Origin of the sequence: Streptomyces melanosporofaciens (assembly GCF_900105695.1) — a bacterium.
In the GTDB taxonomy this organism is placed as follows: domain Bacteria; phylum Actinomycetota; class Actinomycetes; order Streptomycetales; family Streptomycetaceae; genus Streptomyces; species Streptomyces antimycoticus.
Genome location: NZ_FNST01000002.1, coordinates 8,640,544 through 8,754,699, shown reverse-complemented (window position 1 = coordinate 8,754,699; position 114,156 = coordinate 8,640,544). Strand labels below are relative to the sequence as shown.

General features: G+C 71.1%; 104 protein-coding genes, 5 pseudogenes and 1 riboswitch (2 of these 110 cut by a window edge). Of the genes and pseudogenes, 51 read left to right on the top strand and 58 right to left on the bottom strand.

From position 1 onward, the window contains the following. Positions 1–836 (bottom strand): annotated as a pseudogene (locus tag BLV72_RS40080) (glycoside hydrolase family 99 protein); its annotated part reaches 406 nt to the left of the window's first position; the annotation flags it as partial. Positions 837–1,015: 179 nt separating this feature from the next. Here BLV72_RS40080 and BLV72_RS40075 point away from each other — a divergent pair. Then, positions 1,016–1,340, top strand: a pseudogene (locus BLV72_RS40075) (MmyB family transcriptional regulator); the annotation flags it as partial. A 121-nt stretch (positions 1,341–1,461) separates the two neighbouring features. Then, on the top strand, positions 1,462–2,313 hold the full coding sequence (locus BLV72_RS40070; RefSeq protein ID WP_093468614.1) for a putative RNA methyltransferase: 852 nt from the start codon (positions 1,462–1,464) through the stop codon (positions 2,311–2,313). Between the two features lie 46 nt (positions 2,314–2,359). On the opposite strand, the pseudogene BLV72_RS50645 reads toward BLV72_RS40070, so the two are convergent. Then, positions 2,360–2,628, bottom strand: a pseudogene (locus BLV72_RS50645) (hypothetical protein); the annotation flags it as partial. Then, positions 2,580–3,689 carry an SLAC1 family transporter gene (locus tag BLV72_RS40060; RefSeq protein WP_093468612.1) on the bottom strand — a complete coding sequence of 370 codons (1,110 nt, stop codon included), beginning with the start codon at positions 3,687–3,689 and terminating at the stop codon, positions 2,580–2,582. The gene BLV72_RS40060 and the pseudogene BLV72_RS50645, both read right to left, overlap by 49 nt. A 148-nt stretch (positions 3,690–3,837) precedes the next feature. On the opposite strand from BLV72_RS40060, the gene BLV72_RS40055 reads away from it, so the two are divergent. Beyond that, a complete protein-coding gene (locus tag BLV72_RS40055) occupies positions 3,838–4,404 on the top strand; it encodes a CGNR zinc finger domain-containing protein (protein WP_143059852.1) in 567 nt (188 codons plus the stop codon). Positions 4,405–4,460: 56 nt separating this feature from the next. Here the strand turns inward: BLV72_RS40055 and BLV72_RS40050 are convergent, their stop codons facing one another. The 9 genes from BLV72_RS40050 to BLV72_RS40010 form a co-directional block, all read right to left on the bottom strand. Further along, positions 4,461–5,276, bottom strand: coding sequence for an alpha/beta fold hydrolase (locus BLV72_RS40050; protein ID WP_093468609.1), 816 nt, complete (start codon positions 5,274–5,276; stop codon positions 4,461–4,463). Between the two features lie 34 nt (positions 5,277–5,310). Then, positions 5,311–6,648 (bottom strand): aldehyde dehydrogenase family protein, encoded by a 1,338-nt coding sequence (locus BLV72_RS40045; RefSeq protein WP_093468607.1) that lies wholly within the window; start codon positions 6,646–6,648, stop codon positions 5,311–5,313. A 200-nt stretch (positions 6,649–6,848) separates the two neighbouring features. Then, the gene (locus BLV72_RS40040) at positions 6,849–7,172 is read right to left on the bottom strand and encodes a hypothetical protein (RefSeq protein WP_093468606.1); all 324 of its coding nucleotides are present in this window, start codon (positions 7,170–7,172) and stop codon (positions 6,849–6,851) included. Beyond that, positions 7,109–8,425 (bottom strand): AfsR/SARP family transcriptional regulator, encoded by a 1,317-nt coding sequence (locus BLV72_RS40035; RefSeq protein ID WP_093468604.1) that lies wholly within the window; start codon positions 8,423–8,425, stop codon positions 7,109–7,111. Before BLV72_RS40035 ends, BLV72_RS40040 begins: the two co-directional genes overlap by 64 nt. 6 nt (positions 8,426–8,431) lie before the next feature. Next, positions 8,432–8,773, bottom strand: a complete 342-nt coding sequence (locus tag BLV72_RS40030) for a response regulator transcription factor (RefSeq protein WP_244321251.1) — start codon at positions 8,771–8,773, stop codon at positions 8,432–8,434. Between the two features lie 43 nt (positions 8,774–8,816). Further along, a complete protein-coding gene (locus tag BLV72_RS40025) occupies positions 8,817–9,050 on the bottom strand; it encodes a hypothetical protein (RefSeq protein WP_093468603.1) in 234 nt (77 codons plus the stop codon). Between the two features lie 222 nt (positions 9,051–9,272). Beyond that, entirely contained in the window at positions 9,273–9,764 is a 492-nt protein-coding gene (locus BLV72_RS40020) for a hypothetical protein (protein WP_093468601.1), read from the bottom strand. Between the two features lie 400 nt (positions 9,765–10,164). Beyond that, positions 10,165–11,232: a helix-turn-helix transcriptional regulator gene (locus BLV72_RS40015; protein WP_244321250.1), complete on the bottom strand. Its 1,068-nt coding sequence runs from the start codon at positions 11,230–11,232 to the stop codon at positions 10,165–10,167. A 163-nt stretch (positions 11,233–11,395) separates the two neighbouring features. Next, the gene (locus tag BLV72_RS40010; RefSeq protein ID WP_244321249.1) at positions 11,396–11,785 is read right to left on the bottom strand and encodes an NUDIX domain-containing protein; all 390 of its coding nucleotides are present in this window, start codon (positions 11,783–11,785) and stop codon (positions 11,396–11,398) included. 374 nt (positions 11,786–12,159) lie between these two features. Between BLV72_RS40010 and BLV72_RS40005 the strand changes: the two genes are divergently transcribed. The 5 genes and pseudogenes from BLV72_RS40005 to BLV72_RS52250 all read left to right on the top strand — a co-directional run. Beyond that, positions 12,160–13,389: an MFS transporter gene (locus BLV72_RS40005; protein WP_093468598.1), complete on the top strand. Its 1,230-nt coding sequence runs from the start codon at positions 12,160–12,162 to the stop codon at positions 13,387–13,389. A 19-nt stretch (positions 13,390–13,408) separates the two neighbouring features. Continuing rightward, on the top strand, positions 13,409–14,326 hold the full coding sequence (locus tag BLV72_RS40000) for a TauD/TfdA family dioxygenase (protein ID WP_093468596.1): 918 nt from the start codon (positions 13,409–13,411) through the stop codon (positions 14,324–14,326). Between the two features lie 53 nt (positions 14,327–14,379). Beyond that, positions 14,380–15,951, top strand: a complete 1,572-nt coding sequence (locus tag BLV72_RS39995; protein ID WP_093468595.1) for an aminotransferase class I/II-fold pyridoxal phosphate-dependent enzyme — start codon at positions 14,380–14,382, stop codon at positions 15,949–15,951. A 3-nt stretch (positions 15,952–15,954) separates the two neighbouring features. Next, the gene (locus BLV72_RS39990) at positions 15,955–16,761 is read left to right on the top strand and encodes a BtpA/SgcQ family protein (protein WP_093468593.1); all 807 of its coding nucleotides are present in this window, start codon (positions 15,955–15,957) and stop codon (positions 16,759–16,761) included. A gap of 74 nt (positions 16,762–16,835) precedes the next feature. Next, a pseudogene (locus BLV72_RS52250) lies at positions 16,836–17,255 on the top strand (SIS domain-containing protein); the annotation flags it as partial. A 29-nt stretch (positions 17,256–17,284) separates the two neighbouring features. Here the strand turns inward: BLV72_RS52250 and BLV72_RS39980 are convergent. Next, positions 17,285–17,710, bottom strand: a complete 426-nt coding sequence (locus tag BLV72_RS39980; RefSeq protein ID WP_093468591.1) for a hypothetical protein — start codon at positions 17,708–17,710, stop codon at positions 17,285–17,287. Positions 17,711–17,925: 215 nt separating this feature from the next. Between BLV72_RS39980 and BLV72_RS39975 the strand changes: the two genes are divergently transcribed. From BLV72_RS39975 to BLV72_RS39935, 9 genes are read left to right on the top strand one after another with little or no spacing between them, the layout of a single operon-like run. Continuing rightward, positions 17,926–18,633, top strand: a complete 708-nt coding sequence (locus BLV72_RS39975; RefSeq protein ID WP_167746500.1) for a cupin domain-containing protein — start codon at positions 17,926–17,928, stop codon at positions 18,631–18,633. Positions 18,634–18,636: 3 nt separating this feature from the next. Beyond that, complete coding sequence (locus BLV72_RS39970; protein ID WP_093468588.1) at positions 18,637–20,340, top strand: class I adenylate-forming enzyme family protein; 1,704 nt, start codon at positions 18,637–18,639, stop codon at positions 20,338–20,340. Further along, on the top strand, positions 20,337–21,938 hold the full coding sequence (locus tag BLV72_RS39965) for an aldehyde dehydrogenase family protein (RefSeq protein WP_244321247.1): 1,602 nt from the start codon (positions 20,337–20,339) through the stop codon (positions 21,936–21,938). Before BLV72_RS39970 ends, BLV72_RS39965 begins: the two co-directional genes overlap by 4 nt. Positions 21,939–21,941: 3 nt before the next feature. After that, on the top strand, positions 21,942–22,508 hold the full coding sequence (locus BLV72_RS39960) for a GNAT family N-acetyltransferase (protein WP_208905889.1): 567 nt from the start codon (positions 21,942–21,944) through the stop codon (positions 22,506–22,508). Continuing rightward, the gene (locus BLV72_RS39955) at positions 22,508–23,512 is read left to right on the top strand and encodes an aldose epimerase family protein (protein ID WP_093468586.1); all 1,005 of its coding nucleotides are present in this window, start codon (positions 22,508–22,510) and stop codon (positions 23,510–23,512) included. Before BLV72_RS39960 ends, BLV72_RS39955 begins: the two co-directional genes overlap by 1 nt. A gap of 46 nt (positions 23,513–23,558) precedes the next feature. Then, positions 23,559–23,816 (top strand): phosphopantetheine-binding protein, encoded by a 258-nt coding sequence (locus BLV72_RS39950; RefSeq protein ID WP_093468585.1) that lies wholly within the window; start codon positions 23,559–23,561, stop codon positions 23,814–23,816. Continuing rightward, entirely contained in the window at positions 23,795–24,781 is a 987-nt protein-coding gene (locus tag BLV72_RS39945) for an LLM class flavin-dependent oxidoreductase (protein ID WP_244321246.1), read from the top strand. Before BLV72_RS39950 ends, BLV72_RS39945 begins: the two co-directional genes overlap by 22 nt. A gap of 55 nt (positions 24,782–24,836) precedes the next feature. After that, positions 24,837–25,619 (top strand): class I SAM-dependent DNA methyltransferase, encoded by a 783-nt coding sequence (locus BLV72_RS39940; RefSeq protein ID WP_167746499.1) that lies wholly within the window; start codon positions 24,837–24,839, stop codon positions 25,617–25,619. Between the two features lie 40 nt (positions 25,620–25,659). Further along, entirely contained in the window at positions 25,660–26,679 is a 1,020-nt protein-coding gene (locus tag BLV72_RS39935; protein WP_093468581.1) for a class I SAM-dependent methyltransferase, read from the top strand. Between the two features lie 237 nt (positions 26,680–26,916). Here BLV72_RS39935 and BLV72_RS39930 read toward each other — a convergent pair whose 3' ends face one another. The 6 genes from BLV72_RS39930 to BLV72_RS39905 all read right to left on the bottom strand — a co-directional run bounded on the left by BLV72_RS39930 (position 26,917) and on the right by BLV72_RS39905 (position 37,162). Next, complete coding sequence (locus tag BLV72_RS39930; protein ID WP_093468580.1) at positions 26,917–27,957, bottom strand: GNAT family N-acetyltransferase; 1,041 nt, start codon at positions 27,955–27,957, stop codon at positions 26,917–26,919. Then, positions 27,954–29,552 (bottom strand): amino acid adenylation domain-containing protein, encoded by a 1,599-nt coding sequence (locus tag BLV72_RS39925; protein ID WP_093468578.1) that lies wholly within the window; start codon positions 29,550–29,552, stop codon positions 27,954–27,956. Before BLV72_RS39925 ends, BLV72_RS39930 begins: the two co-directional genes overlap by 4 nt. 17 nt (positions 29,553–29,569) lie before the next feature. Next, on the bottom strand, positions 29,570–32,680 hold the full coding sequence (gene ileS, locus BLV72_RS39920) for an isoleucine--tRNA ligase (protein WP_093468576.1): 3,111 nt from the start codon (positions 32,678–32,680) through the stop codon (positions 29,570–29,572). 118 nt (positions 32,681–32,798) lie between these two features. Next, entirely contained in the window at positions 32,799–34,877 is a 2,079-nt protein-coding gene (locus BLV72_RS39915) for a glycoside hydrolase (RefSeq protein ID WP_093468575.1), read from the bottom strand. Between the two features lie 75 nt (positions 34,878–34,952). Beyond that, entirely contained in the window at positions 34,953–36,314 is a 1,362-nt protein-coding gene (locus tag BLV72_RS39910) for a sensor histidine kinase (protein WP_244321245.1), read from the bottom strand. A gap of 101 nt (positions 36,315–36,415) precedes the next feature. Next, positions 36,416–37,162: a response regulator transcription factor gene (locus BLV72_RS39905; RefSeq protein WP_093468572.1), complete on the bottom strand. Its 747-nt coding sequence runs from the start codon at positions 37,160–37,162 to the stop codon at positions 36,416–36,418. Positions 37,163–37,253: 91 nt separating this feature from the next. Between BLV72_RS39905 and BLV72_RS39900 the strand changes: the two genes are divergently transcribed. From BLV72_RS39900 to metE, 5 genes are all read left to right on the top strand, one after another. Further along, a complete protein-coding gene (locus BLV72_RS39900; protein ID WP_093468570.1) occupies positions 37,254–37,853 on the top strand; it encodes a GNAT family N-acetyltransferase in 600 nt (199 codons plus the stop codon). A 145-nt stretch (positions 37,854–37,998) separates the two neighbouring features. Next, complete coding sequence (locus BLV72_RS39895) at positions 37,999–41,196, top strand: endo-alpha-N-acetylgalactosaminidase family protein (protein WP_244321244.1); 3,198 nt, start codon at positions 37,999–38,001, stop codon at positions 41,194–41,196. 157 nt (positions 41,197–41,353) lie between these two features. Further along, positions 41,354–42,268 carry a helix-turn-helix domain-containing protein gene (locus BLV72_RS39890; RefSeq protein WP_093468567.1) on the top strand — a complete coding sequence of 305 codons (915 nt, stop codon included), beginning with the start codon at positions 41,354–41,356 and terminating at the stop codon, positions 42,266–42,268. Between the two features lie 189 nt (positions 42,269–42,457). Further along, on the top strand, positions 42,458–42,667 hold the full coding sequence (locus BLV72_RS39885; protein ID WP_093468566.1) for a hypothetical protein: 210 nt from the start codon (positions 42,458–42,460) through the stop codon (positions 42,665–42,667). 136 nt (positions 42,668–42,803) lie between these two features. Beyond that, positions 42,804–43,025, top strand: a riboswitch (cobalamin riboswitch). A 164-nt stretch (positions 43,026–43,189) separates the two neighbouring features. Beyond that, positions 43,190–45,508: a 5-methyltetrahydropteroyltriglutamate--homocysteine S-methyltransferase gene (gene metE, locus BLV72_RS39880; protein WP_093468564.1), complete on the top strand. Its 2,319-nt coding sequence runs from the start codon at positions 43,190–43,192 to the stop codon at positions 45,506–45,508. Positions 45,509–45,565: 57 nt separating this feature from the next. Here metE and BLV72_RS39875 read toward each other — a convergent pair whose 3' ends face one another. Together BLV72_RS39875 and BLV72_RS39870 are read right to left on the bottom strand one after the other, a co-directional pair. Next, positions 45,566–47,056, bottom strand: coding sequence for a SulP family inorganic anion transporter (locus BLV72_RS39875; RefSeq protein WP_093470821.1), 1,491 nt, complete (start codon positions 47,054–47,056; stop codon positions 45,566–45,568). A gap of 213 nt (positions 47,057–47,269) precedes the next feature. Further along, the gene (locus BLV72_RS39870; RefSeq protein ID WP_167746498.1) at positions 47,270–48,223 is read right to left on the bottom strand and encodes an AraC family transcriptional regulator; all 954 of its coding nucleotides are present in this window, start codon (positions 48,221–48,223) and stop codon (positions 47,270–47,272) included. 104 nt (positions 48,224–48,327) lie between these two features. Here BLV72_RS39870 and BLV72_RS39865 point away from each other — a divergent pair, with 104 nt between their 5' ends. Next, positions 48,328–49,311, top strand: a complete 984-nt coding sequence (locus BLV72_RS39865) for a zinc-dependent alcohol dehydrogenase family protein (protein ID WP_093468561.1) — start codon at positions 48,328–48,330, stop codon at positions 49,309–49,311. A 21-nt stretch (positions 49,312–49,332) separates the two neighbouring features. Here the strand turns inward: BLV72_RS39865 and BLV72_RS39860 are convergent, their stop codons facing one another. The 4 genes from BLV72_RS39860 to BLV72_RS39845 form a co-directional block, all read right to left on the bottom strand. Continuing rightward, positions 49,333–49,911 carry an MmyB family transcriptional regulator gene (locus BLV72_RS39860; RefSeq protein WP_244321243.1) on the bottom strand — a complete coding sequence of 193 codons (579 nt, stop codon included), beginning with the start codon at positions 49,909–49,911 and terminating at the stop codon, positions 49,333–49,335. A 172-nt stretch (positions 49,912–50,083) separates the two neighbouring features. Further along, positions 50,084–51,328: an epoxide hydrolase family protein gene (locus BLV72_RS39855; RefSeq protein WP_093468560.1), complete on the bottom strand. Its 1,245-nt coding sequence runs from the start codon at positions 51,326–51,328 to the stop codon at positions 50,084–50,086. Further along, positions 51,325–52,212, bottom strand: a complete 888-nt coding sequence (locus BLV72_RS39850) for an AraC family transcriptional regulator (RefSeq protein WP_244321242.1) — start codon at positions 52,210–52,212, stop codon at positions 51,325–51,327. The genes BLV72_RS39855 and BLV72_RS39850 overlap by 4 nt, the downstream gene beginning before the upstream one ends. 54 nt (positions 52,213–52,266) lie before the next feature. Then, on the bottom strand, positions 52,267–53,331 hold the full coding sequence (locus BLV72_RS39845) for an alkene reductase (protein ID WP_093468557.1): 1,065 nt from the start codon (positions 53,329–53,331) through the stop codon (positions 52,267–52,269). Between the two features lie 133 nt (positions 53,332–53,464). Here BLV72_RS39845 and BLV72_RS39840 point away from each other — a divergent pair, with 133 nt between their 5' ends. After that, a complete protein-coding gene (locus BLV72_RS39840) occupies positions 53,465–53,956 on the top strand; it encodes a MarR family winged helix-turn-helix transcriptional regulator (protein ID WP_093468555.1) in 492 nt (163 codons plus the stop codon). Between the two features lie 7 nt (positions 53,957–53,963). Here BLV72_RS39840 and BLV72_RS39835 read toward each other — a convergent pair whose 3' ends face one another. Further along, on the bottom strand, positions 53,964–54,404 hold the full coding sequence (locus BLV72_RS39835; RefSeq protein ID WP_059149317.1) for an Lrp/AsnC family transcriptional regulator: 441 nt from the start codon (positions 54,402–54,404) through the stop codon (positions 53,964–53,966). 201 nt (positions 54,405–54,605) lie between these two features. On the opposite strand from BLV72_RS39835, the gene BLV72_RS39830 reads away from it, so the two are divergent. Next, the gene (locus BLV72_RS39830) at positions 54,606–55,745 is read left to right on the top strand and encodes an acyl-CoA dehydrogenase family protein (RefSeq protein ID WP_093468553.1); all 1,140 of its coding nucleotides are present in this window, start codon (positions 54,606–54,608) and stop codon (positions 55,743–55,745) included. A gap of 16 nt (positions 55,746–55,761) precedes the next feature. Here the strand turns inward: BLV72_RS39830 and BLV72_RS39825 are convergent, their stop codons facing one another. Both BLV72_RS39825 and BLV72_RS39820 read right to left on the bottom strand, forming a co-directional pair. Then, on the bottom strand, positions 55,762–56,451 hold the full coding sequence (locus BLV72_RS39825) for an SDR family NAD(P)-dependent oxidoreductase (RefSeq protein ID WP_093468546.1): 690 nt from the start codon (positions 56,449–56,451) through the stop codon (positions 55,762–55,764). Beyond that, a complete protein-coding gene (locus BLV72_RS39820; protein ID WP_093468544.1) occupies positions 56,448–57,344 on the bottom strand; it encodes an NAD(P)H-binding protein in 897 nt (298 codons plus the stop codon). Before BLV72_RS39820 ends, BLV72_RS39825 begins: the two co-directional genes overlap by 4 nt. A gap of 68 nt (positions 57,345–57,412) precedes the next feature. Here BLV72_RS39820 and BLV72_RS39815 point away from each other — a divergent pair, with 68 nt between their 5' ends. Continuing rightward, positions 57,413–58,225, top strand: coding sequence for a LysR family transcriptional regulator (locus tag BLV72_RS39815; RefSeq protein WP_093468543.1), 813 nt, complete (start codon positions 57,413–57,415; stop codon positions 58,223–58,225). Positions 58,226–58,305: 80 nt separating this feature from the next. On the opposite strand, the pseudogene BLV72_RS39810 reads toward BLV72_RS39815, so the two are convergent. Continuing rightward, positions 58,306–58,655, bottom strand: a pseudogene (locus BLV72_RS39810) (carboxylesterase family protein); the annotation flags it as partial. 123 nt (positions 58,656–58,778) lie between these two features. Between BLV72_RS39810 and BLV72_RS39805 the strand changes: the two are divergent. After that, on the top strand, positions 58,779–59,387 hold the full coding sequence (locus tag BLV72_RS39805) for a hypothetical protein (RefSeq protein ID WP_244321241.1): 609 nt from the start codon (positions 58,779–58,781) through the stop codon (positions 59,385–59,387). A 13-nt stretch (positions 59,388–59,400) separates the two neighbouring features. Here BLV72_RS39805 and BLV72_RS39800 read toward each other — a convergent pair whose 3' ends face one another. The 13 genes from BLV72_RS39800 to BLV72_RS39740 form a co-directional block, all read right to left on the bottom strand. Continuing rightward, positions 59,401–60,318, bottom strand: coding sequence for a MurR/RpiR family transcriptional regulator (locus BLV72_RS39800; RefSeq protein WP_093468541.1), 918 nt, complete (start codon positions 60,316–60,318; stop codon positions 59,401–59,403). 16 nt (positions 60,319–60,334) lie between these two features. Continuing rightward, entirely contained in the window at positions 60,335–61,273 is a 939-nt protein-coding gene (locus tag BLV72_RS39795; protein ID WP_208905888.1) for a phosphoglycerate dehydrogenase, read from the bottom strand. Beyond that, the gene (locus tag BLV72_RS39790) at positions 61,261–61,842 is read right to left on the bottom strand and encodes a glucose-6-phosphate isomerase (RefSeq protein WP_093468538.1); all 582 of its coding nucleotides are present in this window, start codon (positions 61,840–61,842) and stop codon (positions 61,261–61,263) included. Before BLV72_RS39790 ends, BLV72_RS39795 begins: the two co-directional genes overlap by 13 nt. Next, complete coding sequence (locus BLV72_RS39785) at positions 61,839–62,801, bottom strand: shikimate dehydrogenase (protein ID WP_093468536.1); 963 nt, start codon at positions 62,799–62,801, stop codon at positions 61,839–61,841. Before BLV72_RS39785 ends, BLV72_RS39790 begins: the two co-directional genes overlap by 4 nt. A 56-nt stretch (positions 62,802–62,857) precedes the next feature. Next, positions 62,858–64,357, bottom strand: coding sequence for a glycerol kinase GlpK (gene glpK / locus BLV72_RS39780; RefSeq protein WP_093468534.1), 1,500 nt, complete (start codon positions 64,355–64,357; stop codon positions 62,858–62,860). Next, entirely contained in the window at positions 64,354–65,457 is a 1,104-nt protein-coding gene (locus BLV72_RS39775) for a zinc-dependent dehydrogenase (RefSeq protein ID WP_093468533.1), read from the bottom strand. The genes glpK and BLV72_RS39775 overlap by 4 nt, the downstream gene beginning before the upstream one ends. Next, complete coding sequence (locus tag BLV72_RS39770) at positions 65,454–66,542, bottom strand: galactitol-1-phosphate 5-dehydrogenase (RefSeq protein WP_093468531.1); 1,089 nt, start codon at positions 66,540–66,542, stop codon at positions 65,454–65,456. The genes BLV72_RS39775 and BLV72_RS39770 overlap by 4 nt, the downstream gene beginning before the upstream one ends. 12 nt (positions 66,543–66,554) lie before the next feature. Then, positions 66,555–67,391, bottom strand: a complete 837-nt coding sequence (locus tag BLV72_RS39765; RefSeq protein ID WP_093468530.1) for an SDR family oxidoreductase — start codon at positions 67,389–67,391, stop codon at positions 66,555–66,557. A gap of 73 nt (positions 67,392–67,464) precedes the next feature. Next, positions 67,465–68,109 carry a bifunctional 4-hydroxy-2-oxoglutarate aldolase/2-dehydro-3-deoxy-phosphogluconate aldolase gene (gene eda / locus BLV72_RS39760; protein WP_093468528.1) on the bottom strand — a complete coding sequence of 215 codons (645 nt, stop codon included), beginning with the start codon at positions 68,107–68,109 and terminating at the stop codon, positions 67,465–67,467. Continuing rightward, complete coding sequence (locus BLV72_RS39755; RefSeq protein ID WP_093468527.1) at positions 68,106–69,017, bottom strand: MBL fold metallo-hydrolase; 912 nt, start codon at positions 69,015–69,017, stop codon at positions 68,106–68,108. Before BLV72_RS39755 ends, eda begins: the two co-directional genes overlap by 4 nt. 40 nt (positions 69,018–69,057) lie before the next feature. Beyond that, entirely contained in the window at positions 69,058–69,873 is an 816-nt protein-coding gene (locus tag BLV72_RS39750) for an ATP-binding cassette domain-containing protein (protein ID WP_093468525.1), read from the bottom strand. Continuing rightward, the gene (locus tag BLV72_RS39745; RefSeq protein ID WP_208905887.1) at positions 69,870–70,907 is read right to left on the bottom strand and encodes an ABC transporter permease; all 1,038 of its coding nucleotides are present in this window, start codon (positions 70,905–70,907) and stop codon (positions 69,870–69,872) included. Before BLV72_RS39745 ends, BLV72_RS39750 begins: the two co-directional genes overlap by 4 nt. Positions 70,908–70,961: 54 nt before the next feature. Further along, positions 70,962–72,017 (bottom strand): substrate-binding domain-containing protein, encoded by a 1,056-nt coding sequence (locus tag BLV72_RS39740; RefSeq protein WP_093468522.1) that lies wholly within the window; start codon positions 72,015–72,017, stop codon positions 70,962–70,964. A gap of 420 nt (positions 72,018–72,437) precedes the next feature. On the opposite strand from BLV72_RS39740, the gene BLV72_RS50635 reads away from it, so the two are divergent. Both BLV72_RS50635 and BLV72_RS39730 read left to right on the top strand, forming a co-directional pair. Continuing rightward, a complete protein-coding gene (locus tag BLV72_RS50635; protein WP_244321240.1) occupies positions 72,438–72,962 on the top strand; it encodes an ATP-binding protein in 525 nt (174 codons plus the stop codon). Between the two features lie 40 nt (positions 72,963–73,002). Continuing rightward, a complete protein-coding gene (locus tag BLV72_RS39730) occupies positions 73,003–73,794 on the top strand; it encodes an IclR family transcriptional regulator (protein ID WP_093468521.1) in 792 nt (263 codons plus the stop codon). A 75-nt stretch (positions 73,795–73,869) separates the two neighbouring features. Here the strand turns inward: BLV72_RS39730 and BLV72_RS39725 are convergent, their stop codons facing one another. After that, positions 73,870–74,865 (bottom strand): transketolase family protein, encoded by a 996-nt coding sequence (locus BLV72_RS39725; protein ID WP_093468519.1) that lies wholly within the window; start codon positions 74,863–74,865, stop codon positions 73,870–73,872. After that, the gene (locus tag BLV72_RS39720; protein WP_093468518.1) at positions 74,862–75,722 is read right to left on the bottom strand and encodes a transketolase; all 861 of its coding nucleotides are present in this window, start codon (positions 75,720–75,722) and stop codon (positions 74,862–74,864) included. The genes BLV72_RS39725 and BLV72_RS39720 overlap by 4 nt, the downstream gene beginning before the upstream one ends. Before the next feature lie 189 nt (positions 75,723–75,911). Here BLV72_RS39720 and BLV72_RS39715 point away from each other — a divergent pair, with 189 nt between their 5' ends. The 4 genes from BLV72_RS39715 (at position 75,912) to BLV72_RS39700 (ending at position 80,080) form a co-directional block, all read left to right on the top strand. Continuing rightward, a complete protein-coding gene (locus tag BLV72_RS39715) occupies positions 75,912–77,015 on the top strand; it encodes a zinc-dependent alcohol dehydrogenase (protein WP_093468516.1) in 1,104 nt (367 codons plus the stop codon). Between the two features lie 62 nt (positions 77,016–77,077). Beyond that, positions 77,078–78,460, top strand: a complete 1,383-nt coding sequence (locus BLV72_RS39710; RefSeq protein ID WP_093468515.1) for an MFS transporter — start codon at positions 77,078–77,080, stop codon at positions 78,458–78,460. Beyond that, on the top strand, positions 78,453–79,217 hold the full coding sequence (locus tag BLV72_RS39705; RefSeq protein WP_093468513.1) for an SDR family NAD(P)-dependent oxidoreductase: 765 nt from the start codon (positions 78,453–78,455) through the stop codon (positions 79,215–79,217). The genes BLV72_RS39710 and BLV72_RS39705 overlap by 8 nt, the downstream gene beginning before the upstream one ends. 23 nt (positions 79,218–79,240) lie before the next feature. Then, positions 79,241–80,080, top strand: coding sequence for an SDR family oxidoreductase (locus tag BLV72_RS39700; RefSeq protein WP_093468511.1), 840 nt, complete (start codon positions 79,241–79,243; stop codon positions 80,078–80,080). A 99-nt stretch (positions 80,081–80,179) separates the two neighbouring features. On the opposite strand, the gene BLV72_RS39695 is transcribed toward BLV72_RS39700, so the two are convergent. The 3 genes from BLV72_RS39695 to BLV72_RS39690 form a co-directional block, all read right to left on the bottom strand. Then, the gene (locus BLV72_RS39695; RefSeq protein WP_093468509.1) at positions 80,180–81,199 is read right to left on the bottom strand and encodes a zinc-dependent alcohol dehydrogenase family protein; all 1,020 of its coding nucleotides are present in this window, start codon (positions 81,197–81,199) and stop codon (positions 80,180–80,182) included. 67 nt (positions 81,200–81,266) lie between these two features. Further along, positions 81,267–81,440, bottom strand: a complete 174-nt coding sequence (locus BLV72_RS48430; RefSeq protein WP_167746497.1) for a hypothetical protein — start codon at positions 81,438–81,440, stop codon at positions 81,267–81,269. Further along, the gene (locus BLV72_RS39690; protein WP_093468507.1) at positions 81,437–82,153 is read right to left on the bottom strand and encodes an SDR family NAD(P)-dependent oxidoreductase; all 717 of its coding nucleotides are present in this window, start codon (positions 82,151–82,153) and stop codon (positions 81,437–81,439) included. The genes BLV72_RS48430 and BLV72_RS39690 overlap by 4 nt, the downstream gene beginning before the upstream one ends. Positions 82,154–82,255: 102 nt before the next feature. Here BLV72_RS39690 and BLV72_RS39685 point away from each other — a divergent pair, with 102 nt between their 5' ends. The 6 genes from BLV72_RS39685 to BLV72_RS39665 all read left to right on the top strand — a co-directional run bounded on the left by BLV72_RS39685 (position 82,256) and on the right by BLV72_RS39665 (position 88,714). Continuing rightward, positions 82,256–83,044 (top strand): GntR family transcriptional regulator, encoded by a 789-nt coding sequence (locus BLV72_RS39685; RefSeq protein WP_244321239.1) that lies wholly within the window; start codon positions 82,256–82,258, stop codon positions 83,042–83,044. Between the two features lie 179 nt (positions 83,045–83,223). Beyond that, complete coding sequence (gene xylB / locus BLV72_RS39680; RefSeq protein ID WP_093468505.1) at positions 83,224–84,714, top strand: xylulokinase; 1,491 nt, start codon at positions 83,224–83,226, stop codon at positions 84,712–84,714. Positions 84,715–84,856: 142 nt separating this feature from the next. Then, entirely contained in the window at positions 84,857–85,816 is a 960-nt protein-coding gene (locus BLV72_RS39675; RefSeq protein ID WP_167746496.1) for an SMP-30/gluconolactonase/LRE family protein, read from the top strand. Further along, positions 85,813–86,868, top strand: coding sequence for an alcohol dehydrogenase catalytic domain-containing protein (locus BLV72_RS39670; RefSeq protein ID WP_093468502.1), 1,056 nt, complete (start codon positions 85,813–85,815; stop codon positions 86,866–86,868). The genes BLV72_RS39675 and BLV72_RS39670 overlap by 4 nt, the downstream gene beginning before the upstream one ends. Before the next feature lie 2 nt (positions 86,869–86,870). Next, on the top strand, positions 86,871–87,932 hold the full coding sequence (locus BLV72_RS46970) for an aldose epimerase family protein (RefSeq protein WP_167746495.1): 1,062 nt from the start codon (positions 86,871–86,873) through the stop codon (positions 87,930–87,932). Continuing rightward, complete coding sequence (locus BLV72_RS39665; protein ID WP_167746494.1) at positions 87,929–88,714, top strand: SDR family NAD(P)-dependent oxidoreductase; 786 nt, start codon at positions 87,929–87,931, stop codon at positions 88,712–88,714. The genes BLV72_RS46970 and BLV72_RS39665 overlap by 4 nt, the downstream gene beginning before the upstream one ends. An 82-nt stretch (positions 88,715–88,796) precedes the next feature. On the opposite strand, the gene BLV72_RS39660 is transcribed toward BLV72_RS39665, so the two are convergent. From BLV72_RS39660 to BLV72_RS39630, 7 genes are all read right to left on the bottom strand, one after another. Further along, positions 88,797–89,807, bottom strand: a complete 1,011-nt coding sequence (locus BLV72_RS39660; RefSeq protein ID WP_167746493.1) for a sugar ABC transporter substrate-binding protein — start codon at positions 89,805–89,807, stop codon at positions 88,797–88,799. A gap of 36 nt (positions 89,808–89,843) precedes the next feature. Then, positions 89,844–90,878 (bottom strand): ABC transporter permease, encoded by a 1,035-nt coding sequence (locus tag BLV72_RS39655; protein WP_208905886.1) that lies wholly within the window; start codon positions 90,876–90,878, stop codon positions 89,844–89,846. Further along, positions 90,875–92,425, bottom strand: a complete 1,551-nt coding sequence (locus tag BLV72_RS39650; protein WP_093468498.1) for a sugar ABC transporter ATP-binding protein — start codon at positions 92,423–92,425, stop codon at positions 90,875–90,877. The genes BLV72_RS39655 and BLV72_RS39650 overlap by 4 nt, the downstream gene beginning before the upstream one ends. A gap of 158 nt (positions 92,426–92,583) precedes the next feature. Continuing rightward, positions 92,584–93,600 carry an LLM class oxidoreductase gene (locus BLV72_RS39645; RefSeq protein ID WP_093468496.1) on the bottom strand — a complete coding sequence of 339 codons (1,017 nt, stop codon included), beginning with the start codon at positions 93,598–93,600 and terminating at the stop codon, positions 92,584–92,586. A gap of 135 nt (positions 93,601–93,735) precedes the next feature. Next, positions 93,736–94,560 carry an aldo/keto reductase gene (locus BLV72_RS39640; RefSeq protein WP_093468494.1) on the bottom strand — a complete coding sequence of 275 codons (825 nt, stop codon included), beginning with the start codon at positions 94,558–94,560 and terminating at the stop codon, positions 93,736–93,738. Positions 94,561–94,613: 53 nt separating this feature from the next. Then, entirely contained in the window at positions 94,614–95,039 is a 426-nt protein-coding gene (locus BLV72_RS39635) for a GlcG/HbpS family heme-binding protein (RefSeq protein WP_093468493.1), read from the bottom strand. A 49-nt stretch (positions 95,040–95,088) separates the two neighbouring features. After that, positions 95,089–96,294 carry an MFS transporter gene (locus tag BLV72_RS39630; protein ID WP_093468491.1) on the bottom strand — a complete coding sequence of 402 codons (1,206 nt, stop codon included), beginning with the start codon at positions 96,292–96,294 and terminating at the stop codon, positions 95,089–95,091. Positions 96,295–96,457: 163 nt separating this feature from the next. On the opposite strand from BLV72_RS39630, the gene BLV72_RS39625 reads away from it, so the two are divergent. Beyond that, positions 96,458–96,961 carry a MarR family winged helix-turn-helix transcriptional regulator gene (locus BLV72_RS39625; RefSeq protein WP_093468490.1) on the top strand — a complete coding sequence of 168 codons (504 nt, stop codon included), beginning with the start codon at positions 96,458–96,460 and terminating at the stop codon, positions 96,959–96,961. Positions 96,962–96,963: 2 nt separating this feature from the next. On the opposite strand, the gene BLV72_RS39620 is transcribed toward BLV72_RS39625, so the two are convergent. Then, entirely contained in the window at positions 96,964–97,902 is a 939-nt protein-coding gene (locus BLV72_RS39620; protein ID WP_093468488.1) for a LysR substrate-binding domain-containing protein, read from the bottom strand. A gap of 138 nt (positions 97,903–98,040) precedes the next feature. Here BLV72_RS39620 and BLV72_RS39615 point away from each other — a divergent pair, with 138 nt between their 5' ends. Together BLV72_RS39615 and BLV72_RS39610 are read left to right on the top strand one after the other, a co-directional pair. Next, on the top strand, positions 98,041–99,051 hold the full coding sequence (locus BLV72_RS39615; RefSeq protein ID WP_093468486.1) for an aldo/keto reductase: 1,011 nt from the start codon (positions 98,041–98,043) through the stop codon (positions 99,049–99,051). 38 nt (positions 99,052–99,089) lie between these two features. Continuing rightward, the gene (locus BLV72_RS39610; protein ID WP_093468485.1) at positions 99,090–99,509 is read left to right on the top strand and encodes an SRPBCC family protein; all 420 of its coding nucleotides are present in this window, start codon (positions 99,090–99,092) and stop codon (positions 99,507–99,509) included. A gap of 151 nt (positions 99,510–99,660) precedes the next feature. On the opposite strand, the gene BLV72_RS39605 is transcribed toward BLV72_RS39610, so the two are convergent. After that, positions 99,661–100,662, bottom strand: coding sequence for a LacI family DNA-binding transcriptional regulator (locus tag BLV72_RS39605; RefSeq protein ID WP_093468483.1), 1,002 nt, complete (start codon positions 100,660–100,662; stop codon positions 99,661–99,663). A 217-nt stretch (positions 100,663–100,879) separates the two neighbouring features. Between BLV72_RS39605 and hisD the strand changes: the two genes are divergently transcribed. From hisD to BLV72_RS39575, 6 genes are all read left to right on the top strand, one after another. Then, positions 100,880–102,199 carry a histidinol dehydrogenase gene (gene hisD / locus BLV72_RS39600; RefSeq protein ID WP_093468482.1) on the top strand — a complete coding sequence of 440 codons (1,320 nt, stop codon included), beginning with the start codon at positions 100,880–100,882 and terminating at the stop codon, positions 102,197–102,199. 42 nt (positions 102,200–102,241) lie between these two features. Then, positions 102,242–103,600, top strand: coding sequence for an MFS transporter (locus BLV72_RS39595; protein WP_093468480.1), 1,359 nt, complete (start codon positions 102,242–102,244; stop codon positions 103,598–103,600). Between the two features lie 482 nt (positions 103,601–104,082). Then, on the top strand, positions 104,083–106,122 hold the full coding sequence (locus BLV72_RS39590; RefSeq protein WP_093468479.1) for a flavin monoamine oxidase family protein: 2,040 nt from the start codon (positions 104,083–104,085) through the stop codon (positions 106,120–106,122). Beyond that, a complete protein-coding gene (locus tag BLV72_RS39585) occupies positions 106,119–107,963 on the top strand; it encodes a thiamine pyrophosphate-binding protein (RefSeq protein ID WP_093468477.1) in 1,845 nt (614 codons plus the stop codon). Before BLV72_RS39590 ends, BLV72_RS39585 begins: the two co-directional genes overlap by 4 nt. A 4-nt stretch (positions 107,964–107,967) precedes the next feature. Beyond that, complete coding sequence (locus tag BLV72_RS39580) at positions 107,968–108,474, top strand: inclusion body family protein (RefSeq protein ID WP_093468475.1); 507 nt, start codon at positions 107,968–107,970, stop codon at positions 108,472–108,474. A gap of 217 nt (positions 108,475–108,691) precedes the next feature. Then, positions 108,692–109,576 (top strand): SDR family oxidoreductase, encoded by an 885-nt coding sequence (locus BLV72_RS39575; protein WP_137964642.1) that lies wholly within the window; start codon positions 108,692–108,694, stop codon positions 109,574–109,576. A 21-nt stretch (positions 109,577–109,597) separates the two neighbouring features. On the opposite strand, the gene BLV72_RS39570 is transcribed toward BLV72_RS39575, so the two are convergent. Together BLV72_RS39570 and BLV72_RS39565 are read right to left on the bottom strand one after the other, a co-directional pair. Continuing rightward, on the bottom strand, positions 109,598–110,452 hold the full coding sequence (locus tag BLV72_RS39570) for a PaaX family transcriptional regulator (protein WP_093468472.1): 855 nt from the start codon (positions 110,450–110,452) through the stop codon (positions 109,598–109,600). 136 nt (positions 110,453–110,588) lie between these two features. Next, a complete protein-coding gene (locus tag BLV72_RS39565) occupies positions 110,589–111,014 on the bottom strand; it encodes a RidA family protein (protein ID WP_093468471.1) in 426 nt (141 codons plus the stop codon). Positions 111,015–111,148: 134 nt separating this feature from the next. On the opposite strand from BLV72_RS39565, the gene BLV72_RS39560 reads away from it, so the two are divergent. The 3 genes in view from BLV72_RS39560 to BLV72_RS39550 are tightly spaced (at most 40 nt apart) and all read left to right on the top strand, a layout consistent with a single transcriptional unit that may run on beyond the window. Continuing rightward, the gene (locus BLV72_RS39560; protein ID WP_059149298.1) at positions 111,149–111,631 is read left to right on the top strand and encodes a cupin domain-containing protein; all 483 of its coding nucleotides are present in this window, start codon (positions 111,149–111,151) and stop codon (positions 111,629–111,631) included. Continuing rightward, the gene (locus BLV72_RS39555; RefSeq protein WP_208905885.1) at positions 111,631–112,533 is read left to right on the top strand and encodes an acyl-CoA thioesterase; all 903 of its coding nucleotides are present in this window, start codon (positions 111,631–111,633) and stop codon (positions 112,531–112,533) included. Before BLV72_RS39560 ends, BLV72_RS39555 begins: the two co-directional genes overlap by 1 nt. Positions 112,534–112,573: 40 nt before the next feature. Beyond that, positions 112,574–114,156, top strand: the 5' portion of a protein-coding gene (locus BLV72_RS39550; protein ID WP_093468469.1) for an AMP-binding protein. 100 nt of this gene lie beyond the right edge of the window; only the first 1,583 of its 1,683 coding nucleotides appear in the window; it begins with the start codon at positions 112,574–112,576; the stop codon falls past the right edge of the window.

The window sequence follows — 114,156 nt, the reverse complement described above, 5'->3', positions numbered from 1 at the left end:
ATGCGTCCCACCATCCACGGTGAGAGCATATGGAAGGCGTGGTAGACGCCGAGGTAGCCGGGGCGCGAGTCCTCGTTGCCGGACCGCCAGTGGGTGGGAACCCCGCCCATCACATAACAGCCCTGGGACTTGAACCAGTTGACGACGTCCAGGCAGTCCGCGGCCGACCAGGGCTTGTTGGCCTCGTTGAAGCCGAAGCCCCAGATGCCCACCACCGGTTTGCCATTCTGTCTGGCGTAGGCGGAGGACGACGTATGGGCCTTCATCTTGTCGGTCCAGTCCTGCTTCATCTGGCTCTTCATGTCGAGCCAGCCGGTGGCGTCGTACATGATGTAGAACTTCCGGCCGTACTTCTCCGCCGCCGAGCGGACCTTGGTGGCCATGGCGTCGCGCGTCGGTCCCTCGGGGCTGAAGGGGTTGAAGCGCTGGAGGGCGGCGGTGTCGATGGCGTACTGCTGCATCCAGCGGAAGTGGGTGTCGACGGTCTGCTGGTCGTAGGAGGAGAACAAGGTGGCGGGCCGGCCGTCGTTGAGGTTGCCGTAGTCGGTCCGGTAGCCCTTGGTGTACTCGCGCATATCCGGCCAGCTGTGAATGCCCGTGTTGTCCGGCGACGGCGGCCGGGACATATCGGCGGCCCAGTGCCACCAGCCGTTGATCGGGGCGCCGTCCCCCGCGCAGGCGAACCAGCCCTGGTAGCCGACGGTGACCTTGCCGACGACGTCGCCGGGCGGGCCGGCCGCGGTGGCGGTGCCCGTCGTCAGCCTGGCGGCGCCCAGGGCACCGAGCGCCGTGGCGCCGAGCGCGGAACCGATGAGATGGCGGCGTGACATACCCATGAGGGCCTGCCTTTCCGGCAGTGAGCGGCTTGAGTGGGGGTGCTCGCTGCGGCGGATCGTAATCACGCATTCATGATTCCGCAATTTAATGGACGGTTAGCCGAATTCAGGCGGAAGCGCTTTTCGTCGTTTATGCGTCATTCCCGCATTCGGCGATCAAGGATGCCACACTGGGAACCATGAGTCCCGACGCACACCTCGACCAACTGGGCGAATTCCTGCAGGCCCGCCGGGCCGAGCTCAGCCCCCGCACCGTCGGGCTGCCCGACAGCGCGGGCCCGCGCCGGGTGGCGGGTCTGCGCCGGGAAGAGGTCGCCCAGCTGCGGCCATCTCCCCCGACTACTACACCCGCCTGGAGCAGGGCTGCTCGACGACCTCACCGCCACCCCTGCCGTCGTCATGGGGTGGCGCTCGGACGTCATCGCGTGGAATTCCACCGCGGCGGCGCTCATCACCGACTTCGGGCCGGTTCCGGAAAAGCACCGGAACTATGTCCGCATCCTCGCCTCCTGGGCCGCCGACCAGCACCTGTCGGCGTCACCGGCCGACTGACCCGGCCGCACCGCCCCGCCGAGATGTGCATAGGCTGAGCTCCTGTCAGGACAACGGCGGCACGGGGGACACCATGCGGAAAGAGGCGGTTCGATACCTTCGCTGCCCCTACTGTTCCGGCGCTTTGACGATGGCCGAGGGCGCCCTGCGGTGTTCCCAGGGGCACAGCTTCGACGTGGCGAAGCAGGGATATGTGAATCTGCTGCGCGGGGCCGCCAAGTTCAGCGCGGACACCGCCGAGATGGTGGCGGCCCGCGCGGACTTCCTGGCCGCCGGTCACTTCGCACCGATCGCCGGGGCGCTGGCCGCGCTGGCGCGCGAGACGGCACCGGCGCCGACGGGCGGGGATCCCGGCTGCGTCGTGGACATCGGCGGTGGCACGGGCTACCACCTTGCCCGGGTGATGTCGGAGTTCCCGGGCTTTGAGGGCGTCCTGCTCGACATCTCCAAGTTCGCCGCCCGCCGGGCCGCTCGGGCGCATCCCCGGATCAGCGCGGTGGTGGCCGACGCCTGGGACGAGCTGCCGTTCGCCGACGGGGCCGCGTCGGTGGTCCTCAACGTCTTCGCCCCGCGCAATCCGGCCGAACTGCGACGGATGCTGCGCCCTGAGGGTGTGCTGCTGGTGGTGACGCCCCGGCCGGAGCACCTACGGGAACTGGTGGAGGCCCTGGGGCTGCTGCGGGTGGACGAGCAGAAGGACGAGCGGCTGGCGGACCGCTTCTCGGCGCATTTCACCGAGGTGGCCCGGGAGCGTTCGCGGAGCACCATGACGCTGGACCACCAGGCCGTGCCGCAACTGGTGGGGATGGGGCCCAACGCCTGGCACCAGCAGGGCGAGCGGCTGAAGGAGCGCGTCGCGCTGCTGCCCGAGCCCTGTGAGGTGACGCTGTCCGTCACGCTCACCGCATACCGTCCGCTGGTCTGACACCACCGCGAAGACGCCCCGGCCCGCCGGGCTCCGCGCGGCGCCGTCAGGTCCAGACGGTGTATCCGCCGTCCACCCGGATCGCCCCGATGCCGCTGATGTACCGGGCGCCGCAGCGGTCCTGGGACAGGACGAGCTGCGGGCCCGCGCGGTCGAGCGGGGTGCCGTCGATGGTGACCGCGAGCAGGACGCGGCACGGCCGAAGTCCGGGTCGATCTCGGCCCAGGACAGCAGCGCGCGATGGCCGTCCGCGCCGCGTACGGCGATCAGGAAACGCAGCCGGTCCTTGCGCCGGGCGGGGTCGAAGGCGGGACCGGGTTCCCGGCCCGCAGGCGCCAGTGCCGGCCACCGTGGACGAGCGTCGCGACGCCCAGGAGGAGGAAGCCACCGCTCGCCACCGCCAGCAGCGCCCAGACGATGATCTCCCGGCCCGGCACGTCCGCCGCGTACGTCCAGCGCACCAGGAAGTTCGAGGTGGCGGCCACCGGAAAGCTGTAGATCCACAGCCCGGTGTGGAAGGACCGCTCGCGGATGGTCGGAAGCATGAAGGCGACCAGGACGAGGGTGAAGAACAGGATGCCGGAGAATCCGTAGCCGACCCCGTCCAGACGGCCCCCGTGGGCGGCGAGCCAGGCGTTGCTGCCGACGGCGGGCGGGATGACCAGGACGGTGAGGGTGGGCCGGGCCGGCGGCGGAAGCGGACTGCCGGCGACCAGGCTGCCGAGGATGACCGTGCCGAAGGCCAGCCAGTACAGAACCCCCACGGCGAAGGCCGCTGCCGCGATCTCGGGCAGCTGCAGCGTCGACGCGGTGATGCTCCCGATGAACGGCGCGGAGGAGACCGGCAGCAGATAGCCGGGGTGCAGGGTGGTCTCGCTGAGCGCACCGGTGAACCAGTGGGCGAGCAGCCGGGCGGCGACCAGCGCGGCCGCCACCATGAAGACGGCGTAGGCCCAGCGGGCGCCCTCCTCGCCGAAGCGCGAGAAGTGACCGGTGATCAGCATGCCGATGATGGGGACGTATGCGAGGGCGAACCCCTGGCCCGGGTGGCGCAGATCCTCGCGCAGGTTGTGCCACCGGGCTCCGCCGTGCCGCACATACGCGGCCAGGAGCACGACCCAGACCAGTCCGCTGATCACGAAGAGCACATCGCTGATCTGGATCCAGGCCGAGGCGACGGAGGTCGCCGCCTGCCAGGCTCCACCCAGGCCCGCGGAGCCCAGCGAGATCGCCAGCAGGCTGATGCGCGCGCTTCGCGAGCCATGGGAGGCGGGAGCCGCGGACGGCGCGGATCCGGCCGAGGCGGCGGGGACGGACAGGATCGGCGGGCCCTGGCCCCGCTCCGGCCGGAGGCCCGAGCCGTTCTTGGCAATCATGAGCTGTGTCCTCGAGGTGTGATCTCAGAAGGTGATCTTGCAAGGGATGCTTGTAATGAGTGTTTTACTTTAGGCGCTTACTTATAGCATGCGCGACCACCGGGATGTAAGCCCCATTCGCCGATAGACCATGTGCTAGAATGGCTGGGTGGCCAGAGAAGAATCGGACTCAGCGCGGCGGATTCCCGCGACCGCGGCGGCGATGGTGGACCTGCTCAACTCCCGGCCGCACGGACCCGGTTTTCCGGACACGCTCCAGACCCCGGAGACGGCGAGCGCCGTCCTGCGCCCGTTCGGCCAGCCCGCGGCGGAGGTGCCATCACCGCAGCGCATCGCCAAGGTCCGCGGGCTGCGCACGACCCTGATGGATATCGCGTCCGCGCCGGACAGCGCCGAGGCGGCCCCCGGCTGGGCGCAGCTCGCCGAGCGGGCGTCCGCCGTCACCCTGCGGCAGGATTTCTCGGAGCCCGGGACGGTGCGGCTGCGGCAGGTGGGCGGCGACCCCGTGGTGGGCGGCATCACCCTGGCGGTGGCGGAACTCGTCTCCGACGGCACCTGGCCCCGTCTCCGCATCTGCGCCAACGAGCTCTGCAGCCACGTGTTCTACGACACCACGCGCAGCCGCACCCAGCGCTGGCACTCGTACGAGGTCTGTGGCAACAAGAGCAACGTGGCCGCGTACCGCGCCCGGAGGAAGACCCGACCCGGAAGCTGATTCCGGGCCGGGTTTCGCCAACTTCCTTACCGGGAAGGTCAGTCGGCCGGGAAGGGTCAGTTCGCCTGCCACCAGCCGGTGACCGCCTTGGCGTAGTCCTCCGCGCCTTCCTCCCAGACGAAGTGGCCCACATCGATGAGGTCGAGCCTGCTGTTCGGCAGGCGCTCGTGCAGGTACTCGGCGTTCACCACCGGCACCACCGTGTCCTTGCGGCCGGCGATGATCTGCACCGGCGTCTGGATCCCGGACAGCAGGTCGCCCAGGACCGGCAGCTCGGTGGGATACGCCCGGACGTACGGCATCTGGTCGGCGAACCGCTCGCCCATATAGGAGGCGAGGTAGTCCTCGCGGACCACCTCCGGCAGCTCGTAGCCCTCGATGGTGTCCATGGCGACGGTCACGACGTCCTTGGGACCCATGGCCCGGTACGGAGCCAGGTCCTCGGCGTGCACCCACTCGTCCAGCACACCCCCCAACTGCAGCGGGACCGCCGCCCCGCCGGCGCCCACGACCGCGCTGCGGAACCGGTCCGGGTGCCGGGCCGCGGCGAACAGCACCGCGCTGGTGCCGATGTCCGGGCCCACCACATGCGGCTTCGCCAGCCCGAACGCGTCGGCGATCCGCACGATGAACTCGCCCATCGCCTGGGGGGACAGCAGGTCCTCCCGGAGCTCGGACTGCCCGAACCCCGGCAGGTCCACCGCGACCAGATGAGCGTGGTCGGCCAGCCGCGACCAGGTCGCGTCGTAGGCGTACAGGCTCTCCGGCCACGGGCTCAGCAGCAGCGCCTCGCGGTCATGGGGCGTGTCGCTCTCGGCGTACCGGATGGAGAGTCCGTCGATCCGCCGGAACCAGGTCTTGATCTCGCTCATGTCCTCGTTCTCCTGCGCACTGTGGATGAGTGGGTCAGCTCAGCGGGACGTCGAGGACCGCCTTGCGGTGACTGAACGTCTCCAGCGAGTAGCGGCCGTGGTAGCTGCCCATGCCGCTCTCCCCGACGCCGCCGAACGGCAGGGTCGGCACGGTCAGATGGAAGACCGGGAAGCCGAAGTTGACGGCGCCCGAGGAGGTTTCGGCGATCAGCCGGGCCCGGGTGGTGTCGTTCTCGGTGAAGGCGTAGAGCGCGAGCGGCTTGTCGCGCTCGTTGATGAAGGCGATGGCCTCGGTGAGGTCGGAGACGGTAAGGATCGGCAGGATGGGGCCGAAGATCTCCTCCCGCATCACCGGCTCGTCGGGCTTCACGTCCAGCAGCACGGTCGGGGCGATGTACTTCTCGGCGCGGTCGCTCTGTCCGCCGGTCACGGTGCGGCCGGAGCCGAGCAGCGCGGTCAGGCGGTCGAAGTGGCGCTCGTTGACGATGCGTCCGTAGTGGTCGGCGGCTTGCGGGTCGCTTCCGTAGAGCTGCTCGATCGCCTGGGTCAGTGCGACCGCCAGCGCCTCGGCGGTGTCCGGGTCGGTGAGGACGTAGTCGGGGGCGACGCAGGTCTGTCCGGCATTGGAGAACTTGGTGGACGCGATGCGTGCGGCGACCGTGGCGAGGTCGGCGTCACGGTCGACGAAAACCGGTGACTTGCCGCCGAGTTCGAGGGTGACGGGGGTCAGATGCTCGGCCGCCGCGCGCATCACGATCCGGCCCACGGTGCCGTTGCCGGTATAGAAGACGTGGTCGAAGCGCTGGGCCAGCAGCGACGTCGTCTGGGCGACACCGCCCTCGACCACGGCGGTGGCCTCGGTGTCGAGGTAGTCCGGAAGGAGCCGGGCCAGCAGCGCGGAGGTCTGCTCGGCGAGCTCGGAGGGCTTGATGACCACCGCGTTGCCGGCCGCCAGCGCGGCGGCGACGGGGGTCAGCAGCAGATAGATCGGATAGTTCCAGGCCGAGAGGACCAGGGCGACACCGAGGGGGTCGAGCTCGGTGCGGGCCGTGGTCCCCTCCGGCAGATGGGAGACGGTGACCTCCGCGGGCTGCGGGGCGAGCCACTCCTCCAGATGCTCGAGGTAGTCGTCGATCTCGAGCACCGTGATGTCGATCTCCGCGCGGTCGACCTCGGCGGGGTTCTTGCGCAGATCGGCCCAGAGGGCGTCGGCGATGGCCGCGCGGTTCTCCGTCAGCAGCGCGCGCAGCCGGGTGAGTTGCTCGCGGCGCCAGGCGAGAGACTTGGTGCGGCCGCTGCGGTGGGTCTCCCGCAGCCGCGCCACGAGGGCGGCGGCGTCGGTCTCGGTCAGGGCGGGGTAGGTGGTGGTCATGGGGCATCCCGTTCTGTGGAATGGGGCCCGGCCCGCGGCAGGGTGTGCTGGATATCGACGTAAGCGTCTTTCATGTTTAGACGCTTACGTTATAGCACACGCGCCCACAGGCGTGTAATTGTCTATTGTCGATAGACCATGCACAGGTCCCGCCCCGACCGGGCGAGGCCCTCGCCACCACCGTCGCCGCGCCCCGGGTGTCACAGCACGGCGTGGGCCGGGATCTCCTCGGGTTCCGGAGCCGGCCGGGCCGTCCAGTCCAGGGGTCCGGCCGTACGGCGGCCCTCCGTGGCGTGCCGTTGCCCGCGGACCTGGACGGCCTCCCACCCATCGGGGGGTTCCGGGCCGACGCGGTAGGCGATGTCCGGCTCGCTCGCGCGGCGGGTGACCTCGCACACCCGCACCTGCCCCTGCGGGGCGAGCGCCAGCATCCGGAAACACCGGTCCGCCGCCTCCCCCATCACCCGCGGGGCGGAGTCCGGCTCTCCCGGCCGGAACAGCAGATAGGCGTCTCCGGTGACCACGGCGACATGGAGACACGCGGGGCCGGGCCCATCGGCGCGGGTCCGGCGCCGCGGCCGGCGAAGCGGTCGCGCATCGCGAACGCCGCCCGTACCGCCCGGGCCGCGTCGTCCTCACCCGTCTCGGGGTGGCCGAACAGCGCCGAGAGGACCGGCCCGGCCGCATGCGCCATGGTCCCGCCGAACCGTACGGCCTCCTCGCGGACGACCCGCTCGGCCTCCCGCAACGCCTCCTGGACGCTCGACGGATCGTGGCCGTGGCCCTCCAGGGCATGGCGCACCCATACGAGGCTGATCCGCTTGTGTTCCACCGTGGACTCGTTCAGCCGCCGTGGCCGGGTGGCCCGCCCGCCCACCGCGGTGAGCCCCGCCCTGCTCTGGGCCGCGGTCTCCCGCGCCGTGTCGGCCCTGGGGAGGTCGGTCCTCGGGAGGTCGGCCCTGGGAACGTCGGCCCTGGGGAGGGGCGTCACATCGCCCAGCGCGGGCGGGGACGGAGGGTCGAGCTCCGGCGCGTGGGCGAGGATCGCCCGCTCCAGCTTCTGCATCTCGCGGGTGGGCTCGAGGCCGTACCGCTCGACCAGCTCGACGCGGCGGTGGCGGTAGGCGGCGAGCGCTTCGGTCTGCCGGCCGCAGCGGTAGAGGGCCAGCATGAGCTGACAGCTCAGGCGCTCGCGCGTCGGCTCGGCTGCGGCCACCGACTGCAGCTCCCCGAGAACCGCGTGGTGACGGCCGCATGCCAGCTCGGCCTCGAAGAGGTCTTCCAGCGCGTTGAGCCGGCTGTTCTCCCACGCGGCCAGCTCCGGCCAGACGAGGCCGTCCTCGACGAGGTCCGCGAGCGCGGGCCCGCGCCACAGTCCCAGGGCCTCCCGCAGCACCCGCGCGGCCGACTCGTAGGAGCCGGCGGCCACCTCGGCGTGTCCGCGCTCCACCGCCCGCCGGAAGCGGAGCAGATCGACGGCGTCGGGATCCACCCGCAGCCGGTACCCCGGGGCGTCGGTCACCAGCACCGCCCGGCCTTCGGAGCCGGGTTCGCAGGACAGCGTCCGGCGCAGGTCCCGGACCGCGTTCTGCAGCATCTTCCGGGCGGTGAGCGGGGTGTCGCCGGGCCACAGGGCGCCCAGCAGCCTGCTCGTGGCCACCACGCTGTTGGCGTGGATGAGCAGATGGGCGAGCGCCCCTCGCTTGATGACCCCGCCGAGCGGCACCGGTGCCCCGTCATCGAGCACCTCAAGGGGGCCGAGCAAGTGGAAGTCCACGGAACCTCACCTTCTGTCTGGATGTGCGTGTCCCCGTGTGTCCCCCGTGTCCCCCGAACCCGTCTCCAGGGCGTCGGCCATCGCCAGCCGCAGCAGTTGCATGCGATGGGTGGCCCCCGTCTTGGCCCGGATGCGTCGCATATACGTGTCGACGGTGTGCGGACTGAGGCCCAGGGCACGCGCCACGGAGGGATAGGTGTGCCCTTCCAGGACGCGGTCCAGAACCTCGCGTTCGCGGTCGCTGAGCAGTTCCAGCGGTTGGCGGCCGGGCCGTCCGGCGTGCTCGGCAGCGCCGGAGGCGGCTGCGGCTTCGGACGAGCCCACCGCGCGTTCGTCGGGCCGTCTCACCCCATGGCCCCGTAAGCCGGACATGAGATACGGCACCGCCCCATCATCGGTTCGTCGGCAGAGCCCTGCCGTAGAAGCCCCAGCCGGTGTCGTCGCCCTCGGGCGAGTGGGAGCCGCTCCCCACCGTCAGGGTCGTCCCGGCGACGGCGAGCGGGTGAAGGCCCCGTGTGCCGGTTCCGGCACGGTCGTGCGCCGACTGCGCGGCCGCGCCCACGAAGAGCGAGAGGGCCGGTGCGGCGATCGCGGTCATGACGGCGGTGAGGAACAACGTGCGCATGGTGGCCTCCGGTTGAAGAGATCCGGTGCGGAAATTCGGCCCTGGGCTGGATGGTTCGATCATGGCGGGGGCCCGGCCCGCGCACCACGCGTTCCGCCGCTCACCAAGGTGTCGGGCAACAAAACGAGGGGGGATCATAAGGGACACAACGGAACTCTTCGGATGTCCGGTTTCGCCATGCGGGGCCATCCGCGGCGCCTGACCGCCCCCATGGGCGGGTGGTCATGGGGTGGCGTGGAGCACCAGCAGCAGCAGCTCGCACGGGGCGACGGCTTCGGAGAGCGTGCAGGAGTGGCGTGCGGGGACGTAGCACATCTCCCCCGCGCGCAGCCGTAGTTCGACTCCCCCGCTGTGGTGGTCCGCACGGCCGTCGTTCTCGACGCGGCAGCGCACTCCGCCACGGAGCGGGAAGAGCAGGACGTCGGCGCCGACGCGCCCTAGGGGGAGCACCGCCCCGGCGGGAAGCAGCCGTTCGTAGGCCTCGACGGGGTAGCCCATGACATGGGCCAGATCGGCGGCCAGTTGGTGCGCGCCGGTGCCGGGGGGCGCGGGCCGCCACTCCCTGTCCGCCGGTTCCCTGCCGTACGTGGCGTAAAGGTCCGGGAGGACGGAGTGAGCGCGCTCGGGCCATACCACCGCGGGGCCCCTGTCCTGGTAGGTCGAGAGGCACAGCGCCATGTCACGGAGGAAGAGGTCCCAGTTGATATCGGACAACCCTTGCCCTTCGCTCTCGAAAGGTCGCACCTCGTGACCGCCACCGGCAACGGACGACACAAGCGCTCTCCGAGGTGATCGAGCACCGATCACACGGCAGGCATGGGCAGCTGACGACGTGGAGCGGCCCGTCCGGGCCGCCCGAAGTCTGTGTCTGCGGAACAACCCCCCGCGCAGGCGAGGCCCATCCTCCCCGCCGGTGGTGCGGTATGCCAGTCCCTTTCCGACGGTCCCGCGCCGACGTGACAGACCCGCCCCGCCGAAACGGGCCCCCGCGGAAGCGGACTCCGCCGAAACGGCCCCACCGAAACGGGCTCCGCCGAAACACCTGAGGCCGCGACGGTATCCGCCGTCGCGGCCTCGCACCCCCGTTGACGCGCTGATGGCAGACCGGCGCCGGCTACCCGGCGGCCTCCCGCACACCGGTGCCCGGTTTGCTCTCGTCTTCGCTCTCGTCGTGATCCAGCAGACCGGCACGGGCGGCGAGGACTCCGGCCTGGAATCGGCTCACCGCACCGAGAGTGTCCATGATGTCGGCGACATGCTTGCGCGTGGTGCGCAGCGACATCCCCAGTCTGCGGCCGATCGCCTCATCCTTGTAGCCTGCCGCCAGCAGGCGGAGAATCGTTCCGTCCAGCTCTTTCGCCACGGATTCGAGGCCGTCGGCGGCGGCGTCCGAGAAGGGCCGGGCATGGGCCCACGCGTTCTCGAAGACCGAGCACAGATAGCGGACGAGGGACGGCTCGCGTACCATCACCGCCCCCAGGCTCCCCTCCCGGTCGGGGACGAACGCCAGGTCCCGGTCGAAGACGATCAGCCGGCCGAACGGATCGTGGACGGTCCGGTATTCGGCGCCCAGGCCGGACATGACGGCCACGTATGCCTGACTCGGCGCGTTGAACCGGGCCGTGTGGTTGTAGAGCGTGCGCATGCGCACCCCCCGGGCGAGCAGCGCCGTGTCACGGCTGATCGCCTCCTCCAAGACCTCCGGAGCCCGCCCGCCGCCCGGCTGGCTGCTCAGCACCTCTTCCTGGCACTCGTTGGAGGCACGGTTCAAGGCGGCGCGGACCTCGTCCAGATGCCCGATCACCTCGATGCTGCCGGTGTCGAAGCGCCTGCCTTCGAGGAAGTGTGCCCGCAGCCGTCCGAACTCGACGTGGATCTGGTCCAGTTGGCGCCGCCGCTCCTGGAGGGACTCCTGGATCGGGGCGGTGAGCGCGGCGGCGGCCAGGTCGGGGTCGACGGGCACCAGGAGAGCCGGGTCCGTGGAGTGGGAGCGCAGCAGGCCCAGTTCCGTCAGCCGGCGGAGCCCCGCGTCGAGCTCTTCCTCGGACATTTCCAGCTCGGCTAAGGTGCCCAGGAATTCTCGGGTCACCTGCTGGAATCTCAGGATGCAGGAATACAGCTCGGCTTCGGCGTCACTCACATACGAGGAGCCGCAAGCGGTGGGCTGGAGGAGCGGGTTCACAAGCTCTCCCCTCGTCCGTCGACGAGTCGTAACGACGAGCAATCGGACGGGAATCCAACATCGGACGGCCGGTGTCTCAGCAGCATTTTGTTTCTTTTCTCTTCTACCACTGGTCCTGTCAGAAGGGCTTTGGAGAGAGAGACGGCCATCGCCGCGGAGGGGTTCACCGGGGCCCCGTACCGCTGGGCAGGGCCGTACCCAGGAGTGCGGCCACGGCCGTCGTATGGCCGTCGAACGCCAGCGTGACCGGCGTGTCGAGGACCTGCCATCCGGCCGTCTCGGGCATCGGCGCGGGCTCGGGCAGGGTGCCGGCGTCGCGCACCGGGAGCAGGGCGAAGACCTCGAGGGTGTCCCGGGTGGAGTGCACATCGAAGAGGCGGACCTGCTCCGGATCGGCCGCCAGGCCGGTTTCCTCCCGCAGTTCCCGTACGGCGCCCTGCCGCCAGGTCTCGCCGACCTCCACATAGCCTCCGGGCAGCGCCAGTTGCCCCATGGCGGGCTCGATCGCGCGGCGCACCACGACCACTCCGAGCCGGCCGGACAACGTTGCCACGGGCTGTAGGACCACCGCGGCGGGCAGCGGGTTGCGCCATTGGGTCTCACCGCAGCCGGAGCAGTCCCGCGGCCATCCGGCGCCCTCGGCGCTAGCGGTACCGCAGTAGGGACAGTGTGTGACGCGGCGTCCGCGTGTGTAACCCATGAGCCTCCCCCTCCGCTTCCTCGGCGTACGGCAGCAGGCAAGATACAACAAGCGGGGCTCCATACCGGCGGGGATGCCCGCGACCTGGCCCGCTCCGCCCGGCCCCACCGCGCCGGGAGGGACCGATGTCCGGGGAAAGCTCCGGTCATTGAGCGGTCATTTTCCCAACCGCGCCCCGGGCGTTCACAGTTCCCTGCGAATTCCGCCCGATCTCTACAGTTGTCGGCGTGCTGAATCGACTTCTCCCCGCTTCGGGGCCGGGACGCGTTCTGGCCTTGGCGACTCTCTTCATCACCATGGGGCACGGCGCCTTCATGACGTGTTCGGCGCTTTATTTCACCACTGTGGTCGGCATTTCCGTGGCTCAATTGGGGCTGGGGCTGACCATCGCCGGAGCGGTGGGGCTGTTCGCCGGAGTTCCCCTGGGACATATCGCCGACCGCCGCGGAGGACGCGAAACGGCGGCACTGCTGATCGCCCTCAACGGACTGGCGGCGGCCGGCTATCTCGTCGTCGGCTCCTTCGCCCAATTCACCCTGGCGGCCTGTCTGTTCGTGGTGATGGAGCGGGGCGGCCGGGCGGCACTCCAGACGGCCATCGCGAGCACGCTGCGGGGCGAGGACCTGGTGGAGACCCGAGCCCATCTGCGGGCGATCACCAATGTGGGGGTGGCGGTGGGCGCCGGCTTCGCGGGCATCGCGCTGCAGCTGGACACCCCGGCCGCGTTCCGTACCGTCCTGGTGCTGGACGCCCTGTCCTTCTTCGTGGCCGCGGCCGTGCTGACCGCGCTGCCGAAGATGGCGCCGGTGGCCACGGCGGCGGACGGTCCCGGGCAGCCCCGGCTCGCCGTCCTGCGCGACCGGCCCTTCGCCCTGGTCACGGCCTTGAGCGCGGTGCTGTCCCTGCATGCGGTGCTGCTGGAGATCGTGGTGCCGCTGTGGATCGCCGGGCACACGGACGCGCCGCGCTGGATGGTGACGGCCCTGTTCCTGCTCAACACGGCGAACGTGGTGGCGTTCCAGGTGCGGATCGCCAAGCGGGTGACGGAGATTCCACTCGCGGTACGGGCCGTCCGGCAGGCCGGTTTCGTCCTGTGCGCCGCCTGCGCCCTGTTCGCGGCGTCGGCGGCGGACGGCGTGGCCATGGCCGTGGTCTTCCTGCTGCTGGCCGGCGCCGTGCATGTGTACGGCGAGATGGTGCTGTCGGCCGGCGCCTGGGTCATCGGGTTCGACCTCGCGCCACCGGACAAGCAGGGGCAGTACCAGGGGTTCTTCTTCTCCGGATACGCCGCCTCGGTCATGATCGCCCCCACCTTCCTCACCGCCACCGTCCTCCGGGGCGGTGCCCTCGGCTGGCTGCTGCTCGGCGGCCTGTTCGTCCTCGCGGGCCTGGCCATGAAGCCGGTCGTCGGCTGGGCCGAGCGCACCCGCGCCCCACAGCCGGCGCACAGCGGCTGACCCCCCAAGGAGCACTGCGATGGAACATCGAACGTCCCTCTCTCCCGTCCGGCCCCCGGTGCCGAACGCCGGGGACGGGCCCGCCCACGGCGCCTTTCTGGCCGACGCGGCCGATCCGCACGTCCCGCTGCGCGAGCGGCTGCTGGGAAACGGCACCGCACCGGCCGATGTCACCGGCCGGCCCCGCCCGGACCTGGCATCCGGGCCGTCCGACGCCCTCCACGAGGAGGTGTCCGAGCAGCTGTGGAGCCGTGGCCTGGCCGCGATCCAACTCGATGAGCCGCTGCCCAACGACCGGTTCACCGCGCTCGGCGCGTTCCTGGGCACCGCCATGCCCGAACGGGATCCGGCGGTCGCGCCGTACGTGGAGGAGGAGGTGATCCTCAATCTGCGCAGCGAGCACGCCCGCACCGACGACGTGGCCCTGCAGCCCTTCGCCGGCAACTACCTCTCGCTGCACACCGAGAGCAGCGGCGCCCCCGTCGAGCGGCAGCCCCGCTACATCGTGCTGATGTGCCTGGCCCCCGGGGACGCGTCGCAGGGCGCCAGGACGGTGCTGGTGCCGATGCGGGAGGTGGCCCGCCGGCTGGCACCGGAGACCCTGGCCGTGCTCTCCCGGACCCGGTACCGCGACCGCCCCGGTGTTCCCACGATCGCCCGGCAGGTCGGGGACCGCTGGGTGTTCTCCCTCCGCGACTTCCTCGCCGATGAGCTCCAGTGGTCCTACGAGGGGCCGCAGGAGGACGCCACAGCCGTGGGCGACGCGCTCCGCGAGCTCTTGGTGGCGATGTACGCGCCCGAGCACGCGCAAGGGCTCCAGTGGCGGCGCGGGCTTCTCGTCGTCATCGACAACACCTACTTCTTCCACGGGAGAACCAGCGGTTCGGCCACGCCCGAGGCCCGGCTCCGGCATCTCAAGCGCCTGCGCGTCGTGTAGCCCATGCCATCCGTTCACGCTCGCCCACAGGGGCGGCCCACTCGGGGAAACGCATGAAACTCTTCGAATCCGTACCGTCTCCGCGTCCGTGTCACGCCCCGCCGGACGCGCGCGAGACCGCGGCGCGTCCACCGCACCCCGGTGGCATCCGTGATGTCTTCTCACCCGCCGTCGACCATCGTGTGCTGGAGGTCTACGCCCGGGCCCGCGACCCCCACGACGCCCTGGAGCTGCGGAACCTGTGGCTGGGACGGGTCGAGCACGAGCTCGGCGGCAACGCCCTGCGCCCGGCGCTCGCCGAGACCTGGCGGGCCAGCAGGCCGCGCCGGTCCGTCGAACCCGAGGAGGTGCTCTCCTCCCGCGCCACCGTGCGGTTCGTCAAGGAGCTCTTCAACTGGTTCTTCCGTGACGACCTCTACGGCGAGCTGCGGGACAACGCCCGCTACATCCTCTCCAGCGGGTCGATCGACGAGGAGCGGTGGGGGCTGCCGCAGAGCCTGAAGGAGTGCATCCGCTACGCCCTGGACCGGGACTGGTACGGCTACTCCGACTCGCGCGGACGTGTCCCGGCCCGCGAGGCGATCGCCGCGTACGAGAACGCCCGCATCCAGGGGGCGCGCTACGGCACCGAGAACGTGGCCATCACCATGGGCGGCACCTTCGCCATCAGCACGCTCGCGGACTTCGTGCTGCACGGCGGACCGCGCTCCCCCTCACCGGCGCTGTGCGCGATCCCCAACTATCCGCCCCTGGTGGAGACGATCGCCCGCCGGCACGACGTCCAGCTGGTGCCCCTGGTCTCCCAGGACGGCCAGACCTCCCTCGAACCGCTGATCGCCGCCCTCACCCCGGACACCCCGATGGTGATGCTGCAGACGGTGGGCAATCCGACCGGCGCCGCCGTGGCCGAGGCCGATCTCGTCCGGCTGATCCGCGCCGCCTCCCCCTCCACGGTCATCGTGCTGGACGAGTGCCATGAGTGGCTCGGGGACTACGAGAAGCGCTCCGCGGACCGCGCCGCGCCCCAGGTGGTGCGGGTGTCCAGCCTGTCCAAGACCTGGTCGGCGCCGGGGCTGAAGGCCGGGTGGTTCCTCGCCGACCCGGCGTTCATCGACGAGTATTACGAGTACGCGTCGTCCTCCTTCGGTGGCCCGCCCTCGTTCTTCTACACGACCATCGAGGTGCTGGCCCGCCTGGAGCGGTGGCTCATCACCGGGGTCGAGACACCGGGGCCGGCCGAGGCCAAGGAGTTCGAGTCCTCCTACGACATCGACCTGGCACGGCTGCGCAACGCCTACCGCGGCTACCGCGCCGAGCGGCTGCGCCGGGCCGAGGATCTGACCGTCCTGAGGGACGCGGCCACCGTACGGCTGTCGGAGATCCCCGGCCGGGTGCTTCCGCCGCGATTTTCCATCAACACCGCGGTGGAGCTGCCCGGTTGGGACGATTCCTACCGATGTTTCCGCGACGTCCTGCGGGAGACCGGCGTCTCGGTGTTCCCCGGAATCCTCACCTTCTGCCTCTCCGGCGGCGTCGTCAGGGTCACCACGGCGCGGCCCTGGGACGAGCTGTCCGCCGCCTTCGACCGGCTGCGCTCGCACGCCGCCCCTGGATTCGGAGGCTGAGGCATGGACGGATGGTTGACCGCGGGCGGCCGCAAACTGGTCCTCGGCATGGTGCATCTGTCACCGCTGCCCGGTACCCCCTTTCACGAGGACGGTTCCTTCGGCCGCACGCTCGACACCGCGGTCCGGTCCGCGCGGGCGCTGTACGAGGGCGGGGCGGACGGCTGCCTGATCCAGACGGTGGACCGGGTCTACACCGTGGACGAGGAGTCCGACCCGGCGCGCACGGTGGCGATGGGCCTGATCACGCGCGCGGTGGCCGAGGCGACCGATGAGCGGTTCCACATCGGCGTACAGCTCATGCGCAACGCCCTCACGGCGTCCCTGGCGGTGGCGAAGGTCGCGGGCGGCGGCTACATCCGCGCCGGCGCCCTGGTGGGGCAGACCCTCACCGCACACGGCATGGTGCGGGCCGATCCGCTGCGGGTGATGGAGTACCGCCGCCGGATCGGCGCCGAACACATCCAGATCATCGCCGAGATCGACTCGATGCACTTCCGGTGGTTCGACGGGCAGAAGACCACCGCCGAGGTGGCGCGGGCGGCGCGGGCCGTCGGCGCCGACGCGGTGTCGCTGTGCCACCCGGACGAGGACACCGCGCTGGACATGATCGCGTCCGTCCGCGAGGCCGCCCCCGGCCTGCCCGTGATCCTGGCCGGGCACACCCGGCACGAGAACGCGGCACGGCTGATGGCCGCGGCGGACGGGGCGTTCGTGGGCACCTGCCTGGAGCGCGACGGCTGGGGCGGCGAGATCGACCGCGACCGGGTGGCGGAGTACGTCGGCATCGTACGGAGGCTGGAGCGGTGAGCGGCCGGAGCGAACCGAACACACCGGCCGGCGCCGGAATCCAGGCGCCACCGCCGCCTTTGGACCCGCGGGTGATGCTGCGTCAGGTCGAGGCTCTCGCCGCGGACCTGCGCGCGCGGACCGGGCCCTTCGACGAGCAGGTGCGCACCCTGCTGCCCGCGCGGTGGGCGGCGGTGGACACCGTCAGCATCGTGGGCGACGGCGACTCGTACCACGCGGCGTGCGCGGTGCGGATGGCCTTCGCCTCGCTGGCGGGGGTGGACTGCCGTCCGGTGAACGCGCTGCGCTTCGTGGAGTACGACCACCCCACGTCCGACGGCCGCCCGCCGCGTACGGAACTGACGCTCACGGTCTCCGCCTCGGGCCGCACACCGCTCGTCGTGCGGTCGGCCGAGCTGGCCCGTGACGGCGGGGCGCACGCCATCGCGGTCACCGCGACGCCCGACAGCCCGGTGGCGCGGGCGGCCGACGGTGCGCTCCTGGTCACCCTGCCGGACACCGAGCGGTCGCCGGGCGTACGCACCTACCAGGCCAGCCTGCTGGGCCTGCTGCTGATCGCCATCCGGCTGGGCGAGCTGCGCGGGCGCCTCAGCGGGCCGGAGGCGGACGCGCTGCGGGGCGAGCTGACCGCACTGGCCGGACCGATCGAGGCGACCGCCGAGGCGGCCAGGGCCCGGTGCCGTGAGACCGCCGAGCGCATCGCCGACGCGGCCGTGCTCAGTGTGCTCGGCAGCGGCCCCTGCCACGGCACCGCGCTCTTCGCGGCCGCCAAGGTGATCGAGACCTCCGGCGTCTTCGCCACCGGGCAGGACCTGGAGGAGTGGTGCCATGTCGAGCGGTTCGCCCGCCCACCCGAGTCGCCGGTGATCGTGGTGGCCGCGCCGGGGCGCTCGTACCGGCACGCCGCCCAGGTGGCCGCGAAGGCGGCGGCGCTCGGGCGGCGTGTCATCACCGTCGCGCCCGAGGACGACCCCGCGATCACCCGGGGCGGCTGGGCCGCGCTGCCGGTGACCGGACACGTACGGGAGGAGTTCTCGCCCCTCCTCTACCACGTGTTCGCCGCCCCTCTTTCCTGCCATCTCGCCCAACACCTGGGACGGGCGCCGTTCCTGGCCGACCTGCCCCGTCCGATCCCGACCACCCCCAAGACCGCGGAGAGACACCGTGACCCGGACTACGGACGACCTGTCCACCCAGCAAATCATCTCCCTCCTGACGGAGGAGTTGCACGACCTCGACCCCGCGGAGCGCAGGGCGAAATCGCTCGAACTGCTCTCGGTGTTCGGCCGTGCCAAGGCCGACGAGCTGCCCGCCGAGGAGCGCCCGGAGGCGCCCGGAACACCGCCCGGCCCCCTGCTGATCTGCGACTGGGCCGAGGACCTCGGCCTGGACGGCACGACACAGCAGCTCGGCATCACCGTCGAGCCCGGCCCGACGAAGGTGACGAAGACCGCCGACGCCACCGGCCACTCCCTGGTGTCCAGCGGCCATGTGGGAGCCGACATCCTCCATGTCCCGGCGGGCAGTGGTTTCGCGCCCCACACCCACCCCGGGGACCATCTGCTGTTCGTGCTCGCGGGCACCGGGACGATCGCGGTGGCCGGGGAGATCGTGCAGACCCGCCCCGGTCAGGTGTACATGGTCCAGGGGGCCATCACCCACGCGGTGGGCGCGGTCAGCGACCACATGATCCTGTCCGTGGGCGCGCCACACCGCCGCCTCGACAGCCTGGACCGGCAGGAGCTCACCGCCTATGCGGCGCTGTTGAGCGAGTTCGGGGAGATCACCTGCCGGATCTGCGACATCCGGGCGACCACCGGCGAGGAGCTCGCGGCGAAGGGCTGCACCCACTCCCCCCACCGGTTCGGGTGAGCGATGGCCTCGCCAACCAGCGCCGATGAGGTGTCCACAGCCGCGGCCACCGACGCCGCGATGGCCCACACCTACCGCGGCATCCCCTTCGAGGACCGGCTGACGCCGCACCCCACCCTGGTGTCCTGGCTCGCGCACCACGCCAGGACCCGGGGCGGGGCCCCCTTCCTGACGACCGTGGCGGACGACGGTGAGCTCACCACGCTCAGCTACGGCGAGGCCGAGCTGCTGAGCCGGCGCCTGGCCCGATGGCTGCGCGCCGAGCTCCAGGTGGCGGCCGGGCGCACCGTGGCCCTGGCCCCGGTCAACGACCCGGCCTCGATCGTGGCCGTCCTCGCGGTGCTGCGGGCGGACTGCCCGCTGCTGCTGCTCGGCCCGCAGGACCCCGCCGACCGGCGACGGCAGCAGACCGAGGCAGCGGGGGCACAGGTGGTTCTGCGGCCGCCGTCGGTGCCCGCCGAGGCGCTGCCGGAGGCGGTCGTCCTCCCCGATCCGCGGACCCTGGAGGAGCCGCAGGACGACCTCGGCGGCCCGGAGATCGACCCGGACCAGGACGCCCTGTTCTTCGCCACCTCGGGGTCCACCGCGGCCTCCAAACTGGTCGCCCAGTCCCACTACAACGCCGCCGTGAACGCGGAGGCGCTCGGCCGCCACCACGGGCTGCGCCCCGGTGACCGGCTGCTCGGCTGCCTTCCCGTCCACCATGTCAACGGTCTGCACTTCACCGTCCTCGGCGTCCTGGCGGCCGGTGCCCATGTGCTGCTCGCGGACGGCTTCGATCCGCTGCGCTATCCCCGGCTGCTCCAGCGGTTCCGGCCGCGGATCGCCAGCGTCGTCCCCAGTGTGCTGGAGGCGCTGCTGGAAACGTGGCGGTCGCCTCAACTCCCCGACGATTTCGGGTACTTCGTCTCGGCCGCCGCACCGCTGACCACGCGCACCGCGCGGGCGGTGTGGGACCGGTTCGGTGCCCGGGTGCTCCAGGGCTACGGGCTGACCGAGACGGTCAACTTCTCCACCACGATGCCGGCCGATCTGTCCGAGGACGCCTACCGGCGGCTGATGCTCGACACCGACATCCCGTCGATCGGCACGGCCCTGTTCGGCAACGAGGTGGCGGTGCTGACCCCGGAGGGCGAGCGGGCGGTCCCCGGGCAGGTGGGAGAGATCTGTGTGCGCGGCCACAATGTGATGTCCCGCTACGAGGCCAACCCGGCCGCGACCGGCGAGGCGTTCGCGGGCGGCTGGTTCCACACCCAGGACCTGGGGATGGAGGTCACCGACCCGGACCGCGCCGAGCCCTTCGTCGTGGTCACCGGGCGCCGCAAGAACATCGCCAAGGTCGGCGGAGAGACCGTCTCCCTGGACGAGATGGACCGGGTGCTGCGCGCGGTGCCCCGGGTCCGGGACGCCGCGTGTGTCGCGCTTCCGCACCGCTTCCTGGGCGAGGAGATCGTGGCGGCGGTCGTGCCGGCCCCCGGTGCCGACGGCCCTCCCGATGTGCTGCCCGCGCTGGCCGCGGCGTTCCGGCCCGCGGTGCTGCCACGCCGTGTGGTGCCGTTCGACGCCATCCCGAGGACCCGGACCGGCAAGGTCCTGCGCCGGGAGCTGGCCGAACGGCTGGCCGCCACGGCACGGGACGGCGCCACGGACGGCCGGCCGCACCCGGCCCCAGCATTCCCCCTGCCCAGCCCCAGGAGTACCCCATGAACACCCCCTCCGGGATGACATCCCGCGTCACGGACCTGCTGTGTACGGTCCTCCAGATCGAGCCGCCACCGCCCGGGGCCGATCTGATCGAGTCCGGTCTGCTCGACTCCATCGGCTTCATGAATCTGTTCATGGCGATGGAGAAGGAATTCGGCATCGGTGTGACGGCCGCCGACCTGTCCCAGGACCGCTTCCGCACCGTCGAGCGCATCGCCGCGTTCGTGGCGGGCAAGCTGGGCCCCGCCGTCGCCGAGACGGTGCTGACCGACCCCCGCACCGGACACGAGCGGCGCCGGATCGCGCTGGGCGGCGAGCCGGAGGTGGCCGCCGCGGTGGCCGAGTCCCGCGCCGCCGCGCCCGCCTGGGCCGCGCTCGCGCCCCGTGTCCGGGCGCGCCGGCTGCTCCGCCTCGCCGACCTGATCGAGGAGCGGTCCGCCGAGTACGTCGCGGCCGAGCGGGCGGGCACCGGCAAGCCAGCCGCCGAGGCGGCGGGCGAGGTCGAGAACTGCGCCGATCTGCTGCGCTTCTACGCGGGCGCGGTGCGCGCGGACGTCGCTCCGGCGGGCGGGCACTATCTGCCCGGCCGGGAGAGCTGGGTGCGGTGGGAGCCGCTGGGTGTCATCGGGGTGATCGTGCCCTGGAACTATCCGTTGATGATGGCCGCGTGGCGCATCGGGCCCGCGCTGGCCACCGGCAACACCGTGGTCCTCAAGCCCGCGCTGACCACCCCGGACACCGCGCTGCTGCTGGCGCGGGACGCGGCGGCGACGCTGGGTCCCGGTGTCCTGCTGGCGGTGCCGGGCGACCGCGACACCGGCCGTCTGCTGGTGGACAGCGACGTCGACGCGGTGGCGTTCACCGGCAGCGAGGCGGGCGGCCGCGACATCGTCACCCGTGCCGGACTGCGCCGTGTCAGCCTGGAGCTCGGCGGCAACTGCCCGGCGCTGGTACTGCCGGACGCTCCGCCGGACACCTTTGAGGCGCTGGTGCGGGCCGCCACGTACAACGCCGGGCAGAGCTGCGCCGCCCCCGCCCGCGTCATCACCCTCCGGGAGAACTACCTGGAGACCGTCGAGGGGCTGGCCAAGGCGATGGCCGACCGGCGCGCCGGTGTCCACTTCGGCCCGCTCAACAACGCGGACCAGGCGGCCCGTCACGACCGGATCATCGGGCAGAGCGCGGCGGGCATCGAGCACATCGCCCCGCTCGCGCCGCCCCCGGGCGAGGAGGGCGGCCACTGGCGGCCCGGCCGCATCCTCGCCGATCTGCCCCCGGACGATCCGGCGGTGCTGGAGGAGGTGTTCGCGCCGGTGCTCACGGTGCAGGCGGCGGACGACCACGACGAGGCCCTGGCCCTGGCCAACTCGGTGCCGCAGGCCCTCGCCGCGAGCGTCTGGGGCACCCGTACGGACACCGCCCTGGAGCTGGCCGGAGGGCTGAACGCCGGGGAGGTGTGGGTCAACTGCTGCCTGGAACAGACCGCGGAACTGCCCCACGGCGGACGTGGCGGCTCGGGGCACGGCACGGACATGAGCGTGCTGGCGCTCACCGAGTACCAGCGCCCCAAGACCGTGACCGTACGCGTGGGCAGGGGCTGAGCGATGGCGGAGACCCGGTTCCCGGCCGAGCGGACGACGGCCACATGGCGGTGGGAGGTGAGCCAGGACCCGCGGGAGGCGCACGCACTGCTGTGCGCGTGCGACGCCCACCAGGCGACCGCCTCCGGCACCCCGGCGCCCCGGCGCCGCCCGGAGACCACCGAACGCCGGGTGCGGTCCGGCGCGGTGCGTCTGCTGCGCCACGGCGCACACCCCGCCGGGATGTTCACCCTGACCTGGGATCCGCCGTTCACCGTGGACGAGGGGGTGTTCCCCCGCGCCGAGCGGCCGATTCACCTCTCCCGGCTGGCCGTGGCGCCCGAGTGGCTCGGCGAAGGGTCGCTGGTGGGGCTGCGGTGTCTACGCCACGCCATCGAGGAGGCGGAGCGGGCCGGTGCGGACGTACTACGCTCGGAGGCCAATCCGGACCTCACGGACACCCGGGCGCTGCTGGACGTCCTGGGGTTCCGGCAGTACGGGCCCACGCTCGGGGATGCGGGCGGCAGCCGCCGCGTCCATCTGCAGAAGACCCTCCGCGCGGCGGCCCCCGTCCCCGGCCGGGAGGGCTGATGGCGGCGACGATACGGCGCGAGAGGGTCGGCACCACCGCGGGCCACCGCGGGCAGGGGCCGACCGACGTGGACGCCTACACCCTGGACACCGGCGCGGGCCTGGCCGTGGTGGTGTGGACCTACGGGGCGCAGCTCGTGGAGGTCCTGGTCCCCGACCGGGAGGGCCGTACCGGCAATGTGGTGGTGCGCCTTCCGGACCTCGGCGGCTATGAGAACCGCGCGGCCAATCCGTATGTCGGCTCCACCGTGGGCCGTTACTGCCGGTGCGTGGCGGGCGGCCGGTTCCGGCTCGACGGCATCGAGTACCACCTCGACCGCAATGACGGCGAGCACCACATCCACGGCGGAGACCTCGGCTTCGACCGGTATGTGTGGGCGGCCGAGGCGGAGCGCTCGGGCGATGTGCTGTCGCTGCGGCTGCGCCTGGACAGCCCGGACGGCGACCAGGGCTATCCGGGCGCGCTGTCCGCCGAAGTGCTCTACCAGGTCTCGCCCGAAGGGACGTTGACCTTGGCGTACACGGCCACGACCACCGCGAGCACCATCGTGGGGTTCACCAACCACGCCTACTGGAATCTGGCCGGCACCGGGCGGATCGACGGCCATCTGCTGGCGCTCAACTCCACCCGGGCGGTGGTCTTCGACGACCAGCTCATCCCCCTGCCCGGGCCGCCCGCCGACATCACCGGAGGCCCGCTGGACCACCGTGAGCCCAAGCCGGTGGGCGAGCTACGGCTGGACAACTGCTTCGTCCTGGACGACCCGGACTGGGCGGCGCGGTTGCACGACCCCGCCTCGGGGCGCACCCTGCGCGTGGTCACCGACCAGCCCGCGGTGGGGGTGTACTCGGCCGACGGCTTCGCCGGGCGGCGGCGGTCCGGCATCTGCCTGGAAACCGGCCCCATGCCGGACGCGCCCAACCGCGACGACTATCCCCCGGTGCGCCTCGACCCCGGCGAGACCTACCGCCATCGCACCGTTCATCACTTCTCGGCCCACTGAGCCGCACCCGCCCACCGGGCTCGATCCACAGGAGGTATACGCGTTCATGGACCCACTCATGGTTTCCGTGGCGGAGGCCGTGCGGCGCCGCGCGGAGGCGCCGCCACCGGCCACCGCCCTGGACCCGGACGCCGAGCTGTCGTCCCTCGGTGTGAGCTCGCTGGGGGTGGCGGGCCTGGTCGTGGACCTGGAGGAGACCTTCACCTTCCGGTTCCCCGACGACGCGGTCACCCCCGAGGTGTTCCGCACCATCCGCACCCTCACCGACACGGTCCGCTCGCTGTGCGGACCGCAGGCCGGCTGACCATGCGGATCCATGGCGACGCGGTCCGGGTCGGTGTCCACTCGGGCCAGCAGTACACGACCTTCGCGGAAGCGCTGAAGCTGTGGCGGACGGCGGAGGAGCTCGGCTACGACTGGGTGTCCCTCTTCGACCACTTCCGTCCGCCCATGGGCGGCCCGGCGGGCCCGTGCTTCGAGGGCATGTCGCTGCTCTCGGCGCTCGCGGCCCGCACCAGCCGGATCCGCTGCGCCGTGCTCGTCTCGGCGGTGACCTGGCGGCACCCGGCGCTGGCCGCGGCCGCCGCGGCCACCATCGACCATGTCTCGGACGGGCGGCTGGAGTTCGGAATGGGCGCGGCCGGTGCGGATCTGGCCTACGGCCAGTACGGCATTCCCTTCCCGAGTGCCGGGACCCGGCTGGACATGCTGGACGAGGCGTGCCGGGTGATGCGGGCACTGTGGACCGGCGGCCCCGCGACGTTCGCCGGACAACACTTCCGCCTCGAGGACGCCCATCTGCAGCCGCGCCCCCTGCAGCAGCGGCTGCCGCTGGTGATCGGTGGCGAGGGCGAGCGGCGGATGCTGCGGATCGTCGCGGAACACGCCGACATCTGGAACACCCTCGCCGGAACCCCGGACACCTACCGCCACAAGGTCCGGAAGCTGGCCGAACACGCCGCCGTCGTAGGCCGCGACCCCGGGACCATCCGCCAGTCGGTGACATTCCGGGCGATCCTCGCCGAGGACGAGCGGCAGGCGCTGGAGCGCAAGGAGCGGCTGCTGGAGCGGGTGGGCCCCGATTCGCCGGTGTGGCCCGAGTATCTGGTCTTCGGCACGCCCGAGCAGTGCGTGGAGCGGCTGCGGCCCTATCTGGACCTGGGCGTACGCGACTTCCTGCTCGGTGCCCGCCCGCCGGTCGACTGGCAGACCCTCGATCTCTTCGCCCGGCATGTCGCCCCGGCGCTGCGCGCCCACCCGGCCGGCTGAACAGCCGGCCGCCACCGACCACCTTCCCTCACACCGCGGCCCACGGAGGCTCACCATGGAGAACTACTACTACACGGACGGCTTCGCCACCTTCTTCGACAGCCGCTACACGGGATGGGTCCACACCTTCTCGCCCCGGCTCGCCGACCACCTGGACCGGCAGGGACTGCCCGAGCGTTCGGTCATCGACCTGTGTTGCGGCACGGGGGTGACGGCGTCCGTCTTCTGTGCGGCGGGCTGGCAGGCCACCGGCGTGGACGGGTCGGCCGCGATGCTGGACATCGCGCGCAAGAAGCTCGCTCCCGCCGTGGAAAGTGGCGCGCTGACGCTGATCGAGGCCGACGCCAGGACCTTCCGCACCCCGCGCCCGGCCGCCGCCTGCGTGAGCCTGGACGGGGCCCTCAACCACCTGGGGTCGGTGGCGGAGCTGACCCGGTGCTTCACCTCGGTACGCGAGGCGCTGCTGCCCGGCGGGGAGTTCATCTTCGACCTCTACGCCGGATCGCACTTCCGCCACTGGAACAACGTCACCCTGACCGACGACGCCGAAGCGGTGATCGTCAAGCGCGGTGTCTGGGACGACGGCGCGAGGACGGGGATGCTGCGCGTCTCCGGCGTCTTCGGCACGGGGATGTCCGCCGAGCGGGTGGACCAGACGCTGCGCAGCTGGGAGTACGACGACGCCGAGGTGGCCGAGGCGCTGGAAGCGGCCGGTCTCGTCCCGGCCGAGCACGACTTCGAGCAGCGCTACGTCAAATGCGATTCGGGCTCGTGCTCCCTGACCCCCGTCCCCTGCCGCACCATCTACCGCGCCCGTAAGCCCCTCGAAGAGAAGTGACCGGCCGCGCACCCACCCCCTCACCACACAAGGAGCAGCGATGACGACGACACCGCACTTCACCCCCACTCCGGCAGCCACTCCGACCACCGATTCCCTGTTCTGCTCGTCCGTGGCGGTCTCCGCCCTGTCGGCCGCCGTGGAACTCGGGCTGCTCGACGACCTCAAGGACCGCGGCGAGATCCGGTTCGACGACCGTCAGGAGGGCGCGGACCGGATCGACCCCGCCGTGGTCCGCGGCATACTCCTGCCCCTGGAATGGGCCGGCATCGTCGCGCTGGACGACCGGTCCGCCCGCCCGGGACCGGGCTTCGAGGCGGCCTACCTCGACCGTGGCTACTTCTACTGGCTGGCCGGTGGCAACGGCGAGCTGACCAGCCGGGCACCGCATGTGGCGCTGGAGCGCAACCGGCACGGCGAGTTCTACCACCGGGACATGCGGGCCGTGGCGGTGAGCTCCCGGATGATCGGCGATGTCGAGGTCGAGCTGCGCTTCGACAAGATCCTCGCCGACCAGCCGCCGCGTGCCGTGTGCGACCTGGGCTGCGGCTCCGGCCAGCGGCTCATCCGTATCGCGGGCAACCACCCCGGCGTCCGTGGCGTCGGAGTGGACATCGCGCCCGCGGCCGTGGAACTGTCCGGGGCCTCCTTCGCCGAGGCCGGGATGGCGGACCGGATCTCGGTCCACCACGGCGATGTGCACGCGCTGCCCCAGCTCTCGGAGTTCGCCGGTATCGACACGGTCACCTGCGTCTTCATGGGGCATGACTTCTGGCCGTACGACAAGTGTGTGACGGTGCTGCGCCGGATCCGCGAGGTCTTCCCCGATGTCGAGCGGTTCCTGCTGTGCGATGTGGTGCGCAGCGAGGTGGCGCCGGGTCCGCATACGCCCATCTTCACCCTGGGCTTCGAGTTCGCGCACGCGCTGATGGGGGTGACGCTGCCGACGCGGTCGGACTGGATGGCGGCGTTCGACGCCTCCGGCTGGGAGTGCGAGGCGGTCCAGGAGTTCAACCGGCCGCCCGGCGGTCTGCTCTTCGAGCTGCGCCCCGGCCGCTGACGCCCGCGGCGTGCTGTTCCCCCTCCCCGTCCCTTCCCTCAACTGGGGCTCCGCCCCAGACCCCGCTCCTCAAACGCCGGAGGGGCTGGAAGGCGGGGAGGGGGAAGCATCGATATGCGGCTCCGCCGCGTGACCCTCCGGATACGCCGTAGAGCTGCGACGAAAGCGCCGCTCGCCTCCTGGGAAGGGGGCGAGCGGCGCTTTCGTCCGTCGAGATGGATAGGGGGTCGGCCGGTGTCAACGCCAGGCGCGGCCGGAGACTCCGCTCAGATTCCAGCCGTCCGGCCGGTCAAGGTCGCTCAGCGCGGGCGGCATCTCGGCGCCGGTCGCGCGGACCATCAGGCTGGGGAGGTACATGTCGCGGGTGAACAGGCCGGTGGGCTCGTCGAGTTCGGCGCCGAGCGCACGCAGCGCCGCCACCCGCACCGCCGGCAGATCGCGGACCCACATCAGCACCTCGGCGCCGGGCAGCCACGTCAGGGCGGTCTCCACCAGATCCGCGAACACCTCGTCGGAGGTGGCCTCGCAGTCCACGATGGTCGTAGGGGTCTCACCGTCGTCGGTGTCGACGCCCGAGCGGTGCCCGATGAGATAGCCCTCGATGGGTCCGTCGCCGGCCACCAGATGGAAGTACCGGGCCAGTGGGTTGGCGGCGCGCCAGCGGAAGTAGGCGGCGTCCCGCACCGGGCGCGGGCCTTCGCCGCCCGGCAGCCGGGCCACCAGCCCCGCCATCGCCTCCGCCTCCACGGCGGCCGGCGGACGTAGGGTCAGGCCGGACCTGGCTCCTCGGGTGGCGGGCAGCTCATGCCACGGCCATTCCGCCACCAGTGGCTTCTCGCGCTTCACCACCGCTTGCGCCCAGGGGCCGATCGGGCGCCATCCGTTCATCAGCATGGCGGGGCCGGCCCCCTGGTCGCCGAAGTCCAGCAGCCAGGGCACACCGTCGGCGCGCAGCCGTGCCACCACCTCGTCGGTGAGCATCCGGAACAGCGGGCTGCCCTGGTACCGGGGGGCGACCACGGTGTCGGTCAGGCAGGGCAGCATGAACCGCTGCCCCGCCACCTCCCAGCAGGCGCCGAAGACCCCCACCATGCCGACCAGCTCTCCCCCCTCGCGGGCGAGGGTGACATACCGGTCGTCGAGGTGGGGGTTGGTGGCGTACTTCCAGTCCATATAGGCCAGGTTGGCGTCGCGGCCGCCGCGCCAGAGCGAGTCCTGGAAGTCCGCGATCTCCGCTCTGTCCCGGGCCGTACAGGCCGTGAAGGAGAACTCGCTCACGCGCCGCCACCGCCGCCGGGGACGGCCTCGTCGGCGGTGAAGCGCTGCTGGAGTGCGCGCAGGTCGGTCTTGCCGTTGGCGTTGACGGGCAGCGACTTAAGTGCGAGCCAGCGCGACGGCAGCATGTACCCGGGCACCTTGTGCGCGAGCCGTGCCTTCACCTGCGCGGTCGTCAGCGAGACACCGGCGGCGAGGGTGTAGGCGGCGCAGATCAGCGGGGACCCGGCGGCGCCCGGCACCGACACCACCGCCCCGGCGGCGATCTCCGGCAGCGAGTGCAGCTCGGTCATCACCTCGTCCAGCTCCACGCGGTAGCCGTTGACCTTGACCTGGCGGTCGGCGCGGCCGTGGAAGCGCAGCAGCCCGTCCGCGTCCTTGCTGCCGAGGTCTCCGGTGCGGTACGCGCGCCGTCCCGAGCCGGGGGGCAGCTCGATGAACGAGGCCGCGGTCCGCTCCGGGTCACGCCAGTACCCCGGGCTGACTCCCGCGCCGCCGATCACCATCTCGCCCACCTCGCCGGGGGCGACCGGGCGCACCTGGTCGTCGACGGCCTCCAGCCACTCGCCGGGGATGGCCCGGCCGACCGGAAGCGCCTCGTCGGGCAGGTCGGTGAGGGTGTGGAAGGAGCTGGCGATGGTGGTTTCGGTGGTGCCGTAGAAACCGGTGAAGGTGACATGGGGCAGCCGGCGCATCCAGTACTCCACATCCGTGGGCGGGAAGACCTCACCGCCCCACAACACCCGGCGCAGATGCGGGAAGTCGTCCTTCTCCACCACGTCGTGGCGGGCCATCGCGCTGAGCACGGACGGCACCGAGAGCCACTGGGTCAGCCGTGCCTCGCGGATGAACGCGGCCAGTGTGGTCGGCAGCAGGCTCGCCTCCGGCGGGACCAGATGCAGCTCGGCCCCGCAGATCAGCGGCCCGTACACATCCCACAGCGAGCCGTCGAAGTGCATTTGCAGATGGCAGGAGATCCGGTCGTCCGGGCCGAGCCCGAAGTGTTCGTTGGCCCAGGTCACGAAGTGGACGATGCCGGCGTGGGTGAGCGGTACGCCCTTGGGCTCGCCCGACGAGCCGGAGGTGAACAGCACATAGGCAACGCCGGATGCGCCGCTGACCGGTTCGGGCGCCGTCGTCGGCGCCGAGGCGATATCGGCCGCGGTGATCGAGGGGAGGTCGCCCGCGGCCGTGCCGTCCCCGTCGGGCAGGCACAGGCCCGCCACCGCGCCGGGCACGGCACCGGCCGCCACCTCGGTGGCCAAGGTGGTCCGCTCCCGGTCGGCCAGGAGCAGGCATGGCGCGGTCTGGTTCACGATGGACACCAGCCGGTCCACCGGCGACGCCGTGTCCAGGGGCACACAGACGCCACCGGCCTTGAGCACACCGAGCAGGAACACCACCGCGTCCGCACCCTTGGGCACCAGCACGCACACGCGGTCGTCCGGGCGCAGCCCGCCGGCCCGCAGCGCGTGGGCCAGCCGGTGGGAGCGTTCCTCCAGCTCTCGATAGGTCAGCCGGGTCGGGCCGAACACGACCGCGTCCGCTTCCGGAGTTCGCGTGGCCTGTGCGCTCACAAGCGCGTCAAGACGGGTCATCCGTTTCTCTTCCTGTGTCAGAGCTTGTCGATGTGCACCCGGACCGCGGTGCCCTCGCCGATCAGGCCCTCGTGAGCGGCGTCCGCGACGGGGCCGAACGTCAGGCGCCCGGCCAGGGTCTCGGCCTTCAGCAGCGCGTCGTGGGCGCGGATCCGTGCCGCCACCGTCTCGGGCAGATCGACGCTCAGCGCGATGTGGTCGGACACCTCGAAACCGGCCGCGCGGCGCGCCTGCTGCACCACGCGCACCAGGTCACGCGCCGCGCCCTCGGCCGCCAGTTCCTCGGTCACCTCGACGTCGAGGACGACCAGTCCGGCTCCGCCGGGCAGCGCCGCGACGGCGCCCGGTCCGTCGGCGACGAGCCGCAGCTCGTACTCACCGGCGAGCAGTTCCCGCCCCGCCGCCACGACGTTCCCGTCCTCGTTCGTCGTCCAGTCGTCGGTGGCCGCGGCACGGATGACCTCCTGCACCGCCCCGCCGAGGCGGGGCCCGCACTTACGGGGGTCGACGGTCAGCCGCATCCGGCCGTGTGCGGAGACATCGGTGGTGAGCTGGACGTCCTTGACATTGAGCTGGTCGCGCAGCAGTCCGGCGTAGGGCTCCAGCGCGGGGGCGTCGGGGTCGGCGATCACCAGCCGCGCCAGGGGCAGCCGCAGCCGCAACTGGTGGCTCTTGCGCTGGCCGAGCGCGGTCGAGGCGACCTCCCGCACCCGGTCCATCACCCGCACCAGCTCCGGGTCGGACGGCAGTTCCCCGGGAGTGGGCCATGAGGTCAGATGCACCGACCGGCCGCCGGTCAGCCCGCGCCAGATCCGTTCGGTGATCAGCGGCAGCAGCGGTGCCATCAGCCGGCACAGCACTTCGAGCGCGGTGTGCAGGGTGTCCACCGCCGCGCGGTCTCCGGCGGCGAACCGGTCGCGGGAGCAGCGGATGTACCAGTTGGTCAGCACATCCAGGTGGTCGCGCAGGGCGGAGCACGCGCGGGACAGGTCGTAGCCGTCCATCGCGCCGGTCGTCAGCTCGACCAGGTCACGGGTCTTCGCGAGGAGGTAGCGGTCCAGCGGATGGTCCGCCTCGGTGCGGACGTGGCCCTCGGTGTCGCCCGCGTACAGGGCCAGGAAGTGCCAGGCGTTCCACAGCGGCAGCAGCACCTGGCGCAGGGCTTCCTTGCTGCCGGCCTCGGTGACCTCCAGGTCGCGGGCGCGCAGCAGGGGCGAGCTCATGAGGAACCAGCGCATGGCGTCGGAGCCGTCACGGGCGAAGATGTCGTTGACATCGAGGTAGTTGTTGCGCGCCTTGGACATGGCCTGGCCGTCGTGGCCGAGCACCACACCGAGGACGGTGCAGTTGGCGAAGGCCGGCCGGTCGAACAGCGCGGTGGACATGACGTGCATGTTGTAGAACCAGCCCCGGGTCTGGGCGTAGTACTCGACCACGAAGTCACCCGGGGAGTGGCGCTCGAACCACTCGGCGTTCTCAAAGGGGTAGTGCACCTGCGCGAACGGCATGGAGCCGGTCTCGAACCAGCAGTCCAGCACCTCGGGCACCCGCCGCATCACCGCCCGGCCCGACGGATCGTCGGGGTTGGGGCGCGTCAGCTCGTCGATGTACGGACGGTGCAGATCACTCGGCCGTACGCCGAAGTCGCGCTCGATCTCGTCCAGGGAGCCGTACACATCGACCCGGGGATGGGCCGGGTCGTCCGACACCCACACCGGGATGGGAGCACCCCAGTAGCGGTTGCGGGAGATGTTCCAGTCCTTGGCGCCACGCACCCAGTTGCCGAACTGGCCGTCGCGCACATGCTCGGGTGTCCACTGGATCCGCTCGTTGAGTTCGAGCATGCGGGTGCGGATCCGGGTGACGGCGACGAACCAGGTGGGGATGGCCTGCTGCAGCAGCTGATTGCCGCAGCGCCAGCAGTGCGGCCGGGACCGGGTGTGCGGCCGGCTGCTCAGCAGTGCGCCGCTCGCCGCCAGCAGACCGGTCACGGTCTCGGCGGACTCCAGCACCGGGGCTCCCGCGCACGGCGGCACCTCGTCGGTGTACCGGCCGCCGGAGTCGACCGGATAGATCCGGCCGATGCCCGCGTCGGTGGCGAGGGTGTGGTCCCGCTCGTCGAAACACGGGGTCACGGCCACCGCACCGGTGCCCTCGTCGGTGTCCACGAAGCGCTCCGCCACCACGACATGGCTGTCGTCGGCGGGGGCGGAGAAGTCGAACAGCGGGGTGTATGTGCGTCCCGCCAGCTCGGCGCCGCTGTGGTGGGCGACCACCGGTCCGTCGCCCACCAGATCGGCATGGGCGTCGAGCCGGTCGGCCGCCACCACCAGGCGCCGTCCGGCGTGCTCCACCACGGCGTACTGAGCGTCGGGGTGCACCGCGACCGCCGTGGCGCCCGGCAGCGCCCAGGGCTGGTCGGACTCCACCAGCAGCAGCTCGCCACTGTCCAGCCGTACGGCCACGACCACGGTGCTGCCCGGCACGTCGCGATGGGTGTCGCTGCCGTCGATACGGCCGCTGCTCTCGGCATTGGCCAGCGGGGTCTCGCAGTGCGCGCAATACCAGGAAACCGAATGTCCCTGATAGATGAGCCCCTTGTCCCACATGGTTTTGAACGCCCACATGACGCTCTCCATGTAGTCGAGGTCATGGGTTTTGACGGATTCGTCGAAGTCGACCCAGCGGGCCTGCCGACTGACGTAGTCGCGCCATTCGCCGGTATAGCGCATCACCGTCGTCCGGCACACCTCGTTGAACCGCTCGACGCCCATCCGCTCGATATCGGACTTGGCGGTGATGCCGAGTTGTTTCTCGGCATCCAGCTCCGCGGGCAACCCGTGCGAGGTCCAGCCGAACCGCCGCTCGACCCGGCGCCCTCGCATCGTCTGATAGCGCGGCACCACGTCCTTCGCATAGCCCGCCAGCAGATGCCCGTAGTGCGGCAGGCCATTGGCGAACGGCGGCCCGTCGTAGAACACGAATTCTTCGGCGTCGTCGGATTTCCGCGCTGCCACGGACTCATGGAAGATGTCGTGCTTCTCCCAGTAATCCAGTACGTCGAGTTCGACATCCGGGAAGTGCGGTCTCGCGGGTACGCCTTCGGCCCCGGCCTTTGGATATGCCATCGCTCAGTAAACCTCGCAGGGTCGGCCCGCAGTGCAGTGAGGGCCGACTCTAACGATGCGCCGGGCAACGTCCGGTAATCGTGGAAACATCGGCCTCCCCATCGACGGCGCCGGGCGATTACCCGGCGGTTCCGTTCACCGTGGCCGGGCACAGCCGCCGCGGTGCGGTGTCGTCGCGGAGTTCCGCGTCCACACAGCCACCGGGCAGGCCCTTATGGGGTGTACCGCCGAAGTTGGCGGTGACGGTGAGGGTGCCGCCGCCGAAGACGGTGCGCTGCACGGTGCGATCGGCGGTCAGCGCCCGGAAATCGGTCAGCGGCTCGGTACCGGCGGCCTTGTGCAGGGGCGCGAAGTACCGCTGGAGAGTGGCGAGTTCGCGGCCGCTGCGCTCCAGCGAGTCACCGGTGAGCACGAAGTTGAGCGGGGTGTTGTACAGCATGCCGAGCAGCGCCCGGTCGGTCTTCTGCCGTGGCAGCTTGTCGTACGACAGCTCCCAGCGCTCGGTGTTCACCACGGAGTCATGGAGCGCGGTCTCGTACAGCGGCACCCGGTACACCGGGTCGTACATCGCCTTCGCCACATCGGCGGGCAGCTCCGCGGGCTTGAAGAAGACGCCCGGCGCGTCGGCGGGGGCGTAGCCGCCCCAGGTCGCCTTGTCGCGCTGCGCCGTCCACAGACCGCCCGCCACCGGGGTGCCCGAGCCGTGGTCGAAGGCGAGGTCCCGGTTGGCCCACGCCCCGGCGGACTCCGAGCCCAGGACCAGCCCGCGGTCGGACAGCCGCTTCATCCGGGCCAGCCGGTTGGCGCGGTCCTCCGCCTTGGTCATGGGGTGAGCGGCACTGTGGTCGCGGAACAGCTCACCGGCCGCGTCCACATCGAGGAAGTAGCTGTCGGCGCCCGCCTCGGTCATCCCGCGGGTGCGGTCGGCGAGGTAGTGGTGGCGCGGCTCGGCCTTCTCGAACGCCTCGGAGGAGAGGTAGCAGCCACGGTCGTGGAAGCCGGGGACGGGCTTGCCGTCGGTGTCCCGGACGCAGAAGTCCGGGTACAACGTGCCGGGCCAGGTGGACGTCGGCGCGTCGGAGGTGGCCGGGTCCTGGCCGTTGGCGAACGAGTCGTACGGGCCGACGAGATAGCCCGCCTTCTTCGCGGCCGCGGTGGCCGCGGCGTCCATCGGCCGGTCGTCGGCGTCGTAGCCCAGCCACATGCGGTCCACGCCGAGGCCGCGCAGCCTGCCCATGAAGTCGGCCTTGCGGGCGTCGCCCCACAGATAGGCGTGGAACGCGCCGAGCAGCTTCCCGGTGGCCGGGGTCTCCCGGATCTTCTCCCGCAGGCTCTTCAACTGTCCGTGTTCGCCGAGCCAGGCGCGGTAGTCGCGGGCGGCGGCCACCGGGGAGCCGTCGGTGAGGGAAAAGGCCACGGTGTAGCGCGCGGTGCCGTCGGCGTGCGAGAACCGGTGGGTGGCGGCGGTGCGCAGCCTGCCCGCGTCGGAGGTGACGCGCAGCGAGGTGCCGATGTCACTGGGCACGAGATAGCTCACGCCCTGGCGGTCGCCGAGCGTGTAGCCCCACAGCGGCATCGACAGATCCGACTCCATGGCCATGTCGGTGTCCACCAGATCGGCCCGGGATGAGTTCCAGAAGCGGTCGGCCACCGGCAGCGACAGCCCCTCGCCGCGCGGGAGCTGTACGGCGGTGGCGCGCCGGTCGGTGCCGGTGACCGGCCACGAGAGGGTGCGGACGGTCTCGGCTGCGGGCTCTCCGGTGGCCTCACCAGCGGCCTTCCCGGTGGCCTTGTCGGTGGCCGTCACCGACAGCTCCAGGCGGCCGTTGTCACCGGCGCGGGCCGTGACGTCCAGTCCGGTGTCCGGATAGCTCCAGCGGGCGGTGCCCGGGGAGGTGGTCACCGAGCCGGGCTTCCCGGGAGCGGTGGCGGCGGGCGCGGACAGCTCCACGGTCCCCTGACCCGTACGGGCCGTGACCCGCAACGAGGTGGTGTCGACGGTGGCGGTGCCACCCGACACCGGGACCTCCACACGGTGGCCACCGACCACGACCGGCCGGGGTGCGTCCCCGGAGCGGGCGGTGCCGGAGTGGGTGGTGGAGGCGAGGGTGGTCGAGGCGAGGGCGAGGCAGGACACCGCGCCCGCCAGCGCCACCGCGGCGGTCACCCGCGGCGGGGTGAAGTGGTTGCGTCTCATGGGACGTTGATAGCGAGCCGATATAAGAGGGCTTCTAAGAAGTGGGCCCGGAGGGCTCGGAGGGGCTCGGAGGGCTTACGCCTTCGGGGCCGGGCCGCCGGACCGGTGGCGCGGGATGCGCAGCCGGAAGAGCGCACCGCCGCCCTCGGCCGCCTCCGCGGTGAGCGCCGAGCCGTGTGCCCGGGCGATCTGCCGGGCCATGGCCAGCCCCAGCCCGGAACCGGGCAGCGCACGGGCCTGCCGGGAGCGGTAGAAGCGGTCGAAGACGTACGGCAGGTCCTCGGCGGCGATACCGGGCCCGTGGTCACGGACGGTGAGGTCGATGGCGTGGGCGCCAGAGGTCAACCGGGCCTCCACCTCGGCGCCGGGCGGGCTGAACTTCGCGGCGTTGTCCAGCAGATTGGTCAGCAGCCGGGCCAGCCGCGCGGGCACCCCGTCCACCGTGACCTCGGCCAGCTCCGCGGCGAAGGTGGTGTGCGCCCAGTGCGAGCGGGCCTCCTCGACACACCGGGCTGCCAGCAGATCCAGTCGCACCGGCTCCACCAGCGGCAGCGGCTCCTCGTCCCGCGCCAGCTCGATCAGATCGTTGACCAGACCGGTCACCTCGCGCAACTGGCCGCCGAGCGCCGACGCGGCACGGTCCCGCTGGGCGGGGGACAGCCGGTCGGCACGGGCCAGCAACTCGGCGTTGGTGCGCAGCGCGGTCAGCGGGGTGCGCAGCTCATGCGAGGCGTCGGCCACCAGACGGCGCTGGGCCGCCACCGACGCCTCCAGCTCGCCGAGCATGGTGTTGAAGCTCCCCGCCAGCCGGGAGATCTCGTCCCCGCGCCGCCCCTCCTCCGGCGGCAGCTCGATGCGATGGGCCGGATCGCGGGTGGCGGCGATCCGTTCGGCGGTGGCGGTGAGCCGGGTGACGGGCGCCAGCGCCCGCCGCGAGGCGAGATAGCCGAGCCCGGCGGCGAGCAGCGCCCCCGCCGCGCCGACGGCGGCGAGCAGCCGCGCGGCCTGACGTTCGCCCTGCTCGACGGTGTCGGAACGCACCGCGATCTGGAGCGCGCGAGGGCCGCGCAGCGGGGTGGTCAGCGTGCGCATCCGGTGTCCGCGCACGGTGACCTCGCTGTAGTACGCGCCGCGGGTGCCCGCGGCCACCTGACGGGTGGCGTCGGTGATCGGGATCAGCAGGTCCCTGCCCGCCGGGCGGCCCGGTGTGCCCGTCCGCGGGGTGACGACCTGCGCGCAGGCCGGGGCGGCCAGCCAGCGGCATTCGCCGTACAGCGTCCCGGCGCCCTCCTCACGCCGCTCCTGGGCGAGCAGGGTGGCCTGCCGGGTGAGCTGGAGGTCGAGCTGCCGCACCAGCTCGTAGCGGATGACCACGTACGCGGCGGCGCACACCCCGACCGTGACCAGCGCCACCGCGGCCGAGGTGATCAGCGCCATCCGGGTGCGCAGCGGCAGTCGGCCCGTCAGACGGCTCCCGGCTCGGCGTCCGCCAGATCGCAGTTCTCCAGAGCGACGTTCTCCGGACCGACGGGCGGCGCTCATCGCTCGCCCAGTTCGTAACCGATGCCGTGCACCGTGTGGACCAGCCGCGGAGCACCCTCCGCCTCCAGTTTGCGGCGCAGATAACCGATGTACACCGCCAGCGAGTTGGAGTCCGAGGCGAACTCGGTGCCCCACACCAGCTCCTGGATCAGCTCCCGCGGCAGCACCTGGCCCGGATGGCGCAGAAACACCTCCAGCAGCGCGAACTCGGTGCGGGTGAACTCCATCCGCCGTCCGCCGCGCATTCCGGTGCGGCTCTGCGGATCGACGGTCAGATCGGCGAAGGAGAGCACACCGGACACATTCTCGTCGAGGGCCCCGACGGGCGCGGCACGCCGCAGCAGCGCCCGCAGCCGGGCCAGCAGTTCGTCCAGCGCGAACGGCTTGACCAGGTAGTCGTCGGCCCCCGCGTCCAGCCCCGCCACCCGCTCGCTGATCCGGTCCCGGGCGGTGAGCACCAGGACGGGCGTACGGTCGCCGAGCCCGCGCAGCCGACGGCACACCGCCAGTCCGTCCATCACCGGCATGGCCAGGTCCAGCACGATGGCGTCCGGCGGTGCGGCGGCGATCGCGCCGAGAGCCGCCAGCCCGTCCCCGGCCACCCGCACCTCGTACCCCTCCACGGCCAGTCCGTCCACCAGCGCGGCGCGGACCTCCGGATCGTCGTCCACCACCAGCACGGCCGCCGTCCGGGGGTCGGTGGGCTTTCCCCGGCCGGACGGGGAGGACGCGGCAGCGGACATCACGGGGCCTTTCGGATGGGCACAGGTCAGTGCCCACCCTGGCAGAACACGCTCTTAGAACACTCTTAACGGCATCGGCCACCATGAGCGGGTGCGGATCCTGTCCTACCCCGAAGCCGAGACACCGGCCCCGCTTAGCGCCGAGGTATGGGAGTTGCAGCAGGACGCGTGGCCCCCGGCGGATCCCGGCGCCCGGGGCGAACCCGGGCCCACCCATGACCCCGCGCTGCGCCCGGTGTCGATGCTGCTCGTGGACGATGGCGACGGCCGCGGCGAGGGCACCGTGCCGGCCGCCCTGGACATCCTCACCACGACCCTCACCCATGCGGGCCGGTCCTACCGGGTCGGGGGGCTGAGCACGGTGGTCACCCGGCGGGCGGTACGTGGCCGGGGGCATGGCGCGCGCCTCGTGGCCGCCGCCCACCGGGCGATGGCCGATTCCGGTCTCGACCTGGGCCTGTTCACCTGCGACCGGCCGCTACGGGACTTCTACACGGGCGCGGGATGGCAGCCGCTGCCCGGCACGGTGCTCATCGGAGGCACCCCGGACGCCCCCTTCCCGAGCGACCAGCCCGCCTTCGACAAGGTCACCATGGCGCACTTCTTCTCCCCTACGGCACGGCGCCACCGCGCCGACTTCCTCGCCGCCCGGATCGGGCTGTACCCCGGCGAGATCGACCGCCTGTGGTGACGACCGGCGCCCGCGCCACGGCCCGTCAGCCCCCGACGGTACGGCCCGTTAGTCCAACACCCCCGCGCACTTGTCCATGGGCGGTCGCCCCGCCGCCGTCCCAAGGTGGAGCACCATTCCCACCAGCGAGGGAGGAGCCGGCGCGTTGACCTACGCAGAGGAGGGGCGGCCGAAGGAGGGATGGCCCGGCCGCAGAGCGGTCGTGGTCACCACCACACTGGCCGGAATCGGAACGGCCATCGGCACGGGCGGTGACACCGCGCACGCCCGTGACACGGCGCCCGGCCGTGCCGCCGCACACGCCGGCGCCACCGAGCGCACGCTGCGGTCGAAGCGGCTGGAGGTCCGGGTGGACCCGGAGTTCCCGCGCATCGTCGCGTACATCGACCGCGAGACCGGCGCGCTGCTGCACGGCCAGCGGGAGCCGGTCCGTTCGGTGCTCATCGACGGCATCGAACGCACCCCGCGCACCACCGCCGTCACCGGCGGCCCGGACCACATCAGCTACACGCTCGCCTTCGGCGCGACCACGGCCACCTCGGCGGCGGACACCTCCGGGGCGGACACCACCAGCGCGTCCGCCTCCGGCGCGGACACCGAGATCGACATCCGGATCCGGGTCAGCGAATGGCAGGTCGACTGGCGGGTCACCCGGATCGCCGACACCGAAGCGCTGCGCGTGGGCACCCTGCGCATCCCCCAACTGGCGTTCCTCAGCATCCGCGCCGACCAGCCGGGCGCCACCCTGCTGGCCGCCCGGATCGACCTCGACCAGGCCAAGAGCGGTGACACCACCGTCCGGCCCACGGCCGACACCCCCACCGACGGCGCACCCATCGGCTGCGCCTACGCCGTTGTCAGCACCGACCGGCTCGCGGCCGCCGTCGAGACCAACACGGTCTGGGACAAGCCCTCCTCCGCCGCGGGCACCACCTGGGACAACGGACGGCTGTGGCGGCAGACGGTACCGGAGGACGGCCAGATCACCACCCGGCTCACCTGCGGTGAGTGGACCCACCGGGCCGCCACCGCGGCCGTCGGCGCCACCGAACCGCTCCCCTGGGCCACCGTGGTCCTCACCCGGGACCGCAACGGCGACGGCGTGGTCGACTGGCAGGACGCCGCCATCGCCTTCCGCGACATCATGGTGAATCCGCTCGGCGCCGACGAACAGCATCTGCGGGTCGTCCCGCACATCCCGTTCAACTTCGCCAGCCAGGCCACCAACCCCTTCCTCGACACCCTCGACAACGTCAAGCGGATCGCGCTGGCCACCGACGGACTGCGGCAGTACACCCTGCTCAAGGGCTACCAGTCGGAAGGCCATGACTCCGCCCATCCCGACTACGCGGGCAACTACAACACCCGCGCCGGCGGCCTGGCCGACCTCAACACCCTGCTGCGCTCCGGGCGCCGCTGGAACAGCGACTTCGCGGTGCACGTCAACGCCACCGAGTCCTATCCGGTGGCCAACGCCTTCTCCGAGACGCTGGTCGACAGAGACGACAAGCAGTGGGACTGGCTGGACCAGTCCTACCGCATCGACCCCCGCCGCGACCTGGTCTCCGGCGACATCATCCGGCGCTTCCAGGACCTGCGCGACGACACCGACCCGGCCCTCGCCGCGCTCTACATCGACGTCTTCCGCGAGTCCGGCTGGAACTCCGACCGGCTCCAGCGGGCCCTGCGCGACCAGGGCTGGCGCGTGACCACCGAATGGGGCCACGGGCTGGAGCGCTCCTCCCTGTGGTCGCACTGGGCGACCGAGACCGACTACGGCCCGGACACCTCGCGCGGTATCAACTCCCGGCTCATCCGCTTCATCCGCAACCACCAGAAGGACGTCTTCGCCGACAAGTGGCCGACCCTGCTGGGCATCCCCCGGATGGGCAACTTCGAGGGCTGGACCGGCAAGACCGACTGGACCGCCTTCTACCGGCTCATCTGGACCCACAGCCTGCCCGCCAAGTACCTCCAGGCGTATCCCATCCGCACCTGGGACGAGCACGAGATCACCTTCGAGGGGCCAGGCCGCACCTCGGTCACCGACACCGGTGGCGTCCGCCGCATCACCACCGACGGGCGGGCGGTCTACGAGGGCGGCGGCTATCTGCTGCCCTGGGAGCCGCGCGAGGCCACCGACCCGGCCAAGCTCTACCACTACAACCCGGCCGGTGGCACCACCCGTTGGCCGCTGCCGCGCGGCTGGTCGGGGCAGCGGTCCGTGGTGCTGTACCGCCTCACCGACCAGGGGCGCGCCGAGCCGGTCACCCTGCCGGTGCGCGACGGCCACGTCAGCATCACCGCCGACCCCGACGTCCCGTACGTGGTGCTGCGCTCCCGGGCCCGCGCCCAGGCGGACCCCGGCTGGGGCGAGGGCACCCCGCTGTACGACCCCGGTTTCCACTCCGGATCGCTGCGCGGCTGGCAGACCACGGGTCCGGCCACCGTCGAACGCAGCACACTCGGCGACTACGAACTGGTCGTCGGCGAGGGCGCGGCCGCCACCGTCGGCCGGCGACTCGACCGGCTGGCCCCCGGTGGCTATGTGGCCTCCGTCCAGGTGGAAGTGGGCGCGAAGGCCGGTGAGCGGCGGCGGGCCGCGCTGCGGGTGCACACCGCCGACGGCGTCACCGCGGAGAACTGGACCGAGACCTCGACGGCCGTCAACCACATGGCCGCCGACCGTAAACACGGCACCCGTTTCCAGCGGATGTTCACCTTCTTCACCGTCCCCGAGGGCGGCGGACCGGTCACCCTCACCCTGGCGGTGGCCGAGGGCGGCGCCCGGGTCCGTTTCGACCGGCTGCGGGTGGTGCGGGCCCGGCGCACGACGAAGCCCGGCACTCTGGTGTACGAGGACTTCGAGCGGGTGCCGCAGGGCTGGGGACCGTTCGTCAAGGGCGACGCGGGCGGGGTGACCGACCCCCGCACCCATATCGCCCAGCGGCACGCCCCGTTCACCCAGGCCGGATGGAACGGCAAGGTGATCGACGATGTACTCGAAGGCGGCCAGTCCCTCAAGTCACGTGGCGAGAACGCGGGTCTCGTCTACCGCACCGTGCCCCACACCGCCCGCTTCCGCCCGGGGCGGCGTTACCGGGTGAGCCTGACGTACGCCAACGAGGCGGCCGGTCAGTACGCATGGATCACGGCCGTGGACGAACCCGGACCGCGCGAACTGGAGCGCACCCCCCTGCCCGCCGCCACCGGGCGGGCCACCCACCGCTACACCGTCACCGCGCCCGCGGACGGCGAGATGTGGGTGGGGCTGCGGAAGACCGGTGACAGCGGTACCGCGGAGTTCACGCTCGACTCCTTCACCGTGGAGGAGCTGGACTGACGCGGCGGGGGGAGCGGGGCGGACATACCTTTGCCGCCCGGCTCCCTCCCTCCTCCCCCGGTAAGCCCCCGCCAGGCTCCCCTCCCCTTGGCGGCCGGGCAGTCCGTGGACGAAGATCGGCGAGTGATGGGACACAGCCGACCGGAGGGGACCGCGGATGTATCACACCTGGATGCGGTACTTCACGCCCAGCCCGGCCCATCACCGGCTCGGTCTGGTGTGTCTGGGTGTCGGCCTCCAGCACGGCGTACTGCCCGTGGTCGGCCCGCGTGTCCTGGACCACCATGTGGCGGTGGTCATCAGCGCGGGCCGCGGATGGTTCCGCGGCGCGGACGGCCGCCGCCGCACCGTTACCGCGCCCGCGCTGCTCTGGCTCACCCCCGGGGTCACCCACCACTACGCCCCGGACCCGGACACCGGATGGGACGAGGCGTTCGTCGACTTCACAGGACCGGCCACCGCCGCCTACGCCGACCTGGGCTATCTCGACGCGGACGGCCCCGTGGTCGCGCTCACCGACACCGCCACCGCCCGTACGGCCATCGGCCGGATCGCCCGCGCCGCGCGCCAGGGCAATCCGTTCCTGGAGGTCGAGACCGCAGCCGCCGTCCATGAACTCCTCGTCGCCCTCCGCCGCGTCCGCGCCGACACCGGCGCCGACGGACATCCGGTGCTCCAGGCCCTGGCCCGGGACGCCTTCCAGCCGCTCTCGGTGACCGAACACGCCGCCCGGCACGGCATGACACCGGCCGAACTGCGCACCGCGGTACGGCGCGGCGCGGGATGCAGCCCCAAGGACTACCTCCTCGGCATCCGGCTGGGCCGCGCCAAGGAACTCCTCGTCGGCACCGAACTGCCGGTGGCCGCCATCGCCCGCCGCGTCGGCTACGACGATCCCGCCTACTTCAGCAGGCTGTTCGCCCGCCGGGTGGGCACGGCACCGGTCCACTTCCGCGAGCAGCAGTGCCGCTCGGTCCCCGGCGGCTTCACCGACCGCATCCCCGACCCGAGCCGCCCACCGACGATCCCGCCCTCCGCACCGGCGGACGACGGACGGCGCGGCGGCGGCTGACCGGCGGCGGATGACCGCAGGCGGCTGACCGCAGGCGGCTGACCGGACGCACGCCTTGGGCCGGCCGGACGGCTGCGGGGGGTGGCTTCCGCCATTGGGGGGACGGTGCGCCGCGATTGCCCCACCAAAGGGGCACCATGCATGCGAAGCCGGTCATATCCGGCGGCAGATCCCCAGCAAGGAGTTCCCATGCGTATCCGGACCGCCCTGTCCACACTCGCCCTCACCGCCGCGTCCCTCGCCGTCGGCGCGGGCGGCGCCCTCGCGGACGACGCACCCGATATGACCGTCAACAACTCCAGCAGCACGACCTTCCCCGGCGTCTGCGCCAGCAACCAGTTCTCGTTCGTCACCGTCCCGGTCAATCTGGCGGGCGGGTCGGACTCCGGCGCGTGCTGACCCGCTGATCTCGCTGATGGACGGGGTGCGGCCGGTGCACGGCCCGGCGGCACCGGCCGTAGCCTCGGCCATCGCGTGTTCCACTTCACCCTCCCGAATACCGGACCGACCCCCGCACACCGCCGGACGGCCCCGTAGGCTGGCTGGTGCAGCTGGTTCGCCCCGTCCGCCAGGCGGGACGCGTCGTAAGAGGGAACCCGGTGGGAATCCGGGACTGCCCCGCAGCGGTGAGCGGGAACGACCGCCGTCATACGCACTGGGTCCGGTAGAGGGGCCTGGGAAGCGACGGCCACTAGGTGTCCTCCCTCAAGAGGACGCGCCCGTGAGTCCGAAGACCTGCCATCTGCCCGCGTACGGACGACTCGTGCGCGGACACCCGGTGACCTCGAGGGCGGGTCGGCGAACATTCCGGTCGGACGACCGCGCGCATGCCGCGCGAGGCCGTGGCGTCCGGTCTGTCACCCTTCGCGCTCTCCTCCCGTCGCCGGGATCTCAGGGATTCATCTCGCGAAGGAGATCTCCGTGACCACCAAGTCCGCAGCCGCGGCAGCACGGGCCACCGTGTACGGCTACCCCCGCCAGGGCCCGAACCGGGAACTGAAGAAGGCGATCGAGGGCTACTGGAAGGGCCGCGTCACCGCCGACGCGCTCCGGGCCACCGCCGCCGAACTGCGCCGCACCACTTGGCGGCAGCTCGCCGGGGCGGGCATCGACGAAGTTCCCACGGGGGACTTCTCGTACTACGACCATGTGCTGGACACCACTGTCATGGTCGGCGCGATCCCCGACCGTCACCGGGACGCCGTCGCCACCGATCCGCTCGACGGCTACTTCGCGATGGCGCGGGGCACACAGGACGTGGCGCCACTGGAGATGACCAAGTGGTTCGACACCAATTACCACTACCTGGTTCCGGAGCTGGGTCCGGACACGGTGTTCGCGGCCGACTCCGCCAAGCAGGTCGCGGAGCTGACGGAAGCCCTCGGCCTCGGTCTGGCGGCGCGGCCGGTCCTGGTCGGGCCCGTCACCTACCTCCTCCTCGCCAAGCCCGCCCCCGGCGCGCCCGCGGACTTCGAGCCACTCACCCTCCTGGACCGCCTGCTTCCGGTGTACGCCGAGGTCCTGGCCGATCTGCGGGCGGCCGGTGCCGAGTGGGTGCAGCTCGATGAGCCCGCCCTGGTCCAGGACCGCACGCCGGCCGAACTGAACGCCGCCGGCCGCGCCTACCGCGATCTCGGTGCCCTCGCCGACCGTCCGAAACTGCTGGTCGCCTCGTACTTCGACCGCCTGGGCGAGGCCCTGCCGGTGCTGGCCAAGGCCCCGGTCGAGGGGCTGGCGCTGGACTTCACGGAGGCCGCCGCCGCCAATCTGGACGCGCTGGCCGCCGTCGGCGGGCTGCCCCGCAAGCGGCTGATCGCCGGTGTCGTGGACGGCCGCAACATCTGGGTCAACGACCTGGAGAAGTCCCTGGCCAGGCTCGGCACCCTGCTGGGACTGGCCGACCGGGTCGATGTGGCCGCCTCCTGCTCGCTGCTGCACGTCCCCCTCGACGCGGCGGCCGAGCGGGACATCGCACCGCAGATCCTGTGCTGGCTGGCCTTCGCCCGGCAGAAGACCTTGGAGATCGTCACCCTCGCCAAGGGCCTGGCCCGCGGCACCGACACGATCACCGCCGAACTGGCCGCGAACCGGGCCGCCCTCGCCTCCCGCGCCAACTCCCCCATCACCCGCGACCCGGCCGTCCGCGCCCGCACCGGCGCGGTCACCGAGGCCGACACCCGCCGCGCCCAGCCGTACGCCGAACGCGCCGCGGCCCAGCGCGCCCACCTCCGCCTGCCGCTGCTGCCGACCACCACCATCGGCTCCTTCCCGCAGACCGGTGAACTGCGCACCGCCCGCGCCGACCTGCGCGGCGGCCGGATCGACACGGCCGGGTACGAGGAGCGCGTCAAGGCCGAGATCCAGGAGGTGATCTCGTTCCAGGAGCAGACCGGCCTGGATGTGCTGGTGCACGGCGAGGCCGAGCGCAACGACATGGTCCAGTACTTCGCCGAGCAGCTCACCGGCTATCTCGCCACGCAGCACGGCTGGGTGCAGTCCTACGGCACCCGCTACGTCCGCCCGCCGATCCTGGCCGGTGACATCTCCCGCCCCGAGCCGATGACGGTGCGCTGGACGGCCTATGCCCAGTCGCTCACCGACCGCCCGGTCAAGGGCATGCTCACCGGTCCGGTCACCATGCTCGCCTGGTCCTTCGTCCGCGACGACCAGCCCCTCGGCGACACCGCCCGCCAAGTCGCCCTCGCCCTGCGCGACGAGGTGGGCGACCTGGAGGCGGCCGGGACCTCGGTCATCCAGGTGGACGAACCCGCCCTGCGCGAGACCCTTCCGCTGCGCACCGAGGACCGGCCCGCCTATCTGTCGTGGGCGACCGAGGCCTTCCGCCTCACCACCGGCGGCGCACGGCCCGGCACCCAGATCCACACCCATATGTGCTACGCCGAGTTCGGCGACATCGTCCAGGCGATCGACGACCTCGACGCCGATGTCATCAGCCTGGAGGCGGCCCGCTCCCATATGCAGGTGGCCCGCGAGCTGGCCGCCCATGGCTATCCGCGCGAGGCCGGGCCCGGTGTGTACGACATCCACTCCCCGCGTGTGCCCAGCGCGCTGGAGGCGGCCGAACTGCTCCGCACGGGCCTCAAGGCCATCCCCGCCGAGCGGCTGTGGGTCAACCCCGACTGCGGCCTGAAGACCCGCGGCTGGCCCGAGACCCGCTCCTCACTGCGGAACCTGGTCACCGCGGCCCGTACGGTCCGCGGTGAGCTGCCCGCGTCCTGACCCGGACGACCGGCCGGGGCCGGGGCGTCGACGAAGACGCCCCGGCCCCGGGTCGAGTCAGTGGCTGCCCGCGAATTCGCCGCTGAGCTTGCCATGGAGATGGGCACTGGGGTCGTTCAGCCCGGTGATCTCGACGGTCTTGCCGCGCTGGGCGTACTTGGTCTCGATCGCATCGAGCGCCGCGACGGAGGAGGCGTCCCAGATGTGGGTGGCGGACAGGTCGATGACGACCCGGTCGGGATCGGTGGCGTAGTCGAACTGGGTGACCAGGTCGTTGGAGGAGGCGAAGAACAGTTCACCGGTGACCCGGTAGACGACCTGGCCGCCGTCCGGATCGACGACCGCGGTCACCTCGGCGAGGTGGGCGACACGCTTGGCGAAGACGACCATGGCGGTGAGGCTGCCCACGACCACGCCGATGGCCAGGTTGTGGGTGGCGACCACCACGGCGACGGTGAGCACCATGACGGTGATCTCGCCCGCGGGCATCCGCCGGAGGGTCCTGGGCGCGATGGAGTGCCAGTCGAACGTCCCGAACGACACCATCACCATCACGGCGACCAGGGCGGCCATGGGGAGGTCCGAGACCACCGGCCCGAAGGCGATGCACAGCACCATCAGGAACGCGCCCGCGAGGAAGGTGGACAGGCGGGTGCGGGCCCCGGAGACCCGCACGTTGATCATGGTCTGGCCGATCATGGCGCAGCCGCCCATACCGCCGAAGATGCCGGTGACGATGTTGGCGATGCCCTGACCGATGGACTCGCGGGTCTTGTTGGAGCGGGTGTCGGTGATGTCGTCGACGAGCTTGGCCGTCATCAGCGACTCCATCAGGCCGACCAGCGCCATGGCGAACGCGTACGGGGCGACGACGGTGAGGGTGTCGAGCGTGAACGGCACGTCCGGCAGGCCCGGGGCGGGCAGCGAGGACGGCAGGGCGCCCTTGTCACCGACGGTCGGCACCGCGATCCCGGCGGCGACGGTGATGACGGTGAGGACGACGATGGAGACCAGCGGCGCCGGGATCACCGTGGTGACCTTCGGGAAGAGCACCATCAGCACCAGCCCGCCGACGATCAACGGGTAGACGGGCCACGGCACGTCGGTCATCTCCGGCACCTGCGCCATGAAGATCAGGATCGCGAGGGCGTTGACGAAGCCGACCATCACCGAGCGCGGCACGAAGCGCATCAGCTTCGCGACCCCGAGCATGCCCAGCACGATCTGGAAGACACCGGCCAGGATGACCGCGGCGACCAGATAGCCGAAGCCGTGCTCCCGGTTGAGCGGAGCGATCACCAGGGCGACGGCACCGGTCGCGGCGGAGATCATCGCACGTCGTCCGCCGACGATCGCGATGGTGACGGCCATGGTGAAGGAGGCGAACAGGCCGATCGCCGGGTCGACTCCGGCGATGATCGAGAACGAGATCGCCTCGGGGATCAGGGCAAGTGCGACGACGAGTCCGGCGAGGACCTCGGTGCGCCAGACCGTGGGGTCCGACAGCCAGTCGGGCTTGAGCCCGCGCAGCCGCGCGGCCGGGGACAGTGCAGGAGCAGACAAGAGAAGCAGTACCTGTCGGGGTCGGGCACGCCCGGCGGAAAGGGGGCGTGCGGGAAGGTGCGGGAGGACCGGGCCGGTGATCCGCGAAGCCCGCACCTCGGCGAGCTTACGTCAGCGCGGTGGCGGCGCCGGCGGAGGACGGCTGCCGCTCAGGGGCGAAGGGTCACGGCGGACAGGCCGCGGCGCGGATTCGTGTGGTCATGGGGCTGTCGCGTCCGCCATGGCACCCTGACGTGGCGCCGTGTCCATCCGCTTCCGCCAGCCCCCGGGCGTGACGCCCTCCCGGGCCGAAAAGGCACGACTCAGCGCGCTTCCGGTGTCGTAGCCGACCCTGACCGCGATCTCCTGGACGCTCAGCGGCGTCTCCCGGAGCAGCACCTTCACCCGGTACATGCGCCATGAGGTGAGGTACCCCAGCGGGGTGTCCCCCGTCTTCTCCTTGAACGAGGCCGCGAACGCCGAGCGTGACATCCCCGCCTTGCGGGCGAGTTCGTCGACCGTCCACGGATGGGCCAGGTCCGCGTGCAACTCCCGCATGGCGACGGCCAGCCGGGGGTCCCGCAGTGCGGCGATCCAGCCGACGGTGCCGCCTCCGACGTCGGCGCAGCAGCTCCGTAGTGCCTGGACGAAGAGCACATCGGACAGCCGGCTCATGATGAAGCCACCACCGAGCCCGCCTGCCGCGCTCTCCCTCGCGATGAGGTCGAACGTGGTGCGCAGGAGGTGGCTGGAGGTGTGGTCCAGGTTCAGCCGGAACAGCGGCGGCAGCAGCGCGAAGAGCGGTTCGGCCGCCACGGCGTCGAAGGCGAACCGGCTGGACACGATCCGCGTCAGCTCACCGTCACCCCCGACGCGGGCCGAGTTGCCGGGGGCCTGGGAGACCAGTCCGTCGCAGTCGACGACCTCGCTGCCCGTGGCGTCCTGAAGGGTGAAGCTCACGCCCGCGCGGACCAGGAAGCAGTCATTGGCCTCCAGACGTTGCGGCCCGGCGAGCGTGTCCGCGACGAGCCAACACGAACCGCTGGAGATCAGGACCAGCCGGGCGAGGCCCCGGGGAGGGAACGAGATGCCCCACGGCGCACGGGCGTCCACCCGCACATACCGCGCGTCCTCGATCTTCATGGTGGCGAGGAGGTCGTCGATGGGATCCATCTCCACCCTCCTGGACGATCTGCGCCAAACCATGGACGCCAGGATACATATCGTCCAGCCGGGCCGCCCTATCGTGGAGATAATCCCAGAACAAAGGAGGGGAAATGCGCACATTCCAGATCGATACGGTCGGCAGTCCGGTCGCCCCGGCCACGCGTCCGGTGCCGACTCCGTCGGCGGGCGAAGTGCTGGTCCGCGTGAAGGCGAGCTCCATCAACGCGCGCGATCTGCTCATCGTCTCCGGCAGGTATCCCATCGAGGTACCACCGGGGCGCATCCCGCTCTCCGACGGCGCGGGCGTCGTGGAGGCGGTCGGGGACGGGGTTTCGCGATTCCGGGTGGGGGACCGCGTCGTGAGCACCTTCCATCCGACCTGGGTGTACGGTCCGTTCCCGCAGTGGGGGGAGCTCCACGGGACGCAGCGCGACGGATGGCTCACCGAGTACATCGCCCTCGACGAACAGAGCCTGGTCGCCATGCCGGACCATCTCTCCTTCGAGGAAGCGGCCACGCTTCCATGTGCCGCGCTCACCGCATGGTCGGCGGTGACCGGAGTCGGCCCGGGCGACGCACTCCTGGTCCAGGGCTCGGGCGGGGTGTCGGTCTTCGCACTGCAGTTCGCCCGCCTGGCCGGCGCACGGGTGCTGGCCACGACATCCGGCGAGGAGAAGGCCCGGCGGCTCGGCACGCTCGGCGCGTCCGATGTCGTCAACTACGTCAGCACACCGGAGTGGGGCGCGCAGGTGCGGGCGCTCACCGGCTGCGGTGCCGATCGTGTCGTCGAGATCGGCGGCGCCGGAACGCTCGCCCAGTCCATCGAGGCCGTCGCCTACGGCGGGCAGATCGCCCTCGTCGGCAATCTCGCCTCGGGCGGCGGAATAGATGTGACGCGATTCTTCCGCCGCGCCGCCACGCTCAGGTCGATCAGTGTCGGCAGCCGGAGCGACTTCGAGCGGATGAACAAGGTCATCGGCCGGCATCGGCTGCGGCCCGTCATCGACCGTGTCGTCCCCTTCTACCAGGCGCCGGAGGCGTTCGCCCACTTCGAGAAGGGGCCACGCTTCGGCAAGGTCGTCATCGGTCACTGACGACGTACGGCCACGGACCACCTACGGCCACGAAGCCGCGGGGCACGGGCGAGGAGCGGCGGTGCGGGCGCCGACGCGCAGGAGGTCGACCTTGCCCGCGTCGCTGCTTCCGGTCGCCGCCGCGTAGGTGACCATGCGCAGATCCGCGCCGGGGACGACGAGGACATCGCAGTCCAGGTGGATGTCACCGGCCTCCGGATGCCGGATCGTCTTCCGGTCGCCCGTGTGCTGGGCGGCGGTCGTCCGGGTGGCCCAGTGGTGCGCGAACCCCTCGGACGCCGCCCGCAGTTCCCGCACCCGGCGCTGGAGCCGGCCGTCGGCGGGGTAGCGGGAGACGGCGTCCTTGAGGTCGGCGACGATCGAGGCTACGAAGGTGTCCTGCCCGCGCTCGGGCCGGATGTGAAGCGTAGCGGCGCGGGCGGCACCGCTGCCGAACAGGGCGCGGGCCAGGCTGCGTTCGGCGGCCGGGAGGACGGCGGGATCGCCGTGCAGGGCGCTCCACATGGCGTTCCACCACACCAGGGTCCAGTCGGCGGTGGAACACTCCGATCGGGACGTCGCCCAGGCGCGCGGCGAGCCGCTGGATGCCCGACGGCACATGGGCATTGACCGTCCCGTCGCGCGGCGGCAGGAGCCCGGCGCTCCGGGAGAGCTGGTCGCGCTCGGCGCGGGAGAGCTGGAGGGCCCGGTTGCCGTGCGGGAACAGCAACGGGGTGGTGGCTCGAGCGGGCATCGTCGCTCCCTTACGCCGGCGGGATCGCAGTGCGGTCCGTCACCGTAGACCGCGGAAGGCGGCCCGCACCTCCTCCACCAGCACGTCGGGGTGCTCCAGCCCCGGAAAATGACCGCCTCGGTCCAATGCGTGCCAGGAGCGCAGATCCGTATAGCGCCGCTCGGCCCAGCGCCTGGCCGTGGGCCATGGCTCGGCCGGGAAGAGCGAGCACGCGGTCGGCACGGTCACCGGCCGGGCGTTCTCCTCCTCGGCGCTGCGCGGCGTCCAGCGCAGCGCCTCCCAGTACCAGCGGGAGGTGGATGCCCCGGTGCCGGTGAGCCAGTACAGCGCGATGCCTTCGGCCTGCCGGTCGAGGCTCACTCCTCCCCCGGCCTCGGCCCGGGTGTCGGCGTAGGCGGCGAACTTCTCGCCCAGCCAGGCGGCCAGCCCGGCGGGCGAGTCGACCAGGGCGTAGCCGAGGGTCTGGGGCCGGGTGCCCATCTGGATCCCGAAGCCGTAGCCGTCGGCCAGGTGCAGATCACGCCGTTCGATCATGCGCGCCTCGGCCGGGGTGGCGGTGTCCCGGTCCTGCGGGAGCGGTGAGGCCACCGGCATCGTCAGGTGCAGGCCGATCACCCGCGCGGGAAACCGGCGGGCCAGCTCGGTGCTGATGAACGCGCCCCAGTCGCCGCCGTGCGCACCGAAGCGGTCGTACCCCAGCCGGCTCATCAGCGTGGCCCAGGCGTCGGCCGTCCGGGCGGGATTCCACCCCGTCTCCGCGGGGCGCCCGCTGAAGCCGAATCCGGGCAGCGACGGAATGACGAGGTCGAAGGCGTCGGCCCGGTCGCCGCCATGGCGGGCCGGATCGGTGAGCGGGCCGATGACCTGCTCGAATTCCAGGATCGACCCGGGCCAGCCGTGCGTCAGCAGCAGCGGCATCGCGGCGGGCTCCGGCGACCGCACATGCCAGAAGGCCAGCTCCAGGCCGTCGATGACGGTGCGGAAGTGGCCGATCGCGTTCCAGGTCTTCTCGCGTGCGCGCCAGTCCATATCGCGCAACGCCGCCAGGAGCGCCCCCATCTGGTCCAGCGGCACGCCTTGGGACGCGTCGGCCACGGTCTCGGATTCGGGAAGGCGGACCCGGTCCAGCCGGGAGCGCAGATCGTCGAGATCGGCGTCGGGAACGGAGATGGCGAAGGGTTCGATGTCGGGCGTCACCGCGCCCGCGGGGTAAGTCGGCACGCCACGAACGCTAGAACCGGCCCAGGGCCACGGGAATGCGCGCGATTGCCGTACAGGGATCATCGATTGCGGTAGGCCGACGGCCGGACCCCCGTGTGCCGCAGGAACGCCGTGGACAGCGAGCCGGGGCTGCCGAATCCGCATCGCGTGGCGACCTGGGCGACGGACAGCCCTCCGGCTCCGAGCAGCCGCTGCGCCTCCTCGACCCGCAGCCGGGTGAGATAGCGGTGCGGCGTCTGACCCGTGGCCTCCTTGAACACCCGGATGAAGTGGTAGACGCTGAAGCCGACTTCGGAGGCCAAGTCGGCCACTGTCAACGGGCTGCCGAGCCGGTCCCGCATCATCGCCACGGCCTTGTGCACCCAGGGCCCTTCGGCGCTCTCCCGGCTCGCCTTCGGTGGCCGGACGCCGCCGCTGAGCAGATGCACGGCGAGGAACGTCGCCGCGGACTCCGCGTACAGGTCCTCGGCCTCACCGGCCGCGCCCAGCGACCGCAGGGTGTGTTCGACGAGCGGATCCCCCGAGGCCACCGCGGCGGCCATCCGCTCATAGTCGACGCCCGCCCCGCCCAGCTGCTCTACCGTACGGGCGACGGTGACGTGTGGAATGTGCACCTGAAGGGTCCGCAAGGGGACCACGGACCGGTAGCGGCGCACCGACGCCACGCCCGGAAGGGCCAGATCGACCTGCCCGGGCAGCCAATGCCGCCGCTGCCAGCGCCCGCCGGTGTGGGTCTCCATCGACGCGTCGCCCGCGACCGTCAGCACCAGGTGCAGATCCTCGGTGGCGGGCAGTGGCACCCGCTCCACGCGCGCGGTGTGATGGAACCGCTGCAGTAGCAGCGACCGCCAGCCCAGGCTGTCCCAGCTGCTGAACGTCCGCTCGACATACGGGTTCGCGTCGAATCCGCTATACGGCTCGAGGTCGAAGTCGGGAGCGTCGCACACCACATCGAGCATACCGACGGCCGGTGCGGACCGGGCATTCCGGCGTTCGGTCCCTCAGACGTCCAGGGAGGGGTAGTCGATGAACCCCTCGTCGGTGCCGCCGTAGTAGGTCGTCGTATCGGGCGTGTTGTACGGTCCGCCCGCTCGCAGCCGGGCCGGCAGATCGGGGTTGGCGAGGAAGAGCGCACCGAAGGACAGCATGTCGGCCGTGCCGTCCTCGATGAGCGTCAGGTCCGCCGCGCTGGTGAATCCGTCGGTCGCGGGGTTGAGGATGAAGGTCCCGGAGAACTCCTTGCGGAGGAGGGCGCTCAGATCGCGGGAGCTTTCGACGACATGCAGATAGGCGGGGCCGGTCTCGTTCAGCCGGCGGACGAGATGGGCGTACGTGGGCTCGAGCTCGGGCTCCTCGATTCCGTTGTAGCGAATGCCGGGCGAGATGCGTATCCCCGTGCGGTGTGCCCCGATGGCCGCCGACACGGCCTCGACCACCTCCGCCGCGAACCGGACCCGGCCTTCGACCGAGCCGCCCCACTCATCGGTGCGCAGATTGGAGCTGGGTGCCAGGAACTGGTGGACCAAGTAGCCGTACGCGGCGTGCACTTCGACCCCGTCGAACCCCGCCTCCACGGCGTTGCGCGCGGCCTGGGCGAAATCCGCGACCGTCTCCCGCACCTCCTGGGAGGTCAGCGCGCGGGGGGTGGTGAAGTCCTTCATTCCGTGGACGGTGAACAACTGGCCGGGTGCGGCGATGGCCGACGGAGCGACGTGCGCCATCCCCTCGGGCAGCAGATCCGGGTCGCCGATCCTGCCGACGTGCGCGAGCTGGGCGAAGACCGTGCCGCCCTTGGCGTGCACCGCGTCGGTGACGCGGCGCCAGGCGGCGATCTGCTCGGCACTGTGCAGGCCCGGGGTGTGGGGGAAGCCCTGGCCGACCGGTGACGGCCGCGACCCCTCCGTGATGACCAGGCCGGCGGTGGCCCGCTGTGCGTAGTACGTCGCCATCGAGTCGGTGGCCGTATCGCCGGGCCCGAAGGCACGGGCCCGGCCCATGGCGGGCATGACCAGGCGGTTGCGGAGGCGCCGCCCGGCAAGGTCGATCGGATCGAAGGGTGTGGTCACAACGGCTCCCGCGGGTTGATGGACATGACCGCCGACAACGAGGTCGTTGGTCGACCAACGACCTCGCCGGAGAGCCACCATAACCCAATCGTTGGCCGACCAATGATTGGCCGGCCACGATAGCCTTGCCCCCATGACCACCCAGCTCCCGCACACCGACCCGACGCAGGGCTCATGCAGCGGCGCCGTCAGCCAGACCCTGGCGCGCGTTTCCCGTCTGCACCGCCTCGCCGGCGGCAGGCTGCTGCGCCCGACCGGCCTCTGTTCCGGTCAGGAATTCCTGATGATGGCCCTGTGGGATGCCGGACCGGCCCGTCAGTCGGAGCTGGCCAGGGCGCTCGACCTGGATCCGTCGACCGTGACCCTGATGCTGCGGCGGCTGGAGCAGGGCGGGTATGTCATCCGCGCACGCGATCCGCAGGACCGGCGCGTCATGCTCGTCCGGGCCTCGGAGGAGAGCTACGCCCTGCGGCCCAAGGTCGCGGAGGTCTGGGGGCAGCTGGAGGAGCACCTCCTGGACGGGCTGGATGACGCGGAGCGCGCAGCCTTCGCCAGGATCCTCGCCAAGGTCGAGAAGAACCTCACCCCCGGCGAGGAGGGCTCCCCCGACGCGCCTGGCGCGTGATCAGCGGTCAGTCATTGCGTGTCCACGAGCCCAGCACCATCAGCGTCTTGGTTCCGGTGACCTGCCCGACACGGCGCAGGGCGTCGATGACCTGCTGCAGATGCTCGATATCCCGCACCCGGACGTTCACCAGGGCGTCGGGGTCGCCGGCGATGGTGAAGACGGCCTGCACCTCGGGGACCGCGTAGGCGGTACGGACGATCTCCCCGACCGGTGTCGTACCGGTGTAGGACAGCTCCACGAACGCCTCGATGCCCCAGCCGAGCTTGGTGTGGTCGATCTGCACGGTGAAGCCCTTGATCACCCCGCTGTCCTTGAGCCGGTCCACGCGGCGTTTGACCGCGGCCACCGACAGCCCGACCTCGGGTGCCATCTCGGAAAAGGTGCGCCGGCCGTCCTCGCGCAGCATCCGCAGCAACTGGCGGTCCACATCGTCGAACTCGGGCATCGCCCCTCCGTTCCGCACTTCGCGCACACCGCCCACCCGCGCAAATTCTTTTAGCCCAGCCAGCCAATCCCCGCCTCATTTTGCGTCTTTCCGTCGATCAACCGCAAGTTACTTGTGCTCGCCCGGAGGGTGTTGCTGTCCTGGGCCCGGACCCATGAACGCCGAGGACCTCGCCCCGTTCGTACCCCAGGAGCGCCCTTCATGCCTGTCGACCGTCTGCTTCCCACCCGTGAGGCGGAGGATCTGCTCGACCTCGTCCGCGAGATCGCCGACAAGGAGCTGGCCCCCCGCGTCGAGGAGCACGAGCGCACCGAGAGCTATCCCGAGGGGCTGTTCCGCCTGCTGGGCGAGACCGGGCTGCTGGGTCTGCCCTACCCCGAGGAGTTCGGCGGAGGCGGCCAGCCCTACGAGGTCTACCTCCAGGTCCTCGAAGAGCTGGCCGCCCGCTGGGCCGCCGTCGCCATCGCCACCAGCGTCCACACCCTCGCCGCCTTCCCGCTTCTGACGTACGGCACCTCCGCCCAGCGCGGGCGCTGGGCGGAGGACATCCTCGGCGGCCGTCTCATCGGTGGCTACAGCCTGTCCGAGCCGCAGGCCGGGTCCGACGCGGCGGCCCTGACCTGCCGCGCCGACAAGGCCCCGGACGGCTATCGGATCACCGGCGCCAAGGCGTGGATCACCCACGGCGGCAAGGCGGACTTCTACGCCCTGTTCGCCCGCACCGGTCCGGGCAGTGACGGCATCTCCTGCTTCTTCGCGCCCGGACACACCGACGGTCTGACCTTCGGCCGACCCGAGGACAAGATGGGCCTGCACGCCATCCCCACCACCTCGGCCTTCTGGGACGACGCACCGCTGGCCACCGACCGGCTCATCGGCGCCGAGGGCCAGGGGCTCCAGATCGCCTTCAGCGCCCTGGACTCCGGCCGGCTGGGCGTCGCCGCCTGCGCCACCGGGCTGGCCCAGGCCGCCCTGGACGCCGCGACCGCCTACGCGCACGAACGCACCACCTTCGGCCGCCGGATCATCGACCACCAGGGGCTCGGCTTCCTGCTGGCCGACATGGCCGCCGCCGTCGACTCCGCGCGCGCCACCTACGTGGACGCCGCCCGCCGCCGTGACCACGGGCGCCCGTACACCCGCCAGGCGAGCGTCGCCAAGCTGACGGCGACCGACGCCGCCATGAAGGTCACCACGGACGCGGTCCAGGTCTTCGGCGGCTATGGATACACCCGCGACTTCCCCGTGGAGCGCTATATGCGCGAAGCGAAGATCATGCAGATCTTCGAGGGCACCAACCAGATCCAGCGGCTGATCATCAGCCGTCAGCTCGCAAACTGACCGGCCCCGGCGGCTGCTACCAGGGCACGGTCTGGCCCTGGTAGTTGAGGTACTGCAGGCCCGGTTCGCCGCTGTGGCGGTCGATCGTGTCCACCACGCCGGGGATGGACTGGTCGATGGTCAGCGGTGCGTCCGGTCCCCCGAGTTCGGTGCGGACATGGCCGGGGCACATGAGCAGCAGCGTATGCGCGGCGTCGGCGTAGCGGGCGGCGTAGCTGCGCATCAGCTGGTTCAGGGCGGACTTGCCGGCGCGGTAGACGTCCTGACCGCCCCTGGTGTTGAGGCCGACGCTGCCCTGGCGCGAGGACATCACGCCGATGGTCCCGGTCGGCGCGACCAGCGAGCGGAAGGACTCGACCACGCGCATCGGGCTGAGCGCGTTGGTGACCATGACCTCGACGAACATCTCGGTCGGGACGTCGCCGATCGGAATGTCGCCCCGGGTGATGCCGGCGTTGACGAACAGCAGGTCGAGCGTGCGCTCCGCCAAGCGCTCGCGCAACGCGGCGATCTGCTCGGGCGCCGTCATGTCCAGCGACTCGACGGTGACCCGGCCGCCGGACGCCTCGGCCAGGTCGTGGAGGCCGGTGCGCCGATCGCCCCGGACGGTCCCGATGACGTGCCAGCCGCGGTGCGCGTACTCGGTGGCGAGGGCGAGCCCGAGGGTACGGGACGCCCCGACGATGAGAGCGGTCTTGGCGCTCATGCCTGAACCTCCGGCTTGAGGACCTGCTCGCACCACTCGCGGAAGGTTGTCGGGCTGGTGATGCGGGGGGTGCGGGACACGCCGTCGTCGAGGCCGTTGTTCTTGGCGTACGCCATGTTGACGTAAGCCTCCACGAGCGCGTCCCCGAGGCCGTGTCCGGCGAGTCCGGCGCGGAAGTCCTCGAGCGACTGGCGCTCGTAGCGGACCGGGCGGCCGAGCACATCGGACATGATGCGCGCCATGTCGATCGCCGAAAGGTCCTCGGGGCCCAGCACCGGGACCTCGCCCGCCCCCGTCCACGAGCGGTCGAGCAGCAGGCCGGCGGCGACCGCGGCGATGTCCCGGGTGGCGGCCGTCGGTGCGGTGCGGTCGGGGGCGGCGGTGTCGGTGTAGACACCGTCGTCGCGGATCGAGGCCCGCTGCCGCAGCAGGTTGTCCATGAAGGAGGGGCAGGCGAGCGCCCGGTAGGCCACGCCGGTGCTCGCGATGAGGTCGTCCATGGCCAGCGACGCCGTCACATGGCCGGCGCGGCCGGCGACGGGGGTGCCACGGCCGAGCGCCGAGACGCCGACGACGTGTCCGACTCCATGGGCCGTGAACGCCTTCGCGGCGGCATGGGTGAACCCGGAGTACGCGGCGTCCATGCTCGACGCCCGCGGGTCCGGCGGGACCAGCCAGAAGACGGCGTCCGCGCCGGCGAAGGCCCGGTCGACGACCTCGGCGTCGCCGTGCGAGCCGGTGACGACGTCGACGCGGGCGCGGACCTCGTCCGGGAGTCTCGCGGGGTCGCGCACGATGACCCGCAGCTCTTCGCGGCGGTCGGGGACCTCGCCCAGCAGGATGTCCAGCAGCCGGCCGCCGATCTGGCCGGTGGGAGCGGTGATGACGATCATGCTGTGAGTCTCGGGGTGGCCACCTGCGGACGTCCAATACCCTTCCCGGCAATTGATACCTTCAGGGCATGGATCTCGATCTGCGCAAGCTCCGCTACTTCGTCGCGGTGGCCGAGCACCGGCACTTCGGCCGTGCGGCGGAACAGCTCTATATCGCCCAGCCGGTCCTCAGCCGCCAGATCAGGGCCTTCGAGCAGGAGATGGAGTGCACTCTGCTGGTACGGAGCACCCGCAGCGTGGAGCTGACCGATGCCGGGAAGCGGCTCTACGAGGAGGCGCAGCGGATCCTCGCGACCGTGGCCTCGGCGGTGCGAAGCGTCCACGACGTGGATCGGGGCGTCCAACGGCTCGTGGTCGCCTTCTGCTCCGGGCTGTATGTGTCGGAGGCGCTCCGGGCGTTCTCATCGCGCCACCCGGAGGTCGAGACCGATGTCGTCCCGGTGCGCTGGTGGGAGCAGGACGCGCCGCTCCGGGACGGCCGGGCCCAAGTCGCCTACCTGAGGCGGCCGTTCGACCACTCGGACTTGCGCATCATCCCCATCGGCCACGAGACCAGGGTCGCCTGCATGCCCGCGGCGCACCCGCTGGCAGCCCGTCAGGAGCTCACCTCCGCGGACCTCGACGGCGAGCGGATGCTCGACGCGCCGACGCGACGGACGTCGTCACTCGAAGAGAAGTTCGAGCTCATCGCCTCCGGGCAGGGCATCGCGCTCGTCCCGCTGAGTGTCGCGCGGTCCTACTCCCGCCCCGAACTCGTCCACCTCCCCGTCACGGACGCCCCATCGATCGAGACCTGTCTGGCCGTCCTCGCGGACCGGCGGGAGAAGGTGCTGCGCGACTTCCTGGAGATCGCCACCGCCACGCTGCGGGCCACCACCTGAGCGATCGGCGGCCACGCGCCGTGGTGGACAGGGCCTAGCGACCGAGATTGGCGGTGTCTCCCCGCGCCGAGGAAGAGACATCCCTCCGCGCCGAGGCGATAGTCGACGGTGACGCAGACGACGCCGTCGCGGGCGAACCGGCTGCCGTCGTAGAGCGGCACCGCGCCGGAGCCCTGGGTGAAGGCGCCGCCGTGCGGCCGATGTCCACCTCGGGGAGGAGCTGATCGGCGGGGGCGGGATAGGGGGCCTTCGGCGCGGTGGCCCCATAGCCCAGGGCGTCGCGAACGCCCTGCCAGGGCTGGACGGGCCGCGGCGGCAGGAAGCGGTTCGGGCCGAAGGGCGGCGCGGCGTAGGGGATGCCCTTGAAAGCGGCGATTTGGCGGGTGGACGCACCGAGCAGGGCGCCGCTGGGCGTGGAGACGGTGGCCATGGGAGTCCTTACCTCGGGGGCGGGCACCGGCGGCCCGCTTGTCCACCCACCTGGACGAGCACGACGAAGATGACGGGGCGGCGGGGAAGAGCCTGCACGGTGATCGGGCGAGCAGAAGGTACGTTGGCACGCACCGACTGGAACACGGGGGACATCATGGCCGCGAGGACATCGGCGGGCGGAGCGCGAAAAATGCGGGCGCGTCAGGCGGGAGCGGGTCTGGGGCTGGCGGTGCTGACCGCTCTGGCCGTGGCCGGCTGCGGAGGGTCGGACGAGATCGACGGGGCGCCCCCGCGCGCCGACCGGCCGTCGGCGTCCCGTTCCACGTCGCCCTCCACAAGCCCCTCCGGGAGTCGCAGCCCCTCGGCGAAACCCTCCGTGTCGGCGGCGGACGGGCGTGATGTCGCCGCCTGCGCGGACGGGAACTGCGAGATCGCGGTGTCCGGTCCGGTGACGGTCCGGTTCAAGAGCCCGGCCGGTCCGGCGACGCTGTCGGTGACCGAGGTCGGGCCGAACAAGGTCGAGTACACGGTGAAGTCGGGCAATGGCCGGTCCCAGGGCGGGGCGAGCGGTCCGGGCCAGGGGTGCATCACCGTGCTGCGCGACCACGGCAGCAGCAACTCGTGCGGAAGGGTGGGCACCATGCGGCCGGCCGCTCAGCCCGGCGCCGTGGTGATCCTGATGGCGGCCGGGGAGGACGGCACGGCGCTCCTGCGGATCGTCTCCAGGTGACCGCCCCCGGGGATCAGCTCTCCCCCGGCGGGCTGCCGGGGGAACGGGAGTGGCGGATGCCCGCCTCGTAGGTCTCCTTGAGGTGCTGGAGGGTGTCGTCGAAGTGGCGCGCCGCGTAGGTGGCGTAGAGGATGTCGATCAGCAGGAGCTGGCCCCACTTCGAAGTGACGGACTCCCCGTACAGCCCCTCCCCCGTGACGTTCGAGGTGAACAGCGGTACGTTGCTGAGCTCCGCCAGCGGGCTGTCCTGGGCGGAGGTGATGCCGATCGAGGTGGCCCCGGTCTGCCGGGCGAGTCGCATGGCGTCCACGATCGCGGTGGACTTCCCGGAGTCGCTGATGCCGATCAGCACATCCCGCGGCGTCAGGATGGTGGCCAGCATGACCTGCACGCTCTGGTCGCGGTAGAGCAGGCACTTCTTGCCCGCGCGGGTGAACCGCATGACCCCCTCCTCCGCGGCGATGCTGGAGGAGCCCATGCAGCAGAACACCACCGCGTCCGCGTCGTGCAGCAGGTCCACGGCGCGGCTGATGGCGTCGCCGCTGACCTGCTTGGCGGTCTGTGCCAGCGTCTGGCGGCTGCTGCGCTCGATCTTGCCGACGATGGCGGGGGGCTCGTCGCCGCGGAGGATGCCCTCGTAGACGAACTCCTCGTCCCGGCCCGCGCCGGCCGACCGGGTGGCGAAGGTGGCCTCGGCGAGGCTGAGGCGGAGCGAGTGATAGCTGTCCAGGCGCAGCTCGCGGACGAACCGGGAGACCGTCGACTCGGCCACTCCACAGGCCGAGGCGAGCTGCGAAATGGTCATCGACTGCGCCTGCTGGGGGTGGGCCAGCAGATACTCGCCGATCTGGCGCAGCGCGCCCGGTAGGTAGGGCAGCTTGCTGGTGATGAGGTGCAGCACATTGCCGGCCTCATCCGCCGGGACAGCCATGACTCGCTCCGTGGTCTCAGGAAGGGAGGTTAAGTACCCGTAGCAGATTCTCCACGGCCGCGCGGGTGGCGCGCTCCACACTCTCCCTGGTGTACCCCCCGATATGGGGTGTGGTGATCGCCTGCGGGTGATGGAGCAGTTCCTGGGGCGCGGGCGGCTCCTGGTCGTACACATCGGTGGCATACCCGATGAGCCTGCCCCCGACGAGGGCCTCGAGGACCGCGCCGTCGTCGACCAGGCTCGAGCGGGCGGTGTTGACCAGATAGCCACCGGGCCGCATGGCCGCGAGGGCGCCCTTGTCGATCAGTGGCCGCTCGGCGGGCGGACAGTGCAGGGTCACCGCGTCCGAGCGGGCGAGCAGGTCCTCCATCGTGGTGTACGAGAAGTCCCCGGCGGGGGTGAACTCCGGATCGGGGAACGCGTCGAAGGCGCGGACGGACATGCCGAGCCCCAGGCCGAGCCGGACGACCCGGCGGCCGATCTGCCCGCACCCCACGACCCCGAGGGTGCGTCCCACCACCTCCCGGCCCTCGATCCGCTGCCACCGGTCAGCCTTGAGCGCCGCGTCCTGCGGTGGGATGCGCCGCAGTCCGGCGAGCAGGAGGGCGATGGCGAGTTCGGCGACGCCCTGGGCGTTGGCTCCGGCGGCGGTCTCGACGGCCACCCCCTGTTCGGCGGCGGCGGTCAGGTCGACGGAGTCGACGCCGACCCCGTTGCGGCTGATGACCTTGAGGCCGGGGGCCGCGGCCAGCACCTCGCGGGTGATGGGCTCGACCCCGGCGAGATAGCCGACGCACGCGGGCAGGAACCGCAACTGTTCCTCCCGGGTGGGCTGCCGCCCGGGGGTGGGGAAGACCACGTCGTAGCCCGCCGCCTCCAGGGCGGCCAGCGCGGGGTGGCCGCCCTGGGACAGCGAGCGGGGCGTCACGGCGATCCGGGCCGTCACTGGGCCCACTTCGGGTTGTCCACGACCGCCGGGGCGCCGTCGCGCTCCACCACGATCTTGCGGAAGCCCTTGGACTCGATGGTGCCGTAGTCGTGTCCGGCGTGGCCGGGGAAGGCGAAGAAGGTGATCAGTGGCTCGTCGGGCGAGGTGTTGATGGAGCGGTGGGCGTACCGGCCGGGGACGTAGACGCCCTGGCCGGGGGTGAACTCCTCCCACTGCACATCGCCCTCGGGGTTCTCCATCATCATCAGGCCCCGGCCGCGCAGGCAGTAGTAGATCTCGGCGGTGTCGAGGACGGAGTGGAAGTGGCCCTTGGTCATGAAGTACTCGTCGCCGACCTTGCCCGGGTAGGTGATGCTGGTGCCGTAGGCCACCTCGCCCGTGCTCTGGGGGACACCCATGTCGAAGAACTCGTAGACCAGCACGTCCTCTTCGGCCAACCGCCGCGCGGCCTCCTGGTCGGCGTACATCCCGGCCATGGCGGAGATGCGGCGCTGGAGCGGCTTCTTGGCCTGGGAGAGCCCGGTGACGAGGCTGAAGTCGGTGACGACGGCGGGGCGGGGGGCGGTGGCGCTCATGCGGTCTCCTTGGTGACGTCGCGGGCGATGCGGGACAGCCGCTCGAAGGTGGGGCCGTGGGTGGGGATGTCGATGTGGAAGACCTCGGCCATGACGCGGGTCCAGCCGTGGATGAAGTACAGCCAGCCGTCGACGACGTTCAGCTCGCGGGCCTCCCGCTGGGCCCGTGCCTGGTCCAGGAAGACCAGGTCGCCGCGGTAGTTGAAGTCCCAGGCGATGCCGTCCCGGGGGAATTGGGCGGCGTCGGTCAGCGGGGATCCGGGCCGGTCCTTGCCGAGTCCGGTCGCGTTGACCACGACGGAGCCGGGCGCGAGGGTCCGCAGCTGGGCGTCGTTGTCGCCTGCCTGGGGGGCGAGCTGGTACTCGATCGGGATGGTGAAGCCGAGGCGTTCGTGGACGGTGCGCATCTCGCGCAGCCGGGCCTCGCGGCGGCCTGTGACCACGATACGGGAGGGGACGTCGCCACCGGCCGCCGCGCGGTTGTGCAGGTACAGGGTGAGGGCCAGGGACGAGCCGCCCGCCCCGAGCAGCAGCAGTTCGCCCCCGGTGCGGGACCAGTGGCCGTCGGACACGATGGCCTCCAGCGCCAGACCGCTGGTGAGGGGGTCCATGGCGTGGCCCCACAGTTGGCCGCCGCGCTTGGAAATGCTGCTGACCTCGTCCAGCAGCTCGGTTTCGTGGCCGACGCCGTCGAACAGGTCATGGGCGGCCTTGTAGAGGTTGAGCTTGTGGGTGGTGACCAGCGCGCCCAGCGAGTGCGGGTCGTGCTTGATGAAGTCGACGGCCTCCCGGTAGTGGCCGGGGGTGTCGTCCAGCGGAAGGTCGATGCCCTCGATGACGGCGTCGAGGTTCAGCTCCCGCGCCCAGGCCGGAAAGACCTTCATGATGGACGACTTGGTGGTGGTGACGCCGATGAAGTACATCGTCGGGCGGGCGGCGGCGTGATACGTCCGCGGCATAGGGGTTTCTCCTTCTGAGGAGCCGTGCGGTGGTACGGGCCGGATGGGCGGCCGGGTCAGTGCTCCTCCCAGTCCCGGGCGCAGCCCACCGCCTTCTGCCAGCCCGCGTAGAGCCGGTCGGCCCGGGCGCGGTCCATCGCGCAGTCGAAGCGGCGCTCGAGCCGGAAGGTGCCGGTCAGCTCGGCCCGGTCCGTCCAGAACCCGGTGGCCAGGCCGGCGAGGAAGGCCGCGCCGCGGGCGGAGGACTCGATGACGGTGGGGCGCAGCACGGGGACGTCGAGGATGTCGGCCTGGAACTGCATGAGGAAGTTGTTGGCGGTGGCTCCGCCATCGACCTTGATCTCCCGGGTGGAGATGCCCGAGTCGGCCTCCATGCAGGTGATGACGTCGCGGATCTGGTAGGCGATGGACTCCAGCGTGGCGCGGATGACGTGCTTGCGGCTGGCGCCGCGGGTCAGGCCGAGGATGGCGCCGCGGGCGTACTGGTCCCAGTACGGGGCGGCGAGCCCGACGAAGGCAGGTACGACATAGACGCCGTTGGTGTCGGGGACGTGCCGGGCGGCGTACTCGGTGTCCTCGGCGTCGTAGACGATCTGCAGCTCGTCGCGCAGCCACTGGATGGAGGCGGCGGCCACGAAGATCAGACCTTCCAGGGCGTACTCCACGCCACCGTCGACGCCCCAGGCGATGGTGGTGAGCATGCCGCTGTCGCTGAAGACGGGGTCCTCGCCGGTGTTGAGGACCAGTGAGGCCCCGGTGCCGTAGGTGGCCTTCACCGTGCCCACCTCGAAGCACGCCTGGCCGAACAGCGCGCCCTGCTGGTCGCCGACGGCCGAGGCGACCGGGATCCGGGCGCCGAGCAGCACCGACTCCTCGGTGTGGCCGTAGACCTCGCTGGTGGGGCGCACCTCGGGCAGGATCGCGCGGGGGATGTCGAGCTCGTCGAGCAGCCGCTGGTCCCAGTCGAGTCGGGTGATGTCGAACAGCATGGTGCGCGAGGCGTTGGTGTAGTCGGTGACATGTGCGGCGCCGCCGGTGAGGTTCCAGATCAGCCAGCTGTCGACGGTGCCGAAGGCGAGCTCGCCGCGGTCGGCGCGCTGCCGTGCGCCGGGGACGTTGTCGAGGATCCACTTCACCTTGGTGCCGGAGAAGTAGGCGTCGATGATCAGCCCGGTGGTGCGCTTGACGTACTCCTCCAGGCCGCGGGCCTTGAGTTGCTCGCACAGCCCGGCGGTGCGGCGGTCCTGCCAGACGATGGCGTGGTGGATGGGCTCACCGGTGGCGCGATCCCAGATCACCACCGTCTCGCGCTGGTTGGTGACGCCGATGGCGGCGATGTCCTCGGCGCCGCACTCGGCCTGGGCCAGCACCTGCTTGGCGACGGTGACCTGGGTGTTCCAGATGTCGAGCGGGTTGTGCTCGACCCAGCCGGGCTGCGGATAGATCTGGGGGAACTCCTGGCTGGCGATCGCGGCGATGTCGCCCGCCTTGTCGAAGAGGATGGCCCGGATGCTGGTGGTGCCGGCGTCGAGAGCCATGACGTAGCGGTGGGTCATGGAGTCGCCTGCCTTCCCCCGGGGCCACGGACCGCCGTCGTGGTGGCGTGGGGGTCGCCGTCGAACGCGACCATGGCCTTCATTCCGGCGCCGGAGGCCGCGTAGGCGAAGGCGTCGTGGATCTTCTCCAGCGGGAACACCTCACTGATCAGTGGTGACAGATCGACGCGGCGCTCGCCGACCAGCCGCAGACAACGGCCGTAGTCGCCGTTGGTGGAGCCGGTCGTCCCGGTCAGGGTGAGGCCCTTGTAGTGCACCGCGTTGGTGTCGAGCGGGATGGTGCGCGCGGCGCCGAGACCCGCGAAGTAGTTGAGCCTGCCGTGCGGCGCGAGCAGTTCGGCCGCCTGCGCCTGCACCTGGGGATCGGACACCGCCGTGATGACCACGTCCGCGCCCCGGCCGCCGGTGTGCTCGCGGACGACCTCGGCCAGGTCCTGTTCGCGAACCCCGACGCACACATCGGCGCCGAGCCGGGCGGCGAGGTCCAGCCGGGGGCGGCCGCGGTTGGAGATGATCACCTTACGGGCCCCGGCCAGCTTGCCGAGCAGCACATGGAACGCGCCGATGGGGCCCGCGCCGGTGATGACCACGACGTCCTCGGGGCCCACCCGCAGCCCGCGCTGCCCGCTGTAGCAGCAGGAGAACGGTTCGACCAGGGCCGCCTCGGCGTACGAGAGACCCTCGGGGATCTGGAAGACGTTGCCGCGCTGGACGGCGAAGCCGGGCACCCGCAGCAGTTCCTGGAAGCCGCCGTCGATGCTGATGCCGAACGCTTCGTAGTCCGGGCACATGTTGTTGTAGCCGTGGCGGCACATGTCGCAGCGGCCACAGCCCACGTTCGGGGTGACGGTGACCCGCATGCCCGGGTGGAACGCGGTCACCCGCGGCCCGGCCGCCACCACGTCCCCGGCCACCTCGTGGCCCAGCACCCGCCGCTGCCCGTCGCGGATCTTGAAGTGACCGTGCTTGAAGATGCGCAGGTCGGTGCCGCAGATGGAGGCCGCCCGGACACGTACCAGCAGATCGTCGCCGATGACGGTGGGCTCGGCCACGTCCTCGACCGCCAGCTCCCCGGGTCGGCGCAGAACGGCGGCCTTCATGAGACACCTCCCACGACACCGGGCCGGATGAGCTCGGCCTGAGCCTGGTCGGCGACCGCGAAGACGACCTTGTTGTACCAGGTGCGGCGCTCCAGCATGTCGGCGAACATCGCCGGTGCCTCCTCCAGGCTCGGGGTGTGGCTGATGAGTGGCGCCACCTTCAGATCGCGGCCCAGATGGTGGACCACCATGTCCCATTCGCTGCGTCCGGCCGGGGTGATCCTGGAGTTCCAGGTGCCGTAGAGGCGCAGCTCACGGCGGAGGACGGAGGAGACCAGGGCGCGCGGCAGGGTCAGATCACCGGACAGGTCGCCCAGCAGCATGACCTGGCCGAGCGGGGCCGCCGCGGTGATGGCCTGGATCAGGGTGGCGGGCAGACCGCTCGCCTCCACCGCGCAGTCCACGCCCCGGCCGCCGGTCAGCTCGCGGACCGCGTCCACCGTGTCTCCGGCGGACGCGTCGATGACCGGGAAGCCGAGACCGGCCATGACGGCGCGCTTGCGTTCGTCGACATCGGCCACGTACACCTCGCTGGCGCCCAGGATGCGAAGCCACTGGGCGGCCAGCGCTCCGATGGGTCCGGCCCCGATCACCAGCGCGGTGGCATGGGCGGGCAGCCGGAACTTCAGCATGGCGTGCAGGGCGACCGCGGCGGGCTCCACCATGGCGGCGTGGACCAGCGGCACATCCCGCGCCACCGGCACCAGATTGGCCTCGGGCACGTGGAGAAACTCCGCCATCGCGCCGTCGCGCCGCGACCCGTAGTAGTCGTAGCCGGAGCCGACGGCGTACTCACCGATCTGGGTCATCGGGTCGGCCGGGTCGGGCAGAAGGGGGAAGACCGCGGCGCGATCGCCGGGGCGGAAGCGGCTTCCCTCCGGCGCCTCCTCGACCACGGCGGAGAACTCGTGGCCCAGGACGAGCGGATAGTGATACGCCTTCCCGCGGCCGTATCTCAGCACGTCGGAGCCGCAGACGCCGACACCGCCGACGCGGACGAGGACGGAGCGGTCGCCCACGGGAGCGGGCGCGGGGACGTCGGTGAGGGCGAGGACGCCCTCGGATCGCAGTACTGCTGCCTTCATCGCTCGTCCGCCTCAGACTTCCATGCCGTAACGGTGTGCCTTGTGCGTCGGGTAGAGCGCGATCTGGGGGATGGTGACGTCGGGCGTGCGCGTGGCCACGTAGAGGGAGACCTCGGCGACGTTGTCGACGTCGATGCAACTGGCGTGGATGCCCTCGGCGAGTTCCTTGTCGTCCAGCCAGCCGTCGAGGTAGGCGGGGATGTCGCCGTCGTACAGGCCCTTGTCGATGATCTCGGTCATCGGGGTCTTGACGTGGGACGGATTGATCACCGTCACACCGATGTTCTTCTCCTTGCCCTCAAGGAGAATGTTCTTGCTGAATCCCATCATCCCGTGCTTGGAGGCGCGATAGGGGCTGTGGCCGGGTCCGGAGGCCAATCGGGCCGAGGACGATCCCATATTGATGATGCGCCCACCGGTGGGCTGCCGCTCCATGATGCGGAACGCCTCGCGGCAGCACAGGAAGACCGCGGTCAGGTTGGGGCCGATGGTCTTGTTCCACTCCTCCAGCGTCACCTCGGTCACCGGGGGTGAAAGGGAGTCGCGGCCCGCGCTGTTGACGAGCAGATCGACCCGCCCCCACTCGTCCACGGCGGTCCGGAAGAAGCTCTGGACCTGGTCTTCCTCGGTGACGTCGGCTTCGATGCCCACGCAGTTGCCGCCCTGGGACTGGATGGAGGCGACGACCTGCTGGAGTCGCTTGCCGTCGGTGTCGACCAGGAGGACCTTGGCCCGGTTGGCCGCGAAGATCCGGCCCACGGCCTCGCCGATGCCGGAGGCGCCACCGGTGACGATGGCGACCTTGCCCTCCAGCGCCGTACCGGGAGCGGGTTCATAGGTGGTGGTCATGCTGTCCCTCTGGGGTGTGGTGGGTGGGTGTTCCATTTCCGCGCGCATTGAGGGGGCGCGGCGGAGAGTGGTTCTAGGGGGTGGCCGCGGCGGCGATCTCGACCGCGCGGCGGGCGTTGCGGCCGATGGCCTCGTACCCGCCCTCGGCCAGCAGCGCCGTACCGGCGATCCAGGTGCCACCGCAGGCGGCCACGTGCGGCCGGCTCAGATAGTCGGGGAGGTTGTCCGGTGTCAGACCGCCCGTGGGCATGAACGCCATCCCGTCGTACGGAGCCGCCATGGCGTCCAGCAGCCGCAGTCCGCCCGACGCCTCGGCCGGGAAGTACTTCACCAGGGGCAGGCCCCTGGCCAGGGCCGCCTCGATGCCGGTGGGGTTGTTGATGCCGGGGACGACGGGGATCTCCCGCTCCAGGCAGTGGTCCACGACGTCCGGGCTGAAGCCGGGCGCCACCACGAACTGGGCTCCCGCGTCGATGGCGTGGTCCACGGTCGCGCGGTCCAGGACCGTTCCGGCGCCGACCAGCAGCTCGGGGTGGCGGGCCCGCAGCGTGGCGATCCCGTCCCGGGCGGCCGGGCTGCGGAAGGTGATCTCGGCGACCGGCAGCCCCGCCGCGAGCAGCGTCTCGCCGAGCGGGTCGGCGTGGCGTACGTGGGGCAGGGTGACGACCGGGACGACCCGGACGCGGCGCAGTTCGCCGAGGAGTTCGCTGGGGTTCATCGGTTCTCTTTCGCGGTGGTGTCGCCCGGGGTGAGGAGGTAGGCGTCGCCCACCCGCGGCACGGTCCAGGACAGTGGCGTGGCGTGGCGGGTGGCATGGCGCCGCAGTTCGTCGCGGGCGTCCTCGGGGTCGACGGTGTTGAAGTCGAACAGGCCGAAGTGGTGGCAGACCAGCTGCGGGATCCCGGCGGCCGCGCACAGCTCGGCCGCTTCCCGGACGGTGAAGTTGCCGGGGACGCCGTTGTCGGTGCGGTGGCGGTCGCGCCCGTTGACGGGCAGCAGCGCCACGTCGGCGCGGAGTGTGCGGAGCAGTTCGGCCTGTCCGTCGTAGGGGACGCAGTCGCCGGAGTGGTAGACGCGGACACCGCCGATGGTGAGCACGTATCCGAGGAAGCGGTGGTCGCCGTTCTCGTCCTGTTCGAGCCGTTCATGGGCGGCGGGGACCGGTTCGACGGTGATGCCGTCCGCCAGTTCCACGCGCTCCCCCGCGGTGGTGCCGGTCAGGCGGCTCGCGGGAACGCCACGCTCCAGGGCCCGTTCCCGCTCGGCGCGCGGGACGAGAAAGCGCGGGTCGTTGTGCGGGAGCAGGGCGCGGATGGTGCCCGGGTCCATGTGGTCGGTGTGTCCGTGGGTGCACAGCACCGCGTCGACCTCGCGGATGGCCTCCGGCGCCACCGGGACGGGGTGCATCCGGCGGTGCGGGAAGAGCGTGCCGCGGTACTTCTCGGCGAGGGTGTCCGAGAGGTACGGGTCGATCAGGATCAGCCGGCCTCGGTGGCGCAGGGCGAACCCGGCCTGGCCGAGCCACCACAGCGTCACCTCGTCGGGCCCGGCCTCCTCGGGGGCGGCGAAGGTGCCGGTGAGGGGTCCGCCGGACACACGGCGCACGGCGGTCCGGATGACGTTCATGCCTGCTCCCGATACGTAAGGGTGTGGTCGCTGTGTGCGGTCATGGAGTGCCCGCCGGGGATCTGCCGTCGAGCTCCGCCGGGTCCATCGCTCCGGTCATCAGCGCGACGGCGTCGGGCATCGAGATGTCGGAGGTGCGCACCAGGGCGACACGCCGGCCCAGCCGCTGGACATGGATGCGGTCGGCGACGTCGAAGACATGGGGCATGTCGTGGCTGATCAGGATGACCGGCACGCCCCGGGCGCGGATTTCGCGGATCAGATCGAGCACCCGCTGCGACTCCCGCACTCCGAGCGCCGCCGTCGGCTCGTCCATGATGATCACCCGGCTGCCGAAGCAGGCGGCGCGTGCGACGGCGACGCCCTGGCGCTGCCCGCCGGAGAGTGTCTCCACCGGCTGGGAGAAGTTCTGGATGGTCAGCAGCCCGAGGGAGGTGAGCAGTTCCCGGGTCTCCTCCCGCATCCCCTTCTTGTCCAGCAGGCGGAAGACGCTGCCGAGCGGGCCGGACCTGCGGCGCTCACGGCCCAGGAAGAGGTTGGCGGGGATGTCCCGGGAGGGAGCTACGGCCAGATTCTGGTAGACGGTCTCCAGTCCATGGTCCCGCGCGTCCAGTGGGTTGCGGAACCGCACCGGCTCCCCGAAGAGGCGGATCTCCCCGGCGTCGGGGACCTCCGCCCCGGAGAGGCACTTGATGAGCGTCGACTTGCCGGCGCCGTTGTCGCCGATGACGGCGAGCACCTCGCCGGCGCGCAGCTCGACATCGGCCCCGCCGAGGGCGGTGACGTGTCCGTAGCGCTTGACCAGGCCGCGCGCCTGGAGGGCGAGCACATCGGTGCTGGTGTTCTGGGGGTTCATGCCGCCACCTTCCGGATCCACTGGTCTGCGGCGACGGCCACGATCACCAGGACGCCGACGGTGAAGACCTGCCACAGGGCGTCCACTCCGGACAGGGCGAGCCCGCTGCTGAACACGCCCACGATGAGGGAGCCGAGGAGGGTGCCGAGGACGTGGCCACGGCCGCCGAAGAGGCTGGTGCCGCCGATGACGACGGCGGTGATGGACTGGAGGTTGAGGTTCTCGCCGGCCTGCGGGCTGACCGAGCCGATCCGTCCGATGAGGAACCACGCGGCGAGACCGCAGATCAGCCCGGCCACGACATACACGCTGAGCAGCACCCGGCCGGTGCGGATCCCGCTGAGGCGGGCTCCTTCGCGGTTGTCCCCCACCGCGTGCAGATGGGCGCCCCACGCGGTGCCCCGCAGCAGATAGGCCACGGCGGCGAAAGCGGCGATCATCAGCAGCGAGCTGTACGTCACATCGGTGCCCAGGACGTCGATGGAGCGGCCCGGCCAGCTCAGCAGGGGCGGCACGTCCTGAGCCCGGATCGTCTCACTCCGCGAGTAGAAGAGGGTGAGGGCGGAGAAGACGCTGAGGGTACCGAGCGTGGCGATGAACGGCGGAATGCGGAACCGGGTGACCAGCAGACCGTTGAGTCCGCCGCAGACACCGCCGATGACGACGCCGAGCATCAGGGCCAGTGGCACGGGAAGACCGTGGTCCACCGCCGCCTTGCCCATCACCACGGAGGCGAGCACGGTGATGGCGCCGACCGACAGATCGATGCCCGCGGTCAGCACGATCAGCGTCTGTGCGATGCCGACCATGCCGATGATCTGCACCTGCTGGACGATCAGCGAGATGTTGAGCGGATCGCTGAACCGGGATCCCACCCACACGCTGAAGAACAGCGAAGCGAGGAGGAGGACGATGAGCGGGCCGAGCAGCGGCTTGGTGTGCAGGGCCGCCTGTCCGCGGGCGAGCGGTCCGCGCTGCTCCGGCCGCGTGATGGGAGGGTCTGCGGCGTGTTGGGGGACGGTGTCGTGGGCCACGGTCAACTCCTGGAATCGGTGCGGAAGAGTGGGTGTGTCGGATGCCTGTTGGGGCTAGCCCCAGCAGTGGCGCAGGCCCCAGTCCGACTTCTTCGATTCCAGACCGGATACGGGGGTGTCCGTGATGAGGGAGACTCCGGTGTTGGTGAAGCCCTGTCCGGAGGAGGCGGAGGCCTTGTCGCCGTCCTTGGCGTGCGCGGCCGCGGCGGCGACGCCCTCGGCGGCCATCTTCACGGGGAACTGCATCGACGTCGCACCGATGGCGCCGGAGGCCACGTTCTTGACGCCGGGACAGCCGCCGTCGATGGACACGATGGTGATGTCCTTCTGCTTGCCGGCCGCCTTGATCGCCTGGTAAGCACCGGCGGCGGCGGGTTCGTTGATGGTGTAGACGAGGTTGATGGACCCGTTCTTCTGCAGCAGCTTCTCCATGGCGTCGCGCCCGCCCTCCTCGTTCGCGCCGGTCACCTCACGACCGACGATCCGGGAGTCGCGCTCGTCGCCGATCCGCCGCGGATCGCGGACATCGATTCCGAAGCCCTCCAGGAAGCCCTGGTTGCGCAGGATGTCCACCTTGACCTGCTCCGAGCTGAGGTCCAGCAGGGCGATCCGCGGCCGCTTGCCCGCCATCCGCCCCTTGGCCCACTTGCCGATCATCCGGCCGGCGAGCCGGTTGTCGGTGGCGAAGGTGGCGTCCACGGCGGACGCCGGCTCCGTCGGCGAGTCCAGGGCGATGACCATGACGCCGGCCTTCCGGGCCCGGTCGATGGCGGGGATGATCGCGCCGGAGTCGGCCGGGGTGATCAGAATGCCCTTCGCGCCCGCCGCCACCAGGTTCTCGATGGCCTTGACCTGGGAGTCGTTGTCGGCCTGACCCTTGCCGGCGAAGGTCCTCAAGTCCACGCCGAGTTCGCGGGCCTTCTTCTGAGCGCCTTCGCGCATCTTCACATAGAACGGATTGTCGTCGGTCTTGGTGACGAGCCCGACGATCGGCTTGTCGTCGCCCTGGCCGCTGATGCCGTTCCCGCATGAGGTGAGCAGCAGGGCGAGACCGATTCCCGCGGACGAGGCCGCGAGCGCTCTGTGGCGCAGCTTGACCCGATGTGCCATGAGATTGCCTTTTCTCGACGTACGGGGGGGTGGCTGAGGGGAGTTCGCCGCCCGCCGGGTGCCGGTTCGCGCTCCAGCGGGGGACTGTCGGCGCCGACGCGTTCCTCTGTCGGCTGCGCCCTGATCGGGCTGAGGTTCGCCCTGATCGGGCTGGGGAGGGCCGGTTCGACGTGTTCAGCGGCTCGATCCACAACGTCGCAGAGGTTTCGAGGTGTGTCAATGCATCTCGAAGAAATTTCTACGACACATGATCGACATGCTCCGAACCCTCGATTTCGGGGAAGTGACGAGGATGTAGAAATTTCTTCGAATGATCTTGACTGTGACAGAAATTACTGCGACGGTGGAGAGGTGAAGCCTTCCATGACGGGATGGCCACGAACCTTCCGGACCACAAGGAGCCCGGAAAGGAGCACGGAAATGACAGTGAACCCAGCAGGGGCGGTCGCCACCGTGTCCCCCTCACTCCCCAACGGCCCACAGCCGCGTCGACGGATGGGCTCACCCGATATCCACCCCACGCCACAGGAGCTGGTCCTGCGACTGGCCACCGACCCGGCCGCAGTGGGCCTGGCCCGCCGCGCCACCATCGGCGCGCTGCGCGGCTGGGGGGTGCCGGACACCACCGCCGACGACATCGTCCTCATGGTGGACGAGCTGGTGACCAATGCGATCGAGCACGCCACCGGCCCCGTGTGGCTGCGGCTGCGGCTGCGCCGCGGATGCTGCGTGATCTGCAAGGTCGGGGACGGCTGCCACGAGGCGCCCCGGCTGCGCCACAGCGACCCGGACGCCGAGAACGGCCGCGGGCTGTTCCTCGTCTCCGCGCTCGCCGATGCCTTCGGCGCCCGCATCACCACGACCGGAAAGGTCATCTGGTTCCGGCGCCGCGTGCGGGACGGCCGGGTCCCGGCACCCCGCACCACCTCCCCCACTGATTACTGACCAGTAGACCGCTTGTCCGCTGAGTGATATCTTTACCCGCGTGGCGCATGATGGTGGTCTGGCTCTCGTCCGTAAGTCCGTTGAGGTCCTCGATCTGCTCGCGGCGCGAGGAGAGGCGACGGCCGCCCAACTCGCGGAGGAGCTGGGCGAGCCCCGTAGCTCGGTCTACCGGCTGCTGTCGAGCCTCCAGGGCCTGGACATGGTGGAGGGTGGCAGCCGACGCGGCACCTTCCGCCTGGGGTTCCATCTGCTCAGCCTGGGCACCGCCGTGGTGGAGCGATTCGACGAGCGGCGCTTCGCCCAGCCGGTGATGGAGCGGCTCCACGACGAGACGGGCGAGACGGTGTATCTGTGCGTCCGGCGCGGCCGTGAGGCGGTGTGCATCGAGCGGCTGGACGGCCGACGGGTCCAGTCCCTCGCCCTGAAGCTCGGTGGTGCGCTGCCGCTGCACGCCGGGGCGGCCTCACGTGTCCTGCTGGCCTTCCAGGACCGCTCGGCCTGGTCGGACTACCTCGAGCAGGGGCCCTTGGAGCGGTTCACCCCGTCCACTCCGGCCACGGCGGACGCGCTGGTGCCGGTGCTGGAGGAGACCCTCGACACCGGGATCTCGGTCAGCGACCAGGACGTCACCATCGGCGTGGCCGCGCTCGGTGTGCCGATCCTGGACTACCGGGGGCAGGTGCGTGCCGCGCTGTCCATCAGCGGGGTCCGGGAGGCGATCCTCGGCGCGGAGGTGGCCGGTCTGCGTGAGCGCTTGGCCGAGGCCGGCCAGGAGGTTTCGCGGGCGCTGGGCTGGAAGGCGGTGGCCGGAGCCGTCGCCGACTTCGGCTGACCCGGCAAAGCCGTGTGCCCGCCCCGGCCTTTCCGCCGGGGCGGGCGGATCACGGAGCGATCGGCCGTTCCGGGGTCAACGGGCCCCGGCGAGCAGCAGATCGCGGGCCTCGGCCTCGACTCCGGCGGCGTCCAGCCGGTAGTGCCGGTACAGATGCGTGGGCGGGCCGATGAGGCTGTACTGGTCCCGGATCCCGTGGCGGTGCAGCCGGACCGGCACGCCGTGCTCGCTGATCAGCTCCGCCACCGCGCCGCCGAGACCGCCGAGCACATTGTGTTCCTCCACCGTCATCAGCAGCCGGGAGCCTCGCGCGGCCGTCAGCACCGCGTCCTCGTCCAGCGGTTTGACGGTGTGCATATCGAGCACCCCGACGCTGTACCCGTCCGCGGTGAGCGCCGCCGCGGCCTGAAGGGCGGGGTGGACCATGGAGCCGGTGGCGATGAGGGTGAGGTCGCTCCCGGTGCCGTGCTCGACGGCCTTTCCGATCTCCAGGGTGGTGCCGGCCGGATAGACGTCCGGGTCCCGGCCACGTCCGATGCGGAAGTAGACCGGGCCCGGATGATCCACCGAGGCGCGCAGCGCCGCGGCCAGGGCCGCGGTGTCGGCCGGTGCGATCACGGTGAGTCCCGCGATGCTCCGGGTGATGGCGAGGTCCTCGGTGGCGTGGTGGGAGGTCCCGTAGAAGCCCAGGGTGATGCCCGCGTGGTGGCCGATCAGCCGGACGGGCTGGCGGGTGTAGGCGACGTCGGTACGGATCTGTTCGCAGGCCAGCAACGCCATGAAGGACGCGAAGGTGGCGACGTAGGGCCGCAGGCCGGTGGTGGCCAGGCCCGCCGCGGTGGACACCATGTGCTGCTCGGAGATCCCGAACTGGAGGTACTTGTCCGGGTGGCGGTCCTGGAAGCGCACCAGTCCGTTGGAGTACTTCAGGTCGGCGGTGCCGACGACGACCGGATGGCCCTCGTCGGCGAGGTCGGCGAGGGTGCCGCCGAGGGCCTGAAGGCCCGGGGCCTGTTCCAGCAGGCTCAGCAGATGCCAGGATTCCGGCTGCAGACCGGGTGCGACGCTCACCGTGTCCCCCGCAGTTCGGCCAGGGCGTTGGCCTCGTCCCGCTCGGCCAGCCAGCCGAGATGCCATCCGAACTCGGACTCCATGTAGGAGATCCCCTTTCCCTTGACGGTGTTGGCGACGACCACGGCCGGGCGGTCGCGGCCGGTGTCCTCGGCGAGCGAGCGCAGCAGGGTCAGCAGGGCCGGGACGTCGTGTCCGTCGACCTCGTGCGCCTGCCATCCGAACGCCCGCCACTTGTCCAGCAGTGGCTCGATCCCGGTCACGCCGTCGATGCGGCCGTCGAGTGAGTGGTCGTTGCGGTCGACGATGGCCACCAGCCGTCCCAGCCGGTGGTGTGCGGCGCCCAGGGCCGCCTCCCAGACCTGCCCCTCGTGCAGCTCTCCGTCGCCGAGCAGGACGAAGGTGGTGTACGGGCGCCGCTGGAGGCGGCCGCCCAGGGCCATGCCGGTCCCGGCGGACAGGGCGTGGCCGAGCGAGCCGGAGCTGAAGTCGATCCCGGGGATCCGGGTCATGTCCGGGTGGTCGCCGAAGGCGTTCCCCAGACGGGTGTACTCGTCGAGTTCGGCCGCGTCGAAGAAGTCCCAGTCGGCCAGCAGCGGATACAGCGTGGCCGCCGCGTGGCCCTTGCCGAAGAGGAAACGGTCGCGGTCGGGCCAGTCCGGTTCACCGCGCCGCAGCCGCATCACCCCGTAGTAGAGGGTGGCCAGGATCTCCGCGCAGGAGAATCCGGACGCGTAGTGGCCGGTCTTGGCGATCGAGATCAGCCGCACGGTCTCCAGACGGGCGAACAGGGCCCGTTCCTCGATGTGCTTGATCAGTTCGCTGTCCGCCGGCTCGGCCGGCGTCTGTGCAGTCATTCGGTGTCTCTCCCAGTCGGTGAGCCCAGTCGGTGAGCCCGATCGGTGGCACGGCCGGGTCTGGTCCGCGTCACCATCGACATCGGAAGTTACCACTCACTGGACATGGCGTCCATGCCATGAGAATGTCTCGGTGGTCGCCGTCACACCACCACCGAGGTGGGCTTTCGCCCGAGCCAAGGAGATGCGATGCCCCTCCCCGACCACCCCGCGCCCATGACCGAGAAAAAGTCGCGGGCCCCGGCCATCCACCAGCGTCAGGTCCGGGTCACCGCGCCCCTGCGGGTCGCCCTCGTCGAGCGGGACCTCACCGGTCCCCCGCCACCGGGCGAGGTCCGTGTCCGGGTCCGCGAAGTCGGCGTGTGCGGCAGCGACCTGAAGATGTGGTCGGGCGAGCACGCCGTGCTCAAACCCCCGTTGGTCCTCGGGCACGAGGCGTGGGGGACCGTCGAAGAACACGCCGTGGCCGCCGATGCCACCGGCGCCGCACCGCTCGTCCCCGGCACCCCCGTGGTCATCGTTCCCCCGGCCGGCTGCGGCACCTGCCACAACTGTGCGCGAGGGCGTGAGCAGCTGTGTGCGCGGATGCGGTTCGTCGGTGGCCAGATCGACGGCGCCATGGCCCGGTTCCTGACCGTTCCGCCACGCCATCTGCTGCGGATCGACCCCCGGGTGCCCGAGGAGCTGCGGGTCCTGATCGAACCGCTGGCGGTGGCCGTGCACGCGGTCGGCCGGGCCCGCGTCGCCGCCGGTGATCAGGTCCTGGTGATCGGTGCGGGGCCCATCGGCGTCTTCTGCTCGCTCGTGCTCGCCGCCCAGGGCGTCGGCCGTGTGGTGGTGACCGACCGGGACCCGCTGCGGCTGGACCTCGCCCACCGGCTCGGAGTGCCGCACCACGTGCGCACGACGGCCGACCAGCCACTTCTCGCGGCCGGGGACCACATCCGTTCCGAGGGGGCGGACGTGGTGTTCGACTGCGTCGGTGCGCAGACCACCACCACGCAGGCGCTGACCGCGACCTGCCGTGGCGGCCGAACCGTCCTGGTGGGCATCAGCCCCGCCGAACTGACCGTCGGCGGAGTGGCGCTCCAGCGCGGTGAACGCGAGCTCATCGGCGTCCAGATGTACCAGCGCGAGGACTTCACCCACGCGATGGACCTGCTGGCCGAAGGACTCGTCCCGGCCATCGACGGTCTCAAGCGCTCCCGGCCGCTCGGCCGGGCCGGGGAGCTCCTCGACGAGCTGGCCCGGCGGCCGAGCCCGGCCCTGAAGGAAACCCTGCTCCCGGACTGAGACACACCGGGCCGCGGGACACCCGCTCCTCCACTCCTCTCCCCGCCCCGAAGGATCCGGCCATGAATCCTCCCTCCGCCGTCACACGGCCCTCCCGTCCCCCCGCCGGCACACCCAACATCCGCACCGTGGCCTGGGCGACCATGATCGGAACGGCCATCGAGTGGTACGACTTCTTCACCTATGGCATCGCCGCGGCCCTGGTCTTCAACACGCTCTTCTTCCCCGCCGACACCTCGCCCCTGGTGGGAACGCTCCTCGCGTTCAGCACCTACGCCGTGGGGTTCGCCGCCCGCCCCATCGGCGGCGTCGTCTTCGCACACTTCGGGGACAAGATCGGCCGCAAGTCCATGCTGGTGCTCTCGCTGCTGCTCATGGGCGGCAGCACCTTCTGTATCGGGCTGCTTCCCGGCTACTCCACCTGGGGTGTCGCCGCGCCCCTGCTCCTGGTGGCCCTGCGGGTCGTCCAGGGATTCGGGGTGGGCGGCGAATGGGGCGCGGCGGCCCTGATGGCGGTCGAGCACGCACCGCCCAACCGCCGTGGTTTCTACGGCAGCTGGCCGCAGATGGGGGTTCCCGCCGGAATGCTCATCGCCAACCTGGCCTTCTTCGCCCTGTCGGGCAACATGAGCGACCACGACTTCCAGGACTGGGGCTGGCGCGTTCCCTTCCTCGGCTCCGCGGTGCTCATCGTGCTCGGGCTCGTCATCCGGCTCCGGGTGAGCGAGTCCCCGGTGTTCCGCGCGATGGAGAAGGAGGGCCGGATCGAGCGACGGCCGGTGATCGCCGTGCTCCGTACCCAGCCCGGGAACGTCCTGCGCGCAGCGGGCATCAGGTTCGCCGAGAACAGCACCTTCTACATCCACACCACCTTCGTGCTCACCTACGGCACCACGGTGCTCACCCTGGAACGCGACGATCTGCTCATCGGGGTGGTCATCACGGCCGCCCTGGGGCTGATCAGTCTGCCCGTGTGGGGACGGCTGTCGGACCGGGTCGGACGCCGGCCTGTCGTGCTCTTCGGGTCCGTCCTGCTCGCCGCCCTGTCCTGGCCCTTCTTCTGGGCGCTCGACAGCGGGTCGCTGCCGATCATCTATCTCGTCACGATCCTGTGCGTCAACGTCGGCAACCACGCGGTGTACGCGCCGCAATCCGCCTACTTCGCCGAGCTGTTCGAGCCCGAGGTCCGCTACAGCGGCGCCTCGATCGGCTCACAGGCGGCCAGTGTCCTCGCCGGCGGCCTGTCCCCGCTGATCGCCACCGCCCTGCTGGAGGCGGGCGACGGCTACCACCTCATCGCCCTCTATATGACGGCGATGGCGCTGATCACCGTGTGCACGGCGCTGATCAGCCCCGACCCCTACCGCGAGTCCCTGAAGCGATCCGCACCGGGCGTCCCCGATGCCCGGCCCACCGAATCCACCACGGAGATGTCCCATGGCTGAGCCCACCGTCCTCATCACCGGCGCCGCACAGGGGATCGGGGCCGCCACGGCCCGGGTCCTCGCCGAACGCGGCTGGCGTGTCGTCGTCGCCGACCTCAAGAGCGACGCCGCCCAGGACCAGGTCACGGCCCTCGACGCGGCGTGCCCGGTGGCAGGGGGACACCTGGCCGTCGCCGTCGATGTCACCGACGAGGCCAGTGTCACCGCGATGTTCGATGACATCGCGACGCGGGCCGGTGGGCTCGACGCGCTGGTCAACGGCGCGGGTGTGATCTTCCGGCAGGCGGCCCAGGACTTCGACAGCCGGCAGTGGGCCCATCAGCTCGCGGTCCATCTCACCGGCGCGATGCACTGCGCGCGCGGGGCCTATCCGCTGCTGGCCCGCAGCCGCCGGGCCAGTGTGGTCAACATCGGTTCCGTCGGATCGACCTTCGGGCTCCCCGGCCGGCTCGGCTACGCCACCGCCAAGAGCGGAGTGCTGGGCCTCACCCGGACCCTGGCGGCCGAGTGGGGCCCGGCCGGCATCCGGGTCAACACCGTGGCACCGGGATACGTGGCCACCGAGATGGTGCGCAGTGGCCTGGAGTCCGGAGCACTCGACCAGGAGACGCTGCTGCGGCGCACCCCGATGCGACGGCTGGCCGAGCCCGCCGAGATCGCCACCTCCATCGCCTTCCTCCTCTCCTCCGACGCCTCCTTCGTGCACGGTGCCACCCTCCGCGTCGACGGGGGCATCACGATCGACGGCACCTTCTGACCGCCCGCGGCCGAGGACATCCCATGAACAGCCACCCTTCCGGCGGGCCCGGAGACATGAGCGGGCGCACCGCCGTGGTCAGCGGAGCGAGCAGCGGAATCGGTCTCGCGATCGTACGGCGCTTCCTCGAGGCGGGCGCGACCGTTCACGGACTGGCCCGGCGTGGCCATCTGGTCGAGGAACAGGCTCGGGACGCCGCGCCCGAGGCGGACCGTCTGCACCACCACGGCGTGGACGTCGGTGACTCCGAGGCGGTACGGGACTGGGCGCGGGGGATGCCCGGCCCGGTGGACACCCTGGTGTGCGCCGCCGGAACCAACATCCCCGAGCGGCGCCTGGCCCAGCTGACTCCCCGCGCCTGGGACTCCATGCTCGCCACCAATCTGAGCGGGACGTTCTACCTGCTGCACGCCCTGCTCCCGCGGCTCCGCGAGGCCCACGGCGACGTGGTCATCCTGTCGAGCGTGGCCGGGGCATGGCCCGATCACACCGGCCCGGCCTATCAGGCGGCCAAGGCCGGGCTCCTGGGCCTGGCACGGGGAGCCGGCCGGGACGAGTACGGCAACGGCATACGGGTGTGCACCATCCTGCCGGGCATCGTGAACACCCCGATCCTCGACGACCGGCCCGAACCCCCGCCGCGGGAACTGCGCGACCTGTTCGTCCAGCCACCGGACATCGCCGAGGCGTGCCTGGCGGCCATCACCCTCCCCCGGCGGGCCTGTGTCGCCGAAATGACCATCGTGGCCACCGCGTTGCAGTCCATGGGCAACACCCAGACGGCCACTCCGACGCCGCCACGAGCGGGGCCGGGGGAACACCGCCCGGCGGTGCGGCCCGGCACGGCCTCCGGCACGTCCTGAGCCGTCTGTCCAGGGCGCCCCTGCGGGACGCGGCCGACCTCGCCCGCCGAGGCCGGCCGCGTCCCGTGTGCCGTAGGGCCGCAACGCGCACGTCCGGAGTCAGGGGTGGATGACCGCCTTGACGCAGCCGCGGTCGTCCCGGACGGCGTCGAGGGCGGCGCCGTAGGCCTCCAGCCCGAACCGATGGGTGATCATGCCGTCGGTGCGCACCCGGCCCGTGCGCAGGACCCGCAGCGCGCGGTCGAAGCTGAACGCCTGGGTGAAGGATCCGCGGATGGTCAGCTCCCGGCTGAAGATCTCGTGCGGGGAGAGTTCGATGCGCTCTCGCTCCCCGGCCATGCCGTAGAGGAAGACGGTCCCGCCATCGCGGGTGAGCGGCAGGCACTGCTCGATCACGGCGAGGGCGCCGGTCGCGTCCACAACGGTGTCGAAGCCGTCGGGTGCCAGGGTGCGCAGTGCGACGCGGGAGGCCGAGGCGTCGTGGCGGTCCATGACCACCGTCTCGTCAACGCCGAAGTCCCGTGCCAGTTTCAGCTTGGCCTCGGTCGGCGCCGCGACGGTCACCCGCCCCGCGCCGCCGGCGGCCAGCAGCTGCGCGAGCAGCAGCCCGGTGGTGCCGGCGCCGAAGACGAGGACATCGCTACCGGGTTGCGGGGCGAGCACGTCCATGCCGTGCATGGCACACGCGACGGGCTCGGCGAAGGCCACGACGTCCAGAGGGATGTCATCGGCGGGGTGGCAGTGGGACGCGGGCACCACGATCATCTCGGCGAAGCCGCCCGGCCGTGTGACACCGTGGTCCCGCAGCCGGGTGCAGAAGGCGGGCTTGGCGCGGCGGCAGTTGGCACATGTACCGCATGAGACACGGTTGTTGAGGGCGACGCGCTGTCCGGCGGCGAGAGTCGTCACCCCCTCGCCCAACGACTCCACCTCGCCCACCACCTCGTGTCCGGGGGTGAGCGGATAACGGGGGGAGAACTCGCCGCGGTGGAGGTGGGCATCCGTGCCGCAGACCCCCGCGGACAGGACGCGCAGACGTACCTCACCCGGGCCCGGCTCGGGATCCGGCAGGTCGGTGTAGCGGAACGCATGCGGGCGGTCGTAGACGATGGCTTTCACGCCGTCTCCTCGGTTCTGGCGGTTTCGGTGCGTCGGTTGTGGCCGTTCCGGTGCGTCGGCGGGCTGGTCAGCCGACCTTCATCAGCACCTTCATCTGGTCCGGGCCACCGGCGGCCCGGAACGCCTCGTCCGCCCGCTCCAGGGGGAAGGTGGCGGTGACGAACTCGTCAGCCGCCGGTCCATCGTTCCCCGTTCCCCTGCGCCGCTCCCCTGCGCCGCCCGGTGTCGTCGATGTGCTCATCGGAGTGCGAACCCCCCGTCCATCAGCAGTTCCGTGCCCACGCAGTAGGCGGCCTCGTCACCGAGCAGCCAGGCGATGGCGGCGGCGATCTCCTCGGGTTCCGCGAACCGTCCGGCGACCGTGTCCTCCTTCCACCGCGCGTGCAGGTGCTGCTTGAGGTCGTTGAGCGCGGTGGCGACATAGCCGGGCGCGATGCTGTTGAGCCGTACGCCACGCGGGCCCCACTCGACGGCCAGGGAACGGGTCAGCGCGCTCACGGCGGCCTTGGAGGCGTTGTACGCGGACTGCTTCTGCGGGTGGTTGACGATATGGGTGCCGGACATCGAGGAGACCGTGACGATCCGGCCCCCTGTCCCGTCGAGCATCCGCCGGGCGGCCGCGGCGCAGCTGAGGAACGTCCCCCTCAGATTGACGCCGAGCACCCGGTCGAACTCGGCGGCGCTCATCCGCTCCGCGGGTACGTCGTCCTCGACCACCCCGGCGGCCGCGACGAGACCGTCGATCCGGCCGCCCTCGGTGACAACCGTGGCGATCGCGGCCGCCACACTGTCCTCGTCGGTGACATCGCAGAGGATGGATCGCCCGGCGGGCGATGCGGTGAGATCGAGGGCGTACACCTCGGCGCCCAGACCGGCCAGGTGCGCGCAGGTGGCCCGTCCGATGCCGCCGGCGGCTCCGGTGACCGCTATCCGGGCACCCTGATACCAGGACATGATGTCTCCTTGCGTGGACTCCGGCAGCGATAAGACGGCCTGTACGTACAGGATGTCAAGAGGACGGGCTGTTGTCTTCCTGCCTGGCGCTACGCTTGCGTCGTGGAACCCGGATGGATTGACCGCAGCGCCGCACTGCCCTTCTACGCGCAGCTCAAGGAGTTGCTGCTGCCTCAGCTCGGCAGCGTCTGGAAGGTGGGTGAGCGCCTGCCCGGTGAGGTGAGCCTGTGCGAGCAGTACGGCGTCTCCCGGACCGTTGTGCGTCAGGCCCTCGACGAGTTGGAGGGTGAGGGCCGCATCGTGCGGCGCAAGGGGCAGGGCACCTTCGTGGCCGCCCGCAAGGTCGACGAGTCGCTCTTCCAGTCGATGACGGGACTGCATGAGGATGTGGCCGCCCGCGGTTCCGTGCTGGTCAGCGCGGTGCGCCGGCTGGAGTTCGCCCCCGCGACGGCGGACGCCGCCCGCGAGCTCGAGGTCGAGGAGGGCTCGCCGCTGCTCCATCTGGAGCGACTGCGCTACGTCAACGACGAGCCGTGGGCGCTGACCAGCACCTGGCTGCCGCACCAGGTGGCCCCCGGGCTGCTCGACGAGGACCTGACACGGCAGTCGCTCTACGCCCTTCTGGAGGACAAGTACGGCGTCAGCCTGGACCATGGCAGGCGTCTGGTGGAGGCGGTGCCCGCCGCGCCCTCGGTGGCCGAGGCGCTCGGCGTGGACGCCCACGATCCGGTGCTGCTCCTGCGCAGCACCGCCTGGGACCAGGAGGGCAGGCCGGTGGAGTACTTCACGGCCTACCACCGCGCGGACCGCAGCCGCTTCCAGGTGCATGTGCGCAGGAGGCGCCGGTCCGGTGCGCCACCGTCGATGCTGGTGAGCGACAGCGCCGACTGACATACGCTCCCACCTGGGCGGCGGACCGATGTGACAACGGGTCCGCCGCCCTTTTCGCGACCCCGCGGCCCGGTCGTACCCCACGCCTATCGCCCTTGACATCCTGTACGTACAGGATGACAGTGACCTGCGCACCGTTCCAGGCCATGCCAGGACACCAGGAAGCTGGGGAGACATCCGTGATCATCGCCCATGACCTCGGCACCACTGGGAACAAGGCATCCCTGCACACCGACGACGGCCGACTGGTGGCGGCGGTGACCGTGCCCTACGACACCGACTTCCGCGCCGGCGGCATCGCGGAACAGGATCCCGACTCCTGGTGGCAGGCCGTCTGCCGGGCGGGCCGCGAACTGCTCGCCCACAGCGGGGCACCCCGGGAGCGGATCGGCGTCATCGGGTTCAGCGGCCAGATGATGGGGGCCGTGCTGCTCGACCGCGCGCACCGGCCCGTGCGGCCCGCGATGATCTGGGCCGACCACCGCAGCGCCGGGCAGGCGAGGACGCTGGCCGCCGGGCTCGGCGAGGAGCGCGCGTACCGGCTGCTGGGGCACCGGATCCACCCGACCTACTCGCTGTCCAAGGTCATGTGGGTGCGCGACAACGAACCGCGGACCTTCCGCCGGGTGGCCCATGTGTGCCTGGCCAAGGACTACATCGTCCAGCGTCTGACCGGCACGCTCGCCACCGATCCCTCCGACGCTTCCAGCACCAACGCCTTCGACCAGCGGGCGGGCGTCTGGTCACCAGCCGTGCTCGACGTGGCGGCCATCGACCCGGGCCTGCTGCCCGACATCGTGGAGTCCACCTCGGTCGTCGGCCGGGTCCGTGCGCACGTCGCGGAGGAGACCGGGGTGCCCGCCGGAGTCCCCGTCGTCATCGGCGCCGGAGACGGCCCCCTCGCCGCGCTCGGCGCCGGGGTGCTGACATCCGGCGACAGCGCCTACACCTACCTCGGCTCCTCCTCATGGATCTCGATGTCGGCCCGGCGGCCGCTGTACGACCCGGCCATGCGCACCATGACGTTCAACCACGTCCTGCCCGGACACTATGTGCCGACGGCCACCATGCAGGCGGGCGGCGCCTCACTCGAGTGGATCGCCCACCTGCTGCGCCCCGATGACGGTCCGGAGCGCATCGCCCGCACCCTCACGCGGATCGACGACGCCGACACCACGGGGCTCTACTTCCTGCCCCATCTGCTCGGCGAGCGCTCGCCGTACTGGAACGCCGACGCCCGTGGCGCCTTCGTCGGACTCTCCCGGCACCATGGCCCCGCCCATCTGGCGAAGGCCGTCCTGGAGGGAGTCGCCTTCAACCTGGCGACCTGTGTCACCGCCTTCCGCGAGGCCGGGCATCCGGTCGACCGCGTCGACGCCATCGGCGGTGGTGCGGCGAGCGACACCTGGCTGCGCATTCTCGCCGACGTCTGGGGGGCTCGCATGCGCCGCCGCAGCATCGTCGAGGAGGCCAACAGCCTCGGTGCCGCCGTTACCGCCGCCGTCGGCAGCGGTCTGGTCGACGGCTTCGAGGTGGCTCGCGAACTCTCAACGGTGGAAGCGGAGTTCACGCCCTCAGCGGACCGGCACCGCGACTACACCGCGCGCCATCGGGAGTTCCTGGACGCCTATCGCAGCCTGGAGCCCTGGTTCGCGCGGGAGCGTGCGTGACCGCGCCGGACACCGGGCCGCACTGACGCCCAGAAATTCTCACCTACTAGACAGCTAGTCCACGCCATGAGAATGTACCGTGGCCGCCTTCGTGATCGCTCGTCGCGGTGCCACGACGAACAGGAGCCCTATGCGCCCATCGGTGACGACCGTCCATGCCACTCCCGTCGCCGGCGGGTTCACCTTTCTCGAGGGGCCTCGATGGCGCGACGGCGAGCTGTTCGCCTCCGACTTCTACAGCGAGCGGGTACTCGCCTTCCGCCCGGACCGCTCGCCGACCACCCGTCATGAGGTGCGCACGGTGTGCGAGGTACCGGGTCGACCGTCCGGGCTCGGATTCGCGCCCGACGGCTCACTGCTCGTCGTCTCGATGCTGAAGCGCGCCCTCCTGCGGTGGGACGGCCGGGCCCTCACCACCGTGGCGCGCTTCGGCCACCTCATCGAGGGGGTCGCCAACGACATGCTCGTCACCGAGTCCGGCTGGGCCCTCATCGGCAACTTCGGCAATACGGACGCCGAACCCGACTCCCTGCGCGAGACCTCCCTGGTGCGGGTCTCCCCCGACGGCGTAGCCGATCATCAGGGCCACGGCCTCAACTTCCCCAACGGCATGGTGCTCACCGCGGGCCGCCGGCGGCTGCTCGTGGCGGAGACCTTCGCCGGACGCATCTCCTCGTGGCCGGTGACCTGGAGCGGAGACGGGCAACCCACACTCGGGGAGCCGCGGGCATGGAAGCAGTTCGGCAGCCCGCCCGGCTACCTCGACATCGAACGCGCCACCCGTGAGCTGCCCGTACTGCCCGACGGTCTGGCCATCGACGCACACGACCGGGTCTGGGTCGCCTCCTCGATCGGGCACGGCGCCCAGCTGCTCGCGCCGGACGGCACCCCCCTCGCCTTCGTCGACACCGGCGGCCTCAGCGCCTACGCGGTCGCCCTCGGCGGCGCCGACCAGTCCGTTCTCTACCTCTGCTGCTCGCCGCCACTCGGCGCCGTCGACCCCGCCGTCACCACCGACTCGGTGCTGTACGCCGCGGATGTCTCGGCACTGCGCCGACCCGCACCGCGCGCCTCCCGCGCCCAAGGAAAGGAGACATCATGACGACCACCACCGCGCCGACCGCCACGGTTCGTGCGCTGCGGTTCGCCGCGAAGGAGAGGGTCGCCGTCGTCGACGCCCCGCTCCCCGAGCCCGGACCGGGCGAGCTGATCCTCGATGTGAAGGCCGCCGGCCTGTGCGGAAGCGACCTGCACTACTTCCATATGACACACGAGGAGATGCGGCAGGCGACTCAGCCGCGCTCGCCCGAGATGACGCCCGGCCATGAGATCGCCGGAGTGGTCAAGGCGGTCGGGCCCGGCGTGAGCCACCCCGAGGTGGGCGACCGGGTCGCGGTACAGCACTACTCCGGCTGCGGCCAGTGCGAGAGCTGCCGGCGCGGCTGGGACGTGCACTGCGAGCGCGGCGCACGGGTGTACTCGCTCAACCGGCCCGGTGGCTGCCAGGACGAGCTGGTCGTCACGGCCAAGGACTGCGTGGTGCTGCCCGACGAGGTGAGCTTCCCCGTCGGCGCGTTCCTCGCCTGCGGTGCCACGACCGCCTACCAGGCGCTGCTCCGCTCGGAGGTGAGGCCGGGCGAGACCGTGGTCGTCATCGGCGTGGGCCCGGTCGGGCTCGCCGTGCTCGCCTGGGCCAAGGCATTCGGGCTGCGCGCCGTCGGCACCGACCCGAGCCCCGAGCGCCGCGCCTTCGCCGAGAGTCTCGGCTACTCCGGGATCCACGATTCCGCGGGCTTCGACATCGACGCCGTGGTGCCCGGGGGCGCGAGCGCCGTCATCGACACCTCCGGGAACGTCCACGGCCGCCGTACCGCCCTCGAGGTCGTGAAGACCTGGGGCACGGTGGTGTTCGTGGGGCTCGGCCCCGACTTCGCCGTCGACCCGGTACCGGATCTGATCATGCGCCAGGTGACCCTGCGCGGCATGTTCGTCTTCAGCGTGCCACTGATGATGGAGGCCGTGGCGGAGGCCGGCCGGCTCGGTGTCGACCTCGCTCCGATCATCACCAGCGTCTCCTCGATCGAGGAGGGTCCCGATGCTTTCGCGGACTTCGCCGCGGGCAGCGTCGGCAAGTCGGTCATCGGATGGGAGTGAGCATGGCGCGCGAAACAGCGGTCCGGCCCGTCGACGGCGGTGCGTGGACACTGGAGAACGACGCGGTCACGGTGCTGGTGAACCCGGCCCGGGGCACCGACATCCTCTCACTGGTCTGGAAGGCCACCGGTGAGGAGATCCTGTGGCGCAACCCGCGCTGGGTGGACCGGGTGCCGGCGTCCGACACGGCGGACGCCGGCGACGTGTCGTTCTTCGACAACTACGCGGGCGGCGTACAGGAGTTGTTTCCGAACGCGGGACCACCGACCACCGTGCACGGAGCTCCGCTGCCGTTCCACGGTGAGGCGGCTCGCCGCTCGTGGACGGCCGGGGCCGTGGAGACGGAGGACGGGACCGCGCTACGGTGCGTCACCCGGCTCGCCCGCTACCCGTTCCGTATGACGAAGACCTTCTCGCTCGACGGCTCCGTGCTGCGCTTCCGAAGTGAGGTGGAGAACCTTTCGACGCGGGACCTCCCCTCGAACTGGGGTCTGCATCCCGCCTTCAACACCGCGACCGTGGCCCGCGCGGCCACCGTGTACGGCCCCTTCGGGGAACTCACCGCACATCCGGAGGATTTCGGCGCCCGGCAGTGGATGGCACCGGGGGAGACGCGACGGGTGCCCGCCGTGGCCCCGGGCGTGGGAGCCCTCGAGCTCGCGCCGGGCGATGGCCCGACGGCCGACCTCGGTTACGCCACCGTCACCGGCGGGTGGTTCGGGCTGCGCTCACCCGGCTGCGGCCTGGTGGCGACGATGAGCTGGCAGCCAGAACTGTTCCCCGAGATATGGGTGTGGCAGGAGTGCCACGCACCCGGCGACTACCCCTGGTGGGGTACCGAACACATCGTGGCGGTCGAACCGCATACCACCTCGCCGTTCATGCCGCTCGGCGAGAGGCTGGAGCGCCCGGGCGTGCCCGTGATCGCCGGCGGATCGACGCTGAGCGCTCAGTTCACGCTCGGCGTGCACGAGATCGGCGAGGACGAGGTGCCGGTCGATATCGACGAACGGGGCGTGCCGGTGCTGATCACCGTGCCGGACGAGGGAGAGGGCGTCGCATGAGCCGATTCACCGATCGCGTCGCGATCGTCACGGGAGCGGGGGCGGGCATCGGCCGGGCCGCGGCCGAGCGCATCGCGAGCGAGGGCGGCTCCGTCGCCGTGTTCGACATCTCGGCCGAGCGCGCCGAGGAAGCCGCGCGCACGATCGCCGACGCCGGTGGCTGCGCCACGCCCTTCGCGGTGGACGTCTCCGACGGTGACCAGGTGCGGACCGCCGTGGACGACGTGGTGGCCACGCTCGGCGTCCCGTTCTCGCTCGTGAACAGCGCGGGCATCCTGCGCATCTCCCCCGCCCTGGAGACGAGCGTGGCGGACTTCGACACGGTGCTCGGTGTCAATCTGCGGGGCACGTTCCTCATGGCCACCGCGGTCGCGCGGCATATGGTGGCGGCGAAGCGGCCGGGCCGTATCGTCAACGTCTCGTCGATCCACTCGGTGATCTCGCTGCGCGAGGCGGCCGCCTACGCCGCCTCCAAGGGCGGGATCGACGCGCTCACCTTCACCCTCGCGGGCGAGTGGGCCGAGTACGGCATCACGGTCAACGCGGTGCGTCCCGGGGCGACCTGGTCCGCGCTGACCACGCCGCTCTACACGGACGACGTCGTGGCCTCGCTGAACCGCCGTATCCCGCTCGGCGCGGTCGCCCGCGCGGAGCAGGTGGCCGCGGCGATCGCCTATCTGGCCTCCGAGGACGCCTCGTACTCCACCGGAGCGACGCTCTCGGTCGACGGTGGCTACACCATCAACGGCGACATGCCGGACACGGCTTACCAACGCGATTGACCGTTCACATGCGGCAGGGGCCGGAATCGGAAGATTCCGGCCCCTGCCGCATGTGCGGGGCCCGGCGACGGCCCGCCCGGGATCAGAACACGGAGTGCGGGTCGAGGAAGTCGTCCACGTTCTCGCAGTCGATGCCCGCGGCCTTCGTGTACCGCTGCTTCTTGATGTCCTTCGGCGCCACGTCACCGGTGCCGATCCGCAGCGCGATGTCAAAGGCCAGGTCGGCGGCGAGCTTCGGCGAATTCAGACCGGTGGAGATGTACCGGCCCTCGCACCCACCCGACTTGATCTCCTGGAGCGCCCGCTTCTGGCCGTCCGCCGCCGCGGCCACCAGCGTCCTCTTGTTGCCCTTGTCGCGCAGTGTGCTGAGGGCCCCCAGCGTCATCGAGTCGTTGAGGCCGACGATCAGGTCGACGTTCCGGTGCGCCGCGAGGATCGACTCGGTGGCCGGTACCGCGGCGTCCTGTGAGTAGTTCGCGGACGTTTTGGCAACGATGTGATAGCTGACGCCACCGGCGCGCAGGCCGTCGAGAAAACCCCGCTGGCGGTCGGGGCCGACGATCTCGTCGTCCGGGCCACCGTTGAGGATGGCCAGGCTGATCGTCGAGCCGTGATGGAACCGCTTGGCCGCGAGCCGGCCGGAGAGCTTGCCGATCGCGTAGTTGTCGGAGGAGACGGAGGTGACGCCGACCCCGTCGATGCCCGTGTCGACGAAGACGAGGGGCACCTCCCCCGCCACGTCCTTGAGCTGTACCTTCTGCGTCTTCGGGCTCATCACGTCGACCACGAGCACATCGATCCCCTGCGCCACCAGGGTCTGGGCCTGGTTGAGCTGGGTGACGGCGTCACCGTCGGCGTTCTGTACCTCCAGGTGGAAACCCCGCTTCCTGGCCTGCTTCCTGGCCGCGTCGACCATGGCCGCGAAGTAGGGCGCGTCCAGCTGCCGCTGGGAGAATCCGATGGTGACGTCGGTGGGGTCCTTGGCCTCCTTGGGGCCGCTGGAGGACGCCTTGCCACCGATGGTCGAACAGCCGGCCAGGCCGATCACCACCGCCGACAGTGCGGCGAGCGAGCCCCGTCGCATGGTTGTCATGCAGGTCTCCGTGTCGTGTCGTGTCATGCGCCGGCCTCAGGAACGTGCGGTCTTCTGCCGACGGCGCCGGGTGAACTGGACGGTGGTGAGGACCATCGCGAAGATGATCAGGGCCCCGCGGAAGGCGTCCTGCAGGAATGTGGAGACGTTGAGCAGCACCAGCAGGTTGGAGATCACGCCGAAGATGAGCGTGCCCAGGAACGCTCCGAGCACCCGCCCGCGGCCGCCCACCAGGCTGGCACCGCCGATGACCACCGCCGCGATCGAGTCGATCTCGTAGTTGTCCCCTCCGGTCGGAGTGGCCGCGCCGATGCGGGCGGCGAGCAGGAAGCCGGCGAAGCCGACCAGTACGCCGGCGATCACATACACCGAGATCATGGTGGCCTTCACCGGCACACCGGCTGCGTGGGCGGCCTCCCTGCTGCTGCCCAGCGCGTACACGCGGCGCCCGAACACGGTGCGGCGGGTGAGGAAGGCCATGGCCATCGCGAGAACGATCCAGACGATGCCGAGCACGGGGACGCCGGCGATCGCCGTCGTGGCGATGGTGCGGAAGTCGGCGGCGTGGGGGGCGATCGGCTGGCCCTCGGTGTAGGCGTAGACGAGCCCGCGGCCGAGCGCGAGCATGCCGAGGGTCACGATGAAGGCTTCGAGCCCGCGGTAGGCGATGAGGTAGCCGTTGAAGACGCCGACGGCGCCGCCCAGCACGAGCGCCACCGACACCGCGAGCAGGGTGTTCCCGCCGCCGAAGAGACCGGCGGAGAGCACACCGGCGAGCCCGGCGACCGCGCCGACGGAGATGTCGATGCCACCGGTGAGCACGATGAGGAACTGCGCGAGGGTGACGATGCCGATCACCGAGACCTGCAGCAGCAGGTTGGACATGTTGTACGAGGAGAAGAAGGCGTCGGAGGTGAAGCCGGCGAAGACCAGCAGCGCGACGAGGATGTAGAGCGGATACTGCTCCTTCGCCCACTGCCCGGCGCGGCGGAGCGTCAGGCCGCCGATGGGCGTTTCTTCACGGGCCGCGGGTGGTGCGGCGACCGTCCTGGGCGCGGTGTCGTGGCTCACTGGACTTCTCCTCCGAGGGCGGTACGGGTCAAGTCGTCGGTGGTGCTGGTCTTCGAGACGAACTCGCCGGCGATGACGCCGTCGCGCAGCACGATCACCCGGTTGCACAGGGCCAGGGCCTCTTCGGCCTCGCTGGTGACGACGACGACCGCCTTGCGCCGCTCCGAAAGGCTCCGCACGATCTGGTAGATGTTCAACCGGGCACCGACGTCGATGCCCTTGGTCGGTTCGTCCAGCACGAGGACATCGGGCTCGCTCTCGAGCGCCTTGGCGATGCAGACCTTCTGCTGGTTACCACCGGAGAGCGAGCTGGTCAGCTGCTCGGCGCCGCCCTTGATCCCGTAGTCGGACACCAGTTGGGCCACCCGGCGGCGCTCACGGCGGGTATGCATCACTCCGCCGGTCGAGAACGCGCCGAGCGTGCTCAGCGTGAGGTTGGCGGCGTTGTCGAAGTCCTTGACGAAGCCCTCACGCCTGCGGTCCTCGCTGAGGTAGGCGATCCCCTGGCGCAGGGCTGCCCGCGGTGAGCGCGGGTTCACCTCGCGGCCACGCACCCGCACCGTGCCGGTGTCGCGGTGCTGATGACCCGAAATCGACCGGGCGAGGGAGCTGCGCCCGCTGCCGACCAGACCGTAGACACCGACGATCTCGCCTTCCCGCACCGAGAAGGAGATGCCGGACGCGGATCCCGAGGACACGTCCCCCACCTCCAGCAGGACGGGGGCGGCGGACGCGGCCACCGGCTCCGGTGGCTCGAGGGCCATCACGGCCTGGCCGATCATGAGCGTCATGATCTCGTCGGGGGTCGTGTCCGCCCTGTCGACGACGTCGACGAGGGCGCCGTTGCGCATGACCGCGATGCGGTCGGCGAGGGCGAACACCTCCGGCATGCGGTGCGAGACGAAGACAACCGTGGCACCCGCTTCGCGCTCCTTGCGCACGAGTGTCTCGACGTCCTTGAAGTGCTCCTCGGTGGTGGAGGCGGTGGTCTCGTCCAGCAGCAGCACCCGGTGCTCGTTCACCTGGGACCGGCTGAGCGCCACCATCTGACGGGGGCCGGGGCCCAGCCGTCCGGCCGGCATGCCGAGATCCACGTCGCGCATCCCGACCACGCCGAGGGCCGCGCGAGTGCGGTCCGCGCGGTCGCGACCCCCGACGCGTTGCCACGGCCTGCGGCGGCCGGCCGAGCTGAGGCCGGTCAGCCAGACGTTCTCCTGGACGGTGAACGTGTCCACGATGACCGGCTCCTGATGCATGAGGAGCACTCCGGCGTCCAGGGCCGCGGAGGGTGTGGTGATCTCACCGTCGTATCCGTCCACGATCACGCGCCCGCTGGTGGGGCGCTCCTGACCGGCCAGCAGCTTGGTGAGTGTCGACTTGCCGGCGCCGTTCGCACCGCAGATGGCGAGCACCTCGCCCGCATAACCACTGAGGGTGACGTCGGAGACGGCGACGACACCCGGGTAGACCTTGCCGACCCCGTCGAGAGTGAAAGTGGTCGTCCTCGGTGGTGATGATGCGGATGCCGAGGACGCGGCCACACCCATCCTGGTCAATTCGCCTGCTCCCTTGCGCTAGGCACGTCACTGCTCGTTCAGAAGGTCGACCACTGCTGCCCGTGGCTCCGTAGGGGCACCGAGCTGGAACCTTTTTTCTCACGAGATGAACGTCGTGTCTACCACGTGGGACAAACGAATGCGGCGACCTACCTCGCCATGGGCCCCTCGGCGACGACCGGTGAGGGGAAACGCGGCAGTACGTGGTCGGTGAGTTCGGCCAGTACGTCCTCGATGGGGCGGTCGCCCGGTCGCAGGTTGAAGGAGACATGCGCGACGCCGAGGGCCGACATCTTCTCCAGGTGTTCCACGAGGCCGTTCCGGCCGGTGCGGAGTCCGAGCCGGATGGACGTGGCGGGGGCCGCGGGGTCGGGCAGGAGGTCGAGCATCATGGGGGTCAGATAGGGCTTGGGATGGTCGGCCGTCAGCCGTTGCCACTTCTCCGTCTTCAGGCGGAGCGCTCCGAGGTCGCGGGGGTAGTTGAGGCTCGCGTCGACGTGTTCGGCGATCCACTCCGGGCTCTGCTGGGCATTGCCCGCGACCGCGATCGGGATGGTCCCGGCGGTGGGCTTGGGCAGCACATCGAGTTGCCGGTCGGCGGTGAGGCCGAGCCGTGGCAGTTCCATTCCCCGGCCGGGCGGCGGGGTGGACCAGGCGGTGCGCAGCACCTCGACGCCGTCGCGGAAGGTTTCGGCGCGGGTGGTGAACTCGACGTCGAAGAGCGGGTATTCGACGGGACGGTCACCGCTGGCCAGGCCGAGGATGAAGCGCCCGCCGGACAGCACGTCGACGGTCGCGGCCGCCTTGGCGACCAGGAGCGGCCGGCGCAGTGGCAGAACGACGGCCGCGGTGCCGAGAACGGCGCGTTCGGTGATCGCCGCGAGGTGGCCCAGGTGGGTGAAGGTCTCGAACACCGACCCGGCGTCGCCGAAGTGCACCGGGTCGTACAGCGGGACGTCCCGGACCCACAGGGCGGCGAATCCGGACTGGTCGGCGAGGCGGGCGAGTTGGGCGTGTGCGTCGAGGGACGGTACGCCGAAGGGGCGGCCCGCCTTCCGGTCGGTGGCCAGCCGGGACTGTCCCCAGTCGTTGTCCAGGGGGAGTTCCAGGCCGAGGGTGAGGCGGCCGCTGTGGGGGTGTGTCAGGCGGCTCAGAGCAGTGGACATGACGCGAAGACGGCTTCCAGGAGAGGGGAAAACAGGGGCGAGGAGGAAGGGAATCAGGGCGGGAACGGGCCGCGCCGCCGCGGCCGGCTGATGAAGCACGGCCACAGCGGCGCGGTCGAGAGGGGTGGCGTCGGGTCAGTTGAGGGTGTCGGGGTCCGGCCCGGTGCGCTGGCCACGGTCGAGAGCGTTGACCGCCTCGATGTCCTCGGGGGTGAGGGTGAAGTCGAAGACGTCGATGTTCTCCCGGATGCGGGCGGGGGTCACGGACTTGGGGATCACCACGTTCCCCAGCTGCAGATGCCAGCGCAGAACCACCTGCGCGGGCGTCTTGCCGTGCCGCTGCGCTATCGCGGCCAGGGCGGGGTCCTGGAGAAGGGCGCCCTGAGCGAGCGGGCTCCACGCCTCGGTGGCGATCTTGTGCTGGGCGTGGAAGTCCCGCAGCTGACCCTGCTGGAGATAGGGGTGCAGCTCGACCTGGTTGATGACCGGGACCACACCGCTGTGGTCGAGCAGCCGCTGCAGGTGGGCGGGCTGGAAGTTGGACACGCCGATGGCGCGGGTGCGGCCGTCGGCCAGCAGCTTCTCCAGGGCGCGCCAGGTGTCCAGGTAGCGGTCGCGGGCGGGGGTGGGCCAGTGGATCAGATAGAGGTCCACGTAGTCGGTGCCCAGCTTGGCCACGCTGGCGTCGAAGGCCGCGAGGGTGGAGTCGTATCCCTGGTCGGCGTTCCACAGCTTGGTGGTGAGGAACAGCTCCTCGCGGGGGACGCCAGAGGTGGCCAGGGCACGGCCGACCCCGGCCTCGTTGCCGTAGATGGCCGCGGTGTCGATGCTGCGGTAGCCGGCCTCGATGGCGGAGAGCACCGCGTCGGTGGTCTGCGCGTCCTCCACCTGGAAGACGCCGAAGCCCAGTTGCGGGATCTCGAGGCCGGTGTGGAGGGTGAGGTGGGGTACGGAGGTCATGGTGCCCTTCTCGGTTCGCTGGTGGTTGCGGGTATGTGCTGGTGGTTCGGGGGTCAGCCGAGCGTCGCGAGCGCGGTGGTGGCGATCCCGTGGTCCTGCTCGGGCGCGCCGCCGCCCACGCCGATCGCGCCGACCAGCCGGCCGTCGCGGTGGACCGGGACGCCACCGGCGAGGAACAGCAACGGGCGGTCGAGGGCGGTGGGCAGGGTGTGGAAGACGCCTCCGGGCTGGACCGCGTCGACCAGGTCCGCGGTGGGGGCGTCGAGCTGCAACGCGGTGAACGCCTTGCGGGTGCTGGTCTCCCCCGCGATCAGTACGGCCCGGTCGTCGCGCCGGAAGGCCAGGAGGTGGCCACCGGCATCGAGGACGCTGATCGCGGCCGTCACCCCGGCCGCCTCGGCGGCGGCGCGGGCGGCCTGGAGGAGGGCCTCGGCGTCCTGAGTGGTCAGCGGGGCGACGGCGGTCTCGGTGGTGCTCATGGCGGGTGGGTCTCCTTGATGGTGGTGGTGCTGTTGGGTGACGGGTGACTCAGTGCCGGGCGGTGGAAACCTGGGCCGGCTCGGTGGTGGCGCCGTCGGGAATGTGGCGGGCGTCACGGCGCTCCAGGGCGGCGGAGAGGATGGCGAGGGCCAGGGCGGATCCGGCGAGGATGGCACCGACCCAGTTGGGGGCCGTGTAGCCGAGTCCGGCCGAGATCACCAGGCCGCCGAGCCAGGCCGAGAGCGCGTTGCCCAGGTTGAAGGCGCCGATGTTGACGGCGGAGGCGAGGGTGGGGGCGCCCGCCGCGTAGTCCAGTACCCGCTTCTGCAGCGGGGGCACGGTCGCGAAGCCCAGTGCGCCGACGAGAGCGATGGAGATGGCGGCCGCGATCTTGTTGTGGGCGGTGAAGGTGAACGCGGCCAGGACCACCGCGAGCGCGCCCAGCGACACGTACAGCATCGGCATCAGCGCCCGGTCGGCGAACCGGCCCCCGAGGAGGTTGCCGCCGACCATGCCGAGTCCGAAGAGGACCAGCAGCCAGGTGACGGAGGAGTCCGCGAAGCCGGCGACCTCGGTCATCATCGGCGCGATGTAGGTGATCGCGGCGAAGACACCGCCGAAGCCGAGCACGGTCATCGCCATGGCCAGCAGCACCTGCGCGTTGCGGAAGGCGGCCAGCTCATGGACCAGGTGCACGCCCTCCGGCTTGGGGATGTCGGGAATGAGCTTGGCGATGCCCGCCAGGCCCACCACGCCGAGCGCCGCGACCAGGAAGAAGGTGGTCCGCCACCCCAGCGACTGGCCGATCGAGGTGCCCAGCGGCACGCCGACGACATTGGCGACGGTCAGGCCGGTGAACATCATCGAGATGGCACCGGCCTTCTTCTCGGGGGCGACCAGGTCGGCCGCGACGACCGATCCGATGCCGAAGAACGCGCCGTGTGCGAAGGAGGCGACGATCCGTCCCACGGCCATCACGCCGAAGGCGGGGGCGAGCGCGGAGAGTAGATTGCCCACCACGAACAGCCCCATCAGCAGCATCAGCATGTGCTTGCGGGAGATCTTGGTACCGAGAGCGGTCATCAGCGGTGCGCCGACCATGACGCCGAGCGCGTAGCCGGTCACCAGGAACCCGGCGGTGGGGATGGACACATCGAAGTCCCCGGCGACCTCGGGCAGCAGCCCCATGATCACGAACTCGGTGGTTCCGATCCCGAAGGCCCCGATGGCGAGGGCCAGCAGTGCGATGGGCATGAAAGTTCACTCCAAGTGATTGCTACCGCCCTTTACGAGCGTCCACGATACTTGCATACACACTAATTGCAAGCGCGCTATATTGCTCAGGCTGTGTATCACATCACCGTCACCGCCGCGGGGCCCCGGCCCCGCCCCATCCCGCCCCACCCAGGAGGCACCCATGACCACGTCAGACCTCGACGCCACTCCCCTCGCCCAGAGCTGGTGCGCCCTGTCACTGCTGCACAGCAGGATCGAGACGCACCTCGAGGGGGCCCTTCATACCCGCCATGGGCTCAGCGCCCGCGAGTACGCGGTTCTGGACGTCCTGAGCCGACAGCACGACGGGGAGAACGGCCATCTGCAGATGAAGCAGGTCGCCGAGGCCGTCGCCCTCAGCCAGAGCGCCACCACCCGCCTGGTCACCCGGCTCGAGGACCGCGAACTCCTCTCCCGCTATCTGTGTCCCACCGACCGGCGCGGGATCTACACCAACGTCACCGAGGCCGGTCTCACACTGCTCCGCCAGGCCCGGCCAAGCTACGAAGAGGCCCTGCGCGAAGCGCTCGACCTGGCCGGCCGGGACCCGAGGCTCACCACCCTGGTCGCGGCCGTGGCGTCCCTGGAGGCATCGCCCCTTGACGCTTCGTCACTCCGGATTCGGGGGTGCGGGCTCCCCGGCTGACCTCACACCCCCGAGGCGAGCCCACCGGCCAGTGGCCCCGCACCCATCTCCCGCTCATCGGACAGCACCGTCTCGCGGAACGAGGCGACGACCGGCCGCAGATCGATGTGGTGCCAGACCGCCCACAGGTGAACGGACGCCTCGTGCCAGGGCAGGGTGCGCACGGCCACGGCGTCCGTCGCCCCGCGCACCATGCTCTTCTGCACTAGCGCCAGCCCGAGGCCGGAGGCCACCAGGCCGAGTGCCGTCAGCGGGTCCGCGGCGTCGAGACGGATGTCGGGCGTGAAGCCGGAGGCGACACACGCGGCGACGAACGTGTCCCGCCATACCGGGTCGCCCGGCTCCTCGACCGCGATCCACGGCTGGCCGTCCAGGTCCCGCGCCGCGATCGTCTCGCGCGCGGCCAGCGGGTGGCCGGCCGGGAGGACGAGCAGCAACGGGTCCTCCAGCAGCGGCGCGGCCCGCAGCACGGGGTCGTCGCGGCCCGGTGGCTCCCGCACCAGGGCGATGTCGAGGCTGCGCTGGCGCAGTCCCTCGAATTGCTCGGCCGCGGGCATGCTGTACAGCGCGACATGGATGCCGGGGCTCTCCTCCTGCAGCCGGCGCAGCGCCCCCGGCAGCACCCCCGTGTGCATGGCGTCGGCGACATAGCCGATGCACAGGCCGCCCTCCTCGCCTCTGCCCAGCCGGCGGCCCAGGTTCTCCAGCCGGTCGGCGTGGCGCAGCAGGGCCCGGGCCTCGCTGAGGAAGATCGCGCCATCGCGGGTGAGCCGGATGCGCTGCTGGCTGCGCTCGAACAGGGTGAGGCCGAGGTTCTTCTCCAGTTGGGCGATCTGCCGACTGAGAGGAGACTGCGACATGTGGAGTTGCTCGGCGGCGCGGCCGACGTGTTCGGTCTCGGCCACGGCGCTGAAGTAGCGCAGTTGACGCAGGTCAAGCACGTAAGACCTCCGAGGACTCAACTCTATCCAAGAGAGTCTTGGACAGTCTGAAGTACCGATCCTACTGTCGAAGACGAAAGAACGGCGGGCCGGCCAAGGCCATGAGTCCGCCCCTCCCCCTCTTCGCAAGGACCCTTCATGACCATCAAGTCCCTGCTCCCCGGTCGCCTCGGCTTCGGCACCGCACCGCTGGGCAGCATGTTCCGCGACGTCTCCACCGAGGAGGCCGCCGCCACCGTCGACGCCGCCTGGGACCACGGCATCCGTTACTACGACACCGCTCCCTTCTACGGCGCCGGCCTGGCGGAGATTCGCCTCGGCGACGCGCTCGCCGGGCGCCCCCGCGACCAGTACGTGCTGAGCACGAAGGTGGGTCGCGTCATCCTCGACGAGGTGGAGGACCCCGCCAACCGTGATCTCGGCGAGAAGGGCGGTCTGTTCGAACACGGCCGTCCCAACAAGATCGTGCACGAGTGGACGGCCGACGCCACCCTGCGGTCGATCGAGGACAGCCTGCGGCGCCTGCGCACCGACCGGCTCGACATCGTCTGGGTCCACGACGTCGCCCAGGACTTCCACGGCGACGAGTGGCTCGCCGTCTACGAGAGTGCCCGCACCGGCGCCTTCCGCGTGCTGCAGCGGCTGCGCGACGAGGGCGTGATCAAGGCGTGGGGCCTCGGCGTCAACCGCGTCGAGCCCATTGAGCTCACCCTCGACCTGGACGAGCCGAAGCCGGACGCCTTCCTGCTCGCCGGGCGCTACACGCTGCTCGACCACGACCGCGCCCTGCAGCGCCTGCTCCCCACGGCGGCCGAGCAGGGCGTCGACCTCGTCGTCGGCGGCCCGTACAGCTCCGGCATCCTCGCGGGCGGCACCCACTTCGAATACCAGGACGCGCCCGCGCACATCATCGAGAAGGTCACGCGCATCAAGGAACTCGCCGAGCGGCACGGCGTCAGCGTCAAGGCGGCCGCCCTGCAGTTCTCCCTCGCCCATCCGGCGGCCGCCGCCGTGATCCCGGGTGCGACCCGGCCCAGCCGCATCGCCGAGGACGTCGCGGCCCTCGACGAGACCGTCCCCGCGGCGTTCTGGACCGAGCTGCGCGACGCCGGACTGGTCTCCCCCCTGGCCCCCCTGCCCACCGACTGATCCACCCTCCCGTCCCCCGCCCCGACAGGAGCATTTCCATGGCCTCCACCACCGCCTCCCTCGACCTGCCCGTACCGCCCGAGCGGGTGTGGCAGCTCATCGGCGGCTTCGACGCGCTGCCCGACTGGCTGCCGTACATCACCGAGAGCGTCGCCGCCGAGGGCGGCCGCGTCCGTCATCTGCGCAACGAGGACGGCGGTGTGATCGTCGAGCGGCTCGTGGCCTTCGACGACGCGGCGCGCTCGTACAGCTACGCCATCCTCGACGCGCCGTTCCCGGTGACCGACTACCTGTCCACCCTGACCGTGCGCGAGGTTCCCGGCCGGTCCGGCGCCTCGCACGTCGAGTGGTCCGGGACGTTCACCCCCACCGACGTCAGCGAGGACGAAGCCGTCGCGCTCTTCCACGGCATCTACGCCGACGGTCTCGCCGCCCTGCGGAACACCCTGGAGGGCTGACCGCCTGACGGGCCGCCATGTGGAAACGCCTGACAGGTCGCTGCGTGGAAACGCCTGACGGCCCGCCGAGCCGAACGCCTGGAAGACCGCCCGCCCGGGAGCACCACGCGCCCGGGCGGCGGCGTTCCCCGCCCAGGTTCAGGATGCGGTGTCAGGACGCGGGCGTATGGGCGGTGGACCGCCGGACCACCAGCTCGGCCGGGAACTCCCGGCGCCGGGCGGGCAGCGTGCGGTCCTCGATCCGCTCGATCAGCATGCGTACGGCCATCCGCGCCATGTCGGTGATCGGCTGCCGCACGGTGGTCAGGCCGTACGCCTCCCACGCGGCCATCGCGATGTCGTCGTACCCGACCACCCAGACGTCCTCGGGGACCCGCACGCCCAGGGAGATCGCGCCGTCGACGGCGCCGAGGGCGGTGAGGTCGTTGGCGCAGAAGACGGCGGAGGGGGGATGCGGGCCATCGAGCAGTTCGCGCATCGCGGCGCGCGCCGTGTCGTGGGAGAAGTCCCCCGGGCGCACCAGTTCCGGTGCCAGCGGGTGCCCCAGTTCGCCGAGCATCTCGCGGAAGCCGCGCTCCCGGTGGAGCGCGGTGCTGGCCGACTGCGGTCCGCGCAGAAAACCGATGCGCTCATGTCCGGCCCGCACCAGGTACTGGGCGGCGAGCCGCCCGCCGGCCACATTGTCGGCGGTGACCTGATCGCAGCCGATGTGGTCCAGCCCCCGGTGGAGCAGCACCACGGGCTCATTGCACTGCAGCGCCTCTTCGAGCGGCTTGGACATCTCGGTGACCGTCGTGAACAGGAGCCCGTCCACCGCGCCTTCGCGGATGGCCTCCAGGGCACTGGCCTCGCTCGGTCCGGTGGCGTTCCACAGGGTCATCCGCTGCCCCGCGCGGCCGAGTTCATCGCTGACCGCTTCCAGCAGCTGCGGATAGAACGGGTTGGTGATGTCCGCGACGACCACACCGATCGTGCCGGCGCGCCGGGTGCGCATGGCCCTGGCGGCCGCGTTGGGGTGATAGCCGGCCTGTTTCATGGCGGTCAGGACGCGCTCCCTGGTCTCCGGGGAGACCCGGGCGCTGCCCTGGAGCACCCGGGAGACGGTCGCCTGTGACACTCCGGCCAGCCGGGCCACGTCCTGACTGGTGACCACAGCTCCTCCGTAGGGCCGGATCCGCGGGGCCGGACCCGGCCCCGACGGTGCTTTTGGGTGTTTACGTAGTCATCCTAGCGGCGCACCCATCGGCACCCCCGCCGGGGTGGTCGGCAAAAGATCTTCGGCGGGCATGTTTACGTATTCATGACGGAGGCGTACGGTCCCATGAATACGTAACCACGCGCCGAGAAGGCGCCGAGAGATTGGCTCCGTCATGGTCCTGACCCTGAAAGCCGCCGCCGCCGCGAAGAGCACGCCCGGCAGCAGCAGCCCGGAGGTCATCGACGCCGTCACCGGGATCATTTCCGACATCCGCTCGCGCGGTGACGTCGCCGTCCGTGAGTACTCCGCCCGGTTCGACCGCTGGGAGCCGGAGTCCTTCCGGCTGACGGCGGAGGAGATCGAGGAGATCGTCGCCCGCGTTCCCGAGCAGGTGCTGGAGGACATCCGCTTCGTCCAGCGCCAGGTGCGCGCCTTCGCGGAGCGGCAGCTCGCCTCCCTGGGCGAGTTCGAGATGGAGACCCTGCCGGGTGTTTCGCTGGGGCAGAAGCACATCCCGGTCGCCGCGGCCGGTGCCTATGTGCCCGGTGGCCGCTACCCGCTGCTGGCCTCGGCGCATATGACCATCGTGACCGCCAAGACCGCCGGGGTGCCCAGGGTCGTGGCGTGCACACCGCCCATCCGGGGCGAGGTGCCCGATGCCACGATCGCGGCCATGTACCTGGCCGGGGCCGATGAGATCCATCTGCTGGGCGGGGTGCAGGCCATCGCCGCCATGGCCCTGGGCACCGAGAGCATCGGCAAGGTCGACCTGCTCGCCGGACCGGGCAACGCGTATGTGGCCGAGGCCAAGCGGCAGTTGTTCGGCGAGGTGGGCATCGACCTGTTCGCCGGGCCGACCGAGACCCTGGTGGTCGCCGACGAGCACGCCGACCCGTTCATCGCGGCCGTGGACCTGCTCAGCCAGGCCGAGCACGGACCCGACTCCCCGGCGGTGCTGATCACCACCTCGGAGCGGATCGGCCGCGAGGTCATCGCGCACATCGAGGAGATCCTGCCGGACATGCCGACCCGCGATCTGGCCGGGCCCGCCTGGCGGGACCACGGCGAGGTCCATGTCGTCGGCGACCTCGACGAGGCGTACGCACTGGCCGACTCCTACGCCAGCGAGCACGTCCAGATCCTCACGGCCGAGCCCCGTAAGGCCCTGGACGCCATGCGGAACTTCGGCGCCCTGTTCCTCGGCGAGGGGACCTGCGTCTCCTACGGGGACAAGGTGATCGGCACCAACCACGTGCTGCCCACGCGCGGCGCGGCCCGCTACACCGGCGGGCTGTGGGTCGGGAAGTACCTCAAGACGGTCACCTACCAGCAGGTCACCGACCCGGCGTCGAGCGCGCTGCTCGGGGAGGTCTGCGGCCGGGCCGCACGCACCGAGCTCTTCGAGGGCCACGCCCGCTCCGGCGACGTCCGGGCGGCCAAGTACGCGGGGCAACCGCTGAGTTGGGCTCCCGGCCACTCCTACGACGCCTGACCCCGTCCCATCGGCATCCGCGCAGAAGAGAAGGAGGCAGCCATGCCCTCCGGAGCATCGACGGCGTCAGGGGCCCCGGCCAGGCGGGCACTGACGTCCAGCACCATCGGCAGCGTGATCGAGTGGTACGACTTCACGATCTACGGGACCGCGGCCGCCCTGGTCGTCAACCGGCTGTTCTTTCCGCAGGTCAGCTCGACCGCCGGGATCATGGCCGCCTTCGCGACCTTCGCGGCCGGGTTCCTGGCCCGCCCGCTGGGCGGGTTCGTGGCCGGGCACTACGGGGACAAGGTCAGCCGCAAGGCCACCCTCGTGGTGACACTAACCCTGATGGGGTCGGCCACCACCCTGATCGGCCTGCTGCCGACGCACGCCCAGATCGGTCTGTGGGCCCCCGCCCTGCTGGTGTTCCTGCGCCTGGTGCAGGGGTTCGCGGTCGGCGGCGAATGGGGTGGCGCGGTGCTCATGGCGGTCGAGCACGCGCCGAGCGGCCGGCGCGGTCTGTACGGGGCGTGGCCGCAGACCGGGGTCTCGGCAGGGCTGCTGCTGGGCACCGGTGTCTTCAGCGCCGTATCCCTGCTGCCCGATGAGCAGTTCCTGGCGTGGGGGTGGCGGCTGCCCTTCCTCGCCAGCGCGCTGCTGGCCACCGTCGGCCTCTACATCCGCTCCCGGATCTCGGAGCCCGAGTCGATCGCCCAGGCGGCCGAGAGCGGAGGGCGGTCCCGGCGGCCGCTGGTCGACGTGGTGCGCCGGCACCCCAAGGAGGTGCTGATCGCCGTCGGTGCCCGGTTCGCGGAGGGCGGCAACTACTACATCTTCACCGTCTTCATCCTCACCTACCTCTCCGAACAGCTCGACCTGTCACGGCAGGTGGGGCTGACGGGGGTGATGGTCGCCGCCGCGGTGGACATCGCGGTGATCCCGCTGTGGGGCGCGCTCTCCGACCGGGTGGGCCGCCGGCCGGTGTTCATCGGGGGCGCGCTGTTCATGGCGGCCTTCGCGGGGCCGTTCTTCCTGCTGGTCGACACCCGGTCACCGGTGCTGATCTGTCTGGCCCTGGTGGCGGTCATGGCCTTCGGGCACGGCGCGGTGTTCGGCCCGCTGGCCGCGTTCTACGCCGAGCTGTTCCCCGCCCGGGTCCGCTACAGCGGAGTGTCGATCGGCTACCAGGCGGGCAGTGTGGTGCTCGGCGGCTTCACCCCGATGCTGGCCACGTCGGTGATCCTGTGGAGCGGCGGGGCGTCCTGGAGTCTGATGCTCCTGGTCGCCGCGGGTGCCCTCATCGCCGCGGCGACGATGGTGGCCGCTCCGGAGACCTTCCGCCGAAGCCTGGACGCGGAGCCGGGCGGGGCCGCTCAGGACGGCGAACCGAGTCCGGAGGCGGTCACGACGTCGAACTGAAATTCCATGTGGACAGGTGGGCGGGTTTCCGGCGGGCCAGTGGGCCGGAAACCCGCCCATGTCGTTTCTCCTACGGCATGTCCTCTGCGGCCTGAAACTCCTACGGACATCCCGCCCGCCCCGCCGAAATGGGTTTCTGAAGGGCACACGAGCGGCCACAGGTGTTGATGCGACTTCCCCCTTGCCTTTATCGCGCAGGAGTTCGACATCCGTCCACGGCTTCGGCGTGGCCGACCCGGGCCCGTTGCGCATGTCGGCGTGATAGCCACTCAGTTCAGCGCGGCACGGGCGTTCTTGTATTCTCCCTCACCCTCCGCCCCTGGTAGAGCTTGCGCCCCAGCCGGGTCCTGGGCTTTCCCCGCCAGGAAATCCGGCAAGTCGAAATTCCGTCAGCCGCGCGATCCCCGGTTTTTGGACTTTACCAATGCATTACTCAGTCGGTGAATCGATAAATCGTTTCTTCATATCTACGATCGCAAGCTATGACCGACGCTCCCCGCGACAACTCCGCCACCCGTGCCCGCTGGCAGACGTGTCTCAAGCTGGCCCGCGAACTCCTCCTCATCGGGCCGGACAACAGCGACCTCAAACTCGAATATCTCCATACCCTGATCGACACCGGCCGCCTCGGCCCCACCCGCCACCCCCGCAAGAAGATCCTCATCATCGGCGCCGGTATCACCGGCCTCGTGGCCGGCCGACTGCTCAAGGACGCGGGCCACGACGTCACCATCCTGGAGGCCAACACCGGCCGCGTCGGCGGGCGCATCAAGACCTTCCGCACCACCAAGCACCATCAGCCGTTCGACGACCCCGCCCAGTACGCCGAGGCCGGCGCCATGCGGTTACCCGACTTCCATCCGCTCGTCCTCGCCCTCGTCGACAAACTCGGGCTCGGCCGCCGGCAGTTCTACAACGTGGACATCGACCCCACCACCGGCAGCGGCCCCGATGTCCCCGCCCTCCCGGTGACGTACACCTCCTTCACCGGCCGCACCTGGAGCTACGGCGACGACAGCCCCGACTTCCGCGAGCCCGACAAGCGCGGCAACACCTGGATCCGCACCAACCGCGTCCAGGTGCGGCGCGCCGACTACGCCACCATCCCGGAACGGATCAACGAGGGCTTCCACCTCACCGACGACGAGGTCCGCGCCCCCGCCGTGCGGATGGTCGACGACGCACTGGAGAGCGTGCGGGACTACTACTCCGACGTGGTGGACGGGCAGCGCGTCAACAAGCCGTTCGACCAGTGGGTCGAGGGCTGGGCGCGGGTGATCCACGACTTCGACGGCTATTCGATGGGCGGCTTCCTGCGCGACTACGCCGGGCTCAGCGATGAGGCCATCGAGGCCGTCGGAACGCTGGAGAACATGTCCTCGCGGCTGCACCTCTCCTTCTTCCACAGCTTCCTGAGCCACACCGACATCAGCCCCACCGTGCGCTACTGGGAGATACCCGGCGGCAGTTGGCGGCTGCCCGACGCCCTTCACCGGGGCCTGCGCGACGAGGTGCGGTTCGGCCACCGCATGATCCGCCTCGAGTACGACGACCCCAGCCGCGACTCCGTCCCCGAGGGCACCGGCGCCGTCGGACCGGGCGGGTGGGGCGTGGCCGTGCAGACCGTCGCCGAGGACAATCCGGCGGGCCCGACCCAGCTGTGGACCGCGGACCTGGCGATCGTCACCATCCCGTTCTCCACCCTGCGCTTCGTGGAGATCGTCCCCTCGATGTCGTACAAGAAGCGCCGCGCCATCATCGAGACCCACTACGACCAGGCCACCAAGGTGCTGCTGGAGTTCAGCCACCGGTGGTGGGAGTTCACCGAGGACGGCTGGCGCAACGAGCTGGAGAGCATCTCACCGGGCCTCTACGACTACTACCAGCGAGGCGGCGAGAGTGGCGCCGCGCCCGCCCCCGCGCTCGCCGAGGCGGGCATCGCCGATCTGCTCGGCGCCGCGGTCAAGGACAGCGGTGTCACCGACGAGGTGCGGCAGTTCAACAGCACCATGCCGCTGCGCGGCCCCGCCGTCCGGCCCGCCACCCACTGCTTCGGCGGGGGCTCGGCCACCGACAACCCCAACCGGTTCATGTACTACCCCTCGCACGGGGTCCAGGGCAGCACCGGTGGCGTGGTGCTCGCCTCGTACTCCTGGTCCGACGACGCGGCGCGCTGGGACTCCATGCGGGAGGCGGAGCGCTATGTCTACGCCCTGCGGAACCTCCAGGCCCTGCACGGCCGCCGCATCGAGGTGTTCTTCACCGGCCGGGGCGCCACCCAGAGCTGGGCCCGCGATCCGTACGCCTTCGGCGAGGCCGCCACGTACACCGCCCACCAGATGACCAGCTTCCACCTGGACGCCTCCCGCCCCGAAGGCCCCGTGCACTTCGCCGGGGAGCACACCTCCCTCAAGCACGCCTGGATCGAGGGCGCCCTGGAGAGCGCCGTCCGCGCCGCCATCGCCGTCCACCAGGCCCCGCCCCTCACCACCCCGGGCCCCGACCAGGGGGGCCGCTCATGACCGAGATCACCCCCGAGTGCACGGTCGCCCACTATCTGGCCCGCCGGCTGGCCGAGTTGGGCATCACCCATCTGTTCGGTGTGCCCGGCAACCACCTCGGACCGTTCCTCACCGTCCTGCGGGCCGAGGGTGACATCGAGTGGGTCGGCACCCCCACCGAGGGCGGCGCGGGCCAGGCCGCCGACTCCTACGCCCGCCTCCACGGCATCGGCGCGGCCGCGGTCACCTACAGCGTCGGCGCGTTCAATCTGCTGGGCGCCTGCGGCGGCGCCTATGTGGAACACGTCCCGCTCGTCGCCATCAACGCCTGCCCGCCCTACGAGCAGTGGCAGAACTACCGCGCACTGGGCCTGCTCACCTCCCATATGAGCCCCCGCCGGGAGAGCAATCTGGAGGTCTACCGGCAGGTCACGGTGGAGGCGCAGGTCATCTCCAACCCGGGCCTGGCCCCGGGCCAGATCGACGCCGCGCTCACCGCCTGTCTGTCCGAGCGCAGGCCCGTCTATCTGGAGGTCATGGAGGACCTGTGGGACGAGCCCTGCGCGGTGGCCGAGGAGCCGCTGCTGCGCCGCGAGCGGCCGTTCAGCGCGCGCAACCGGACCATGCTGTCGAGCGCCGTCGACGCGATCCTCGCCCTGATCGAGGAGCACCCCGGCCCGGACGGCAGGCCCCGCCCGATCGTATGGGCGGGCGAGGAGGTCGAGCGGTTCGGCCTCGACGGGCAGCTCACCGACCTGACGCAGGCCACCGGGGTGCCGTTCTGCACCACCGTCGGCGCCAAGGCCGTCGTCGACGAGCGGGGGCCTCAGTTCCACGGCGTGTACAACGGCAAGGCCAGCCACCCGGATGTGCGCTGGATCTTCAAGGACTGGGCCACCTGCCGGATCGGCCTCGGCGCCTGGTCCACGTCGAAGAACCTGGGCGGGGAGCAGTGTGTCGGCACGGACTGGGTGATGGCCGCCCAGGGCGGTGTCGGCGTCGGCACCCGGTACTTCCCCGACGTCCAGCTCACCCGGCTGATCCCCGCCCTCCAGGACGCGCTGGTGGCGCGCTACGGCTCCGGGGGCCTGACCGCCGACTACTACGCCGAGGCCCACGCCCATCAGGGCGCGCCCGACGACCGGCCCGCCGGCCTCCAGGATCACCGCGCCACGCTGCGCGTCGGCGGCTCGTCGTCCCGGTCCGGTGAACGGCTCACCTACGACGGCGTATTCGACCGGATCAACCACTTCCTGGGCCGGGAGACCCGGGAGGACTGGACGGTCGTCTCCGACGCCGCGTTCTCCCTCATCGGCGCGATGAACCTGACCCTGCCCGCGGGCGGGTTCCTGTCGCAGATCAGCTGGCTGTCCATCGGCTGGTCGGTCGGCGCGGCCACCGGCGCCGCGCTCGCCCCGGAGCGCGGCCACGCCCGCCCGATGGTGTTCGTCGGCGACGGCGCCTTCCAGGAGACCTGCCAGGAGATCTCCACCCACACCAGGCTCGGGCTGCGGTCGGTGGTGTTCATCATGGACAACGGACACTTCTACGGCATCGAGCAGATGCTGGTGCACCCGTCCTACTTCGCGGACCGGGACGCGCGCGACGCGGACACCACCAATGGCGCGGACTTCTACAACGTCCTCCACCCGTGGCAGTACGACCGCCTCGCGGAGGTCTTCGCCGGCAAGAAGACCCCGGCGAACGGGGTCGCCATCGCGCACACCGCCGACCTGGACGAGCTGCTGGCCCGCCTCACCGACCCCACCGACCCCATCAACGCCGGACCGCTGCTGGTCCGCGTCCGCCTGCAGCGGCACGACTACCCACGGGCGATGGCATACAAGCTGGAAGAGGAGTAGGGACATGTCGGAATTCATCAACGTGATGATCGCGTTCGACGCGGTCTCGATCGCCAAGCGCTACCCCGACGCATCGAGGAACCCCGACGCGCCGACGCAGGTCGACCACACCCTGATCTATATGACGACGCGTCAGGACCGCGTCATCGGCACCTCCGGGGCCGAGCTGAACTTCCGGGCCAACCCCCGGGACATCATCAGGTGGCGCGAGACCACGCTGTCGCTCAACAGCGAGTACTGCGCGTTGCTGTACCGGTACCTGAGCGGCGACCAGCTCATCAGCAAGCCGCGGATCGTGATCGGCGACGGCACCTACCCGATTCCGAAGGACGGGGCCACCGACCAGCCGGATTTCGAGACCCAGGACTATCAGGACCACTACTGGGAGGCGGACGTCAAGAAGACCGGCCGGGTCACCTACCGCTTCTTCTTCCAGCTCCTGGACAGCGACCAGAAGTTGGTGGGGTACTTCCAGTGGGACCCGTTCATCACCATCGACAAACGCTCCTGACGGGCATCGCCGCGGTCGGGTAGCGGCACGTCACGCAGGCGGTGCGGACACCCGCACCGCCTGCCAGGCATGGGCGGGTGGTGCCTTCGGGTGACGATCGGGGTCCATGGGCCGTGTCCCGGGCGTCTTTCCGATTCGGGTTGCGTTTGTCCTGGTAGGCCGTAGGGGACCCGGGGCCGGAAGATCCGTCCGACGTCCATGGCCAGGAGGTGCCCCCGTGAATCAGCAGGAGCAGCGTCATCCGGTGGAACAGCACCCGCAGCCGGAGTTCCCGCAGCAGGACCAGGCGCATCCCGGCGAGACGGAGGCGATGGAGCCTCGGCCCGATCATGGTGAGAACACCTACGAAGGCCACGGGCTGCTGAAGGACCGGCGCTCGGTGATCACCGGGGCAGATTCGGGAATCGGCCGTGCGGTCGCTCTCGCCTTCGCCAGGGAAGGCGCCGACGTGTTCTTCAGCTATCTGCCCGAGGAGGAGAAGGACGCCCGGGAGACCGTGCGCCTCATCGAGGCGGCCGGGCGCCGGGCAGTCCCCTTCCCCTGTGACATCCGCGAGGAAAGCGCATGTCAACGGCTGGTGGACAAGGCAGTCGAGGCGTTCGGCGGGATCGACATCCTCGTCAACAACGCCGCCTACCAGATGTCACAGCCCGAGGGGCTGGAAGAGATCACGACCGAGCAGTTCGACCGGGTGATGCACACCAACCTCTACGCCATGTTCTGGCTGTGCAAGATGGCTCTGCCGCACATCCCGGAAGGCGGCAGCATCATCAACACCACCTCGGTACAGGCGTACAAACCCAGTCCCCATCTGCTCGACTACGCCACCACCAAGGGCGCGATCGTCACGTTCACCCAGGGGCTGGCCGGCAATCTCGCCGAGCGCGGCATCCGTGTCAACGCCGTGGCCCCCGGCCCGGTGTGGACGCCCCTGATCCCCGCCACGCTGCCGGACACCTCGACCTTCGGACTCCAGAGCCCGCTGAACCGCCCGGCGCAACCCGCCGAGATGGCCCCCGCCTATGTCTTCCTGGCATCGCAGCAGGCCAGCTACATCACCGCCGAGATCGTCAACGCCACCGGGGGCACGCCGCTGCCCTAGCGCGACCGGCGCCACGCCGCCTCAGGGCTGTGTGTGGAAGACCTCAGCGGCGTGCGCCGCCGCCGGGGCGCTCAGCAGGTCGTGGAGCCGGTGGAACAGTTCACCCGCGGCCACGCCGTTCCACTCCTCCGGAAGGAGTTCCAGGGGAAGCCCCGGGTCGCGGTAGGGCATGCGGCGCCACTGGGTCAGCATCGGCGCATAGGTACGGAACGCCTCCAGCGGTGGCGGCTCGTGCCGGGTCACCGCGTCCAGGACGGGGCGGTACCGGTCCAGGAAGTCCGCGTACAGGGCGGTGAGTTCGTCGAGGTCCCACCAGGAGCGGACCTTCTCCCGCAGATCCCCGAAGCCGAAGTGGTCACCGGTGAAGATGTCGACGTACGCGGCCAGTTCCCGGCGTTCCAGGGTGCGCCGGGTCTCGGCCGCCAGGTGTCCGGGGGCGATCCAGACGCCCGCCGCGGCGGTGCCGAAGCCCAGCCGGGTCAGGGTGGTGCGCAGTGCGTGCCGCTTCTCGCGCTCGGACTCGGGCACGGAGAACACGACGAGGACCCAGCCGTCCTCGCGGGACGCCCTGGCCTGCCGGAAGATGCGTACGTCCCCCTCGGCGAGGGTCTGCAGGGTGGAGTCGGCGAGCGAGTAGCCGGCGAGCCCCTCGTGGCGCTCGCCGCGCAGCACATCGCGGCGTTTCATCCGGGACACCGAGGACCGCACGGCACGGCTCTCCACGCCGAGGTCCGCCATGAGGCTGATCACCGAGGCGACCGAGAGCCAGTTGTGCTCGCCCCGGGCGTAGAGGCCGAAGACCGTGAGGATGAGCGGGGCGTGGCGGGACTCCCGCTCACCCGCCGCGGTGGTGGCCGTTGTCGTCTGCGCGGTCATGTACCGGCACCCTAACGTCTGGCGCGGCGCAGTGATCACCCGCTCCCGGACGAGGCCCGGTGCGCCGCCGCACCGCGCGACCGGCCCGCCGGGGCCGTACGGGAGGGGTCTCATCCCCTGCTCCGACGGGTCCGCCTCACCCCCCGGTGTGCGGCGCCACGAGTCGTTCCTCCGGGATCACGGCCACACCGAGGATCTCGATCATGGCCTCGGGCTGCCACAGCGCCGTGCAGCCGATGCCCGCCATGGCCGGGTAGACCGGCCCGGCGAGCTCGCGCCAGATCTTGCCGATCTCCTTGCCGTGCGCCTGGTAGTCGGGGATGTCGGTGAGGTAGATGGTCACGCTCACCAGGTCTTCGGGGTGTCCGCCGACCTCGCGCAGCGTGGTGAGCAGGTTGCCGAACGCCTGCCGGAACTGTTCGACGATGCCGCCCGGAACGATCTTCATGTCGGCGTCGAGGGCGGTCTGTCCCCCCAGGTGGAGCGTGTTTCCGACGAGTGTTCCGTGTGCGTAGCCGCTGGGTGTCGGCAGGGTGGTCGGGTTCACGGGGACGGGGGTCATGGGGCCTCCGGCTCGGTTGCGTTCCGTCCTGTCCCACGGTCGGGCAGGTCCATCCAGGTGTATTGACTTTAAATGACGACCGTGAGAAACACGAGACATCGGATCCTGGTCCCCGACTGAACGGAGCCGACACCATGGAGCCCGACCTCAGTAAGTACCGCCTCGAAGGCGACAATTCGATGTACCGGCTGCCCAGCGGCATCGTCGCCCCCGTGGTGACGCGCGGCGGCCTGGAGAGCGGCAACACCGCGGACTCGGGCGGTGCCGTCCGCGTCTCGGGCGTGAGCATCCAGCACACCCCGGCCACTCGCCTCTGGTTCGGCAAGGTCAGCAATGAACCCGGCTACCGCTCGGTGACCCACCACCACGGCGAGGCCGAGACCGGCGGCTATGTCCTCTCCGGCCGGGCCCGCATCTACTTCGGCGAGCGGTTCGAGGACTATGTCGACATGGAGGAGGGCGACTGGGTCTTCGTACCGCCCTTCATGCCGCATGTGGAGTGCAACCTCTCCCGCACCAAGCCGCTGACCTGGATGACCACCCGGACGCCGGAGAACATCGTCGTCAATCTGCCCGACGTGGCCGACGCCGAGCTGCGCGACTGGCTGGACCGCTGATGTCCGTGACGCCCCCCACCTCGGCCGTCTTCACCGCCGCCGTCACCCTGAAGCTCGCCCAGCCCGAGCACTTCGACCTCGCCTTCACCGCCACCACCCAGCCGTGCCCGTGGCCCAAGGCGTACGGCGGCGATCTGGTCGCCCAGGCCGCGGCGGCGGCCATGCGGTCGGTGACCGACGGCAAGTCACTGCACTCGATGCACAGCTACTTCCTGCGGCCCGCCGACATCGGGGCCGAGGTGCGCTACGAGGTGGAGGTGGTGCGCGACGGGCGCGGCTACAGCACCCGGCAGGTGCGCGGCTATCAGAACGGCAAAACGCTGTACGTGTGCCTGGCCGGCTTCGCGGCGGGCGAGGCCGGTGCGGCCTTCGACGCCGCGTTCGCCGACGATGTGCCCGACCCGGGGACCCTGCCCAGCTCGGCGGAGTACCTCGCGGAGCGCGACGGCGGGTCCATGACCGAGGAGTCCAAGGCGTACTGGTCCGGCGGCCGCAGCTTCGACATGCGGCATGTCCCCGGCCCGGTCTACCTCACCGTCGAGGGAGAACGCCTTCCGCACCAGGCGGTCTGGCTGAGGCCCTTCGACCCGCTCCGTCCGGTCGACGGGCTGACCGACGCCCAACGGGACCAGGCCGCCCTGGCGTACGTCTGCGACTACACGATCCTCGAACCCGTCCTGCGCGTGCTCGACCTGCCCTGGGCCAGGCCCGGGCTGGTCACCGCCAGCCTCGACCACGCGATGTGGTTCCACCGTCCGGGGCCGCTGGGCGACTGGCTGCTCTACGTCCAGGAAGCCGTCGCCGCCGACGCGGGCCGCGGCCTGGGCACGGGACGCTTCTTCACACGCGATCACCGCCACCTGGCAACTGTCGTCCAGGAGGGCCTGATCCGTCCCACCTGACCCGCCGCGCTCCCCGGCGGGCTTACGGAAGGACTCTTCCGTGACTCTTCCGCTCCCCCTCTCACCCTCCGCACACATCGACACCTTCACGCGCGACCAGCTGCCGCCCGCGCATCTGTGGCCGACGATCGAGTTCACGACGCCGGAACTGCGCTACCCGGACCGGCTCAACGCCGCGACCGAGCTCATCGACACCCCCACCGCGCTCTTCGGCCCCGGCCGCCCCGCCCTGCGCACCCCGGACGGCGGACTGTGCACCTACGGCGAACTGCGCACCCGTGCCAATCAGGTCGCCCAGGTGCTCACCGAGGACCTGGGCCTGATGCCGGGGCAGCGCGTCCTGCTGCGCTCGCCCAACAACCCCTGGACCGTCGCGACCTGGCTCGGCGTCCTCAAGGCCGGTGGTGTCGTGGTGACCACGATGGCCGCCCTGCGCACCCGCGAACTCACCCCGATCGCCGAACGCACCCGGCCCTCGATCGCCCTGGTGGACCACCGGTTCACCGACGAGGTCCGCACGGTCCGCGACGCCGTGCTGCCCGGGCTGACGGTGGTCGGGTACGGCGGTGGCGGCCCGGAGGACCTGGTGGCCAGGGCCGCGGGCAAGTCCGGCGAGTTCACCAACGTGGACACCGCCGCCGACGATGTGGCGCTCCTCGGCCCCACGTCGGGATCCACCGGCACCCCCAAGATCACCATGCACTTCCACCGGGACATCCTGTCCATCGACAACACCTTCGGCCGCCACACCCTGGGCCTGGTGCCGGACGATCTGGTCGCCTGCACCGCTCCCCTGGCCTTCACCTTCGGCCTCGGCATGCTGGTCGTCTTCCCGCTGCGGGCCGGTGCCTGCGCCCTGCTGACGGAGTCCGCCACGCCCCCGCAGCTCGCGGAGATCGTGTGGCGGCACGGCGTCACCGTGCTGGCGACCGCGCCCACCGCCTACCGGGCGATCCTGCGCGAGGGGCGGGAACGGCAGCTCGCCGGGGTGCGGATCGGTGTCTCGGCGGGCGAGCACATACCCCGCGCCACCTGGGAGGACCTGCGGAGTCGCACCGGCCTGAAGGTGGTCGACGGGATCGGCGCCACCGAGCTGCTGCACATCTTCATCTCCGCCGCCGGAGACGCCATCCGGCCCGGCGCCACGGGACAGCCGGTCCCCGGCTTCCGTGCCACGATCCTCGGCCCGGACGGCACGGAACTCGGCCCCGGAGAGCCGGGCAGACTCGGTGTCATCGGCCCGGTCGGCTGCCGTTACCTCGGTGGCGAAAGACAGCGGGACTACGTCCTGGAGGGCTGGAACATCACCGGTGACATCTTCCACCGGGACGAGGACGGCTACTTCCACTACCACGCCCGCAGCGACAGCATGATCGTCTCCTCCGGGTACAACATCGGCGGCCCCGAAGTCGAGTCCGCCATCGACACCCACCCCGACGTCGTGGAATCCGCCGTCGTGGCCCGCCCCGACCCGGAGCGCGGCTCGATCGTGTGCGCCTTCGTGGTGCTGCGGGACGGCGTGCCCGGCGACGCGGCCAAGGTGAAGGAGATCCAGGACCACGTCAAGCAGCTCCTGGCGCCCTACAAATACCCGCGCGAGGTGCGGTTCCAGGACGCCCTGCC

Bases quoted from the DNA above. Each gene is read 5' to 3' on its own strand.
- BLV72_RS40070 (WP_093468614.1), top strand. From the start codon at position 1,462: ATGCGGAAAGAGGCGGTTCGATACCTTCGCTGCCCCTACTGTTCCGGC.
- BLV72_RS40060 (WP_093468612.1), bottom strand. From the start codon at position 3,689: ATGATTGCCAAGAACGGCTCGGGCCTCCGGCCGGAGCGGGGCCAGGGC.
- BLV72_RS40050 (WP_093468609.1), bottom strand. From the start codon at position 5,276: ATGAGCGAGATCAAGACCTGGTTCCGGCGGATCGACGGACTCTCCATC.
- BLV72_RS40045 (WP_093468607.1), bottom strand. From the start codon at position 6,648: ATGACCACCACCTACCCCGCCCTGACCGAGACCGACGCCGCCGCCCTC.
- BLV72_RS40025 (WP_093468603.1), bottom strand. From the start codon at position 9,050: ATGCGCACGTTGTTCCTCACCGCCGTCATGACCGCGATCGCCGCACCG.
- BLV72_RS40000 (WP_093468596.1), top strand. From the start codon at position 13,409: ATGGAACATCGAACGTCCCTCTCTCCCGTCCGGCCCCCGGTGCCGAAC.
- BLV72_RS39995 (WP_093468595.1), top strand. From the start codon at position 14,380: ATGAAACTCTTCGAATCCGTACCGTCTCCGCGTCCGTGTCACGCCCCG.
- BLV72_RS39990 (WP_093468593.1), top strand. From the start codon at position 15,955: ATGGACGGATGGTTGACCGCGGGCGGCCGCAAACTGGTCCTCGGCATG.
- BLV72_RS39980 (WP_093468591.1), bottom strand. From the start codon at position 17,710: ATGACACGCCGCCCGAGCGCCGCCGCCTTCGCGGCCACCTGGGCGGCG.
- BLV72_RS39970 (WP_093468588.1), top strand. From the start codon at position 18,637: ATGGCCTCGCCAACCAGCGCCGATGAGGTGTCCACAGCCGCGGCCACC.
- BLV72_RS39965 (WP_244321247.1), top strand. From the start codon at position 20,337: ATGAACACCCCCTCCGGGATGACATCCCGCGTCACGGACCTGCTGTGT.
- BLV72_RS39960 (WP_208905889.1), top strand. From the start codon at position 21,942: ATGGCGGAGACCCGGTTCCCGGCCGAGCGGACGACGGCCACATGGCGG.
- BLV72_RS39955 (WP_093468586.1), top strand. From the start codon at position 22,508: ATGGCGGCGACGATACGGCGCGAGAGGGTCGGCACCACCGCGGGCCAC.
- BLV72_RS39950 (WP_093468585.1), top strand. From the start codon at position 23,559: ATGGACCCACTCATGGTTTCCGTGGCGGAGGCCGTGCGGCGCCGCGCG.
- BLV72_RS39940 (WP_167746499.1), top strand. From the start codon at position 24,837: ATGGAGAACTACTACTACACGGACGGCTTCGCCACCTTCTTCGACAGC.
- BLV72_RS39935 (WP_093468581.1), top strand. From the start codon at position 25,660: ATGACGACGACACCGCACTTCACCCCCACTCCGGCAGCCACTCCGACC.
- BLV72_RS39925 (WP_093468578.1), bottom strand. From the start codon at position 29,552: ATGACCCGTCTTGACGCGCTTGTGAGCGCACAGGCCACGCGAACTCCG.
- ileS (WP_093468576.1), bottom strand. From the start codon at position 32,680: ATGGCATATCCAAAGGCCGGGGCCGAAGGCGTACCCGCGAGACCGCAC.
- BLV72_RS39915 (WP_093468575.1), bottom strand. From the start codon at position 34,877: ATGAGACGCAACCACTTCACCCCGCCGCGGGTGACCGCCGCGGTGGCG.
- BLV72_RS39910 (WP_244321245.1), bottom strand. From the start codon at position 36,314: ATGGCGCTGATCACCTCGGCCGCGGTGGCGCTGGTCACGGTCGGGGTG.
- BLV72_RS39905 (WP_093468572.1), bottom strand. From the start codon at position 37,162: ATGTCCGCTGCCGCGTCCTCCCCGTCCGGCCGGGGAAAGCCCACCGAC.
- BLV72_RS39890 (WP_093468567.1), top strand. From the start codon at position 41,354: ATGTATCACACCTGGATGCGGTACTTCACGCCCAGCCCGGCCCATCAC.
- BLV72_RS39885 (WP_093468566.1), top strand. From the start codon at position 42,458: ATGCGTATCCGGACCGCCCTGTCCACACTCGCCCTCACCGCCGCGTCC.
- BLV72_RS39870 (WP_167746498.1), bottom strand. From the start codon at position 48,223: ATGGATCCCATCGACGACCTCCTCGCCACCATGAAGATCGAGGACGCG.
- BLV72_RS39865 (WP_093468561.1), top strand. From the start codon at position 48,328: ATGCGCACATTCCAGATCGATACGGTCGGCAGTCCGGTCGCCCCGGCC.
- BLV72_RS39860 (WP_244321243.1), bottom strand. From the start codon at position 49,911: ATGTGCCGTCGGGCATCCAGCGGCTCGCCGCGCGCCTGGGCGACGTCC.
- BLV72_RS39855 (WP_093468560.1), bottom strand. From the start codon at position 51,328: ATGATCCCTGTACGGCAATCGCGCGCATTCCCGTGGCCCTGGGCCGGT.
- BLV72_RS39840 (WP_093468555.1), top strand. From the start codon at position 53,465: ATGACCACCCAGCTCCCGCACACCGACCCGACGCAGGGCTCATGCAGC.
- BLV72_RS39835 (WP_059149317.1), bottom strand. From the start codon at position 54,404: ATGCCCGAGTTCGACGATGTGGACCGCCAGTTGCTGCGGATGCTGCGC.
- BLV72_RS39830 (WP_093468553.1), top strand. From the start codon at position 54,606: ATGCCTGTCGACCGTCTGCTTCCCACCCGTGAGGCGGAGGATCTGCTC.
- BLV72_RS39825 (WP_093468546.1), bottom strand. From the start codon at position 56,451: ATGAGCGCCAAGACCGCTCTCATCGTCGGGGCGTCCCGTACCCTCGGG.
- BLV72_RS39820 (WP_093468544.1), bottom strand. From the start codon at position 57,344: ATGATCGTCATCACCGCTCCCACCGGCCAGATCGGCGGCCGGCTGCTG.
- BLV72_RS39815 (WP_093468543.1), top strand. From the start codon at position 57,413: ATGGATCTCGATCTGCGCAAGCTCCGCTACTTCGTCGCGGTGGCCGAG.
- BLV72_RS39800 (WP_093468541.1), bottom strand. From the start codon at position 60,318: ATGGCTGTCCCGGCGGATGAGGCCGGCAATGTGCTGCACCTCATCACC.
- BLV72_RS39790 (WP_093468538.1), bottom strand. From the start codon at position 61,842: ATGAGCGCCACCGCCCCCCGCCCCGCCGTCGTCACCGACTTCAGCCTC.
- BLV72_RS39785 (WP_093468536.1), bottom strand. From the start codon at position 62,801: ATGCCGCGGACGTATCACGCCGCCGCCCGCCCGACGATGTACTTCATC.
- glpK (WP_093468534.1), bottom strand. From the start codon at position 64,357: ATGACCCACCGCTACGTCATGGCTCTCGACGCCGGCACCACCAGCATC.
- BLV72_RS39775 (WP_093468533.1), bottom strand. From the start codon at position 65,457: ATGAAGGCCGCCGTTCTGCGCCGACCCGGGGAGCTGGCGGTCGAGGAC.
- BLV72_RS39770 (WP_093468531.1), bottom strand. From the start codon at position 66,542: ATGAAGGCAGCAGTACTGCGATCCGAGGGCGTCCTCGCCCTCACCGAC.
- BLV72_RS39765 (WP_093468530.1), bottom strand. From the start codon at position 67,391: ATGACCACCACCTATGAACCCGCTCCCGGTACGGCGCTGGAGGGCAAG.
- eda (WP_093468528.1), bottom strand. From the start codon at position 68,109: ATGAACCCCAGCGAACTCCTCGGCGAACTGCGCCGCGTCCGGGTCGTC.
- BLV72_RS39755 (WP_093468527.1), bottom strand. From the start codon at position 69,017: ATGAACGTCATCCGGACCGCCGTGCGCCGTGTGTCCGGCGGACCCCTC.
- BLV72_RS39750 (WP_093468525.1), bottom strand. From the start codon at position 69,873: ATGAACCCCCAGAACACCAGCACCGATGTGCTCGCCCTCCAGGCGCGC.
- BLV72_RS39740 (WP_093468522.1), bottom strand. From the start codon at position 72,017: ATGGCACATCGGGTCAAGCTGCGCCACAGAGCGCTCGCGGCCTCGTCC.
- BLV72_RS50635 (WP_244321240.1), top strand. From the start codon at position 72,438: ATGACAGTGAACCCAGCAGGGGCGGTCGCCACCGTGTCCCCCTCACTC.
- BLV72_RS39720 (WP_093468518.1), bottom strand. From the start codon at position 75,722: ATGACTGCACAGACGCCGGCCGAGCCGGCGGACAGCGAACTGATCAAG.
- BLV72_RS39715 (WP_093468516.1), top strand. From the start codon at position 75,912: ATGCCCCTCCCCGACCACCCCGCGCCCATGACCGAGAAAAAGTCGCGG.
- BLV72_RS39710 (WP_093468515.1), top strand. From the start codon at position 77,078: ATGAATCCTCCCTCCGCCGTCACACGGCCCTCCCGTCCCCCCGCCGGC.
- BLV72_RS39705 (WP_093468513.1), top strand. From the start codon at position 78,453: ATGGCTGAGCCCACCGTCCTCATCACCGGCGCCGCACAGGGGATCGGG.
- BLV72_RS39700 (WP_093468511.1), top strand. From the start codon at position 79,241: ATGAACAGCCACCCTTCCGGCGGGCCCGGAGACATGAGCGGGCGCACC.
- BLV72_RS48430 (WP_167746497.1), bottom strand. From the start codon at position 81,440: ATGAGCACATCGACGACACCGGGCGGCGCAGGGGAGCGGCGCAGGGGA.
- BLV72_RS39690 (WP_093468507.1), bottom strand. From the start codon at position 82,153: ATGTCCTGGTATCAGGGTGCCCGGATAGCGGTCACCGGAGCCGCCGGC.
- BLV72_RS39670 (WP_093468502.1), top strand. From the start codon at position 85,813: ATGACGACCACCACCGCGCCGACCGCCACGGTTCGTGCGCTGCGGTTC.
- BLV72_RS46970 (WP_167746495.1), top strand. From the start codon at position 86,871: ATGGCGCGCGAAACAGCGGTCCGGCCCGTCGACGGCGGTGCGTGGACA.
- BLV72_RS39665 (WP_167746494.1), top strand. From the start codon at position 87,929: ATGAGCCGATTCACCGATCGCGTCGCGATCGTCACGGGAGCGGGGGCG.
- BLV72_RS39660 (WP_167746493.1), bottom strand. From the start codon at position 89,807: ATGACAACCATGCGACGGGGCTCGCTCGCCGCACTGTCGGCGGTGGTG.
- BLV72_RS39650 (WP_093468498.1), bottom strand. From the start codon at position 92,425: ATGGGTGTGGCCGCGTCCTCGGCATCCGCATCATCACCACCGAGGACG.
- BLV72_RS39645 (WP_093468496.1), bottom strand. From the start codon at position 93,600: ATGTCCACTGCTCTGAGCCGCCTGACACACCCCCACAGCGGCCGCCTC.
- BLV72_RS39640 (WP_093468494.1), bottom strand. From the start codon at position 94,560: ATGACCTCCGTACCCCACCTCACCCTCCACACCGGCCTCGAGATCCCG.
- BLV72_RS39635 (WP_093468493.1), bottom strand. From the start codon at position 95,039: ATGAGCACCACCGAGACCGCCGTCGCCCCGCTGACCACTCAGGACGCC.
- BLV72_RS39630 (WP_093468491.1), bottom strand. From the start codon at position 96,294: ATGCCCATCGCACTGCTGGCCCTCGCCATCGGGGCCTTCGGGATCGGA.
- BLV72_RS39625 (WP_093468490.1), top strand. From the start codon at position 96,458: ATGACCACGTCAGACCTCGACGCCACTCCCCTCGCCCAGAGCTGGTGC.
- BLV72_RS39615 (WP_093468486.1), top strand. From the start codon at position 98,041: ATGACCATCAAGTCCCTGCTCCCCGGTCGCCTCGGCTTCGGCACCGCA.
- BLV72_RS39610 (WP_093468485.1), top strand. From the start codon at position 99,090: ATGGCCTCCACCACCGCCTCCCTCGACCTGCCCGTACCGCCCGAGCGG.
- hisD (WP_093468482.1), top strand. From the start codon at position 100,880: ATGGTCCTGACCCTGAAAGCCGCCGCCGCCGCGAAGAGCACGCCCGGC.
- BLV72_RS39595 (WP_093468480.1), top strand. From the start codon at position 102,242: ATGCCCTCCGGAGCATCGACGGCGTCAGGGGCCCCGGCCAGGCGGGCA.
- BLV72_RS39590 (WP_093468479.1), top strand. From the start codon at position 104,083: ATGACCGACGCTCCCCGCGACAACTCCGCCACCCGTGCCCGCTGGCAG.
- BLV72_RS39585 (WP_093468477.1), top strand. From the start codon at position 106,119: ATGACCGAGATCACCCCCGAGTGCACGGTCGCCCACTATCTGGCCCGC.
- BLV72_RS39580 (WP_093468475.1), top strand. From the start codon at position 107,968: ATGTCGGAATTCATCAACGTGATGATCGCGTTCGACGCGGTCTCGATC.
- BLV72_RS39570 (WP_093468472.1), bottom strand. From the start codon at position 110,452: ATGACCGCGCAGACGACAACGGCCACCACCGCGGCGGGTGAGCGGGAG.
- BLV72_RS39565 (WP_093468471.1), bottom strand. From the start codon at position 111,014: ATGACCCCCGTCCCCGTGAACCCGACCACCCTGCCGACACCCAGCGGC.
- BLV72_RS39560 (WP_059149298.1), top strand. From the start codon at position 111,149: ATGGAGCCCGACCTCAGTAAGTACCGCCTCGAAGGCGACAATTCGATG.
- BLV72_RS39555 (WP_208905885.1), top strand. From the start codon at position 111,631: ATGTCCGTGACGCCCCCCACCTCGGCCGTCTTCACCGCCGCCGTCACC.